Source organism: Sphingopyxis sp. DBS4 (assembly GCF_024628865.1).
Lineage (GTDB): Bacteria > Pseudomonadota > Alphaproteobacteria > Sphingomonadales > Sphingomonadaceae > Sphingopyxis.
This window is the reverse complement of sequence record NZ_CP102384.1, coordinates 3,293,262-3,405,610: the sequence shown is the minus strand read 5'-3', so window position 1 is coordinate 3,405,610 and position 112,349 is coordinate 3,293,262. Positions and strand designations below refer to the sequence as shown.

Sequence of the window (112,349 nt, the reverse complement as noted above, 5' to 3'; positions counted from 1 at the left end):
AACGGGTGACGCGGCGGGGCACGGTCGCCGCAGGTACAGGAAGACACGACAGAAAATCCCGGAGGCACGAGCGGGACAGCCGGCTTTCGCCAGATGCCCGTCTCCCAGTGCTGTGCCGCCGTTTGGTCGCTCGCGCGAACCATGGACCGGTTGGGCCGCCGGTCCGGTCAGGGACTGGCGCATATGATGCCTGGCGAAATATTCCGCGCAGGAGCTGCCAGCGATGCTCCTGCGCGGTAGAATCATGTCAATTGTGGGCGGCCCTGACAAGCAAAACGTCACTCCCTTTTCGGCCAGCGATCATGGCTGTCGACCTGGATGACCGGCGATCGTTCGGGCGTAGCTGGCCGCTTCATGCGCGCGCCTCTCATGATAGCCGAGCAGGAGGTTGCGAACTTGCGCCTGCGGCTCGGCATCGGCGACAGCGTGGGCGATCGCATCATACTCCGCGTTGACATCGGCGAGGATCGCGGCATCGAAATGACGCGATAGCTGAAGCCGGTCTCCAATCGCCGCAATGCTGGCGACGATCTCGCTGTTCGACGAGCGTTCGGCGATAGCCAGGAACAGGTCAGCGACGCGATCGGGATAGGGCTGGTCAGCGGGGACCGACGCTGCCGACCCCTTTGGTGCCGTTGCGAGCGCCGCGAGCAGCAGGATCAGGTGCAACTCGAGCAGGTCGCGAAACTCCGTCTCGCTTAGCCGATGCACATGAAAGCCCTCGCCCGGCATGAAATCGACCATTCGCTCGCCATTGAGCCGGTAGAGGCTGTCGCGCACCGGGGTCACGCTGACTCCGAGGTCGTCGGCAAGACGGGCGGCCTCGATCCTGGTGCCGGTCGCCCACTCTCCGGTCATCAGTCGACGCTTGATCGCCTCATAGGTCGGCTCGAACACATGCGCGGGGCTCATTGTCCGTTCCTTTCCGCGGCAGCGAATTCGGACATGGCGTCGGCCTGGTCGGGACGGAGCGCGTCGATCGCGCCGATATGCGCCGGCAGTTCGTCTTGCAGCAGGATCGAGGGGCATTGCCCTTCGTAATTGCCGAGATTGGGACGGTGCTGGGCATAGCCGGCGAGGGCGGCAAGTTCGGTCGGGAAGTGCTTGGCGATCTCGGGCGGGTAAGCGAGCCACGGATTTTCATAAGGTTTCAGCCAGCCGAGGCTGTAGCTGACGAGCACACCGCGCCGGACCTCCTTGCTGAGGTTCGAGCCCGCCCCATGCGCGGTCGATCCGAGAAAGCAAATTGCTGAGCCCGGTTTGCATTCCGCGAAGATCGGCTGGCCGAGATCGGTTTTCGCCATCCCCGGCACGCCGTGGCTTTGCGGGAAGATGCGCGTGGCGCCATTCTCTTGTGTGAACGGGGTCAGCGGCCACAGCACATTGACGAGATATTCCTGGGTGCCGTCGGCCCCGCGCCACATATCCTGGTCGCGGTGCGGGAACTGCCGCACCTCGCCAGGATGAATTTCGATCGCCTGCGTCAGGTTGAGCTGGATCCGGTCGCAGCCGGTGCCGAGAATGGTCTCCACCGCAGAAAGGATGAGCGGATTGAGTACCAGTGCCGCCATGTGCTCCGATCGCTTGAGCAGGCCGCCGAAGCGCTTTGTTCGGCGGCCGTAGAAATTGCCCTCGCAAAAAGGCGTCGCGGCAAAGATCGGATCGAGATCCCTCGCGAGGGCATGGACGCGCCCGATCGCCTCGTTGCCGAGGATGCAATAGCCTTTGCGGCGCAGCTCATCGACGAGCAGGGCAGGAAGATCGGCTTCGGTCAGGCTGCCATCCTGATAGCGGCGCTCGGTCCAGGCGATGCGGAAGCTGTCCTTCGAGGCGCGAATGACGCTCGAAACATCCACCGCGACCTGAAACTTGCCGACCTCGGCGAAGGGGTCGTTGGTCCGCGCATAGTCATTGAGCGCCTGCGCGCCGGTGGCGCTCGCGAAATCATAGGCGCTGAGCCAGTCGGCGCGCAGCACGACCGGATCGGCGGGGATCGAGCGAACATGCTCGATGAAGCGGGCGAGGTGGAAAGCGATCTGCGGATCGGTCGGCCGGTAGTCGCCGTCGGCCGGCGCTACGGCGCGCGCGGCGCCGATCTTGTCGACCTCGACGACCCAGGGGGTGATCGTGCCGCGCGACGCTTGCCAGACGAGCCCGCCGGCCAGTCCGCCCGAGATGAGGAGTGAGCCGAAGAAGGCGAGCCGCCAGTTCTTCGCCTGGACGCGCGCCGAGCCGATGCGATCGTCCCAGACCTGCGCGGCGCGCTGATAGGGTGTGACCGGCTCGGGCGCGCGGCCATAATGATTGGAGGGTCTTTTGAACATGGGATCAGTCCTTTTCGCTGATATCGGGCGCCGATCCGCCGCCATGGCTGTCGCCGCCCTTCAGGGTCTGGGCGCCGATGGTCGCGCCCTGCGTCATCGTCTGGCGCCGCCGCATTGCGGCGGCCCAGGCCGGGGGTCCGTCCGCGCCGCGCGCAGGCGCGGCACTGTCGGCGCGCCCATCGCGACCCGCCGCGAAGTTCGACCGGATGCGCTCGGCCATGCTGCGAACCGGACCGGCAGCGCCGCTAGCCGCGGTCCGCGCCACATTGGCGAGCCCCGCTCCAAAAGCCTTCGCCCCGCTCTTCCCGGCCGATCCCGCGGCATAGGCAGCCGAAGCACTGCCTGCTCCGCGCGCCCCAGCCGCCGCCGCTCCGCGAGCAGCCGTTGCGGCCGCTCCCGTTGCGAGCGTGGCCCCCGCCGCCCCGGCAGCGAGCGTCGCGCCGGCCGCGATCGCGGTGCCTGCCGCCGCGCCAGCCCCAAGCTGCGGGCCGCCGGCGACGATGCCATTGGCGATCGAAGGACCGAAGATGCCGAGGCCGAGCAGGGTCAATGCGCCGAGCGCAATCGCCATGACCTGTTCGATGTCGGGCTCCGGCCCAAGCCCCGCCTGCATGAAGCGATCGAACAGGGTCGTGCCGATGCCCGTGATGACCGCGAGCACGAGCACCTTGATGCCCGAGGAGACGATATGCCCCAGCACACGCTCGGCCATGAAGGCGGTGCGGCCAAAGAAGGCAAAGGGCAGCAACACGAAGCCGGCGAGGGTCACCAACTTGAATTCCAATATGGTGACGAAGACCTGCACCGCGAGGATGAAGAAGGCGAGGACGACGATCACCCAGGCGATCAGCAGGATCATGATCTGCACGAAATTGGTGAACAGCCCGACCGGCCCCACAAGGTCGGCGGAGGCATCGAGCAGGGGCTGCGCCGCATCGATCCCGGTCGCGGCAACGACGCCGGGGCGCATGAAGTCGCCGATCGCCATAGCGCCGCCGCTGGCCTTGCCCGTTCCGCGCATGATTGGTCTGTGCGACGACGCCGAGGTCATCGGCTCGGACTTCTATGTCATGGACTATGTGCGCGGGCGGTCCTTCTGGGATCAGCGCGCGATCCGCGCGCCGAACGTCGGCGAGCTTTATACGGCGACCACCGGCCTGTTCCCGACCATCGGTTCGGTCGCCAACGGTGCCGGCGATCCGTGCGACACGCGCAGCGCGTTCCGCAATGGCGCCAATGCGGCGCAGGTGCGGGCGATCTGCGTCGCGCAGGGGATGCCCGACGTGCTCGCCGACTCCTATATCAACAATGTCACGCAGGTGGCGGCCTTCCTGTCGGGCAACGCCAATCTGAAGCCCGAAAAGGCCGACACCTGGACGGTCGGCGCGGTGCTGTCGCCGCGCGCGGCGTCGCCGTGGCTGTCGAACCTGCGCGCGTCGGTCGACTATTATAATATCGCGATCGACGACGCGATCGCGACGATCCCGGTGTCGGTGTCGCTCAACAAATGCTTCAACGCCGACGGCAGCAACCCGAGTTACGACGCGAATAATTTCTTCTGCGCGCTGATCGGCCGCGACGTCAATTCGGGCGGCATCACCAACGCGCTGCAACCCTATCTGAACCTTGGCGGCTACAAGACCGCGGGGGTCGACGTGCAGCTCGACTGGTCGGTGCGCCTCGCTGACGTCGGGCTCGGCGACGGGTCGGGGCGCTTCGGCATTTCGTCGGTGATCAACTATCTCGACAAGTTCGAGATCCAGAACCTCCCCGGTGGGCCGTTCCAGGATTTCGGCCGCACGATCGGATCGGGAACCACGCTGCCGCGCTGGCGCTCGACGACCTCCTTCACCTTCGGCACCGACAGCATGAGCGCGCTGCTGCGCTGGCGGCACATCGGCGCGATGATGGATGCGTCGAAGGTCACGAACGACGCGAGCACGACGCCGGGGGTCAAGGCCTATGACTATTTCGACCTCTCGCTGCGGGTCGACCCGGCCGAGCGCTTCAGCCTGCGCTTCGGGGTGAACAATCTGTTCGACAAGACGCCGCCGGTGGTCAGCGGCGTGCTCGGCCAGACCGACGCGAGTACCTATGACGTGCTCGGCCGCACCTATTATCTCGCCGCTACGGCGCGCTTCTGATGGTCAGGAAAGGGAGAAGATCTATGCCCAAATGGATGCGATCGGCGGCGGTCCTCGCCGCCTTCGGCCTCGCGGCGGGAACCCCGGCGCTGGCGGCGGAGGCGCCCGCCGCGCAGGCGGCGTCCGCTCCCGTGGCGGGAACGCTGATCGAAAGCGCGCCGCTCGCGCCCGAGGTCGGCCTCGACGGCGCGGCGCAGGCTTTTGCCATCCGGTACGGCTCGACCGACGGCGTCACCGGCAGCGGCGCGGTGCCGGTGACCGGCGCGCTGTTCATCCCCAAGGGCACGCCGCCCGCGGGGGGCTGGCCGCTGATCGCCTGGGCGCACGGCACCGTCGGCATCGGCGACGATTGCGCGCCGTCGCGCAACCCGCGCTCGGCGCGCGACCGCACTTACCTCGATCATTGGCTGGGTGAGGGCTATGCCGTCGTCGCGACCGATTATCAGGGGCTGGGCGGGCCCGGACCGCACGCCTATCTCAACACCCGCGTCGAGGCTTATTCGGTGCTCGATTCGGTACGCGCGGTGCTTGGCGGCGATTTCGGCCTCGCGAACAAGGTGCTGCTCGTCGGCCAGTCGCAGGGCGCCGGCGCGGCCTTCGCCACCGCGGGCTATGCGGCGGACTATGCGCCCGACGTCAATTTGCGCGGGACGATCGCCACCGGCCTGCCCAACCTTGCCGTGGCGGGGGAAACGAGCCGCAGCGACGGCGACAAGCCCGACCGGCTGATCGCCTATCTGCTCTACATCGCTTCGGCGGCGCAGCAGATCGACCCCAAATATGATCCCGCCGCCGTGATCACCGAGCGCGCGATGCCGCTCTACCGGCAAGCAGCCGACACCTGTGTCGTCGATATGTTCAATGCGGTGGTCGAGGCTGGACTGACCCGCGCCAACAGCTTCAGGACCGACTTCTGGCATCATTATGCGCCGATGCTGACCTATGCCGACTATCCGACGCTGCATATCGCCACGCCGGTGTTCATCGGCACCGGCGCCGAGGATGTCGACACGCCCGCGGCGATGCAGAAAACGGTCGTCGATGGCGCCTGCGCCGCGGGTTCGACAATCGAATGGCACGTCTATCCGGGGCTCGACCATTCGGGGACGGTGAACCGCTCCTTCACCGATTCGCGCCTGTTCGCGCAGCAGGTGATGGCGGGCAAACCCGTCGCCGGAACCTGTTCCGCCAAGGCGAGCTGAAAAAACCGCGCGGCAATCCGGAGCGGGCATAAGCCCCTCCGGATTGCTTGGCGTCGCTCGCGACGACGGGCGCGGCCTGTCAATCAGCGGTTGCGGTTATCGTTACGCTCTTCGCGACCGCCCTGCCGGGGAGCGGATTGGGCGGCGGGCTGGCCCGCGGCCTGGTCCTGCTGCTGGGCGGTGTCCTTGAGCTGGCCCTTGGTCATGCCGGTGACGAGCACGTCGCCCGACCCCGCGAAGCTGGCGGCGGGAAGCGTCGCGGTGCGGTTGCCGACCTCGACCGTGACCGCCTCGACGACGCCGCGCCCGGTCTGGCGCAGTTCCTGCACATAGCCGATCACCTTGCCGCGCGCATCGGTCACCGCCATGCCGGGCTCGACCGCGAACATGCCGCTGCTGCTGGCCGCGCCGCTACCCGCGGCGGCGAGCTGACCCAGCGCGCCCTGGAAGCTGCCCGCGGCCGAACCGGCGGCGCTGGTGCTGCCTGAGACGTTCGACAGCGTGCCGCCCGCCCGGTCGCGGACAGTCCCGACCGCACCGCGGGTCGTGCCGGTGACGGTCGATGTAGTGCTCTGCGCCGCGCCCTGAAGCGTGCCGGTGGTCTGGCCGACGAAGTCGGTGCCGACCGCCTGCGCGTCGAGGCTGCCGCTTCCCGAGGCGCCGCCCGAACCATTGGCGTTTCCGCCTATGGCATGGCCGAGCAGATCGCTATTGCCGTTCGCCGATCCCTTGCCGTTCGCATCGGCGCTGCCCTTGCCATGCACGCGGCCCGAGCGGCGATCGACATTCGCTTCGCCGCGGCCCGAACCGGTGAGGTCGCCGGCGCTGCCGATCGTGCCGCCGATCGGGCCGGTCGGGTTGCCGAGCGTCCCGCCCAGCGTGCCGCCGAGGCCGCCGGTGAGGCCGCCGCCGCCGCCGAGCAATTGCGCCGCGGCCGGCGCCGAGAAGGCCATGGCCGACGCGGCGAGCGCGAGGGCCGGAATGAAAATGCGATAGGTCATTGTCCTGCTCCTGAATCTGCGGCCCGGAGGGGTGGGCCTGTGGAGAGAACGATGCCGGGGTCGATTTTCTTCCGAATAATTTCGGCAGCGGGTCAGCGGCCGCCGCAGGTGCCGCAGACCAGGCCGTGGCCGTAGATTTTGTCGCGGCCCCTTTTGCCGAGATCGCGCGCCTCCATCACGAGGGCGGCGACCGCCGGACCGATGGCATCGATCGACGGCGCGGGATAGCGGAGCGCGAGTCGGCCCGCGACGAGCGGCGCCGCGAAGGAGGTGCCGCGCAGCCGATCGGTGCTCTGCGCGCCGGTCGCCGCCAGCACGGCGTCGCCGGGCGCCGCGAAATCGACGTGCAGCGCGCGGCCTGCTTCGGGAAGCGCGCGGTCTTTCGCATCGACCCCCGTCACCGCGAAGACGCCGGGATAGGAGGCCGGATAGGCGGGCGGCGCGGCGGGCCCGTCGTTGCCGACCGCCGCGACGATCAGCATCCCGCGCTGCCGCGCGCGCGTCACTGCCGCCGACAGCAGCTTGTTGTCGGGGCCGACAAGGCTGATCGTCGTCACCGCGACGCCGCGCTCCGCCAGCCAGCCCAGCGCGCGGGCGATCGCGCTCGCATTGCCGCCCGCGGGGTCGGTGCCATAGACATCGGCCGCGAGCAGCCGCCGGCCGGGCGCGGCCCCCTGCACCGACCCGGTGCCGATGAGCAGCGAGGCGACCGCGGTCCCGTGGCGGTTTGCCGACGGTGCACCCTTCGCAAAGCCGCGCTGTTCGACGCGTCCCGCGATCGATGGATGCGCGGCGACGCCGCCGTCGATCAGGCCGAGCGGCACTGGACGTGCACCCGCGCCCGTCGCCGCCGCGAGCGCAGCGTGCGGCAACGCGCCGCCCGGCCCGCTGGCGAAATAGAGATTGTCGACATCGATCTCGGCCGCGGGGAGCAGCTTTGCCAATTGCTTGCGCGCGCGCGCGAGGCTGCGCCCCTCCGGCACGCGAAAGCGCGCGATGTCGAGGTCGAGCCCCGCGATATGGTCGCGGTCGAGCAGGGCAAAGCCTTGTTGGCCCGCGCGTGCGATCATTGCCGCGTCGATCCCGCTCGCGACGAGGACGCCGCGCACCGCGGGCTCGCCACGGTCGTCGAGTTCGATACTCTCGCGATGGCTGCGCAGCAGCGTGGTGATCCGGTCGAGTCGAAGCCCGGTCAGCCTGTCGGGCGCCGAAAGCAAAGGCTCGGCGTTCAGTTCGGGCAAGGACGGCAGCGTGCGCGCCGGGTCGGGAATCTGGACCTGCGGCAAGGCAAGCTGCGCGTCCGCGCGTGGCCCGATCGCGGCGATCAGCAGGCAAAGCATCATCGGCAGGACGGCCCGGAGTTTCATTTCACCTCTCGCAAAAATCGTCCCCGGACGGAATGGGGGGCGCTTTCCCGGAAAAATTTAGCATGTCGCGGAAGAAACGATAGAAGGCCGTCGTTTCTTCCTCGGACAATCGAAAAGGCGATCATGCGCTTTGAAGAGGAACTGGTCGAGCTGCTGCCCCGTCTGCGCCGTTTCGCGCGCGGACTGGCGCAGAGCGCCAGCGACGCCGACGACCTGTGCCAGGCGGCGATCGAGCGCGCGCTGAAATCGCGCGAACAGTGGCAAGACGGAACGAGACTGGACAGCTGGATGTACCGCATCACCCGCAATCTCTGGATCGACGAGCGCCGCGCGGCGAGCCGGCGCGGCGTTCATAGTCCCATCGACGAGGCCGCGACGCAGGTCGCGGGCGACGGCGCCGCCGAGGTCGAAGCCGGCGCACTGCGCGGCGATGTCGGCGGCGCGATGGCGCAGCTTCCCGACGAACAGCGTGAGGTGGTGATGCTCGTCCTCGTCGAAGGCTATGCCTATCGCGAGGCGGCTGAGATATTGGAGGTGCCGATCGGCACCGTCACCTCGCGCCTCGCGCGCGGCCGCGAGACGTTGATGCATTTGCTGGGAGAGGCGGCATGAGCTTCGATTCCGCCACCGTTGCCGCCTTCGTCGACGGCGAACTCGACGACCTGACGGCACGCCGGATCGCGCGCGAGGCCGAGAGCGATCCCGCGCTGGCGGCCGAGATCGAACGCCACCGCGCGCTGAAGGCCCGGTTGACGGCGCATTTCGGGCCGATTGCCGAAGAGGCGGTGCCCGAGCGGCTCCGCGCGCTGCTGGTGGACGCCAGGGTCGACACCAGCTTCGCCGATCGCCGCGAAGCGAAGCGCGCGCGCTTCGCGCCGGTCCATTGGGGGGCGATCGCGGCGTCGCTGGTGCTGGGGCTGACGATCGGCCTGAAGCCTTGGCTGCCCGCGTCCGATGTGACCAGCGCGAACGGCACGCTGGTCGCCGCGGGACCGCTGGCGCGGGCGCTCGACACGCAACTCGCCTCGAACCAGCCCGCCGATGCCGCCGTGCGGATCGGCCTGAGTTTCCGGGACAAGCAGGGCCGCACCTGCCGCAGTTTCGAGGGGGCCGTGCTTTCGGGCATCGGATGCCGCGAGGACGGGCGCTGGACGCTCGAACGCGCGCTGCGCGGGGAAGGCAGGCGAGACTATCGTCAGGCCTCCTCGGGCGCGCTGGCGGCCGATGTGGCGGCGATGCTGGCGGGCGATCCCTTCGATGCCGCCGCCGAACGCGCCGCGCGCGACCGCGGCTGGTCCGATTGAGCATCGCCCTCTAGAGGGTCGCCGGTCGCGGTCTTGGGGCGGCCGCCATGGCGCGCGCATAGCCGCCGGGCGCGAGCCGCGCGATCAGCACGGCGACAACCGCTATGCAGCCGAGATGGAGCAGCCAGCCGGCGACGAAACCGCCGGTGCGGTCGTGCAGTGCGGCGACGATCCATGGCGGCAGCGCCGCGAGCAGGAAGCCGCCCCCCTGCATCAGCGCCGACAGCGCACCGGCGTCGGCCGCGTCCGCCAGATGATCGAGCGCGACGATCATCATCAGCGCGAAGCACCCGCCGAGCCCGGCGCCGAGCAGGATCGCGATGACGAGCGGCGCGGCCTGTGGCGCGAAGGCGAGCCCGGCAAAGCCGGCGGCCTGCATTGCGAGCGTTAGCGCCAGCCAGCCGCGCCGGTCGGTCCGTCCGCGCGCCGCGATCGGCAGCAGCAGCGCCGCCGCCGCCTGCGCGATCGCCAGCACCGCGAGCAGGGTGCCGCTGGCGGCGACGCCGCGCCCCTGATCCTGATAATAGGGGGCGAGCCAAGCGACCGACGAGGCATAACCGCCGTTGACCAGCCCGAAGCAGGCCATCAGCAGCCAGGTGCGCGGGCGGCGAAGCAGCACGCCCATGCTTCCGTGCCCCGTCCGCGCCACCTCGTCGCGCGGCAGACGCGTCGCCAGCGCGAGCGCCGCTACCGCCGGTGCGGCGAACAGGGCAAGGCCGGCGCGCCAGCTTCCGGTCGCCTCCGCGAGAAGCGGGGCGGCCTGCGCGCCGAGCGCGCCGCCTCCCATCAGCATCGCCGAATAGAGCCCCATGACGATCGCCACGCGCTGCGGAAAATCGCGCTTGATGACGCCGGGCAGCACCGCCTGAACGACCGCCACGCCGAGCCCGCAGAGGAGCGCGGTGCCGAGCAGCAGCGCGCCGCTCGCGGCGAACAGGCGGAGGAAGGAGCCGAGCGCGAGCAGCGCCAGCGCCAGCACGACCAGCCGTCGCGGCGCGATCCTGCGCTGGAGCAGCGGTCCGGCGAAGGCACCGATCCCCATCAGCAGCATCGGCAGCAGGGTCAGCAGCGCCATATCCTGCAACCCCAGTCCGGTCGCCGCGCCGATTGCCCCCGTAAGCGGCCCGATCCCGGTCAGGAAGGGTCGGAGGTTGAGGCCGATCAGCGCGATTGCCGCGAGCGGGAGCAGGCGGGCGGATTTCATCCCGCCTTCGCCTGCTGGTTTCGCGCCCAGTTGGCGTAAAGGGCGGGTTCGCCCTGCGGGACGTGGCGGATCGTCATCGTCTGTTCGGCGAAGGGCTTGGCGAGGTCCGCATAAATTGTGGCGGTCGACAGGCCATAGGGTGCGCCGTCCTCGTTCGAATAGGCATAGGTGACCGCGCCGATGCCCGACAAGCGCATCGCCGCCAGGCACATCGGGCAGGGATGCCCGCTCGCGAAGACCGCGCAGCCGCGAAGGTCGGGCGAGCCGATCGCGCGGCTCGCGGCGCGGAGCGCGCCGAGTTCGGCGTGCGCGGTCGGGTCGCCGGTCGCGAGAATCTCGTTGACCCCGGTCGCGATCACCGCGCCGTCCCTGACCACCACGGCGCCGAAGGGGCGGCCGCCATCGTCGGCATTGGCGCGCGCGAGAGCAATCGCTTCGGCGAGGAAGTGTCCGGTATCGTCCATCATCGGGCCTTTCTGCCTATTTTGCCGCCGCGGCGTTCCACGCGGCGACCTTGGCGCGCGTGTCGGCGAGCATCTTGTCGAGCGCCGCGCGGTCATAGGCGGCGCCGCGCAGCACCACGGCGCGGATCGCGCGCGTCGCGGCGATGTCCTGAAGCGGGTCGCGGTCGAGCAGCACGAGGTCGGCGGCCTTGCCCGCCTCGACCGCGCCATAATGGTCGAGCTTGCCGAACCAGGCGGGACCGGCGCGCGTCGCGGAGGCCAGCGCCTGCGCGGGCGTCAGCCCCTTGTCGACGAAGATGCCGAGCTCCTGATGCAGCGCGATGCCGGGATAGTTGAACGAATTGAGGAAGCCCGCGTCGGTCCCCGCCATGATCGTCACGCCCGCCTTTTGCAGCATCGGCAGCACCGATGCCTCATGCTCATATTCGGCGTGGCGCGCGGCGATTCCGGCAGCGTCGGCCTTGGCGGCGCGATCGATGCGCCACTGATAGGTCGCGCGCAGGCCGGGGCCGATCAGGCCGAGATAATCGTCGTTTTTGTGATCGTCCCGGTCGAGATAGGCGATGACGCGGCTGCCGTTCAGCGTCGGGGTGACGAACACGCCCTTCGCGGCGAGCTTGCGATAGGCGGCCATCGCGGTTTCGGGGTCGAAGCCCGCGTCGATGCGGCGATAGGCCTCGGCGCGGTCGATGCGCCCGGCGGCGAAATCGGCGGCGATCGCCGCTTCGTCCTTCACCCCGGCCTTATAGGCATAGCCGATATGCTCGATCGAGCTGATCCCGGCATCGACTGCCTGATCGACGGTGAGCGCGAGCGGGATATGACCCGAGACGCGCAGCCCCGCCGCGCGCACCTTGCGGATCGCGTAGAGGAAGAGGTCGGGCTTCATCGTGCTGTCGGTGATCTTGACGAAATCGACGCCTAGCCCGGTCAGCTTGGTGACCGCCGCATCGACATCGGCCTCCGACCCGGTTTCGATCGTGCCCTTCCAGATCGGCTTGATGCCTTCGATCTTGGGGCCCGAGCTCAGCAGGGTCGGGCCGAACAGCTTGCCGCTCGCAATCTCGCCGCGCCATGCCAGCACGTCGTCCGGCAGGTCGCCCGAGGCGTCGCGCACCGTCGTGATGCCGTGCGCGACATAGAGCGGTAGTAGCGCCTTATTCTCCTCGACCAGCGCCGGGCCGCCGCCGAAATGGACGTGCATGTCCCAGAGCCCGGGGATCAGGAAACGCCGGCTGCCGTCGATGGTGCGTCCGGCGGACCATGCCTTTGCAACGTCCGCGTCGCCGCCGACCGCGACGATCACGTCGCCTTTGGTCGCGACCGCCTGGTCGGCGATCAGCCGCGCGCCGGCGACGTCGACGATCGTTGCGTGGCGGATCAGCAGGTCGGCCTGCTCCTTCGCGGCGGCGGCGGTTGACAGGGGCAGCAGGGCGAGCCCCGCGAGAAGGACGGATACCAGCTTCTTCATGGCGTCGGATTCCCGGTTGTTGAATGATCCTTCGCAGATAGGCCTTTGGCGCATCATTCTCCAATGAGATGTTTAAATGCCTATCATTCATCTTTAAGATGATGCCATGTTCGATCCGCGCCTCCTCCGCGCCTTCGTCGCGATCGCCGACACCGGCAGCTTCACGCAGGCGGCCGAGCGGCTCCACAGCACCCAGTCGACGATCAGCCAGCAGCTTGCGCGGCTCGAGCAGGCAGTCGGGCAGGTACTGATCGATCGCGCGGCGCGGCCGGTTCGCGTCACCGCGCCGGGCGAACGGTTGCTCGGTTATGCGCGCCGCATCCTGGCGCTGCAGCAGGAGGCGGAGACGCTGCTCGCCGATCGCGCCGGCACCGCGGCGATCCGCATCGGCGTTCCCGAGGATATCGTCACCCTGCCGATGAGCGAGATTTTCGCGCGCTTCGCCGAACGGCATCGCGAAGTGCGCCTCGACGTCACCACCGGGCTCAGCCGCGATCTCGACCGCCGTTTTCGCGCGGGCGAGTTCGACATCGTCGTCGTCAAGGAAGCCGCCGCGAGCCCCGACCATCGCGCGACCTTTCCCGAGGCGATGGCCTGGTTCGAGAGCGCGGAGCGCGCGCGGCCGTGGACCGATCCCGTCCCGCTCGTGACCTTTCCGCCGGGTGGCCTCTATCGCGAGGCGATGTTCGAGCGCGTCGACCGCGCCCGCCGCCATTGGTATGTCGCCTTCACTGCGACCAGCCTCGCCAGCGTCCGCACCGCGGTCGCGGCCGGGCTCGGCCTGTCGCTTCTCCCCCGCGCCGCGGCCGAAGGGTGCGGGATACGGCCCTATGCCGGGTTCGGCGAGGCGGCGGCGATGGCGGTCTCGGTCTATTCGTGGGAGGATGCGGGCGAGATCGGCCTGCTGCTCGGCCATATCAAGGCGGTGTTGCAGGGCCGCTACGAGGCGTATCGCGCGCCCTTCGGGATATGAGCGAGCGGATCGCGGGAGGCACGATTCAAGCCGAAACGCACCGCCCGAAAGAATTTCTTCGCTTGACGATTCCTAAATCAATCATTTAAGTTGAATTTGTCGCTCGAAGCTGGTCGGGACGGGCGACGGGCTCTCCCGCCTTCTCTCCTCGACCCGCGGCTTTTGACCGGGAAGCAGCTTGCTCCGCGTTACCAACGGCTAAAGCGCGTAATGCTCGGGCGACGGCGCCAGGCATTGCGTTCCCCCAGCAGGGGTATTGCGATGCGCATGTGTAGCAGCAGGTCTTGAACCGATGCCGATCGGGTCCGGCGCTTTTCGCCGGCCCGTCCTTCTTTGCGTCGTGCCCCGCCCTGGCGGGAGCGCGGCTTTGGTCCGGCGCCGCCAGGCAAATGCGCGCGCCGGCGACAGGTGAATCCATGCCTTTACTGACTCCATCCGATCTGTCGGATCTCGCTCGCTATCCCGCGTCCCTGCGCAGCGCCGCCCGCGCGCTGTGGGGAGGCGGGCTGGCGACCGCGCGTAGCGGCCTGGCGCCGCGCCCGCCCGAAAACTCGCGACTTTATCGAAAATGAAAGAATTTTTTCCGTTTCAATAAGAAATCTTCTTCGCACAGGGCGGCTTTGCTCTGTTACAGGTGAAACGAAACGCTTTGCCGCGTGCATCCCAGGCGACCGGGCAGGCCGCCGGGTTGATTATAATAGCAAGACCAGGAGGACTGATCATGATCCCTTTCCGCACCATGGCGACCAGCGCCATCGCTCTCGCGGCCATCGCCGCCTTTCCGGCGCAGGCGCAGGATGCGCCCGATGCCGCGGATAGCGCCGGCAACGGCGACGAGATCATCGTCACCGGCACGCGCGCGGCCGGGCGGTCGCGCCTCGACTCGCCGGCGCCGGTCGACGTGCTGAACGGCGAGACGCTGCGCCGTCAGGGATCGACCGAAGTCGGGCAGGCGCTGGCGACCGTCGCGCCGTCGATCGACTTCAAGCGCTCCTCGGCGGTCGACGGCACCGACGCGATCCGCCCCGCGACGCTGCGCGGGCTGTCGCCCGACCAGACGCTGGTGCTGATCAACGGCACCCGCGCCCACACCTCGGCCCTGCTCAACGTCAACGGCAGCGTCGGGCGCGGCTCTGCGGCGGTCGACCTCAACACCATCCCCACCGTGGCGCTCGACCGCATCGAGGTGCTGCGCGACGGCGCTTCGGCACAATATGGGTCGGATGCGATCGCGGGCGTCATCAACCTGCGCCTGCGCGAAGCGCGCGAGGGCGGCGGTGTGTCGGCGACCTATGGCATCTATGCCACCGACATCGACACCGCGCGCGGCAGCCGCAGCGTGACTGGCGAGCCCGTCCTGACCGTATCGGGCTGGCAGGGCATCGGCTTCGGTAACGACGGCTATCTCACCATTTCGGGCGAATATGTCGACCGCAAGCCGACGAGCCGCGGCGATTTCGACCCGCGCGTGACGCCGAACCGCGTGACCAGCCGCTTCGGCGATCCCGAAGTCGAGCAGGCGACGGTCTTCGCCAACGCCGGGGTCAACGTCACCGAGGCTCTGCAACTCTATGGCTGGGTCGGCTATCAGGATCGCGACAGCAAGAGCGCGGCCTTTCCGCGTCTCGCCACCACGGCCGCGGCGAACGGCGTCGGCGGCATCTGGCCCGACGGTTTCCTGCCGCTGATCAACACCAAGTCGCGCAACCTGACGAGCGCGGTGGGCCTGCGTGGCGACGTCGGCGAATGGAATGTCGACCTCAACCTCAGCTACGGCCGCAACCGCATCGCTTTCCGCACGCTCAATTCGGCGAACTACAGCCTCGGCGCCGCCTCGCCGACCGAATTCTATGACGGCGCGGTGACCTATGACCAGTGGATCGGCGGCCTCGACGTGTCGCGCAAGTTCGACATCTTCCACTCGCTGAACCTCGCCTTCGGTGCCGAGTGGCGGCGCGAGGGCTACAAGATCGCGGCGGGTGAGCTCAATTCCTATACCGGCAGCGGAGCGCAGGGCTTTCCGGGCTTTGCGCCGATCAACGCGGTCGATGCGCACCGCCGCAACATCAGCGGCTACATCGACATCGAGGCGGAGCTGACGTCGCGCTTCCTCGTCGCGGTCGCGGGCCGGGTCGAGGATTATTCGGACTTCGGCTCGACCGCCAACGGCAAGGTGTCGGCGCGCTTCGACGCGACCGACTGGTTCGCGTTGCGCGGCACCGCCTCGACCGGCTTCCGCGCGCCGTCGCTGCAGCAGCAATATTATACTTCGATCACCTCGGTGGTGGTCGACGGCGACGTGCTGCTGACCGGTCATTATCCGCCGACGAACATCGTCGCCGAAAAGCTGGGCGGCCTGCCGCTCGAGCCCGAGAAGTCGACCAACTTCTCGCTCGGCGGGGTGATCCACAGCGGTCCGTTCAGTTTGACCGTCGACGCCTATCAGATCAAGATCCGCAACCAGATCGCGCTGTCGGAGAATATCCAGGCGGCGTTCAGCCAGCAGGTCGCGGACATCCTCGATCCGCTCGGCGTTCAGGCGGCGCGCTTCTTCATCAATGGGGTGCGTTCGAAGACGAAGGGCATCGACGTCGTCGCCAATTACAAGGCGCGGAGCGAGAATCTCGGCACGTTCGACTTCACGCTGGCGGCGAACTTCAACGACGTCGATGTGACGCGGGTGCCGACTTCGACCTCGACGCTCGATCCGGCGCCGCCGCTGCTCGGCCGCAATCGCATCTTCACGCTGGAGGAAGGGACGCCGCGCACGAAGATCACCGGGGCGATCGATTGGTCGGGCGACCTGCTCGGCGCGACGCTGCGCACGACCTATTATGGTCAGGTCAACCAGCCCGGTACGGCAGCCGACGGGTCGGCGGATATCTTGACCGGCAAGCATGTGATCACCGACCTCGAGTTGCGCTATCAGCCCGTCAAGGGCGCGCAGGTCGCAATCGGCGCGAACAATCTGTTCGACGTCTATCCCGACGCGACGCCCGCCGCGCTCAACTCGACCGGGGTCGTCGGTTTCCCCTATTATTCGCCGTTCGGCTTCAACGGCCGCTATCTCTACGCGCGGGTCGGCCTGACCTGGTAAGCGCGGCCGCGAACCGCGGGTCCGGCCCTATTCGGGGGCCGGACCCGCTTCGCTGCGTTCGGCCAGCATGTCATAGTGGCGACCGATCCCGAAGCGGGTGAGGCGGTCGAAGCCGGCGGCGCCGAGGCGGTGCGCGATCGCGGCCCCGTCGGTCCAGCGTTCGTCGACCTCATAGAAGATCGCGACGATGCGGTCGCGGTGCGCCGACGCCATCAGCGCCTCGACCACGGCTTCCTCATGCCCCTCGACGTCGATCTTGACGATCAGCGGCCCTTTACCGCCGACCAGCGTGCTGTCGATCAGCGTGTCGACCCCCGCGATGCCGAGAATGCGAATCTCTTCGCCGTCGGCTCCCGCCGCGTCGCGCAGGCTGGCGGTGCCGCTGTGCGCGCGGTCGGTGGCGATGCGCGCGATGCCCGACTGGAGCGAAACCGCGGCATGGACCGGCTTGATCGCCGCGCCCAGGGCATTGAGTGCGATATTGTCGCGCAGCAGGGCGAAGGTCGCGGCGACGGGTTCGAAGGCGACCGCCGCCTTGCAATGGGGGTTCTGCGCCGCGAGCAGGCTGTAGAGGCCCTGATTGGCGCCGATATCGACGAAGACGAAGGCGCGGTCCTGCGCCGCGAGATAATCCGACAGCGCGCGGCCATAGGTCGCATAATGGCAATAGCGGAAGGTGCGGTCTTCCCAATTGGCGCGCATCCGCACGCCGTAGCGCGAGGTCACGACGCCGCCCTCGGGGCGGCGCGCCAGCCGGGCGAGCAGGTTCGCGCGCAGCTTCGCCAGCGTCTTTGCGACGCCGTAATCGAGGAAGGCGGCGACGCGCGAAGGGGCAGCGGCGGTCATGCGCGCGCCATGAAATCGAGGATCGCTTCGGCCGCCCGCTCGGACGAGGGGCGGTCCTGAAGGTCGAAGCTGTAGCGGAAGATATCCTCCTGCCGCGCGCGCATCGCCGGGGTCAGCGACGGCGTTTCGGCAAGCGCTGCGTCGAACTCGCCCATGCTGCCGATCACGGTGCCGGCGCGCCAGTGCGCGAAGTCGGGATTGCCCTGCCACGCGAGCCCGCGCGGGTTGAGGAAGAAGCAGGGGCGCGGCCGGCGGATGAACTCATAGACCTGGCTGCTCGCGTCGCCGAGATAGATGTCGGCGGCGTCGGTGTAGGTCATGTCGAGGCTGGCGGCACTGCCGGTGTCGATCAGCATATGGTCGTGCTCATAATGGTCGGCGCGGGGGCCGAGATTCCAGCCGAGCGCGAAGGGGGAAAGCGACGCGGTGATGCGCTTCTTGAACAGCATCACATGCGGCGCGAAGATGAGGTTGTAGCGGTCGCTTTTCGCGAACCAGTCGAGGATCGCCGGTCCCATGCGATACCAGGACGACAGCGCGGGCGAGGGGTGCGGGTTGTAGAGCACCGTCGGCCGATCCTTGGGGAAGAGGCGCGGATGGCTGGGCGGCGCGAGGTCGAATTTGGGGTAGCCGACGATCGCATGGCCGTTCTCTTTCAGCAGGTCGGCCTCGGCCAGCCGGTCGCGGATCTTTTCGCCCGACAGCAGGACGAGGTCGAATTTCCCGCTCGCCTTGTCGAAACCGATCGCGCGGTCGCCCGCGCCGTGGCGGGTGTGGACGAGCTTCAGCGATTTGAGGCCGAACAGCGACTTCAGGAGGAGCGAGGTTTTTTCGGGGACGACGAGCGCGTCGAGGGTGCGGAAGCGGTCGAGATTGCGGCGGAGTGTCGAGACGATGTCGGTGGGAAGTGCGCGGCCGCTGGCGCGATTGGCGGCGCGGGCGAGCGTCGACGGCGGCCGCAGCCGGATGATGTCGGGCGACGCACCCGGCGCGGCGGCCGCGAGCCGGCGGACCTCGCTCTCGCAGCCTTCGGAGACGAGGATGCTGACGCGCGCATTGGTGCCGCGACTGAGCAGCGCCAGCGCCACCGGCAGCGCATGCGCGACCTGGTGCGCACCGTGATGGTTGAAGAGAAAACCAATATGCACCGCGTCACCGCCGCCAGTCGAGAATCGGCCAGCCGCGCGCTTCGGCCACGCCGCGCAGTTTCGCCGACGGATTGACCGCGATCGCTTCGTCGGCGAAGCCGAACATCGGCAGGTCGGAAACATGGTCCGAATAGAAGCGGATGTGCGCGCGGTCGCGAGCGATGCCGGCGCGATCGAGAAAGGCCGCGACCCGGTGGCGCTTGTCGCCGCCATAGCAGTTAGCCGACCCGATCGCGGGGGTCAGGCAGCCGTCCCGCCACGTCGAGTCGGTCGCGATCACGTCGGCGATCCCCAGCCTGCGGGCGAGCGCGGCGGTATAGAAATGCGGCGCCGCGGTCGCGATGACGACGCGGCGACCCGCCGCGCGCTCGGCTTCGATCAGCGCGAGACCCTCTGCATAGAGACCGTGGGCGACAAGGCGGCGCGCGAAGCGGTCGGCCAGTCGCGCGGCGTCGCGCTCGGCAAGCCTTTGCCCGAGCGCGGCGCGGTGCATCGCCTGTTTCATCGTCCGGCGCGGGACGAGCCTCAACGCGTAGAGAATAGCGACCGGCAGCAGCAGCGGGAGCAGCAGGATGCGCCACGGCGCGCGGGTGCGGATCGCGAAGAGCAGGAAGGGGGTGTAGGTGGGCAGAATGGTCAGCGTGCGGTCGAGATCGAAGACCGACAGCATCGCCTTCGTCGGCACCGGGGATGCCGCCGCATATTCAGCCTGGCGCTTCGCCTTTGCCATCGTCTGCTCCTTCCCCCAAGGAAATGGCAGCGCAGCCTGACGCCCGGATGGGGCGAAGATTTGATTTTCGACATGTTCGGTGGCCGGGTGGCGGCCCGGCCGTCGAGCCGGTATCGAGGGGGCCTATGCATATATTGGTGATCGAGGACGATGCCCGCGTCGCGGAGCATATCGGCAAGGGGCTCACCGCCGCCGGGCATCTCGTCGATGTCGAGGGCGACGGCCGGTCGGGGCTGCTCCGCGCGGCGTCCGAAAGCTATGACCTGATCGTCGTCGATCGCATGTTGCCGCACGTCGACGGGCTGACGATCGTCCAGACGATCCGCGCGACCGGTGATACGACGCCGGTGCTGTTCCTGAGCGCGCTCGGCGAGGTCGACGAGCGTGTGGCGGGGCTGCGCGCAGGCGGCGACGATTATCTGACCAAGCCCTTCGCCATGTCCGAACTGCTCGCGCGCATCGACGTGCTCAGCCGTCGCGGCCCGGCGCTGTCCGCCGAAACGAAGCTTTGCGTCGGCGATCTCGACATCGATCTGCTCGGCCAGCAGGTGCGGCGGCAGGGGGCGGTGATCGACCTGACGGCGCGCGAATATCGCATCCTGACCTATCTGGCCCGCAACCAGGGCCGGGTCGTCACTCGCTCGATGCTGCTCGAGCATGTGTGGGATTATCATTTCGACCCGCAGACCAACATCATCGACCAGCATGTCAGCCGCTTGCGGCAAAAGGTCGACAAGGGGTTCGGCCGGACGCTGATCCACACGGTGCGCGGCACCGGCTATGTCATGCGGGCGGAAGGATGAGGGCGCGCGGCGGCCTCCGGCACAGCCTGACGCTGCGGCTGGGGCTGATCTATGTCGCGCTCTTCCTGACCTCGACCGTGGCGCTGTTCGGCGCCGCCTATTGGATCGGGGTCTATCAGCCGCTGCTCGAAGCCGCGGCGGGGGTGAGCGACGAAGCGGCCGAACTGGTGGCGATCGACCGCGGCGGCGGACGCGATGCGCTGGTGCGTGCGCTGCTGGTGCGCGAGAAGACGGGCCCCAAGCGCCCCTTTCACGCGCTGATCGCCCCGGATGGCAAGACGGTGACCGCCAATCTGCCGAGCTGGCCCAAAACGTCCATCGGCGGCTGGACCACGCTCGAAGCCGACGTCTATCAGGCGGGGCAGGAACAGGATTATGAGGCGCTCGTCGTCGAACGGCGGCTGAGCGACGGCGCGCGGCTGATCGTCGGGCGCGATGTCGAGTCGATCGACGATCGCGACGAACTCTACACCATCGGATCGGTGTGGTTGATCCTCTTTGCGGCCTTGCTGGCCATCGGCGGCAGCGTCGCGATGAGCCGCGCGGTCGGCCGGCGGATCGATGCGGTGACGCGGACGGCGCGGCGCGTGATGGCGGGCAATCTGACCGAACGCATCCCCTTGCGCGGCACCGGCGATGATTTCGACGAGCTTTCGGCGACGCTTAACCTGATGCTCGGCCGGATCGAGGAGGCCGTCGAATCGGTGCGCCGCGTATCGGACAATGTCGCGCACGAGCTTCGCACCCCGCTGGCGCGCCTCCACGCCGATCTCGACGAACTGCGCGCGGCGGGAAGCGAGGACGAGCGCCAGCGGCTCGCCGAGCAGGCGGCGACCGAAGCCAAACGGCTGCAGGCGATCTTCGACGCTTTGCTCCGCATCGCGCGCATCGAAAGCGGGCGGCACCTGACCGGAATGCGCCGTATCGACCTGACGACCTTGCTCGCCGATGCGGTCGAACTCCACACCCCCGATGCCGAGGCGCATGGGCAAAGGATCGAAAGCCGGATCGCGCCGGGGCTGGAACTGGATGCCGATCCGAACCTGCTGTTCCAGGCGATTTCGAACCTGCTCGACAATGCGGTCAAATATGGCGGCGCGGGCGCGGTCATCGCGGTGTCGGCGCAGCGGACCGAGCACGGGACCGAAATCGCGATCAGCGACAGCGGTCCCGGCATCGCCGATGCCTGGCGCGACCGGGTGACCGAGCGTTTCTTTCGCGGCCCCGATACGGCGGGGCAGCCCGGAACCGGCCTTGGCCTGGCGCTCGTATCGGCGATCGTTGGGCTGCACAAATGGCATCTGGATATCGAGGATGCCCGGCCCGGAACGCGGGTCCGGATTCGCTGCTGACCCGAACGCGCGCTACCCGCCGCGCCTTTCGGGCGATCTGCCGCGCGCCATATTGTCAATTATTTTAGTTGAGTTAATACTCCTGGCGCGGGACGTATTCCGAGTCGACCGATCCATCACCGACCGGCGAGAGGAGAATGCCGATGGCCAGCCTTGTCCAGATTCCCGATATCTTCGATGCCGCGCGCTCGCTGGGCATCGCCATTTCGCCATCGACCCCGACGATCGGCGCCGAAATCAGTGGGCTCGACCTCGACCGGCCGCTGTCGTCGATCGAGGGCGATCTGCTGCGCGCGGCGTGGCTGCGCTTCAAGGTGATCTTCTTTCGCGACCAGGACATCAGCCACGAAAGCCATGTCCGGCTCGGCCGCTTCTTCGGCGAGCTCGAAGGCCATCCGGTGATCCCGCATATCCCCGGCTATCCCGAGATATTGCGGATCGAAGGCGTCGAGGGCGTGCGCCTGACCGCCGAAACGCTCGGACCCTTTCAGGCCTACAACAAATGGCACACCGACGTGACCTTTCGCGAGCGGCCGTCGATCGCCTCGATCCTGCGCGCGCGCGTCCTCCCACCGCTCGGCGGCGACACGATGTGGGCCGATGCCGCGGCCGCCTATGCCGGGCTGCCGCAGGCGGTGAAGGACCGGATCGAGGGGCTCGACGCCGAGCACGACATCGTGCGCAGCTTCGGCGGCCGCGTGACCGAGGAAAAGCGCGCCGAGCTGGCGCGCGCCTTTCCGCCCGCGCGCCATCCCGTCGTCCGCACCCATCCCGACACGGGCGAGAAGATCCTCTACGTCAACTACACCTTCACGACACGCATCCTCGGCGTAAGCGAGGAGGAAAGCGACAGCCTGCTTCGCCTGCTGTTCGACCGGATCAAGGTGCCCGAATATCAGCTACGCTTTCGCTGGACCCCGAACGCGATCGGTATCTGGGACAATCGCTCGACCCAGCATTATGCGGTCGGCGACTATTGGCCCGCCGAGCGCTTGCTCGAACGCGTCACCGTCGCAGGCGACGTGGTGCGTCGGTGAACCTGATTAGCAGCGAACTTCATTCGCCGCGCCCGCGCTTTCGCACCGCGACCCGCGTCGCGATCGTCGGCGCGGGCTTCTCGGGAACGATGTTGGCGCTCAACCTGCTGGAACAGGCCGATGTCGAGGTGCTGCTGATCGAGCGCGACCGCCACCGCATGGGTGCGGGGGTCGCCTATAGCAGCAGCGAAAGCGCGCATCTGCTCAATGTGCGCGCGGGCAATATGAGCGCCTTTGCGGATCGCCCCGATCATTTCTGCGACTGGCTCGCGGCGCGCGGGCTCGGCTGCGACGCCGCGTTCGTGACGCGCGCGACCTATGGCCGCTATCTGCGCGAGACGCTCGCGGGGGCGATGGAGCGCCATGGCCGGCGGCTGAAGCTGGTCGACGACGAGGTACTCGACGTCGAAGAGCGCGGCGGACAGGTGACGCTCGGCCTCGTCAACGGGGGGCTGATCGAGGCCGACCGCGCGGTGCTCGCGATCGGCAATCTGCCGCCGCACGATCCGCCCGCTATCGCCGGCGCGCATCTGCCCGCGCACCGCTATATCGGCGATCCCTGGGCGAGTGCGTTCGAGGAAGGGTTGGACAGGCAGGCGGCGGTGCTCGTTATCGGCACCGGTCTGACCGCGGTCGACGTGATATTGCGGCTGGTGTCGCACGGTCATGAGGGACCGATCACCGCGCTGTCGCGGCGGGGCCTTCGCCCGCATCGCCACATCGACGGGCTGCGGCCCAAGCCGGTGCTCGCCAAGCCGGCGCCCGAATTGTCCGACCTCGTGCGCTGGGCGCGGGGCGAAGCGCGCCGCCGCGACTGGCGACTGGTCGTCGATTCGATCCGCCCGATCACCCAGATGATGTGGGCGTCGGCCGATACGGAGAAGCGCACGCGCTTCCTGCGCCACCTCCGTCCTTTCTGGGACGTGCATCGTCACCGGCTCGCGCCCGCGGTTGCCGATCGCATCGACGCGCTGGTCGCGTCGGGCCAGCTTTGCTTTCGCGCGGGCAAGATCGCCGGGGTAAGCGTCGAGCGCGATGCGCTCGCCATCGCCTGGCGGCCGCGCGGCGCGACGGAGCCGGTCGTGACCCGCGCCGCGCGGATGATCAACTGCACCGGGCCGCAGGGCGACCTGCTACGGTCGGCCGACCCGCTGGTGAAGCGGATGCTGGCGGCGAAGCGCATCCGTCCCGACGCGCTGCGCCTCGGGCTCGACATCGACCGCGACGGTCACGTGATCGATGCGCGCGGCCACTCGTCGGATCATATTCTCGCGATCGGCCCGATGACGCGCGGCGATTTGTGGGAAGTCGTCGCGGTGCCCGATATCCGTATTCAGGTGAGCGCGCTCGCGCGCCGCCTCGTCAATGCGCACTGGACGGGCGGCGAGGGGTTGTGACTTCGTTCAGTCCGTTCCCGGCAAATCCTCGCCCTCCAGCCCCTGATATTTGAGCTGGAGATAGCGTTCGCGCGTCGCGAGCTTGTCGAGTTCGCCTGCCGCGAGGTTGCGCGCCGCTTCGCCGATCTCGCGTTCGAGCATGGTGAGCCCGCCAACGAGCGTTTCGTCGGGGGTGCGGCCCGCGTGCGCTTCCTTGCGCAGCCCCGCCGGGATGCGCTGATAGCCCGCGACGAGCTCGGGCAGATCCTCGCCGACGAGCTTGCGGATGTTCGCGGCGGCGGGGCTCGACGTGTCGAGCGTCTGGAGTTGCGGCGCGAGCAGGTCGAGCTGCACCCCGATGCCGTCGACGAGCTGGCGCGCGGGCGCGGGAAGCGCCGGGCGCTGCGCCTCCAGCCAGATTTCGGTGCGTCCCGCGAGCTGCTTCAAATCCGCCTTGGGCAGGTCAGCCTGGCGCGGCTCGGGGAAGGGCGGCCATTTGCCGAACAGGAAAGCGACCGCGACCAGCAGCAGCGTGACCGCCATCACCCCGGCAAAGCCGAGCGGCTGGATCACCAAGCCGAAAATCGCCGCGGCGATCAGCACCGCGCCGCCCGCCAGAAAGATGCGGCCGATCTTGCGCGCGAGATGCTGGCGGCGCAGCGCCATGCTCTTGGTGCCGATCGGGCGCCGCCGCTCGCGCGACCGCTCGATCGCCGACGTGGCGGAGAGGCGGACCTTGTCGACCTCGCTCATGGTCATTTCGCCTTAGCCTTCGAGCGCGGCGAGCGGACTGCCCTCGCCACCGACGCTCGCCTGCGCCTGGCTCGCGCCCTCGGCGCGCGCGATATAGCCCTTCGACTTGGCGACCTCGCTTTCGAGCGTGCCCACCGTCGTCTTCATCGTGTCGAGCGCCTTGAGCTTGAAGGTGTCGATCGCGTCCATCGTGTCGTAGATGTTCTGGAAGGCGCGGCTCAGCGTCTCCATCGGGATCGTGCTCGACGCCGCCTGCTCGTGGATGCGCGCGGTATTGTCCTTCAGCATCTTCGACGTGCCGTCGATGATGTTCGCGGTCGTCGTGTTCAAGGCGGTGATCTGTTCGAGCACCAGCTTCTGGTTGGTCATCGCCTGCGCGACGGTGATCGCGGTCTTGAGCGCGCCGACGGTCGTGGTGCTCGCACGGTCGACGCCCTTCACCAGCTCGACATTGTTCTTCTTGACCAGATCGAGCGCGAGATAGCCCTGCACCGTCACCGCCATCTGGGTCAGCAGGTCCTGCGTGCGCTGACGCGCGTAGAAAAGCGCGTTTTCGCGCAGGATCTTCGCCTTGGCGGGATCGGTGCCGTCGAGTTCGGCGGCCTTCGCCTCCAGCCGCTCGTCGAGCGTCTTCGCGATGTGGATCATCTGCTCGAGCTTGCCCATCGATTCCCACATCTTGCGGCGTTCGACATCGATGGCGGCATTGTCCATCAGCAGCTCGTCCTTGCCGTTGGCAAGCGCGGTCAGGATGCCGCCGATATGCGTCTGGGCGCTGCGGTATTGCGCGAAATAATTGTTGATCTTGCTGCCGAAGATCTTGTCGAGGAAACCGCGCTTCGACAGCAATTTGCCATTCGCCGACGGGTCGAGCCGTTCGACCGTGGTGCGAAGTTCGATGAGGCTCTGGCCGATGTCGGTGTCGCGGTCCATCGCGCGGATCGGGCGGTCGAGGAAGCGGTTGCTGTGGCTCGCGGCCTCCAGCATCTCCTTGCGGCCCATGTTGGTGATCTGGTCGACGCGCTTGCCGAATTCGGGGCTGTTCTCATCCTGCGCGACGAGGTCGTCGATGAAGCCGTCGACGCGCTCCTCGAGCTTCGATTTCTGCTCGCCCGACAGCGGAACGAGACCGGCGGCCTTTTCCGGCGCGACGGCGGGGACGGGTTCGGGCGGCGTCAGCGTCAATGTCTCGGTTGCGGTCGCCGTCGCGGTGTCTTCGCTCATAACTATCCTTCCAGCTCCGTGCCCGTTTTCTATATGACATGCCGGTCTGTATTGTTCAAGTATCACACCTTGGCAGGGACGCGGGCGGCGCGATTTTGATTTCACGCGAAGGCGCGAAGAAGAGAAATCTCACACAAAGACACAAAGAGGGCGCGCCCGGCCTGCGGTGTCGGCCCGTCGCCGCAGGCGGCTTTATCGAATGCGCTTCGCGCGGTTCTTTGCAGCGCCCATAGCGTGCGCCGCCCTCTTTGTGTCTTTGTGTGAGAAATTCAGGCGATGCCGCCGCCGCGCCGCGCCAGTCCCGGCGCGATCCAGGCGGAGACGATGAGCTGCGCCATATGATAGATGAGGATCGGCACCAGCACCATGCCCGCGACCGCGGGCGGAAACAGCGTCGCGGCGAGCGGCGCGCCGACCGCGATGCTCTTTTGCGCGCCTGCGAACAGCATGGTGATGCGGTCGGGCCGGGCGAGGCGCAGCAGGCCGCCGAGGAGCCAGGCGCCGGTGAAGGCCAGCGCCAGCATCGCGGCGACCGCGACAAAGACGATGCCGATCTCGCGCATGTCGAGCTGGTGCCAGATGCCGCCGACGACGGCGGCGGAAAAGGCGACATAGACCGCGATAGCGATCGAGGTGCGGTCCATGAAGGTCGCCGCGCCGCGATGCGCGAGCACCCACGGGCGCAGCCAGCGCTGCGCCGCTTGCCCGGCGATGAAGGGCAGCAGCAAGGTGGCGACGATGCGCAGCGCGGCGTCGCCGCTGATGTCGCCCGCACTGCCCGCGATCGCGGCGAACAGCAGCGGCGAGACGATCACGCCCGTCAGGTTCAGCAGCGCCGCCGCGACGACGCTGGCCGCGACATTGCCGCCCGCCATGCTGCTGGCCGCGGTCGCCGACATGACGGTCGACGGCAGGATGCCGAGGAAGAGGAAGCCGAGCGCCAGCGTGGGCACGGCGGGTAGCAGCGGCGCCGTCGCCGCCTGCGCCGCCAGCCCGATCAGCGCCATCGCCCCGAAGCTGTAGAGAAGATTGCCGCCCTGCAGCTTCCAGTTGCGGATGCCGTGCAGCACCTCGTCGCGCGGCAGGCGCACGCCGTTCAGGAAGAACAGCAGGACGATCGCGGCCGTCGATATGGTTTGCGCGATCGGCACGGCTGCGCCCTGGACCGGCAGCAGACTGGCGAGCAGGATCGTCGCGAACAGGACGGGGACGAAGCGGTCGGGGAAGATACGGGACAGCATGGGGCGGTGCGATGGCGGGGCGCGCGGCGCTTGGCAAGTCCAAGGATCGGCCGCCGATATTCCAAAATCCTATTGCTCGACACGCGCGGGAGCGGCGCTAAAGGGCGTCATGGCCCGCATCCTGATCCTCGCCGCGCTTCCCGAAGAGGCCGACGCGCTGTTCCCCGGCGAAGGCGTCCGCGACGACGGCCGTTTCGCCGCCCGCCGGCTCGCCGCGCACGGCCATGATCTCGCCGTCGTCACCACCGGCCTCGGCAAGGTCCATGCGGCGCTTGCCGCCGGGCTGTTCGGAGCCGACGCCGACTTGCTGCTGATGAGCGGCACCTGCGGCGCGCTCGATGCCGAGGCGGGCCGCGCCTATTGGCTCGCGGAGGCGGTGCAACATGATTATGGCACGGTGCGCCCTGATCGCTTCGACCGCTATCGCGCCGGCGACTGGCCGGCCGGTGAGGCGGGCGAGGTGCATTTCGCCGCCATGCCCGACCCCGGCCTCGGCCTGCCGCACGCGCGGATCGCGAGCGGCGACAGCTTCGTCGCCTGCCCCGACGTCGGCGCCGGCATCGCGCGCGGTCTCGGCGCGACGCTCGTCGACATGGAGGTCGGCGCGGTTGCGCAGGCGGCGGCGCGGCTCGGCAAGCCGTGGGCGGCGATCAAGGCGGTCACCGACACCGCCGACGAAGGCAGCAGCCACGATTTTCACGCCAATCTGGTTCTCGCGGCGCGCAGCGCGGCTGCCGAAATCGAGCGACTTGTCGCGCGGATTGCGTTATAAACACCTCGGCAATTTTGTTGCGCTGCGGTAGGAAATTCGCTACGCGCGCGGCCAAATCGCGGCACGGCGCCGCGCTGCTCCCATAAGGTATTTTTGATGTCCCTGCGCAATATCGCCATCATCGCGCACGTCGATCATGGCAAGACCACTCTCGTCGACCAGCTTTTCCGCCAGTCGGGGACGTTTCGCGACAATCAGCGCGTCGAGGAACGCGCGATGGATTCGAACGACCTCGAAAAGGAACGCGGGATCACCATCCTCGCGAAGTGCACCTCGGTCGAATGGGGTGAGGGCGCCGACGCGACGCGGATCAACATCGTCGATACCCCGGGCCACGCCGATTTCGGCGGCGAGGTCGAGCGCATCCTGTCGATGGTCGATGGCGTCATCCTGCTCGTCGACGCGGCCGAAGGCCCGATGCCGCAGACCAAGTTCGTGACCGGCAAGGCGCTCGCGCTCGGCCTGCGTCCGATCGTCGTCGTCAACAAGATCGACCGCAGCGACGCGCGCGCCGCCGAAGTGCTCGACGAGGTGTTCGAGCTCTTCCTGTCGCTCGACGCCAATGACGAGCAGCTCGACTTCCCGATCCTTTACGCCTCGGGCCGCGGCGGCTTCGCCTCCGACAGCCCCGACGCGCGCGAAGGGACGCTGGAGCCGCTGTTCAAGACGATCGTCGGTCACGTGCCGGCGCCGGGCCTCGACGAGAACGGCCCCTTCACCTTCCTCGCGACCCTGCTCGACCGCGACAATTTCATCGGCCGCATCCTGACCGGCCGCGTCCAGTCGGGCACGGTCAAGGTCAACCAGCCGATCCACGCGCTCGACGCCGAGGGCAAGGTGATCGAGACCGGCCGCGCGTCGAAGCTGCTCGCTTTCCGCGGGCTCGACCGCGTGCCCGTCGAGGAAGCGCGCGCGGGCGACATCGTCGCGATCGCGGGGCTGACCAACGCCACCGTCGCTAACACCGTCGCCGACCCGAGCGTGAGCGAACCGATCGCCGCCCAGCCGATCGATCCGCCGACGCTGTCGATGCGTTTCGCGGTCAATGACAGCCCGATGGCGGGCCGCGAGGGCAGCAAGGTGACGAGCCGCATGATCCGCGACCGCCTGCTGCGCGAGGCCGAGACCAATGTCGCGATCCGCATCACCGAAAGCGCCGACAAGGACAGCTTCGAGGTCGCGGGCCGCGGCGAACTTCAACTCGGCGTGCTGATCGAGACGATGCGCCGCGAAGGCTTCGAGCTCGGCATCAGCCGCCCGCGCGTCCTTTATGGCGAGGACGAGGCCGGCAAGCGCACCGAGCCGTATGAAACCGTCGTCATCGACGTCGACGACGAGCATAGCGGCACGGTCGTCGAGAAGATGCAGATCCGCAAGGCCGACCTGACCGACATGCGCCCGTCGGGCGGCGGCAAGACGCGCATCACCTTCAGCGGCCCCTCGCGCGGCCTGATCGGCTATCACGGCGAATTCCTGTCGGATACGCGCGGCACCGGCATCATGAACCGGTTGTTCGAGAAATACGGCCCCTACAAGGGCGTGATCGAGGGCCGCAAGAACGGCGTCCTGATCTCGAACGGCGCGGGCGAGGCGGTCGCCTACGCGCTCGGCCCGCTCGAAGAGCGCGGCATCCTCTTCGTCTCGCCCGGCGAGGCGCTCTATGAGGGGATGATCATCGGCGAGAATGCCAAGCCCGACGACCTCGAGGTCAATCCGATGAAGTCGAAGCAGCTCACCAACTTCCGCTCGACGGGCAAGGACGACGCGATCCGCCTCACGCCGCCGCGCCGCATGACGCTCGAACAGGCGATCGCCTATATCGACGACGACGAGATGGTCGAGGTGACACCGAAGAACATCCGCATCCGCAAGGCGATCCTCGACCCGCACGAGCGCAAGAAGGCGTCGCGCAAGAAGGAAGCGGCTTAAGAAACAGACCGGCGGCTCCATCGGGTCGCCGGTTTTTCTTTGGACCCTCCCTATTCCCGTTCGTGTCGAGCGAAGTCGAGACATCCATCGGGGCTGTGCCAAACCGCGGGATGTCTCGACTTCGCTCGACACGAACGATTAGATAGGTCGGCTTTCCAATCTCAAGAGGACCGCGCCGTGAGCCGGCTGATCCTGTTCAACAAACCCTATGGCGTCCTGTCGCAATTTACCGACCGCGGCACCGAAACCGCGCGCGCGACGCTGTCGGATTATATCGACGTGCCGGGTGTCTATCCCGCGGGCCGGCTCGACCGCGACAGCGAGGGCTTGCTGCTCCTGACCGACGACGGGGCGTTGCAGGCGCGCATAGCGTCGCCGCGGCACAAAATGCCCAAAACCTATCTGGTGCAGGTCGAGGGCGAACCCAATGCGCAGAGCCTCGATCGGCTGCGATCCGGCGTCGTGCTGAACGACGGCCCCACCCGCCCCGCCGCCGCGCGCCGAATCGATCCGCCCGACTTGTGGCCGCGCGACCCGCCGGTGCGGTACCGCAAGAGCGTGCCCGACTGCTGGCTGGAACTGACGATCACCGAAGGCCGCAACCGCCAGGTCCGCCGCATGACCGCCGCGGTCGGCCATCCGACGCTGCGGCTCGTCCGCTGGCGGGTCGGACCGTGGGAGCTCGGCGATCTGGCGCCGGGGGTCTGGCGTGACGCGGGCGACCGGCTTTAAGCCAAAAAAAGCGTGCTCCCGCGAAGGCGGGAGCCCATCTCCGGCCAGTGTGATTTTGAACCGACCGGAGATGGATCCCCGCCTTCGCGGGGACCCATATGTGTTTCGAAGTCGATTCCGCCTTAGCTCGCCGGATCGTACATGAACGCGCGAAGTTCCTGCGCGCACCGGCAGGCCGCGGCGATCCTGCCCGCCCATGCGACCGCGTCTTCATACGTCGGCAATTCCAGCACCGTGAAGCCGCCGTTCAGCCGGCTGTCCGGATAGGTTTCGGGAGACACCGACCCGTCGGCAAAGATCCGCACCGGCGCGACCTGCTCGTCGATGCCTCCGCCGAACACATAGACGCCGGCGGCCTTCGCTTCCTCGATCACCGCGTGCGCAGTGGCGGACACGATCGGAAGCTCCTCATCCGTCAAGACCATGGCTTCGCTCGGGAAGGAGATGAGATATTTGGTCATGCCGCGATGATGCATCGCCGACCTGAAGGCGGCAAGAGGGCGCCGCCGATCGCATCGCTTTTGCATGCGTCTCGACAGCATGGTAATCGCGTGTGAACCGGACCGGATGCGCTGGCCCCGTTCGCGTTGGAGAACCGCCGATGAAAATCCGGAAGAAGATCGCTCAATTCGGGATGGTGGCGTCGCTCGGCCTTGGTCTGGCGCTGGCCGTCCTTCCGGCACAGGGCATCGCGGCCCTTCAGCAAGGCGCGAAGGCGCCCGACTTCACGCTGAACGCCGCGTTGGGCGGCAAGCCTTTCAGCCTGTCCTTGAAGCAGGCGCTGCGGAAAGGGCCGGTCGTGCTCTATTTCTTCCCCGCTGCTTTCACGCCCGGCTGCACGGTGGAGGCCCATCTCTTCGCCGAAGCGAGCGACGACTTCAACCGGCTCGGCGCGCGCGTCGTCGGCGTCACCGCCGGCAACATCGATCGCGTCGCGGAGTTTTCCCGGTCGGAATGCCGCGACAAATTCGCCGTCGCGGCCGATCCGGGCGCCAAGATCGCGGCGAGATATGACACCGCCATGCCGGGGCCGGGGCAGACGATGATCTCCAACCGAACCTCGTTCGTCATCGCGCCGGACGGCACCATCCTGCTCGCCTATACCGATCGCAATCCGCAGGCGCATATCGAAAAGACGATGGCGGCGGTTCGCGCGTGGAAGGCCAGGCATCGCTGATCCGGGCTCGCGGCCGGTTTCGCGGGGGCGTCCTTCTATCTCAGACCATCGAGTTTCGCGTTCGCGGAGCGCTGTTTCATCATGCTTGACAAAACAGGTCGACCCGTCTGTATGGCCGATAGAGGTATGCGATGATCGGAAAACGGGCTGGGGCGATGGTAATGGCGGGGATGGCGATGATCGGCGCGGCGGCCGGAACCGCGCGCGGGCAGACGGCGGAGGCCACCGACGCCCGGATCGTCGAGCTTCGCCAATATAAGCTGGTCCGGGACGTGCGCGATGATTTCGTGGCGCTGTTCGACGCGAAGTTCGTCGAGAGCCAGGAAGCGCTCGGGATGCGGATCGTCGGCCAGTATCGCGATCACGACGACGCGGCGCGCTTCACCTGGATTCGGGGTTTTCGCGACATGGCGGCGCGCGAGCGGGGGCTGAAGGCCTTTTACTTCGGACCCGTGTGGCAGGCGAACCGCGCCGCCGCCAATCCGATGCTCGACGACAATGACAATGTGCTGCTGCTGACACCCGCGGCGCCGGGGCTGGGCTTCGCTCCGGCGAAGGCGCGCGAGCCCGATGCGGCGGGTGGGACGGTGCAGGTGATCATCGAATATCTGTGGAAGACTCCCGACGCGGGTTTCGCTGCTTTCTTTGCAGACGAGATGAAGCCGGCGCTCGAAGCGGCGGGGGTGGACGTCATCGCCGCCTATGTGCCGCTCGGCGAGCCCAATAATTTCCCGCAGCTTCCCGTTCGCGACGACCGCAAGCTGCTTGTCTGGTTCGTGCGCGGCGACAGCCACGACGCGATCGCCGCGGCGCTGGCAGGGGCGCGCCGGAGCGCGCGCTGGCAAAGCAGGGTCGCGGCCACTCTGCACGATGCCGAGGAGCGCCCGCCGCAGACGCTGCGGCTCGACCCGACGCCGCGATCGGCGCTGCGCTGAGAAAGGAGAGGATGATGCACGACGGACGCCATGACTTCGCTTTCCAGACCGGCGACTGGCGCGTGCGGCACCGCAAGCTCAGCGAGCGGCTGGCGGGGAACACCGACTGGTTCGAATTCGATGGCACCTGCCGCGGCTGGGAGTTGATCGGCGGCGCGGGCAATGTCGACGATCATTGGCTGGAAGACCCGAACGGCGCCTATGCCGCCGCGACGGTGCGGCGCACCGATCCCGTGACCGGCCTCTGGTCGATCTGGTGGCTCGATTCGCGCTTTCCGGGGCTCGCGCCGCCGCTTCAGGGGCGCTTCGTGAGCGGCGTCGGCACCTTCTTCGGCAAGGACGAACATGCCGGGAGGCCGATCGACATTCGCTTCATCTGGTCGGAGATCACCGATTCCGGGGCACGCTGGGAACAGGCCTTTTCGGCCGACAACGGCGCTACCTGGGAAGTTAACTGGATCATGGAGTTCTCCCGCGCCTGAGCGTCCCGGATTGTATGTTTAGGGCCGGGCCAGCAAGCGCATCAGGATCGCGACCGCCGAATCGAGCGGGGCGGGGGATTGTTCGGCCTTCGCCATCGTCATCGCGCCCGAATAGGCGGCGACGATAAAGCCCGCGAGGTCGGTGGCGGAGACCCCGGCAAAGGCCGGCGGCGTGGGTTCGGCGGCGATGCGTTCGGCGATGCGTGCCTGCCAGTCGGCGAAGATATGCTGGAGTGCGGCGCGGAAATCCGAATCCGAAAAGGCAAGCTCGACCGCGAGATTGTTGACCGGGCAGCCGCGCACGAAGCCCTGATCGCCGAGTTCGCTGCCGATCGCCGCCATCGCGGCGCGCACCCCCTCGGCCACGGTCGGCGCGGCGATCAGCGGGGCGAGCCAGGCGGCCTGCAGCGCATCCGCGACCCGTTCGCGCACGACCGCCAGGCCCAGCGCCTTCTTCGATTCGAAATGATGGTGGAAGGCGCCGCTCGACACCCCCGCACGCCGCTTTACGTCCTGTACCGACGTGTCGTGATAGCCGCGCGCCTGAAACAGGTCCGCGGCGGCGTCGAGGATGCGCGCGCGCATCCCCTCGGGATCATTGGTCCGGATCGTGCCGCGGCGCTTCGTTTCCATCGATCGAGGGATTAGGCGAATTTGGCGGGAGCCGCCAGCGGGCTCGTCCGAACGCGCCGCATCGCGCGGGCGATGCCGGCTTGGGACGTGGTGGTTAACGCTCTTTTCACGCGGCTCGCCTAGGTGGGGAGAACAGGGGCCTCTGGTGTTTTCGGGGGTTGCCATGTCCAGGACGAGCGAGATCGCGCGGTTGCGCGCCGAACATGCCGCGCTCGTCACGCTGTCGCGTTTCCTGACGAAGCTTGTCGCAGCGCCGCATCCGCCGCGCGCCACCGAACTCGCGGCGGTGCGTGGCATGTTGCGCGATACGCTGATCCGTCATCTCAAATGCGAGGATTGGGCGCTCTATCCGCGTCTGCAGGCCAAGGGCGATCCCGACCTGATTGCGCTGGCGGAGACGTTCGTGCACGAGATGGGGCATCTCGCGGCCGACTTCGCGGCCTATGACGCGCGCTGGACGGCGGAGGGCATCGAAGCCCGATGGTCCGATTTTTGCGCCGAAACGACCGACATGCTGAGCGCACTGGCGATGCGGATCGAACGCGAGGATCGAGACCTCTATCCGGCCGCCGAGCGGCTCGCGGCGGCGGAGTCGAGCTTTGCGGGCCGAGCGCGCAGGCCCGCCTGGCCGCGCGCGCCCGTCGAGTCGGCGGACACAGGGTTCGCCGGCGCTTGATTTGGCGCGGCGTCTCGCCTAGCGGCGACGGCCAGAACCGGAGATAGAAGATGACCGATACGCCGCCCGACCATTTGTCGACGAACCCGCGCTCGCCCCATTTCGACATGGAGGTGCTGCAGCGCGGCATCGGCATCCGCTTCAAGGGCAAGGAGCGCACCGACGTCGAGGAATATTCGATCTCGGAAGGCTGGATCCGCGTCGCCGCGGGCAAGTCGAAGGATCGGTTCGGCCAGCCGATGACGATCAAGCTGTCGGGCGAGGTCGAGGCCTGGTTCGAGGATGCGGCCGAGGGCGACGAGGCGTCGGAAGACTGACCCGATGCCGAGTGGACGGCGACGCTGCCATGGCTACCCGCTGCAACCAGGGCGTGATCATCTTTGATTGAAAAGGCTGTGTGCTCCCGCGAAGGCGGGAGCCCATATCCGGTCGGTGCTATCCCGAACCGTCCGGAGATGGGTCCCCGCCTTCGCGGGGACACGCTTGTGTTTTATTCAAGGCCGATCACATTCTAAGGTGCAAGCGCCCAAGTCTCGCTGCCCTTCCCGCCTGCGGGAGGGGATCAGCTTTATCAATCTTGGGTCTGGATCAGCGCAGCGAGGCGGCGACGAGGTCGAGGCCGTTGCCGGGCTTCCAGTCGTTCTGCGCCCACACGGGTTCCTCGAACGCCTTGTGGCTGCCGCCGGCCTTGGCGTCGCCGTCGGCGTAGATGAAACCTTGCACCGGATTGGCGCGCAGACCAAGATCGCCGATCGGCGCGTACCAGACGCGGACCAGGCTCCAGTCGCCCTTGTCGCTGACGTCGACGACGCGGACGTTGCGCTCGATCTGGCCGCGGCGGCCGTTGATCGGCGACCAGTTCGCATGGTCGATGAGGATTTCGCGGTCGCTGACGATCTTCTTGACCACTGCGACATGGCCGAGCGGCATGCCGCGGGTGCCCGCGAACGCCATGACGGCGCCCTTGCGGGGTTCCTGGCCGCGGTCATATTCGCCCGCCGCCTGCGACCACCAGGTCTTGGCATTGCCGCGGATTTCGACGCCCGATTCGGCGCGGGCAAAGGGAACGCACTGGAGCGCGCTGGCCGGGACGCTGGCGAGCAGCGAGGCGCACAGGGCGAAGGCACCCAGAAAGCGGCGGTTGAGCATGAAAAGCGACCCCTTTGGCTTGTCTTCAAGCGTTGCAGGGTCTTTGCCGCAGCCGCTGCGCGTCACCAACAATCAAGCGGTGAATCGCGCCCTCCATGCGATGAGCGGGGGAACCTTTTGTTAAGACGTTCCATTCGTCGCTCGGAAGGTTCGGGTCGTCGTTTGACGGATCGCCCTGCGTTGATTTCCCCTTGGAATCGTCATCCCGGCGAAGGCCGGGATCTCACCCTATCGGTAATGCTGCACCGGCGAGATCCCGGCCTTCGCCGGGATGACGGATGGAAGGCTGGTCACGCCGCCGCAGTCGCCGTTTCGGGGCGGCGGAAGAGCATCAGCACGTCGGTCGCGGGCATCGGGCGGCCGTAATAATAGCCTTGGATATTGCTGCAACCGAGGGTGCGGATCGTATCGACCTCGATCTCGGTCTCGGCCCCTTCCGCCGTCGTCGACATGCCGAGGCTGTCGGCGAGCGCGACGACGGCGCGGATGATCGCGATCGATTCGATGCTGCCCTTCGCCGCGCCGACGACGAAGCTGCGGTCGACCTTGATCGTCGAGAACTGCGTCTTGCGCAGATAGCCGAGCGACGAATAGCCGGTGCCGAAATCGTCGAGCGACAGGCGGATGCCAAGGCCGATAAGCTGGTCGAGCAATTGCGCCGCGCCGCCGCCGTCGCGCAGGAAGACGCTTTCGGTGACCTCGATCTCGAGCCGCTGCGGCGGCAGCCCGCTCTGTGCGAGCGCCGAGACGACGACCGAGGCGAAGGACGGATCAGTGAGCTGTTCGGCCGAGACGTTGATCGCGACCTTGAGGTTGGACGGCCATTTCATCGCCTCGTGGCACGCGGTGCGCAGCACCCATTCGCCGATCGGCGAAATCAGACGGCTGTCTTCGGCGAGCGGGATGAAGCGGCCGGGCGAAACATTGCCGAGCTTTTGGTTGTTCCAGCGGATCAGCGCCTCGAAGCCGTTGAGCGTGCCGTCGACGGCGGTGACCACCGGCTGGTAGTAAAGCTCGAACTCGCCGCGATCGAGCGCGCCGCGCAGTTCCTGTTCCATCACGCGCCGTTCCTCGGCTTGCGCGTGGAGCGAAGCGACATAGGCGGCGACGACGTTGCCGCCCTTGTCCTTCGACTTGTAGAGTGCGAGGTCGGCGTTGCGGGTCAGCGTCTCGACCGTCGAACCGTCCTGCGGGCCGATCGCATAGCCGATGCTGGCGCCGACGAAGAGCTGGTGATTGTCGACCACATAGGGCCGGCTGATCGCGGCGATGATGCGCTTTGCAAGATCCTCGGCGTCGTTCGCCGAGGGGACGTTGTGGAGCACCACCGCGAACTCGTCGCCGCCGAGGCGACCGCAGGTCATGCCGCGTTCCATCAGCCCTTTCAGGCGCGCGGCGACCTGCGCGAGCAATTTGTCGCCGGTCGGATGGCCGAGCGTATCATTGACCGCCTTGAAGCGGTCGAGGTCGATCATCAGCATCGCGCAGCGCGATTTCGCTTCCATCGCCTGATTCAGCGCGCGCGCCAGATCCTCGTGCAGGCTGAGGCGGTTGGGAAGGCCGGTCAGATTGTCGAAGCGCGCCATCCGCGCGATCTGCTCGGCGGTCGCATGCTGTTCGGTGACGTCCGACCCGACGCCGCGAAAGCCGAGGAACTTGCCCGTTTCGTCGAGGCGCGGCGACGCCGACAATTCCCACCAGCGCGGCTTGCCGCCGATCGTCACCGGAACGATCAGGTTCGAGAAGCTCTCGCGCCGCTTCATCCGCTCGGCCATGGTGTGAAGGTTCTTGGGGAACTGGCCGCTCTCCCACGCATCGCCCGACAGCGCCTGGAGCAGCGGCACGCCTTCGAGCGCCTCGGCGGTTCCGCCGAGCGCAAAGGCGAGGCGCGGCGAGACATGAACCAGGCGGCGGGCATTGTCGGTCTGCCACAGCCAGTCGGCCGAGGTTTCCTCGAATTCGCGCAGCAGCAGGCTGACCGTTTCGGTCTTTTCGTGCAGCGTCTCCTCGGCGCGGCGAAAGCGGACGTGATTCTGTGCAAAGCGCACGCAGAAGCCGGAGAGCAGCAGCCCGGCGGCGATCGCCCCCGCCGCGAGCTGCGGCGCCCCGGCCAGCGCAAGCGCAAGCGCCGCCGACAGGCTGACCGGCGCGATATAGAGAATGCACACCGACGGCAGGCTGTGCGCGATCATCGCCAGCGTCAGCATCATCAGCAGCGTGATCGCCCACATGGCGAGCGCGTGGCCGGCGTCGGGCACCGGTCCCTGCAGCCAGAAGGGCACGATCCAGAGCAGCGCGGCATAGAAGGCATGGCGGTTGCACAGCGCGAATTCGCCGGCGCTCGTCGCGCGCGCCTCGCCCAGCGGCCGCGTGACGAAGACGCGATAGGACCAGAGGCAGAAGATCAGCGCGCAGGTCAGCCAGCCTGCCGCGATCCCCCAGCGGACCTGCGGCACCATGCTGAAGGCCGCAAGCAGTACCATGACGATCCCGACCCACAGGCGCATCTTGCCCTTGCCGTGAAGCGGCGCGAGCTGAAGCTGGCGGAGGTTTCCGATGTCCTGGCGCCGCGGCCCCAGCCCCAAGAGGGTTCGCACGGACGCATCGTCGGCATCGATATGGTCGGTCAACAGGCTCTTCACGGGAGCCCGTTTAACGCCCCGGGGTTACTCGAACGTAACTATCCGCCTGTTCGCGAGCGATAATATTGTTCCGGGGCGGGACAGGACTGGCGCGGCAATTCACCTGGAATGGCGGCATTGGGGTGGGGAGCGGATATTCCCCTCCCTGAAAGGGAGGGGTTAGGGGTGGGTAGCGAGCATAGCGAGCCGGAAGGAAGAGCGCCGCCTTCGGCGGCCACCCACCCCCGCCCCCTCCCTTGCAGGGAGGGGAGAAGATAGGTGCGCTTCCGGTCGAAACCCGACGCTTGCCGACTGACGGATCGAGATTGCGCCTAAGCCGCGATCGCCAGCGGCTGGATCTCGCCCGCCAGATATTGCGCGCGCGCCTTCGAGCGGCTGAGTTTGCCCGAGCTGGTGCGCGGCAGGGTGCGCGGCGGGATCAGTTCGATCAGGCAGTTCATGCCGGTAATCGCGCGGACGCGGTCGCGGATCGTCTCGCGCAGCGCGATGCGTTCAGCGTCGTCGCTGGTGCGGCACTGGACGAGCACCGCGGGGGTTTCCTCGCCCCCCGGCGTGGTGATCGCAAAGGCGGCGATGTCGCCCGACTTGAAGCCGGGAAGCTGTTCGACCGCCCATTCGATATCCTGCGGCCAGTGATTCTTGCCGTTGATGATGATCATGTCCTTGGCGCGGCCGACGATATAGATGTAGCCGTCCGACAAATAGCCCATGTCGCCGGTGTCGAGCCAGCCGTCCGCCATACAGGCGGCGGTTGCCTCGGGGTCGCGATAATAGCCGGTCATCAGCGACGGGCCAGTGCACCAGACCTTGCCGACCGTCTGGTCGGGCAGGACGTTGCCCGCCTCGTCGCGGACCTCGATCACCATGTCGCGCGCGGCGCGGCCGCAGTTGACGATCGCGCGATAACGGGTCGGGCGGCCGGCGTCGGTCGAGGCGCCCGACAGTTCGGTCTCCTCGACCAGTTCGACGACGATGCCTTCGCCCGGCGGCATGATGCTGACCGCGAGAGTCGCCTCGGCAAGGCCGTAACTCGGCAGGAAGGCGCTCGCCTTGAACCCCGCATCGGCGAAGGCATCGACGAAGCTCTGCATCACGTCGGGGCGGATCATGTCGGCGCCGTTCCCCGCCACGCGCCAGCGCGACAGGTCGAAACGATCGGCGACATGCGTCTGGCTCGACACGCGGCGCGCGCAGATGTCGTAGCCGAAAGTGGGCGAATAGCTGAGCGTTGTGCCCTGATTGCGGCTGATCAGGTCGAGCCAGGCGAGCGGGCGGCGGGCGAAATCCTCGGTCTTGAGATAATCGACCGACACCTGGTTGGCGACGGGCGAGAGCAGGCAGCCGACGAGGCCCATATCGTGATACCAGGGCAGCCACGACACGCAGCGGTCGCTGTCCTGCACGTGCATGCCGTGCGAATGCGCGGCGAGGTTGTTGAGCAGCGCGCCATGCGTCACCGCGACGCCGTGCGGGAAGCGCGTCGAGCCGCTGCTGTACTGGAGGTAGCAGGTTTCGTCGGTCTTTTGCTCGGGAAGCGCGGCGACCGGGGCGGGGCGCGTCGCGAACGCGCTCCAGTCCATCGGCGCGACGCCGCGCTGTTCGGCGGCCTCGGTCGCCATCGCGGCGATTTCGGGCGGGAAGAACAGCATTTTCGGGTCGCAGCTCGTGAGCTGGACGACGAGTTGCCCGACGTAGGATTCGCGGCCGCCGAAGCTGGTCGGCAGTGGCAGCGGTACGGGCCAGGCGCCCGCGTAGATCGTGCCGAAGAAAAGCGCGGCGAATTCGGGGCCGGTCTCGGCGATCAGCGCGATGCGGTCGCCGGGCCGGACGCCCGCGGCGACGAGGCGATAGGCGGCGGTGAGCGCGTCGGCCTTGAGCTCGCGATAGGGATAGGGGCGGATCAGCTTTCCGCGCGGATCGTGGAAATTGAGCCCGCGGGTGCCGGCGGCGGCATAGTCGAGGGCTTCGCCGACGGTGGCGAAGTCCGAAAAACGGCGCGGCTGGGCGCAGTGGGTCGGGGTGGGGGCGAGATCCTCCACCGCGGGGGCGGAATTTTCGGTCATAAGGCTTCGCGAATCCCGGCTATCGGAACGCGCTGCAACGATCATGTCATCCTTTTGAGCCATGTCTGCGCTGCGCGATCCCGGTCAGGTTAAACAAATTGGCCCATTTCCGGGCTTTGATGCCCGATATGGCGGCTCTGGTCGTTCTCAATCAGGCCCGACTGTGGCATAAACATGGCATGGTGTCCCGCCGCGTTCCGTCCGACCGTTCCCGTAAACCGCTGGACGCAGCGAAGCTCGACGAACTGGCGCTCGCCTATGTTGCGCGATTCGCGACGAGTCGGGCGAAATTGACGCGCTATCTGGCGCGGAAAGTTCGGGAATCCGAATGGGTTGATGAAATTGACGCCATGGCGGCGTGCAAGGCCGTGGCCGACCGGATGGAGCGGCTGCGCTTCCTCGACGATCGCCAATATGCCGCGATGCGCGCCGGGGCGATGACGCGGCGCGGGCTGGGGCTGCGGCGCGTGAAGGCGCAGCTCTTCGTCGACGGCATCGCCGACGCGGACAGCGGCGAAGCGATCGCCGAAGCGGAGGAGCACGCGGTCGCGGCGGCGATCGGCTTTGCACGGCGGCGGCGGTTCGGCCCATTCGCGGTGCGCGCGGACGACGATCCGAAGAGCCGCGAGCGGCAGGTCGCGGCCTTCGCGCGCGCGGGGCATTCGCTCGCCCTCGCCCGCCGCATCCTCGCCGTCCCGCCGGGGGACGCCGACGCACTGGCGGCGCTGGACGATGCGGCGATGCTGGATTAGGTCCCGGCATCGCTTTCGGGATAAGGATTTGTCGATGCGCATTCTGCTGACCGCTCTCGCCCTGTCGCTCGCGCTGCCGCTGGCGGCGTGCAGCAGCGCGGGGAGCGAGGCGGAGAGCGCCGCGACGATTCCGCTGACGATCGACATGGCGGGCACGGCGCACGCCTTTCGCGTCGAGGTCGCGCGCAGCGCCGACGAGCAGGCGCAGGGGCTGATGTTCCGTACCAGCCTGCCCACCGACGGCGGGATGCTCTTTCCTTTTGCGAAGCCGAAGATCGCGAGCTTCTGGATGAAGAACACGTTGATTCCGCTCGACATGATCTTCGTGCGCGCCGACGGCAGCATCGACCGGATCGCCGAAAACACGATCCCCGAATCGCTCGAACCCGTGGTCAGCGGCGGCGATGTCGCCGCGGTGCTCGAACTCGCGGGCGGCACCGCGGCGCGGCTCGGGCTCGACGAGAGCGCCAAAGTGACGTGGAAAGATGGGAAATAGCGGTGCGCCGCACCGTTTGACGCTTGCGAACCGCGCGTCCTTCCCTGTAAACGCCACCGCCATGAGCATCCTCGGCAAGATTTTCACCTGGTGGGACGGCGCGACCGTCGGCACGTTGCTGAACAGCTGGAGCAGCGGCGAAAAGGTCGGCGAGGACAGCCTCGGCAATCGCTACTATCGCGCGAAGAAGGGGACACGCCGCTGGGTGATCTACAACGGCTCGAACGATGCGAGCCGGGTTCCGCCCGAATGGCACGGCTGGCTGCACGGCACGCTCGACGAACTGCCCGGTGAGGCGCTGCCCGCGCCGCGCGCTTGGGAGAAGGAGCCGAGCGCGAACCTGACCGGCAGCCTCGGCGCCTATCGCCCCGCCGGCGCGCTCGAACGCGGCGGCCACCGCGCCGCAGCGACCGGCGACTACGAAGCGTGGCGTCCGGGCGCCGACTGAGCTTCGTGAGCGCTTCCCTCTCCCGCATCGCGCTCCTGGCGCTTGTCGCGGCGACCGCGCTGACCGCGTGCGATCGGAACGGCGGCAAGCGGCCCGGCGAAACCACGGCGCAACTCGCCAAGTCCGAACGCGTCCCGCAGGAAGTCGGCGGGATCGAGGGCGCGACCCCGATGGATCAGCGCGTCGCGGTGCTCGGCCTGCTCAACAAGCGCAACGGCCTCGTCCGCGAGCTCGAGATGAAGCCGGGCGAGACCGCGCGCGTCGGCCGTGCGATCGTGCGGCTGCGTGCGTGTGAACAGACCGCGCCGTGGGAGGATCCGCCCGAAACCGGCGCCTTCGTCCAACTCACCGTGCAGGATCAACGCGACGACAAATGGTATCGCGTCTTTTCGGGCTGGCTGTTCAAGGAGCGCCCCGAGCGCAACGTGATCCAGCACCCGATTTTCGACGTCTATGTCAAAAGCTGCGCGATGACATATCCCGGCGGCGAGCCCGTCCAGCATGCGGTCCCCAAATCGGCCGCACCCGCGCCCAAACCGTCGAGCGCGCCCCAATCGCCGGCGACGAATGGCGGCGAGGGTGCCGCTGCGCCCGCTCCCGCGCCTGCGCCGAAGGCAGCGCCGGCACCCAAGGCCGCGCCGTCCGACAGCACCGAATAGAGCCGCGCCAGATAATCGGCCTGGGGGATTTCGATCGCGCCGAGGCTGGCGAGATGCGGGGTGATGAACTGGCAGTCGAGCAGCCGCCAGCCGCCCGCCTTCAGCCGCGCGACGAGATGCGCGAGCGCGACCTTCGATGCGTCGCGCGCCCGGCTGACCATCGATTCGCCGAAGAAGGCGCGGCCGAGCGATACGCCATAGAGGCCGCCGACGAGCGCGCCGTCCAGCCAGCATTCGACGCTGTGCGCGTGGCCGAGCTGGAACAGCCGCTCGTAGCTCGTCTTGATGACCGGGTTGATCCAGGTCGTCGGCCGATCGTCGGCGGGTTCGGCGCAGAGCGCCATCATGTCGCGAAAGGCGGTGTCGGTGGTAACGCGGAAACGGTCGGAGACGATGACCTTCTTCAGGCTCTTCGACAGGTGAAAGCCATCGAGCGGCAGGATCGCGCGCAGCCGCGGCTCGACCCAGTGGACCGACGGGTCGTCGGCCCCATCGGCCATTGGGAACAGCCCCTGCGCATAGGCGCTGAGCAGTAGCGCGGGGTCGATGGACTCGAGATGTTTCAGGGCGCGGGCTTCACGAATTTGAGCGTCATGCGGTCCGATTCGCCGATCGCCAGATATTTCTCCCGGTCGACATCCTTCTGGGCCAGCGACGGCGGCAGCGTCCAGACCCCGCCCGGATAGTCGTGGCTGTCCTTCGCATTGGCATTGACGTTGCTTTCGCCCGCGAGTTTGAAGCCCGCGGCTTCGGCGAAGGCGACAACCGACGAGCGCTTCATGTATCCGCTCTTTTCCTCAAGCGCCGAATCCATCTCCTCGGGCAGGCGGTGATCGACGACGCCCAGCACACCGCCGGGTTTCAGCATCGCATAGATTTGCCGGAAGGCTTCGCCGGTCTTGTCGGTGCCGCCGAATCGCCAGTTGTGGACATTGCGAAAGGTCAGCACGACATCGGCGCTGCCGTCGGGAACTTTCGGCCCGGCACCGGTCGCGGGAAATTCGGCGAGCCTGACCGCGCCATAAAGATCGGGCTTCGCGCTTTGCCATTCGCGGATGCGATTCAGGCCCTTTTCCCAAGGCGCCGCGGCATAGAGCGTGCCGCCGCCCGCCTTCGACAGCGGCGCGAGGATTTCGGTGTACCAGCCGCCGCCCGGCCACAGCTCGACGATCGTGTCGCCGGGTTTCACGCCGAAGAAGGCGAGGGTTTCGGCGGGGTGGCGATAACGGTCGCGCGCGACATTGGCGGGCGTGCGTGTCGAGGCGGCCACCGCGTCCGCGATAGAGGGGGCGATGGCCTCGCCGTTCGGGCTTTCGGCGAGGGCGGGCGCCGCGAGGGCGACGAGAGCACTTGCAACGAGGATCAGCGGACGCATATGGGCACCTCTTTCCGGGGGAGAAGAAGCCCCTGTTTGCGAAGGGATGCGCGTCAATGCAAGGGTCGATGCTGACGGTGAGCGCGGTCAGTGCCGTACTTGCGGTGGTCGCCGAGGTCGCCGATTACCGCCGCCGTCACCGGCGCGACGTCGATGCGGTCGGTTTCATGCCGTGGCGCGGTATCGCGCTGATCAGCGTCACGGTGGCGCTGTTCGCGGCGGCGTTCGGGTTGAAGGGCTGATTCCCGTCATTGCGAGCGGAGCGAAGCAATCCAGAGCCTGTGTAAACCGCCCTGGATTGCTTCGCTTCGCTCGCAATGACGACGGAATTAGAGGCACGCCTCCAGATAGGGCTGATCGAACCCGAACTGGCGCGCCTTTTCCAGCGTATAGGGGCGCAGGCCCATCGCGCGATATTCGCCGATGATCTTGCCGTCCTTGTCCTCGTCCTGATATTCGAACTTGAACAGTTCCTGGGTGACGATGACGTCGCCTTCCATGCCGATCACCTCGGTGACGTTGGTGACGCGGCGCGAGCCGTCGCGCAGGCGCTTGATCTGGACGATCAGGTCGACCGAATCGGCAATCTGCTTCGAGATCGCTTCCTTCGGAATCTTGATGTCGCCCATCAGCACCATATTCTCCATACGGCCGAGGCATTCGCGCGGACTGTTCGCGTGGAGCGTGCACATCGATCCGTCGTGGCCGGTGTTCATCGCGGCGAGCAGATCGAAACACTCCGATCCGCGAACCTCGCCCATGATGATGCGGTCGGGGCGCATACGCAGCGCGTTCTTGACAAGGTCGCCCATGTGGATCGCGCCATTGCCCTCGAGGTTCGCGGGGCGCGTTTCGAGTGGCAGCCAGTGCGGCTGCTGGAGCCGCAGTTCGGCGGCGTCCTCGATCGTCAGCACGCGCTCGCCGGGGTCGATCATCTTGGACAGGGCGTTGAGCATGGTGGTCTTGCCCGAGCCGGTGCCGCCCGAGATGACGATGTTGAAGCGGCTGGCGCCCGCAATCTTGAGCGCGGTGCACATCTTCTGGCTCATCGCGCCCCATTGGCAGAGCATGTCGAGCGTGATCGGCTTGGCCGAGAACTTACGGATCGAGATCGCGGTGCCGCGCAGGCTCAGCGGCGGCACGATCACGTTGACGCGGCTGCCGTCCTTGAGGCGTGCGTCGGCGAGCGGCGTCGTCTGGTCGACGCGGCGGCCGACCATATTGCAGATGCGCTGCGCGATCTGGAAGAGATGCTGTTCGTCGCGGAACTGGATCGGCGCGATGACGAGCTGGCCCTTGCGTTCGATATAGGTCTGATACGGTCCGTTGACCATGATGTCGCTGATGTCGGGATCGGACAGCAGCTCTTCGAGCGGCCCGAAACCGAGCAATTCGTCGACGAGCACCTTTTCGAGCGCGAACTGCTCGCGGCGATTGAGCGTGATGCGAAGCTCGGCGAGCACTTCGAGGATGATCGGGCGGAATTCCTCGGTCAACTCGTCCTTGCTCAGCGTCGCGGCGGCCTCGGGGTCGACGCGTTCGAGCAGGCGCGGCAGCACCTGTTCCTTGATCTTGTGGACCGACGCCTCGAAACCTTGCGCCTTTTCGGGCTCGGCCATTTCGGCGGTCGAGCGCTGGTTCAGCCGCTCCATCGCTTCCTGTTCGGGGGTCAGGTTCGACGGAATCGGTGGCGGCGCCTCGGGCGCGGGCGTGTCGATCGCAGGGAATTGCGAGCCGCCCATTCCGGGGCCCGTCTGCATCGGCTTCGCCACGCCAAAGGCGGGGCGGCCAGCGGTTCCGGGTCGGCGTCCGAATGCACTCATTCGCTTTGTCCTGCTTCAAATCAACATTTTGGACATTGCCGCGCGCCGCGCGGACGAACCCCCAACGGCCAAGGTGAATAAAAGGGAAACTTTGATAATCTCCTAATGCGGGGACGCGGCGGGGGCCTCGGGTGGCGCAGTAGGGGCGAGGCCCACGAAGCGCGGGTCGGTTCCGAACAATCGCGCCAGCGTGCGCGAAAGCGCCAGGAAGCGATGGCCCTGATCGGTCAGGCGGACATGGCCATCGACCGTCACGATATTGCCCGACGCTGTCTGTTCGGCGATCCGCCGGTCCATCTGCCGCATGTCGCCGACATATTTCCGGACGAAAATGTCGGTGATCCGCCGGCTATCCAGCGCGTCATCCTGATGCTGTTCGATCTGGGCGAGCATGAAAACGCTGATCGAGCGGTCGAGCGTCACCGGCAGGACGATCAGAAAGCAGATGTTGAAGCTGAGCGACAGCGCCCCCGCCGCAACGATCGTGGCGAGGTCGAGCCGCTGCCGGCGCAGCACCATGGCTGCCATCACCAGCACGGCGGATAGCGCGCACAGGATCAGGCCGCGATAAAAGAGGATCGAAATCCCGGCGAACAAGGGCGAGCGGGTAAGGCCGACATAGAGGATGAATCCGGCCGCAACCGCCAGCATCAGCGTCAGCAGGAGAGAGGCGAGTTGTCTAATCGGAAGCACCTTTCGCGATGGACGCGACGTCAACGATGCACGCGCGCTCGTTTCTGTAGAGGCAGCGAAGCCCCGAGGGCGGGCCGCCGGTGGCTTTCCACACCGGATCGACGGCAACGAAGAGCAGATAGTCGATGCGATTTGCACGCGCGACTCCGGTGATTCGGGCTGGCGTCAGCCGCTGCTCGAAAATCGGACGGATCACATCGCGGCGATGTTGCGCCATGGCGGCGCTGACTCCGAACAAATTCGCTGCGCCATCGGCCAGCGCGACGCGGTTGCGGCCATAGAGGCCGAAATCGAAAATGCGATAAAGCTGCGCCGGATTATGCTGGAGGATCGCCCGGTGCGGCAGATGATCGTTGGCCCAGTCATAGGCCCGGCGCTGCGCCATATCGTCCAGCGGCTGCCGGTTGACCGGACCGGGGAAGGTCGCGCCGGGATCGGGGAGCTTCACGCGCAGGCCGACCATGTCCCAGCCATTGCCCGCGACCCCGATGAACAGGAATATCCACCCTATCGCCCCGGGCCGCAGGATGCCCCGACCGGCCGGTGCGAAAGGCGATTGCGGTGCCATGCTCTGGACCACCGCCGCGGTCCAGATCATCGCGGCGAACTGTGCGAACCAGATGATGCGCCAGCCGAGATCATTGTTGATGATGCTCGACCGGACGAAGCTGACGATCAGCAGCGAGGTCAGAAAGCCAATCAGCAGAAAGCTTCGGATCGGCCTCCCCGTCGCGGGCCCTGCCATTTTCGATCGGCCGTAGAGGCGGAGATAGAGGTTGCCGCCCAGCGCGAACAGGCCGAACTCGAGGGCATAGCCGATCGGCAGCAGCGCGAGGACGAGCAGGGCCTGCGGCGTGCCGGCGCCGTCGTACTGAAAGCCGCTGACGCGGCGAATCCACAATTGAACCGGCACCCCGTCGCTCACCCGCCCGTGCAGCAGGTCCATAAACTGGGGTGCGGCAAAGAGCAGCGCGACGAGGGCCGAGACGGCCGCGAGCAGCAGCAGTTGCGGTCGCCCCCGACGTCCTTCGAGAAGCACCCAGAGCAGAAGCGCGGGGGCCGCGCCGAGCGCGATCCACGCCGACATGCCGAACGCGGTTGCAAAGCTGATCCCGGCGAGCCCCGCCAGAACGAAGCGCGGCGATGGCGGCGTTGCGGCGCGGTGCAGCAGCAGGACGCCGCACCAGGCCGCGATGAAGCCGCCGAGATGATGGGGAACCCACATCATCGACGTGAGCGCGAACCGGATTTCCTCGTTCCAATAATCGACCTGCCGGGCCGCGGCGCCGGTCGCGAGATAGTCGACCAGCGTCGGCACCAGATCGAGCCCGGTCGCGAAGCACAGCAGCGCGGCGATCAGCAGGAAGCGGCGATCGCGCCCGATGCGGATCAGGTCCGCATCCTTCGCGACGCGCCACAACAGCGCGATGAAGGCCAGGCCCGACCAGAAGGCGGTGGCGGCAAAGGCCATGCGGCCGTCGACCAGCCCGCTCGTGACCCAGCGAACCAGCGCCCCCCAGATATAATAGTAATAATAATAACCCGCCGGTTCGGTCCGCGCGTAGAAGGGGTCATGAAGCGGCAGGCCATATTGTGCGATGCTCTCGATCGTCGCGGCATGTTTGACCATGTCGAAGGTCACGAGGCTCTGATGGAGCCGGTCGCCGATATCGACGTCGACGACCGCCACGGCGAGGAGAAGCCACCAGAGTAGTGCCAGCGCGGCGAAGGGCCAGCCGATCCGAAGCGCGGGGCGTCGATAGAGCGGTGCTGCGGCCAGAACCAGCGCGGCGTGCACGGTCAACGTCCCGGCGATGCCGATCGCGCGAATGAACAGTGCATCGCAAGCGGGCAGGATCGCCAGTGCAAGGATCAGCGTCCAGCCGACCCGCTGCCACTCGCCTTCGATCCCCGGAAAGCCGCGCGCGCGGCCCAGGCGTTCGAATAGCAGGACGCCGGAAAAAGCGGGAAGGATGAAGACCAGCGCCGCAACGAGCGTGCCGAGAGCCAGTCCGGCGATATCCTGTGCGAAATAGGTCATGGGCCAGCATTCGGCCTAGACGAAATATGGTAAAATTAGCTTTAACCTATCCTTGCCGCTCGCGCGGGGCGATATTTTACGGCGCAATGCGAAGGAGAGTATCGATGCGACAGGCGATCATGGTGTTGGTAGCCTTGGCTACGGCGGGCGCCGCCGCGGCGTCGGAAGCTCCCGCGCCGCTCCCGGGCTGGATGGCGGGAGCGTGGGAGCAGACGGCATCCGAAAATCGCTGGGCCGACGAATATTGGACCCCGCCGCGCGGCGGCATCATGATCGGTGCCGCGCGAATCGGAAAGGGCGAAGGCCTTGGCATTTTCGAGCATACGCGGATCATGCGAAAGGCGGATGGAACACTCGCCTTCTTCGCGCAGCCGTTCGGGCGCCCCGCAGCCGAATTTCCGATGGTTGCGACGGGGGACCGGATGATCGAATTTGCGAACCCGGCGCATGATTATCCGCAGCGCATCCGTTACTGGCGCGAAGGCGACCGGCTGAAGGCCCGGATTTCGCTGATGGACGGCAGCAAGGCGCATGATTGGGATTATGGTCCGCCGGGCGGTTGACGCCGGTGTATAAAAAAGGGGGCTGAAGCCCCCTTTTTGATTCGATGCGATCCGCCCGATCAGCCTGCGATATGCTCGGCGAGCACGGTGAGGCCGGCTTCGTTCACTTCGGCAAAGCCGCCTTCGACCTCGATCGTCTCGGGCGCCGCGCCGCTGGTGGCATAGATGGTCAGCGGGCCGTTGCGCAGCGTCGCCATGAAGGGCGCGTGGCCTTCGAGCACCGAGAAATCGCCCTCGCTGCCCGGCACGGTGACCATATAGACGTCGCTCGACCGCTCGAGGCGGGCGGGGGTGACGAGTTCGAACTTCAGGGCCATTCTTCAATCTCCCCCCTCCCGCTTGCGGGAGGGGTCGGGGGAGGGTGTGTTCCGGTTCGGTGAAAGGCCTGTTCCCCGACAGGCCCTCCCCTAACCCCTCCCGCAAGCGGGAGGGGAATTCGATTTACGCCGCGTCGGCGGCCAGCTTGGCGGCCTTGGCGACTGCTTCCTCGATGCCGCCGACCATGTAGAAGGCTGCTTCGGGAAGGTGGTCATATTCGCCGTCGACCACCGCCTTGAACGACTTCACCGTGTCCTCGATCGCCACGAACTTGCCGGGGATGTTGGTGAAGACTTCGGCGACGTGGAACGGCTGCGACAGGAAGCGCTGAATCTTGCGCGCGCGGGCGACGACCAGCTTATCTTCTTCGCTGAGCTCGTCCATGCCGAGAATGGCGATGATGTCCTGAAGCGACTTGTACTTCTGCAGCGTTTCCTGAACGCGGCGAGCGGTCTCATAATGCTCCTGGCCGACAATGGCGGCGGTCAGCACGCGGCTCGTCGAATCGAGCGGATCGACCGCCGGATAGATGCCGAGTTCCGAAATCGCGCGGTTCAGCGTCGTGGTTGCGTCCAAGTGGGCGAACGAGGTTGCGGGAGCAGGGTCGGTCAAGTCATCCGCGGGAACGTAGATGGCCTGCACCGAGGTGATCGACCCCTTGTTGGTCGAGGTGATGCGTTCCTGCAGCGCGCCCATGTCGGTCGACAGCGTCGGCTGATAGCCCACGGCCGACGGAATACGGCCGAGCAGCGCCGACACTTCCGAACCCGCCTGCGTGAAGCGGAAGATGTTGTCGACGAAGAAGAGCACGTCCTGGCCCTCCTGATCGCGGAAATATTCGGCGATCGTCAGACCCGACAGCGCGACGCGGGCACGCGCGCCCGGCGGCTCGTTCATCTGGCCGAACACCAGCGCAACCTTCGATCCCTCGGGGGTCGGGTTGCCGTCCTTGTCCTTGGCGATAACGCCGGCGTCGAGGAATTCGTGATAGAGGTCGTTGCCTTCGCGGGTGCGTTCACCGACGCCCGCGAACACCGAGGTGCCGCCGTGGCCCTTGGCGATGTTGTTGATCAGTTCCTGGATGAGCACGGTCTTGCCGACGCCCGCGCCGCCGAACAGGCCGATCTTGCCGCCCTTCGCATAAGGCGCGATCAGGTCGATGACCTTGATGCCGGTGACGAGAATGCTCGTTTCGGTCGACTGGTCGACGAATTCGGGGGCCTTGGCGTGGATCGGCGCCGTCGCGGTGGCGTTGATCGGGCCGCGCTCGTCGATCGGGTCGCCGATGACGTTGAGGATGCGGCCGAGCGTCTGCGGGCCGACGGGAACCGAGATTTGCGCGCCGGTGTCGGTGACGGGCTGGCCGCGGGTCAGGCCGTCGGTCGCGTCCATCGCGATGGTGCGAACCGTGTTCTCGCCGAGGTGCTGCGCGACTTCGAGGACGAGGCGGTTGCCATTGTTGTCGGTTTCGAGCGCGTTCAGAATCGCCGGCAGTTCGCCGGTGAACTGGACGTCGACGACGGCGCCGATGACCTGGGCGATGCGGCCCGTGGCGGCGCCGGCGGGGGCCGCCTTCTTGGGGGCGGCGGCCTTCTTCGGCGCAGCAGCCTTGGGCGCGGCGGCCTTTTTGGCGGGAGCCTTCTTCTCGGGGGCAGGTGCGGTTGCCATTGGTTCTTTCCTTGCTTGGATAGCTTAGAGCGCTTCGGCGCCAGCGATGATTTCGATAAGTTCGGTGGTGATCGCCGCCTGACGCGTGCGGTTGTAAATGATGGTCAGCTTGTTGATCAGTTCGCCCGCGTTGCGCGTCGCATTGTCCATCGCGGTCATCGAAGCGCCCTGTTCGGACGCGGCGTTTTCAAGCAGGCCCTTGAAAATCTGGATCGTGATGTTGCGCGGCAGCAGGTCGGCGAGGATCGCTTCCTCGTCGGGCTCATACTCGACCGCCGCGCCGCTCGATGCCGGAATGTCGGCGGGCGCGGGAACGGGGATCAACTGCTGGCCGGTCGCTTCCTGAAGCAGCGCCGAGCGGAACTTCGAATAGAAGAGATGCGCGACGTCGAAGGCGCCGGCTTCGTAAAGCTCCATCACCTTCGCCGAAATGTCGTGCGCCTGTTCGAAGCCGATATCGCGAATGCCGGTCGTGTCATATTGCTCGATGATCTGGCCGGCGAACAGGCGCGCGATCACCGGGCGGCCCTTGCGGCCGATGAGATAGAAGAGAACCTTCTTGCCCTCGCCCTGCAATTCCAGCGCCTTGTCGCGCGCCGCCTTGACGATGTTCGAGTTGAACGCGCCCGCAAGACCGCGGTCGCTGTTCAGCACGACGAGCAGATGGGTGTCGCTCTTGCCGGTGCCCGCGAGCAGCTTCGGCGCCGAATCCGACGCACCGACCTTCGACGCCAGGCTGGCGACGACGCCTTCGAGCCGCTCGGCATAGGGGCGCGCGGCCTCGGCCGCGGCCTGCGCCTTGCGCAGCTTGGCGGCGGCGACCATCTTCTTGGCCTTGGTGATCTTCTGGGTCGATTTGACCGAGACGATCCGCCCTTTGAGTTCCTTCAGACTGGCCATAAGTCCCGTCTTTTACCTTTGTTCCGTCACCCCGGCGAAGGCCGGGGTCTCACCGTCGAGATCCCGGCCTTCGCCGGGATGACGAGGTGGATAGTTACGCGAAAATCTTTGCGAAGGCGTCGAGCGCCGCCACCAGACCCTTTTTGGCGTCGTCGCCCAGGTCCTTGGTGTCGCGGATCGTCTTCAGCACATCACCATGGTCGCTGCGCAGATAGGCGAGCATCGCCTGCTCGTAGCGCGAGACGTCGCCCACGGCGACATTGTCGAGATAGCCGTTGGTGCCGGCGAAGATCGACGCGGTCTGCTCCTCGAACGGCATCGGCTGGAACTGCGGCTGCTTCAGAAGCTGGGTCAGGCGCGCGCCGCGATTGAGCAGCTTCTGCGTCGAGGCGTCGAGGTCCGAGCCGAACTGCGCGAAGGCTTCCATCTCGCGATACTGCGCGAGTTCGAGCTTGATCGAGCCCGACACCTTCTTCATCGCCTTGGTCTGCGCGGCCGAGCCGACGCGGCTCACCGACAGGCCGACGTTGATCGCCGGGCGGATGCCCGCGTTGAAAAGGTTGGTTTCGAGGAAGATCTGGCCGTCGGTGATCGAAATCACGTTGGTCGGAATATAGGCCGACACGTCGCCCGCCTGCGTTTCGATGATCGGCAGCGCGGTGAGCGAGCCCGAGCCATTGTCGCTGTTCATCTTCGCGGCGCGCTCGAGCAGGCGGCTGTGGAGATAGAAGACGTCGCCCGGATAGGCTTCGCGGCCCGGCGGGCGGCGGAGCAGCAGCGACATCTGGCGATAGGCGACCGCCTGCTTGGAAAGATCGTCATAGACGATCACGGCGTGCATGCCGTTGTCGCGAAAGAACTCGCCCATCGTCACGCCGGTGTAAGGCGCGAGATACTGAAGCGGCGCGGGTTCCGACGCGGTCGCGGCGACGACGATCGAATATTCCATCGCGCCATTTTCTTCGAGCTGGCGGACGATCTGCGCGACGGTCGAGCGCTTCTGGCCGACGGCGACGTAGATGCAATAGAGCTTCTTCGACTCGTCGTCGCCCTTGTTCGCTTCCTTCTGGTTGATGAAGGTGTCGATCGCGACGGCGGTCTTGCCGGTCTGACGGTCGCCGATGATCAGCTCGCGCTGGCCGCGGCCGACGGGAACGAGCGCGTCGAGCGCCTTCAGGCCGGTCTGGACGGGTTCGTGGACCGAGGTGCGCGGGATGATGCCCGGCGCCTTGACCTCGACGCGCATCCGCTTGTCGGCCTTGATCGGGCCCTTGCCGTCGATCGGATTGCCGAGGCCGTCAACGACGCGGCCGAGCAGGCCCTTGCCGACGGGGACGTCGACGATCGTGCCAGTGCGCTTGACGGTGTCGCCTTCCTTGATCTCCGAGTCCGAGCCGAAGATCACGATGCCGACATTGTCGGCCTCGAGGTTGAGCGCCATGCCCTTCACGCCATTGGCGAATTCGACCATCTCGCCGGCCTGGACATTGTCGAGGCCGTGGACGCGGGCGATGCCGTCACCGACCGACAGCACCGAGCCGATCTCGCTGACCGTGGCGTCGGTGCCGAAATTGGCGATCTGGTCCTTGATGACCTTGCTGATTTCAGCGGCGCGGATTTCCATTATTCAGCCTTTCATCGGGGCATTTGAGCGTATGGGCTTTTAGCCCTTCATCGCCTGCGCGAAACTGTTGAGACGGGTACGGATGCTGCCGTCGATCAACTGGCTGCCCAGCTGGACGACGAGGCCGCCGAGGATGGCGGGATCGACGGTCGTCGCGACGGTGACGTCGCGGCCGACACGGGATTTGAGGTTGGCGGTCAGCGCCTTGACCTGCTCGGCGGTGAGCGGGTGCGCGCTGGTGACCTTCGCGGTCACTTCGCCGCGGTGATCGGCGACGATCGCGTTGAAGGCGGCGATCATGCCGGGGAGATCGGCGAGGCGGCGATTCTCGGCAAGCACGCCGAGGAACTTCGCGGTCAGCGAATCGAGCTTCAGTGCCTTGGCGACCGCCTCGATCGCCTTCGCGGCGTCGCCGCGGCTGACGACGGGGCTCGCGATCAGCGCCGAAAGGTCGGCCGAATCGGTCAAGCCGGCGCTGAGGGTGCCGAGGCTCTTGGCGACCGCGTCGATCGCGTTCGATTCGCGGGCCAGATCGAACAGCGCACTGGCATAGCGGCCCGCGAGGCCCGCCGTGATGTTGCCCTGAATGCCGCCGGAATTCTCCACGCGCGAAAGTCCTTCTCTACGATCCCGAGGGGGATGGCTGCGCGGATTTTTAACGGCCTCCGAAGATGCCCCCGCTGCAAAGTCGCGGCGCGCGTAGCAACGATTTTGCTGCAATGCAAGGCGAGGGTGGGTGGAATCGAGCACCCTCCCGCGTCCGTTCGCACTGAGCTTGTCGAAGTGCCGTTCTTTCTTCAAACATCGGGTAGGCAAGAACGGTGGTTGACCTGCGGTCGCCTGGCGGCCCGACAAGCTCAGCACGAACGGAAGAGAGGGAAGTGTATGGGCGAAATGATTCGCATGACGATGGACGATGGCGCGGAGATCGCGGTCTATCACGCCGACGCGGCGGGCGAACGGCGCGGCGGGCTCGTGCTGATCCAGGAAATCTTCGGGGTCACCGACCATATCCGCGAGCTTTGCGACGAATATGCCGTCGACGGTTATGAAGTGCTGTCGCCCGCGCTGTTCGACCGCGAGCATCCGGGGTTCGAGAGCGACTATTCGGGGCCGCAGTTCGAGCGCGCGGTGGAGCTGGCGCGAAAGCTCCACCCGTTCGAGCAGAGCCTGAAGGACGCGCAAACCTGCATCGACGCGCTCAAGGGGAAGGGGCCGGTCTTCATCACCGGCTATTGCTATGGCGGCTCGGTGGCGTGGCGGATGGCGCAGATCAGCCCCGACCTCGCCGCGGCGTCGGCCTATTACGGCAGCCTCGTCCCGACCCAGTTCGCCGATCAGCCGCCCGCCTGCGCGGCGATCGCCCATTTCGGCCGCTTCGACGGCGGCATTCCGATGGAGGGCGTTGAGGCGCTGATCGCGAAAGCGCATCCGACCGCGCAGATTTTCGTCTATGAAGCCGGGCACGGCTTCAACAGCGACCGGCGCAAGGATTATCACGAACCGAGCAGCGAAGCGGCGCGCGAGCGGACGCTGATGCTGTTCAAGGCGTGCGGGGGATAAACAAGGACTGGGGGGAGGGGACGATGCATCTGACCGTTGTTCTGCTGACCATGCTGGTGCTGCCGGCGGCATCGGTGCTGATCGAACGCTGGACGGGCGGCGGGAGCGCGAGCCTGTGGGTGCTGATCGGCAAATGGTTCGTCTTCTGGGGCGTCGGCGTCCGCCTGTTCATCGCGGGCGCGCGGCAGATCGTGAAGCCCGAACTGACCGCGACCGGGATTTTCGGCGTCACCGACAAGGCGGCCTTCCCGCTCGCGCAGGAGCTCGGCTTCTGGAACCTCACCATCGGGCTGATCTCGATCGCGTCGATCAAGCGCCCCGAATGGGTGGCGCCGATGGCGATCGCGGGGATGCTCTTTTATGCGATGGCGGGCGCGCTGCACGTCACCGGCAAGGACCGCGGCTTCTCGGAGAATGTCGCGATGATCTCCGACCTCGGCATGGCGGGCCTGCTGCTGGCGTTCCTGGTCGCGACCTTCCCGCTGTGGGCGCGTTCCTGAAGCGCGCTGGATGGCGCGGTTCAGGGCGTGCGCGAGCTGAAGCGCGATCAGCTAGTGAAGGAAAAAACCGTGCGCTCCCGCGAAAGCGGGAGCCCATCTCCGATCGGCGCCGTTCTGAACCGGCGGGAGATGGGTCCCCACCTTCGCGGGGACGCGTTCATGCTTTTAACGGGTCACGTCAAGGCGCCGTCGCCGCCTTCTGGCACTGATAGACCAGCCGCTCGTTGGGCGTCGGGGGTAGCACGGCGCGGATCGCTTCCTGTTGCGTCGCCAGCCCCGCGAGTGCATCGGCATCGGCAGTGCAGCTTTTCAGCGTCACACCGGCGCGAATCTCGCGCGCTTTCGCCATCGTGTCGGCGTCGAGCAGATAGCGGTCGACGCGATATTCCTGGCCCGTCGGATCGATCGAGGCGACCGTCACCGTCGCTTCCTCATTGGGGACGAGGATGCGTTGCCAATGGCCGTCGGCGCCCATCGCATATTGGGTGCGGTCGTTGACGCAGCCGTTCGCCGCGATCTTCACCGGCACGTCGGTGGTCGAGGAGACGGTGATGCGACTGCGGTCGGGGCGAATCGTGCAGAGGAACTGGCCCTCGGCGATCTTCGGCGCGTCGGGCGTTGTGGCCGCGGCCGCCTCGTCCTTGACCTCCGCATGTGCGTCGGGGCGCGTGACGAACAGCACCGCGGCGCCGAGGATGAGCGCGGCGCCGGCCCCGCCAGCGATCTTCGCGTTGCGCATCTTCTGCTGGCTATAGAAGAGCATCGCCGCGCCCGCCGACAGCGCGCCGATCACGAACAGCACGCCCGCAAGCGCGATGCGGTTCTCGCGCGCGTCGAGCGCAGCTTCTTCGGCGTGTGCCTGCTTGAGTTGGCGGTCGAGCGCCGCGGCGGCCTCCTTCGCGGCATTCGCCTCGGCGGTCTTGCGCGCATCGGCGTCGAGCGCGGCGCGGTCGCGCGCGTCGGCCTCGGCCATTGACAGGCAGGGCGAACCGATCGCGCCATATTGCTGCCCGGCGTCGCCGAGGAAGCGCGCGAGTTCGCGCGTCGAGATGGCGAAGGCGAAGGGCGAATCGCCGTCGTCGGCGCGGGTGATCGCGGTGTTGATGCCGACGATGCGCCCGCATTGATCGACGAGCGGGCCGCCCGAATTGCCGCGCGAGATCTTCGCGGTGTGGACGAGCATCGCGACCCCGTCGACAGTCTGCGTGTTCGACAGATTGCCCTCGCTGCGCACCGGCGTGCGCGGGGTGATATAGTCGGCGGCGCTGCGCGCGGTCGCAAGGTCGACATTGCCCGGATAGCCGAGCGCGACGACGTCGGCGCCCGAATCGAGCGGCCCCGAATAGACCGCGGCGGCGGGCAGCCGCGTCCCGCTGATCTCGATCAGCGCGAGGTCGCGTTCGGTGTCGATCGCGATCAGCTTGCCGGCATAGCTTTTCTGTCCTTCCGACGGGACGACGCCGAGCGCGACATTGTTCGGATATTTCGCGGCCGATTCGACGACATGCGCGTTGGTGACGATGCGCGTCGGCGAAATGGCGATGCCGCTGCCGTGGCCGAAGCCGACGACCTCACCGTCGACCATCGCGACGGTGACGACGCGCACGACGCTGCGTGACGCGGCGCTGATGTCGTCGGCGGCGCGGGCCGGGAGCGCGAGAGTGACGGTGAGCAGGGCGAGAAGGAGCGCGAGGAAGCGGGTCATGGCGCGGACCCTAACCGCTGATGATCGGAAGGCAAGCTAGAGGTACGGGCTCCACATCATCATCCACGCCCCCGCGCTGCCGGTGAGGATGATGATCCCGCCCACCGCGAGCAGCGCCGCTACGCCCTTTTTCGCCGTAGGCGTTCCGCGCGCGCCGGCGCGGAGGTAAAGCTCGGCGACACCCAGCGGCAGCAGCGAATTGGCGAAGGCGAGAAAGAGATCGAAAGGGCCGTCCATCGCGTCGCCGATCCCGGCGCCGCCGGTCGCGATGCCCCACGCCATATAGCCGACGCGCATGAACCAGACCGCGCTCGCGACCGCGAACAGCCGGATCGCCCAGCGGCGATGCTCGGCAAAGCGGCGCGCGCGGGCGCTGCGCCAGGCGAGCGCTGCGAAAGCGAGGATCAGCAGCGCATCGAGCGAGATGCCGAAGGCGCCGGTCAGGTTCATCCACGATCCGCGCCCCCAGACGAGCCATAACCCGTCGAGCGACAGCGCGAGCGCGCAGACCAGATAGAGCCGTCCGTTCCAGCGGTGGACTGCGGGCCAGCGGCCGCGGATCGCGGGAACGAGTTGCACCAGCCCGCCGAAGCTGATCACCGCCGCCATCAGCACATGGGCCGCGAAGAAGAGATTGCCCACCGTGTCGCCGGCGACGAAGCCGGTGATCAGCGGCTTGCTGTTCCAGCGCTCGAAATGGCCCGAGAGCGACGAGGGATAATAGAAGAGCAGGATGAAGGCGGTGAACAGAAGCTGTCCCGCCGCGACCGACAGGTAACAGAAAGTCGCGGCGCGCCCGAGCCAGTCGATCCGGCGCGCCAGGCGCGCGGGCGTGAAGGATGCGTCGATGGTCGCCATGGCCTGCTCCCCTATGGAGCCGGAAAGTGGCGTATCCCCTCAGGTGAGTCAATGATATAATACAGTAACACGGTTGATGCCGCTTTGAGCGCAAGCATCGGGACGCGCATGCATCGAAGCCATGGCAATGGGAGGGCAAGGTCCTTAGGAAAGGAAAGACCATGAATGCCGAAACCATGAGCCCGGAAACCATGACCGACGACGACCGCTGGGCCGCGGTGCTGCGCCGCGACCGCGCGCTCGACGGGCGCTTCGTGACCGGGGTGCTGACGACCGGCATCTATTGCCGGCCGAGCTGCGCGGCGCGCCATCCGGCGCGCGGCAACGTCCGCTTCTTCGCCGACGGCGCGGCGGCGCGCGACGCGGGCCTCCGGCCCTGCAAGCGCTGCCTGCCCGACGATGTCGCGCGCGACGAGGGCGCGGTGCTTGCGGCGATCGCGGCGATCAAGGCGAGCGAGGAACCGCTCGCGCTCGCCGATCTCGCTGCGCGCACCGGCTATTCGCCGACGCATTTCCAGCGCGTCTTCACCCGCCACACCGGCCTGTCGCCCGCCGCCTATGCCCGCGCGCTGCGCGAGGAGCGGGCGCGGCAGGCGCTGAGCGACGGCACAAGAGTGACCGACGCGATCTATGACGCGGGCTTTTCGGGGCCGTCGCGTTTTTATGGGCATATGGAGGGACGCATGGGCATGACGGCTTCGGCCTGGGTGAACGGCGGCAAGGGCGCGACGATCCATTGGGCGGTGGTGCCGACCAGCCTTGGCGACATGCTCGTCGCGGCGACCGCGAAGGGCGTGTGCCGCCTGAGCTTCGACGAAGGGCGCGAAGCGCTCGAGGACCGCTTCCCGGCCGCCGAACTGGTCGAGGGCGGTGCCGATTTCGCGGCGCTGCTGAAAGAGGTGGTCGACGCGGTCGAAGCGCCGGTGAAGGGTTTCGACCATATCCCGATCGATGTGAAAGGGACCGCTTTTCAGGAAGCGGTGTGGCGCGAGCTTCGCAAGATTCCGGCGGGTGAGACGCGCAGCTATGCCGACATCGCCGCCGCGGTCGGCAGGCCCAAGGCAGTCCGCGCGGCGGGCAGCGCCAATGGCGCGAACAATGTCGCGGTGCTCATCCCGTGCCACCGCGTCGTGCGCAGCGACGGCTCGCTCGGCGGCTATGCCTATGGCCTGCCGATCAAGCGTGAACTTCTGAAAAGGGAAATCCAATGACGGACAAGATTGCAGCCTTCCGCGCGCTTCACCTTCCCGGCGATCCGCTGATTCTCGTCAATATCTGGGACGCGGGGAGCGCGAAGGCGGTCGCGGCGGCCGGCGCCAAGGCGATCGCGACCGGCAGCTTCGGCGTCGCGGGCGCGCAGGGGCGCGCCGACGGCGAGGATTTCCCGATCGAGGATGTGTTCGAGAATCTGGCTCGCATCCTGTCGGTCACCGACCTGCCGGTGACGATCGACATGGAATCGGGCTATGGCGCCGATCCGGCGGCGGTCGGCGTCTCGGTCGGCCGCGCGAAAGCGGCGGGTGCGGCGGGGATCAACATGGAGGACCGGCTGCCTGGCCGGAGCGAACTGCTCGCGATCACCGAGGCGCAGGCACGCTACCGCGCCGCCGCCGACACTGGCATTTTCGTCAACGCGCGCTGCGACGTGTTTCGCGGACAGGATGCCGCGAAGGACGGCGATGCGCTGATCGCCGCGACGCTCGAACGCGCACGGGCCTATGCCGACGCGGGGGCGGGATCGTTGTTCGTGCCCTTCCTCGGCGATGCGCGCTGCATCGGCGCGATCTGCGAAGCCTCGCCGCTGCCGGTCAATATATTGCGCGCGAAAGCAGGGCCGACGCACAAGGAACTCGCGGCGCTCGGCGTCGCGCGGATCAGCCACGGGCACCAGCCCTGGGCGGCGGCGATGGCGTGGCTGACCAGGCAGGCCGAGCAGGTTCTCGGCGGCGCCGAACCCGATTATTGAGCGTCGTCGGCTGGCTCGGCCGACGCCGGCGCGTCCTTCCGTCCACCCCTCCGCATGGCTTCGAGCTGCTCGAGAAGGCCGACGCCGTCGCCGCGATCGTGCGGATCGAAAGCGACGACTTTCGCGAGCCGGATCGCGGTGTCGACCTGCCCCTGCGCGGCCAGTGCATAGGCGTAGCTGATGCGCGTCTGCATATTTTCGGGCGCGAGCTCGAACGCGTGCGCGAGGCCGTCGACGGCGACCGGCGGCGGCGCGACCCCTTCGTCGGCAAAACTCCGGTAATAAGCGAAGAGCGGGGCCGGATCGTCGGGGTCGGCCCGATTCGCGCGGATGATCGGTTTGCGCGCGGCGTTCCAGTCCGCCGCCGAGACATCGTCTTTCTCCGCGAGGTCCGCGAGCATCATGCGGCCGAGCAGAAGGTTGGCCCCGACATGCTGCGGCGCGATCGCCAGCGCCTTGTCGACGGCGTCGCGCGCGGCGGCGGCGTCACGCTTTTCCTTCCCCATGCCCCATTCCGCCATCGCGAATTCATACCATATGCCGGCATCGCCGGGATATTGCACGGTCAGCTTCGCAAGCGCATCGCGCACCGGGGCGAGCCGTTCGGGGTCGTCCTTCGCACTTTTTCGTTCCAGTTGCAGCGGCAGCATCGCATCGGCGGCGGCCGACAGCGGGGTTATGGCGACCTGGCCCGCGACCGGGACAGGGTCGTTGGTGAGGCGAACGGACAGGAGGCTGCTCATGTAGCGATTGAGATCGCGGTCGAGCTTCGCCAGATCACCGAAGGCCTTGGTCGCCGCTTCCTTGGGATCGACCCCGCTGTTGATCGCATCGACATAGGCGCTGAGTTGACCGTCGCGCGCGGGATCGCTGAACAGCATATGGGTGAGCAGCCAGGAGCGACCGTAATAGCCGTCGATCTTGGCTGCGTCGCGCAGTTCGCCGGGGCGCTGAAAGAGCAGGGTTTCCGCTGGAATCTCCGGCGTCCTGAGCAGGCTGTAGGCGCGCTGCTGGGGCGGGTTGCCGATCTTAGCCTTGCCGTCCGCGGTGAAGTCGACGGTCGACAGATATTCGGCGAAGCCCTCGACGAACCACGCCGGAAAGGCGGCCGGCAGATACCGCATCATGAAATGATGGCTATATTCGTGAAACAGCGTCTGCTGCGCTTCCGACGTTCCCTGGATGAAGTCGCTGTCGCGGTTCGAGACGGCGTAGCTGCCCTCCGGATGGGGAGTGTAGAATCCCGCGATCATCGAGCCCGTCTTGCCCGTCATTAGCGTGCCGGCATCCTCGGCATGTTTGACGAGATAGATGGTGAGGCGATTGGGATCCCTTTCGCCGGACTGTTTGAAACGAAGGCGAAGCGTCATGTCGAAGCGCTCGAGCGTGACGGCGAAATCGCGAAGCGATTTTTCATTGCCTTCGCTATAGATGATGAAATTGCCGGTGTCGGCGCGAAGCCATTTCGCATCGGCCGGCGACACCGCGCCGAACATCGCGATCCCGGCAACCAGGATCGAAACCATCTTTCTTGTCATGCCCGCCCCCTTTTCGAGCGGCAATGCTGCCAGCGCGGCCTGCCGCTGTAAAGTTCCCGGAGCTTTATACGAAACTATAGGGGTCGATGTCGATCGCGAGGCGCGCCTTCGCAGGCCAGTCGATGCGGTTCACCCAGTCGCGGATCGTGCCTTGCAGGTCGAAGCTGCGCGGGGCGTGGAGCAGCAGGCGGAAGCGGTGGCGGCCGCGCAGCATCGCCAGCGGCGCGGGGGCGGGGCCATAGATGGCGAGGCCGTCGGCGGCCGGCGCCTTTTGCCCCAGCCGCTGCGCCACCCCGCGCGCGACCTCGATATCCTCGGACGAGATGACGAGCGCGGCGAAGCGGCCATAGGGCGGCGCCCCCGCGTGGCGCCGCGCGGCGGCCTCGGCGGCGTAGAAGCCTTCGCGGTCGTTCGCGACGAGCGCCGTCATGACGGGGGCGTCCGGAACGCGTGTCTGGATCAGCACTTCGCCGGGCTTGACCCCGCGCCCGGCGCGGCCCGCGACCTGCGCGATCTGCTGGAAGGTGCGCTCGGACGCGCGCAGGTCGCCGCCGTCGAGGCCGAGATCGGCATCGACGACGCCGACGAGAGTCAGGTTGGGGAAATGATAGCCCTTGGTGACGAGCTGCGTGCCGATGATGATGTCGACCAGCCCGCCCTCGACCGCCTCGACGAACTCGGCGGCCTTGGCGGGCGACCAGAGGGTGTCGCTGGTGACGATCGCGGTGCGCGCCTCGGGGAAGCGCAGCGCGACCTCGTCGGCGACGCGCTCGACGCCGGGGCCGCAGGCGACGAGGCTGTCCTCGTCCTCGCACTCGGGGCAGAGCCGCGGCGGCGGCATGACATGGCCGCAATGGTGGCAGGCGAGACGGTGGACGAGCCGATGCTCGACCATCCACGCGGTGCAGTTCGGGCATTGGATGCGGTGCCCGCAGGTGCGGCAGAGGGTCAGCGGCGCGAAGCCCCGGCGGTTCAGAAAGAGCAGGCTCTGCTCGCCCTTGTGCAGCCGGTCGGCGAGGGCGTCGACGAGCGGCGGCGCGAGCCAGCGGCCGCGATCGGGCGGATCGCTCCGCATATCGATCGCGGCGAGGTCGGGCAGCGTCGCGCCGCCGTAGCGTGCGGGGAGGATGATGTGGCGATAGCGGCCTGCCTCGACCTGCGCGAGGCTTTCGAGCGCGGGGGTCGCGCTCGCGAGGATCACCGGCAATCCCTCGAAATGCCCGCGCATCACCGCGACGTCACGCGCGTGATAATGGACGCCGTCCTCTTGCTTGAAGCTCGTCTCATGCGCCTCGTCGACGACGATGACGCCGAGGGCGGCATAAGGGAGGAACAGCGCCGAGCGTGCGCCGACCACGATCTTCGCCTCGCCGGCCGCGATGCTGTGCCACGCGCGGCGGCGTTCGGTCGAGCGGAGGCCCGAATGCCACGCCACGGGCTCGCAGCCGAACCGTGCCGCGAAACGCGTCAGCATCGGCTCGGTCAGCGCGATTTCGGGGAGCAGGACCAGCGCCTGCTTGCCCGCATCGATCGCGGCGGCGATCGCCTCCATATAAACCTCGGTCTTGCCCGATCCGGTGACGCCATCGAGCAGCAGCGTCTCGAATTTCGCGGCGTCGACCGCATCGCGGAGCTGGCCGGCGGCGGCGGTCTGTTCGACAGAAAGTGCGGGCGGGGCGAAGGCGGGGTGGGGCTGCGGATAGGGCTGGTCGGCCGAGACGGCGACCGCTTCGAGCGCGCCGGTCTGGACGAGACCGCGGATCACCGCTTCGCTGACCTCGGCGAGTCCGGCGAGTTCGCGGACGATGCCTTGCCGGTCGCCGATCTTTTCGAGCGCAACGGTGCGCTGCGGAGTCATGCGCTTGGGGACTTCGCCGGTGGCGCGATATTCTACGATCGGGCGGCGCGCGTCGGCGAAGGCGGCGCCGGGCAGCACCATCCGCAGCACCGCGCCGGGAGGCGCGAGATAATAGTCGCTCGTCCATTCGACGAGACGGCGGAGCGGCGCGGGGACGGGGGGCACCGGCACGACCTCGAACAGGTTACGCAGGCGATTGTCGCCGACGGCTTCAGGCGCGCCGAAGCTCTCATCCTCCCACACGACGCCGCCCATCCGCCGCGGCCCCAGCGGCGCGACGACGACGCTGCCGAGCGGCGCGTCGGTGCTATAGGGCACGCGATAGTCGAGCGGGCCGAGAGCAGCGGTCAGAAGAAGGACGCGGGCGCGGGTCATGGGCTGGGGAGGATATAGGGCGCCGCGGGAAATAGGAAAGCGAGCAAGGGAGAATGCGCGCAAAGGTGCAGAGAGGAAGGATGGGGTTCACGCGGAGACGCGGAGGCGCGGAGAGACAGTGTTGGCCGCGAAGCGGCTTATTCCCGCAACGTGGCAATGAACGCCATGCAGCAGGAACGAAGGTGCCTGCCGGCCCGAGCGATGTTCTCCGCGTCTCCGCGTCTCCGCGTGAACCAAAAACTCCGCTAATTCCGCGTCTCTGCGCGAATATCAGGAAGCCGCCAGCGCCGCTGTCTTCATCACCCGCTTCGCGGGCTTCGGGCGCCGGAACCAGAAGGTCCACACCGCCAAGCTGCCGAGCATCGTCAGCGACAGGCCCGAAATCGTCATCACCAGGCGCCACGGCAGGCCGCCGACCTTGGCGGCGTGGATCGGGAAGGCCTTGTTGAACGCCTGCGCGCCGCTCGGCATCGCCAGCGCGTCGCGCGCGCCGAGCAGCTTGCCCGTCGCGGCGTCGAACCACAAGGTCGAGCGGCCGTTGGGCAGCCACTCGGCCTGCTGGCGCATCCGGAGCATGATCGGATCGCCGGCCTTGCGCGGCAGGCTGAGGATACGGAATTCGGCATCTGGGAAGCGGCGGCGCGCCTCGGTCAGCATCGCGGCATAATCGGGCTGCGTTGCAAGCGGCCCGCTCTCGTATTTCGGCGGCTTCATCGCCCTGGCGGCCTCTGCGGGCGAGCCGAAGGGGGCGATCATCGCCATCGCGAAGGGCTGAAAGATCATCATCGTCCCGGTGACCACCGACAGCAGCAGCAGCGGCGCAACGACGATACCAAGATCGCGGTGATGCATGACGATCGCCGGGCGGCTCATCCGTTTGGGCCACAGCCGGAACCGGAAGGTCTTCCGCGTCCGCCACCACAGGATCGCGCCGCTGATCACGAAGAAGATCCCGCACAGCCCCGCGATGCCGATCACCCATTCGCCGCTGTCGCCCGCGAAGAGATGATGGTGGAAGTCGAAAATCCAGAGCTCGGGCCGCTCCCATTGGCTCGCCCAGCGGGTGACGATCTCGCCCGACTGGCTGGCATAGGCGCCCGCTTCCTTGCCCAAGCGGAGCTGGTGGAGCCCGAAGCGCTCGTCGGCGAAAATGATGCCCTGCGCGCCCGGCATCGCCATCAGTCGCTCGGTCGCGGCGACAACGGTCGGCAGGTCGCCGCGCAGCGCGTCGTTGCTGTGCGGCAGGGCGATCCAGCTCGTCTCGTGAAGCAGGATCGTGCCCGACAGGCCCATGAGCGCGAGCACGAGGCCGATCAGGCCGCCGGTCCAGCGGTGGAGCGTGTCGAGCAACTGCATCATCAGAACCGGTAATCCCACCCCAGCGTGAAGGTCCGCCCGCGGCCCGCGAAATAGGCCGCGACCGGTGCGTCGGTCGCTTCGCGCGTATCGCTCGAATAGTCGATATAGAATTTGTCGAACAGATTCTGCACCGACAGGCTGAGCCCGCCGAAGCCGGTCTGATAACGCAGGCTCGCGTCGGTGATCGCATAGCCGCCGAAATTATTGAGCGGGCTGGGGTTCGCCTTGCCGTGGAAGTCCCGCTTCAGGAAGAATTGCGTCTGCACGAGCGCCGAGACGGGCCCCTTGTTGTAGCTCGCGTTGAGGTTCAGGCGGTCGGGCGAGATGTTGCTGCCGTCGAGGTCGGTGTCGACGATCCCGTCGGGATTGACGCTGTCACTGTCGTAGCGGCCCTTGAGGTGGGCGTAGCCGACGCCGACCCTGAGGCCGTCGACCGGCAGCGCCACCCGCAGGTTGAGCTCGAGGCCCTGAATCTCGACGCGCTGGCGCTGGACGTCGAAGATGCGGTCGGGGCGGGCGATGAGGAGCTGGCCCTTGTCGCTCGACGACCAGAAATAGGTCGCGCTCGCGTCGAGTGGGCCGCGCTTCAGCTCGACGCCAATCTCGCGGTTGTTCGAGACGATCGGCGAGATGTCGAGATAATTGTCGATATCGATCCCGGCGGTCTTCACCGCGCGGGTGATGCGGCCGATGTCGGGGACGGTGAAGCCCTCGGCATAGCTCGCATAGGCGCGGATGCCCTGCCACGGCTCGATGATGACGCCGCCGTTGATCAGGAGGTCGTCGAACTTGGGCTTGCCGCCTGCGACGTCGACGCCGCCATAGGTCGAAAGGCCGCAATTGGTGGTGACGGTCGCGGTGCAGGCGACATAGGTGGTCGAGGCGAGGGTGTGATAATCGGCGATTTTGATCTTCACATTTTCCCAGCGCACCCCGCCCGCGAGGCGGACGAGCCCATCGAACAGCTTGAGGTTTGCCTGTCCGAAGGGGGCGAGGCTGCGGAAATCGCTCGGCGGCACCCAGACGCGATCGGTTGCGATCAACGCCTGCTCAGTCTTGTCGACGAGCGCGTCGAAGCCGAGGGTGACGGTCAGCGCCTCGAAGCCGGGGACCGCGCGCTCATAGCTGAATTTGGCGCCGAGCTTGCGGCTGCGATTCTGCGACTGGTCGAACAAGGTGCCTTGCGGCGCGATCGCCGGGTCCTGGAAGGTCGCGATCGGGTCGATCTCGCCGCCGAAGGTGTCGCGGCTGCGGTTGAAGAAGATCTGGCTGACGAAATTGCCGCCGCCAAGGTCGGTGTCGGTCAGCGACAGCGCGACGCTTTCGGTGCGGTTCCGCGCCGGTTCGCCCGGCGGATCGCCGCGCACCGCGCTCGTCGGGATGCCGAGCGCGCGGTTGCCCGCGACCGCGACATAATCGCCGTCGCCCTTGAGCTCGTAGCGGCTGGCGATCAGGTCGAGCCGCGCGGTCGGCGACACTTCATAGCCGAGGCGCGCGAAGAGCGACAGCGTTCGCGAATCCTGCGTCTCGCCCTGCGTCAGGTTGAGCCCGACGCGGCGCCCTTCGCCGTCGTAGAAGGCGCCGCGCTTTTCCCACGCCGCGCCGAAGGTCGCGTCGAAGCGGCCGGCCTTATACTGGACGAGCCCCGCGACCTTGCCGCCGAGGCCATCGCCCGAAAAGCCGTCGTCCGCGGTGCCCTGCAACAGGAAACGGCCGCCGAGCCCCTCTTCCCTGGGCGCGCCGACGGTGACCTGGTTGACGATGCCGCCGGTCCCGCCGATCCCCTGCAGGGCGTTCGAGCCGTAGATCAGCTCGACGCGGTCGACGAAAAAGCCGTCGATCGTGAAGCCGTCGCGGCTGCCATCGCGCATCGGGGTCGATTGCGGAATGCCGTTGATCGCGTAGAGCGGCGAGCGCCCGCGCAGCGATTCGCCTGAACCCGACAATTTCTGGCGTGTCGGCGAAAAGCTGGGGGTGAGGTTCGAGACTGCGTCGGTCACCGACCCCGAAATCGCGAGTTGCTGGTCGAGCGTGTCCTTGCCGATCAGGTCGATCGTCAGCGGCAGCGCGTTCGGCGGCAGGATCGTGCGCGCGGCGGTGACGACGATGCTGTCATCGCGCGCCGCCTCATCGACGGGCGCGGCGTCCTGCGCGAAGGCGGGGACGGAAAATGCGCTCGAAAGCAGCGCCGCGACGATCCATTTGCGATTCATTCTCAACTCCTCTTTCAGAGGTGCCGCTAGTGCGACACATTCGCATATGCAAGGGGATTCGGGAGGACGGCTGATGGCGCAAGGTCAACCATGCGGCATCGTCGGTCCGCGCGCGCCCGGGGGGTGATGAAAGGGGCAGGGAACTTCCTGCCGTAACGTCTTTCCACTTGACGTGGACGTAAACGTAAGGTCCAGTGTCGGATGAAGGTCGTGCCGCGAGGCGCGTCCGCTCGCGCGTCCGGCTCCCCGACTGCGTCCGGCCGCCGTCACGAAAGGAAGATGATGTCGCTCGATAATCTCTCGCGCTCGGCCTACACCGACGATCATGAAGCGTTTCGCGCCACGGTGCGCCAGTTCCTCGAAAAGGAAGTCGCCCCCAATCAGGCGCAATGGGCCGAGGACGGTATCGTGCCGAAGAGCATCTGGCCCAAGGCCGGCGAGCTCGGCCTCCTCTGCCCGACGGTGCCCGAGGAATATGGCGGCCTCGGCCTCGACTTCGGCTATAATGCGATCGTCGACGAGGAGAGCGCTTATTATGGCCGCGTGACCACGGGCTTTTCGCTCCAGTCGGACATCGTCACCAACTATATCACGCGCTACGGCAGCGAGGAGCAGAAGAAGCACTGGCTGCCCAAGATGGTCGCGGGCGAGGTCATCACCGCGATCGCGATGACCGAGCCGGGCACCGGCTCCGACCTTCAGGGGATGCGCACGACCGCGAAGAAGGACGGCAATCACTACGTCATCAACGGGTCGAAGACCTATATCACCAACGGCCAGAACGCCGACCTGATCCTCGTCTGCGTCAAGACCGATACCGAGGTGCAGCCGGCGTGGAAGGGCGTGTCGATCGTGCTGGTCGAAGCCGACCGCGAAGGCTTCCAGCGCGGCCGCAACCTCGACAAGATCGGGCAGGACGAGGCCGACACGTCGGAGCTTTTCTTCAACGATGTCCGCGTGCCGATCACCAACTGCCTCGGCGAAGAGGGACAGGGTTTCATCTATCTGATGAGCGAGCTGCCGCAGGAGCGGCTGTCGATCGCGGTGTCGGCACAGGCGTCGGCGCAGCGCGCCTTTGACGACACCGTCGAATATACCCGCGACCGCAAGGCGTTCGGCAAGCCGATCCTCGATTTCCAGAACAGCCGCTTCGTGCTCGCCGATCTGAAGGCGAAATTACAGGTCGGCTGGGCGCACCTCGACTGGGCGCTGTCGCGGCACCTCAAAAAGGAATTGACGCCGGAGGAGGGCGCCGCGGCGAAGCTGTGGCATACCGAACTTCAGTGGGAAGTGATGGACAAGTGCCTCCAGCTCTTTGGCGGCGCGGGTTATATGAACGAATATCCGATCGCCCGTGCCTGGCGCGCGGCGCGCGTGACGCGCATCTTCGGCGGTACGAACGAGATCATGAAGGAACTGATCGGGCGGAAACTCTGACGAAAAATCTCTCTCCCCTTGCGGGAGAGATAGGCTTGGCTTGGCGGCTTGCCGCCTAGCAAGTCTTGAGAGGGGGCTTGACGGTGGCGTGTTGCCGCTCCCCCTCTCCCGGCTCCGACTAGGCGGCGAAGCCGCCAAGTCTCCACATCCCTCTCCCGCAAGGGGAGAGGGAAGAAGGTGAAAGGAACTCCCCATGGCTACAGCATATATCGTAGACGCCGTTCGCACCGCCGGCGGCCGCCGCGGCGGCCGGCTGGCCGGCGTTCACCCCGTCGACCTCGGCGCCGCGGTGTTCGACGCGATCGCCGACCGCAACGATTTCGACACCTCGAAGATCGACGACGTCATCACGGGCTGCGTGTCGCAGGGCGGTCAGCAGACGATGGACCTCGGCCGCAACGCCGTGCTCGCCTCGAAGCTGCCCGACTCGATCCCCGCGGTGACGATCGACCGCCAGTGCGGTTCGTCGCAGCAGGCGATCATGTTCGCGGCGCAGGCGGTGCTGTCGGGCACGCAGGACATCGTCCTCGCCAGCGGCATCGAAAGCATGACCCGCGTGCCGATGGGCAGCGTCGCGACCCTGTTCATGAAGGAAGGGCTCGGCAATTATAAGTCGCCGCGGCTCGAGGAGAAATATCCCGGCATCATGTTCAGCCAGTTCGCGGGCGCCGAGATGATCGTCAAGAAGCACGGCTTCACCAAGGCCGATCTCGATGCCTTCGCGCTCGAAAGCCACCGCCGCGCGAAGGCGGCGACCGAGGCGGGCAAGTTCGACCGCGAGATCGTCGCGGTCGAGATCGAGACCCCCGAGGGCAAGGACCAGCACAAGGTCGACGAGGGCATCCGCTTCGACGCGACGCTCGACAGCATCGCGGGCGTCAAGCTGCTCCAGGAAGGCGGCTCGATCACCGCCGCGACCTCCAGCCAGATCTGCGACGGTGCCTCGGCGGCGCTGATCGTGTCGGAGCAGGCGCTCAAGGACCATGGCTTGACCCCGCGCGCGCGTATCCATCATGTGTCGGTGACCGCGGGCGATCCCGTCATCATGCTCGAGGAGCCGCTGTTCGCGACCGAAAGGGCGCTGAAGAAGGCGGGGCTGAAGATCGGCGACATCGACGCCTATGAAGTCAACGAAGCGTTCGCGCCCGTGCCGCTCGCCTGGCTCAAATATCTCGGCGCCGATCCGGCGCGGCTCAACGTTCACGGCGGCGCGATCGCGCTCGGCCACCCGCTCGGCGCTTCGGGCGCCAAGCTGATGGCGACGCTGCTCGGCGTGCTCGACGCGACCGGTGGCAAATACGGCCTGCAGACGATGTGCGAAGGCGGCGGTCAGGCCAACGTCACCATCGTCGAGCGGCTGTAAACTCTATCCCCCCTCCCGCTTGCGGGAGGGGTTGGGGGAGGGCCTGTTGGCCTGGTTCCCCGACATGCCCCACCCAAACCCTCCCCTAAAGGGGAGGGCTTAAATGGAGAGAAAAATGAAACTCGATTCCACCGTATCCGCCGTCGTCACCGGGGGCGCCTCGGGCCTCGGCGCCGCCACCGCGCGCGCGCTCGCCGCCAAGGGCGTCAAGGTCGCGATCTTCGACCTGCAGGAAGAAAAGGGCAAGGCGATCGCCGCCGAACTCGGCGGCGTCTTCTGCGAATGCAACGTCACCGACGACGCGTCGGTCGACGCCGCCTTCGCCAAGGCGCGCGAAGCGCACGGCCAGGAGCGCATCCTCGTCAACTGCGCGGGCACCGGCAACGCGATCAAGACCGCGAGCCGCAGCAAGGAAGACGGCAGCATCAAGCATTTCCCGCTCGATGCGTTCAACTGGATCATCCAGATCAACCTCGTCGGCACTTTCCGCTGCATCGCCAAGTCGGCGGCGGGGATGCTGACGCTCGACCCGATGGAGGACGGCGAGCGCGGCGCGATCGTCAACACCGCGAGCGTCGCGGCCGAGGACGGCCAGATCGGCCAGGCCGCCTATTCGGCGTCGAAGGGCGGCGTCGTCGGCATGACCCTTCCTATCGCGCGCGACCTCGGCAACGAGAATATCCGCGTCAACACCATCCTGCCCGGCATCTTCGACACCCCGCTGCTCGCGGGCGCGCCGCAGAATGTCCGCGATGCGCTCGGCGCCTCGGTGCTCAATCCGAAGCGCCTCGGCAACCCCGTCGAATATGCCAATCTCGCCATGTGCATGATCGAGAACGGCTATTTCAACGGCGAGGACGTGCGCCTCGACGGCGGCATCCGCATGGCGCCGCGCTGATATGGCGAAACCGGAACGCTGGCGGCTCGACGCCGCCAGCTACCCCGTCTGCATCGAACTGCAGACGCGCTTTCAGGACATGGATATCAACGGCCACCTCAACAATGTGGCCTTCGCCGCGCTGTTCGAGAGCGGCCGCGTTCTCCTGAACCGCGAGGTGCGCCCGCTCGGCGACCGCCCCGCGAACGAACGCACGATGGTTGCGGCGGTCGAGATCAATTATCTGGCCGAAGGCAATTTCCCCGATCCGGTACGGATTGCGACCGGCATCGGCCGCCTCGGCACCTCGAGCTGGACGATCGTCCAGGCGATGTTCCAGAACGATCGCTGCATCGCGACCTGCGATACGGTGGTGGTATGCCGCACCGACGGCGAGGCGAAGCCGCTGCGCGCGGAGATGGTCGCGGAGTTGGAAGCGAAGCTGGCGCGGGCGGCTTAAAATGCGGTGTTCCCCCGCGAAGGCGGGGGTCCATCACCTGCCGGTGCCAGTTGGAGCCGACCGGAGATGGGTCCCCGCCTTCGCGGGGACACGCGGCTCTAATACATCGACGTTATAATTTCTTGTCCGCATCGGGCACCGCGCGGATCAGGTCGCGCGCGAAGCCTATCAGGCCGATCTGGCGGCGGCGTTTCAGCCGCTCGGCGCGCAGGATCGCGCGGACCTCGTCGAAACAGCCGTCGACATCGTCGTTGATCAGCACATAGTCATAGCCGTCCCAGTGGCTGATTTCGTTCGCGGCGCGCTCCATCCGCGCCGCGATCACCTCGTCGCTGTCGGTGCCGCGCGAGCGCAGGCGGCGTTCGAGTTCCTCCATCGTCGGCGGCAGCACGAAGACGCGCACGACGTCGGGTCCGGCCTCCTGATAAAGCTGCTGCGCGCCCTGCCAGTCGATGTCGAACAGCACATCCTTGCCCGCCGCGAGCAATTCCTCGACCGGCGCGCGCGGGGTGCCGTAGCGGTGACCGAAAACATGCGCCCATTCGAGGAATTCGCCGTCGGCGGCCATCTTCTTGAAGCGCTCGGTATCGACGAAATGATAATGGACCCCGTCGACCTCGCCCGGACGCGGCGGCCGCGTCGTCGCCGAGATCGACAGCGCGATGTCGCTGTCGGCGTCGAGCATCATTCTGGAAATGGTGGTCTTGCCGGCGCCCGAGGGTGAGGACAGCACGAAGAGGACGCCGCGGCGGTTCAGGTGGACGCTTTCGGTCATGCGCGCTATTCGCGCGGGGAGGCGCGGCGGTCAAGCGGGAAGGGGCGGCGATGACGCGAAAGGGGTGGCTGGTCGCGGCCGGGTTGCTGGCGTTGCTCGCGGCGATATTGACCCTCATGGGCCGCCCGCCGATCTGCCCGTGCGGCACCGTCAGCCTGTGGCACGGCACCGTCCAGTCGAACCAGAACAGCCAGCAGATTTCGGACTGGTACAGCTTCAGCCACATCATCCACGGTTTCATCTTTTTCGGCCTGTCGCGGTTGCTGATGCCGCGTGCTCCGCTGTGGGCCGCGCTCGCCGTCGCGATCGGGATCGAGGGCGGGTGGGAAATCCTGGAGAATTCGCCGATCATCATCGACCGCTACCGCGAGGTGACGATGGCCTATGGCTACAGCGGCGATTCGGTCCTCAATTCGGTCAGCGACGCCGCCTTCATGATGCTCGGCTTTCTCGCCGCGAGCCGGATGCGCTGGTGGGCGACCGTCGTGATCGCGCTCGTCTTCGAATTGTTCACCCTGTGGGCGATCCGCGACAATCTGACGCTCAACGTGCTGATGCTGGTCTCGCCGGTGGAGGCAGTGAAGGAGTGGCAGGCGGGCGGTTAAACAGCTGTCGTCATTCCGGCGTCGAGATCCCGGCCTTCGCCGGGATGGCGGCAATGGTTTAGTGAATTGCCGCGCCGCGCCCGTTGCTTTCGACCGGAAGCGCGGGCGGCAGGGCGTCGCCCAACTGCGTTCCGTCGGGCGCGATGCCGGCATAGGGGGCGACCACGCCTGCCTTCACCAACTCGGGGTCGGTCCGGTGCGCTTCCTCAGCCGCCTTGCGCGCCTCGGCGCGGTCGGCCCATTTCTTGGTGAGATAGGCGGCCGCCGCGGTCGCGGCGAGCACCGCGTAGCGCTGCGGGAACAGGCGCCGCGCCGCAAACAGCGTTCCGGCGCCGATCACCGCGCCCGCGACGGGGTGATTGTTCTTCTGGCGGCCGATGGCGCTGCCGATGACGCCGCCGATGATCCGTCCCATCATCTTCATCTTCCTTCCTCCCCCCATCAATCCCCGGACTCTGCGAAGAGTTCCGCTCAGCGGTCCGGCCCCAGCATCGTGCGCGGATCGACGACGCGGTCGAAGGTCGCGGCGTCGACAGTGCCGAGGTCCAGCGCCGCCTCGCGCAGCGTCGATCCCGTTTCATGTGCGTGCTTCGCGATCTTCGCCGCCTTGTCATAGCCGATTTCGGGCGCGAGCGCGGTGACGAGCATCAGCGATCGGTTCATCAATTCGTCGATCCGCGCGCGATTGGGCGCGATCCCGACGACGCAATGCTCGGTGAACCCCGCCATGCCGATCGCGAGCAGATCGATCGAGCGCAGCACGTTCGCCCCGATCAGCGGCTTGAAGACGTTGAGCTCGAGATGCCCCTGCAACCCGCCGATCGTCACCGCCTGATGATTGCCGATGACCTGCGCCGCGACCATCGTCAGCATCTCGCACTGGGTCGGGTTGACCTTGCCCGGCATGATCGAGCTGCCGGGCTCGTTCGCGGGCAGGTCGAGCTCGCCCAGTCCCGCGCGTGGGCCCGAGCCGAGCAGGCGGATGTCGTTCGCGATCTTTGTCAGCGCGACCGCCAGCGTATTGAGCGCCCCCGAAAAGAAGACGAGCCCGTCGTTCGAGCCCAGCGCCTCGAACTTGTTGCGCGCGGGTTCAAAGGCGATGCCGGTGCTTTTCGACAGCTCGGCGGCCATAGCGGTGTCGAAGCCTGCGGGGGCGTTGAGCCCGGTGCCGACCGCAGTGCCGCCTTGTGCGAGCTTGCAGATATTATGCGCGAGCGCGCCCTCGATCCGCGCGCGGCACGCGACGAGCTGCGCGACATAGCCCGAAAATTCCTGGCCGAGCGTCAGCGGGGTCGCGTCCTGCAAATGGGTGCGGCCGATCTTGACGATGTCGTCCCACGCCGCGGCCTTGGCGGCGAGCGCGTCGGTGAGCTCGGCGAGCGCGGGGAGCAGCCGCGCCGTCGTCTCGACCGCCGTCGCGACGTGGAGCGCGGTCGGAAAGCTGTCGTTCGACGACTGGCCCTTGTTGACATGGTCGTTCGGATGCACCGGCGCCTTGCCGCCGCGCCGGCCCGCCAGCCGCTCGTTGGCGATTCCCGCGATCACCTCGTTGACGTTCATGTTCGACTGGGTGCCGCTGCCGGTCTGCCAGATGGCGAGCGGAAACTGGTCGTCATATTCGCCAGCGGCTACGGCCGCGGCGGCGTCGGCGATCGCGTCCGCCAGCGCGGGATCGAGCCCGTGGGCGCGGTTCACCTCGGCCGCCGCGCCCTTGATCCGCGCGAGCGCGTGGACAATCGGTAGCGGCATCCGCTCGTGCGGCGGAAAGGCGAAATTGTGCCGGCTGCGTTCGGTCTGCGCGCCCCAATAGGCGTCCGCGGGAACCTCTATGTCGCCGATGCTGTCGCTTTCAACGCGCGTGGTCATGCCAATAGCATCCTTGTCACCAGAACCGTGCCCGCCCAGATCGCCGCGACCAGGCCGAGCAGTTGCCAATAGCCACTTTCGCCGATCCGGCGGCGCAGCCAGGCGGCGGCGAGCCAGACGAGCGCGAGCGCCGGGGTCAGGATCAGCAGGCTGAAGCGCAGCAGCCCATCGGCGATCTGCCCCTCGGCATAGCCGCCTTCATAATAGGCATAGCCCTCGACACCCCACCAGAAAGCGGCGGTGAGGACGAGCATCCCGGCGAGCGCCCAAAATTGCCAGAATCGGCTCGGGGGCCAGTCGGGGCCGCCCACCCGTCAGCGCTTCTTGCCGAAATCCACCGTCACGACGTTGGACCCGTCTTCGCTCGAAACATCGGGGCGATCATTGTCGGCCTCGTCGTGCGGCTCGGGCTCGGCGACCTCGTCGTCGCTGACCTGGAATTGCAGCCCGAAATCGACCGAGGGATCCACGAAAGCGGTGATCGCCGCATAGGGGATCACCAGGGTCGACGGCGTCTGGTTGAACGACAGGCCGACGCTGAAAAAATCTTCCTCGACCGTCAGGTCCCAGAAACGGTTCTGGAGCACGATCGTCATTTCGTCGGGGAATTTGGCGATCAGATGCGCGGGAATATCGACCCCCGGCGCCTGCGTCTTGAAAGTGATATAGAAATGATGTTCGCCGGGCAGGCTGTCATGCCCCTCGAGCTGGCTCAGCACGCGGCCGACCACGGCGCGCAGCGCATCCTGCACGATTTCATCATAGGGAATCAGGCTGTCGCGGACATCGTCACTCATGCGCGGGGGATGAACGCCGCGCGGGCGCCGGTCAAGAGGGGTCGCGAGGGGAGAATCGCCTTGCAACGCGAAGCGCAGCGACTAAGGCGTGCGCCATGCGAACCGCCACCGTCCAGCGCACGACCAAGGAAACGGATATCGCGATCGCCGTCAACCTCGACGGCACGGGCGATTATTCGGTGTCCACCGGCATCGGTTTTCTCGACCATATGGTCGAGCAATTGTCGCGCCATTCGCTGATCGACATTTCCATGACGGTGAAGGGCGACCTGCATATCGACCAGCATCACACGGTCGAGGATAGCGCGCTCGCGCTCGGCGAAGCGATCGCCAAGGCGCTCGGCGACAAGCGCGGCATTGCCCGCTATGGCGAAGCGCACGCGCCGATGGATGAGACGCTGACGCGCTGCGCGCTCGACATTTCGGGGCGCCCTTATTGCGTCTATAAATCGACCTTCTCGCAGCCGCGGCTCGGCGAGATGGATACCGAGCTTTTCCCGCACTGGTTCGCGAGCTTCGCGCAGACCGCGGGAATCACGCTGCACCTCGAAACGCTCTATGGCGAGAACAACCATCATATCGCCGAAAGCAGCTACAAGGCGCTCGCCCGCGCGCTGCGCCAGGCGGTCGAGATCGACCCGCGCAAGGGCGATGCGATTCCCAGCACGAAAGGCGTGCTATGATAGCCCCCCTCCCGCAAGCGGGAGGGGCAGCGAGACTTGCGAACTTGTTCGCTAGTCGCAGCGGGGTGGGCCTCTGCAACGTCGGATGCGCGCTACGCTCGCGCCCACCCCTAACCCCTCCCGCTTGCGGGAGGGGAATGTGACCATCGCCCTGATCGATTATGGCGCGGGCAATCTTCGCTCCGTGCACAATGCGCTCGTCGCGGCGGGCGCCGAGGATGTGGCGGTTACCGCCGATCCCGATGTCGTGGCGAAGGCTGACCGCGTCGTGCTTCCCGGGGTCGGCGCCTTCGCGGCCTGCATGAGCGGCCTTTCGGCGATTCCCGGTCTGATCGAGGCGATGGAGCGGCGCGTGCGCGGCGACGGCGCGCCCTTTCTCGGTATCTGCGTCGGGATGCAGCTTCTCGCCGACGCGGGCGAGGAGCATGGGCGGCATGCTGGGCTCGGCTGGATCGGCGGCACGGTACGCGCCTTCGATCCGGCGCCGGGGCTGCGGATTCCGCACATGGGCTGGAACGATGTGGTGCCCGGCTTCGCGCATCCGGTGATCGCGGCGGGCGAAGCCTATTATCTGCACGGCTATCATTTCGCCGATGCCGCGCATGTCGCGGCGACGAGCAGCCACGGCGGGCCGTTCACGGCGGCGGTGGCGAAGGACAATATCGTCGGCGTCCAGTTCCACCCCGAAAAAAGCCAGGCCTATGGCCTCGCGACGCTCGAAAGGTTTTTGTCTTGGCGGCCCTGACCATCTTCCCCGCAATCGACCTGAAGGGGGGGCAGGTGGTGCGACTTGCCGAGGGCGATATGGCGCGCGCGACCGTCTATGGCGACGATCCGGCGGCGCAGGCGCGGCTGTTCGCCGAGGCGGGCGCAACGCACCTGCATGTCGTTGATCTCGACGGCGCCTTTGCGGGCGCGAGCGTCAATGGCGCGGCGGTCGAGTCCATCATCGCCGCCTTTCCTGGCAAGGTGCAGGTCGGCGGCGGCATCCGTGATCGCGCCGGGGTCGATCGCTGGCTCGCGCTCGGCGTCGAGCGGGTGATCATCGGCACCGCGGCGCTCAAGGATCCCGAATTCGTCAAATCGGCGGCGCGCGACCTGCCCGGCCGGATCGTTGTCGGGGTCGATGCCCGCGACGGCCTCGTCGCGACCGAAGGCTGGGCCGATGTCTCCGACGTGCGCGTCGAGGATCTCGCGCGCCGCTTCGAGGATGCGGGTGTCGCGGCGCTGCTGTTCACCGATGTCGGGCGCGACGGGTTGCTCAAGGGCTGCAATGTGGAGGCGACGGTGGCGCTGGCGCAGGCGGTCGACATAAAGGTGATCGCGAGCGGGGGAGTCGCCGGAATCGAGGATATCCACGCGCTGCGCCCGCATGTCGCCGACGGCATCGAGGGGGTGATCACCGGACGCGCGCTCTACGACGGTCGCCTGAATCTGGCCGAAGCGATTGCGGCGGGGCAGTAATGAGCCTCATCTCCGTTCCCGTTCGTGTCGAGCCAAGTCGAGACACCCATCGGGGTGGTGCTATCCTGCGGGGTGTCTCGATTTCGCTCGACACGAACGGGTTTGAGAGGCTGGTCCCCGGGTTTGAGAGGCTGGCCCTATGACCGCCCGCGTCCGCGTCATTCCCTGCCTCGACGTCGCCGACGGGCGCGTGGTCAAGGGTGTCAATTTCGTCGACCTGCGCGATGCGGGCGATCCGGTCGAGGCGGCGCGCGCCTATGATGCCGCAGGCGCCGACGAGCTTTGCTTCCTCGATATTTCGGCGAGCCATCAGGGCCGCGGCACCCTGCTCGACATGGTGAGCCGCACCGCCGAGGTCTGTTTCATGCCGCTCACCGTCGGCGGCGGCGTCCGCAGCGCGGAGGATGCCCGCGCGCTGCTCCTCGCGGGCGCCGACAAGGTCGCGGTGAATAGCGCCGCGGTGGCGCGGCCAGAACTTGTCGCCGATATCGCCGACCGCTTCGGCAGCCAATGCGCGGTCGGGAGCATCGACGCGCGGCGGGTCGAAGATGGCCGCTGGGAAATCTTCACCCACGGTGGCCGCACCGCGACGGGAGTCGATGCGGTGGCCCATGCGGTGCGGCTCGCGGCGCTCGGCGCGGGGGAACTGCTCGTCACCAGCATGGACCGCGACGGCACCAAAGACGGCTATGATCTGACGCTGACCCGCGCGATTGCCGATGCGGTCAGCGTGCCGGTGATTGCAAGCGGCGGAGTCGGCAACCTCGACCATCTCGTTGCCGGCGTGGTCGAGGGCGGCGCGAGCGCGGTGCTCGCCGCGAGCATCTTTCATTTCGGCGAAGCGACGATCGCCCAGGCGCATGCGCGACTGGCGGCGGCGGGACTGCCGGTTCGGTCGCATTAGAGCGCGGTGCGCCTGGAGCGCCGCGCGTTAAATCCGGCACTACCCCCAATCCCGTTCGTATCGAGCGAAGTCGAGACACCCATCGAGATAGCACAAGGCCAATGGGTGTCTCGACTTCGCTCGACACGAACGGGGCGGTAAGTCAGATCAAGGGCTAGATGCTCTAAATTTTCGGCAGGGGTAGCCATCGGAAAAGGCGCCTGCAATAAAAGCCCATGACGACGAAACTCCGCATCGCCGACCGCACCAACGACATCTTTCCGATCCTCGGCTTCGCCGCCGCGATGGCGAGCTTCGCCATGCCGCTCAATCCCTGGCTGGTCGCGATCATCCTCGCGGGCTCGGTCGTCGCGGCGGTTCACCATGCCGAGGTGATCGCGCACCGCGTCGGCGAGCCGTTCGGGACGCTGATCCTCGCGCTCGCGGTCACGGTGATCGAGGTCGGGCTGATCCTGACGCTGATGCAGGCCGAGCCCGAAAAGGCGCAGACGCTTGCGCGCGACACGGTGTTCGCAGCGGTGATGGTGATCCTCAACCTGTTGATGGGCCTCTGCCTGCTCAGCGGCGCGATCCGCCATCACGAACAGCGGTTTCAGCGCACCGGCATCGGCGCCGCGCTCGCGACGCTGACCGTGCTCACCGTCGTGACCCTCGTGCTGCCCAATTTCACATCAAGCGTGCCGGGGCCCTTCTATTCGGCGAAGCAACTGGGGTTCGTCGCGGCGGTGTCGCTGATCCTCTATGCGACCTTCGCGCTCGTCCAGACGGTGCGGCACCGCGACTATTTTCTGCCCGACGGCGATGCCGACGGCGACGGGGAGCCCGATGCCCACGCCGCCCCGCCGAGCGTTCAGCGCACCGCCATCTCGGGCGCGCTGCTGCTCGCCAGCCTGTTCGCGGTCGTCCTGCTCGCGAAGAATCTGTCCCCCGTCATCGGCGCGCTGCTCGCCGATTGGGGGGCGCCGCCCGCGGTGCTCGGCGTGCTGATCGCGGCGCTGATCCTCGCGCCCGAAGGGCTCGCGGCGGTGCGCGCGGCGAAGGGCGATCGGCTGCAGACCAGCCTCAATCTCGCGCTGGGTTCGGCGCTCGCGACGATCGGGCTCACCATTCCGGCGGTCGCGATCCTGTCGATCGTCACCGACCTGCCGATCAGCCTCGGCCTCGATGCCAAGTCGGCGGTGCTGCTGTTCCTGTCGCTGATCGTCGCGTCGCAGACGCTCGCGAACGGCCGCACCACGGTGCTGCAGGGCGCGATCCATCTGATGCTGTTCGCGGTCTACCTCTTCACGACCTTCGTGCCCTGACGGGCGTCAGGTCTTCCGGACGAACACCGTCCCCGCGCTATAGCCCGCACCGAACGAGCAGATCAGCCCGGTGTCGCCCACGACCATATCCGCATGGTTCAGGTGGAAGGCGATGATCGATCCCGCGCTCGATGTGTTGCCATAGGTGTCGAGCACGGTCGGGCTTTCGTCCGCGCTCGCCTCGTGCCCCAGCACGCGCTGCGCGATCAGCCGGTTCATGTTGGTGTTCGCCTGATGCAGCCACAGCCGACGCATGTCGGCGCCGTCGAGGCCCAGCACTTCCATCTGCTCGACGATCATCGCTGCGACCATGGGCACGACTTCCTTGAACACCTTGCGGCCTTCCTGGACGAACAATTTGTCGCTCTTCGGCCCGGTCTGGTCGATGCCGCCGTGGGCGCGATTGAGGAAACCGAAATTGTTGCGGATATTGTTCGAGAAGACGGTCTTCAGCTTCGTGCCGAGGATGTCCCAATGCCCCTCGGGAGCAATGGCCTTGTCCTCGACGAGGATCGCGGTCGCGACGTCGCCGAAGATGAAATGGCTGTCGCGGTCGCGCCAGTTCAAATGCCCCGAACAGATTTCGGGGTTCACCACGAGCACGCTCTTCGCGTGCCCCGCGCGGATATAGTCGGCCGCAGTCTGGATGCCGAAGGTCGCCGACGAGCAGGCGACGTTCATGTCGAAGCCGAAGCCGTCGATGCCGAGCGCGTCCTGAATCTCGACCGCCATCGCCGGATAAGGCCGCTGCATGTTCGACGCGGCGCACAGCACCGCGTCGACGTCGGCCGCATCGCGCCCGGCGCGCGCGAGCGCGTCCTTCGCCGCCGCGACGCCGATCTCGGCGAGGATCGACAGTTCGTCGTTGCCGCGTTCGGGCAGGCGCGGCGCCATGTGCGCGGGGTCGAGGATGCCCGCCTTGTCGACGACGTGGCGCGATCCGATTCCGCTCGCTTTCTCGATGAATTCGACGCTCGATTCGGTGAGTTCGGCGATTTCTCCGGCGGCGATCGCCGCGGCATTTTCGCTATTGTGCAGCGCAACATAGCGGTTAAAACTATCGACAAGTTCTTCGTTGGAGATGCGTTCGGCGGGGGTGAAGAGGCCGGTTGCGGAAATGACCGGCTGCGGTGCGTGCGACATGGCAGTCCTGCATGTTTTGGTTTTGAGGCATGCTGATTAGGCCCGGTCGCGAAACGGCGCAACGGCCTGCAATCACCCTGAACATGTCCCGGCACCATGGTTAACCCGCCACTAACCATTTTGGTGGCAAAGTATCTGACGCAGGCCTCCGGGGGGATGGCTCCCTGGGCGCCCGTGCGGGAGCATGACCATGGTTACGCGTTCAGGACCGGCCGCTGGCGACTTGTCTATCTCGGAAATCAAGGAATTTGCCGGCTTTCCGGCGGCGACGCAGCGTTATATCCGCCGCTCGCTCGACATCGGGCTCGAACGCGACGACGCGATCGCCCGCTGGTCGCGCGACATGGTCGAGGAAACCGCGATCCGCGTCCAGGCCAGGGTCTATCAGCGCCTGGTCGACGTTCGCGCGCATATCCCCGACGACAGCGGTCTGGATGCGCTCGAAGGTTTCATGGCGCCGCTGGTCGCGGTGTCGGCGTTCGACCTCGGACAGGACCGGCTGCCGGGTTTCGCCTCCTATCGCTTCCTCTACGAGCGGCTGCTCGGCGCGCATGCGCGGCCGTGGCTGCCCGGCGCCTTCTGCGCCGCGGCCTCGCTACCGCACCTCCACCCCGACAAGCGCAAGGTCTTGCTGCAATCGATCAGCGAAGCCGCCGCGACCGCGCCGGGCTGGTCGGCGCGCGAGCCCAGCTTCTTTCCCGAATGGGTCGACAAGATCGACGAGACCAAGCCGGCGAATTGAAAAACCAGCTCACCCCCTCCCGCAAGCGGGAGGGGAGAAGCAAGCTCTACATCACCGCCCGATACAGCCCGAACGCACTCGTCGCGGTCAGCACCACGCCGACGAGTACCAGCATCAGCTTGGGCGAGAAGCGCTTCGCCATGAAAGCGCCGAGCGGGGCCGCGAGCACGCCGCCGATCAGCAGGCCCAGCGTCGCCCCGGCGACGTCGGCGAAGCCGATGTTCCAGATAAAGGTCGCCGAAACCGCGAGGGTCAGGAAGAATTCGACGCTGTTCACCGTGCCGACGACCTTGCGCGGCTCGGCGCCCTGGACGAGCAGGTTCGAGGTCACGACCGGCCCCCAGCCGCCGCCGCCCGCGGCGTCGAGGAAGCCGCCGATCAGGCCGAGCGGGGCGATCACCGTCGGCTTCTGGATCTTGGGGGGATAGAGGAGCCCGCGCACCAGCAGCCAGATGCCGATCGCGACCAGATAGGCGAGCACGAAAGGCTTCACCATGTCGGCGTGAAGCGAGGTCAGCACATAGGCGCCGAGCACGCCGCCGATCACTCCCGGGATGAGCAGGCGAAAGAAGAGCGGCCATTCGATATTGCGGTGGAGCAGGTGGCTGATCCCGGAAACCCCGGTCGTGAACACTTCGACGACGTGAATACGCGCCGAGGCGACCGCGGGCGGCACCCCCAGTACCGCGACCAGCAGCGTGTTGCAGATCACCCCGAACGCCATGCCGAGCGCGCCGTCGACGAGCTGCGCGGCGAAGCCGATCAGGATGAAGGGCAGCAGGGCCGCAATGTCGAAGGACGCGATTTCGGTCATGTCTTCATCCCAACTGTTTTAATTGAGAACGGGCTGCCGATTTTTTCGGGGATTCGCCAGCGCAATTTTTCTGCTGGCGACGAAGGGATTTGTTTCTGCGGCGGGGCCAAGGTGTCACCCGACCGCGTCGGTGATGTTCTCGGGCAGATATTCGCGCACATAGTCGATGAAGGCGCGCAGCTTGGGCATCACCTGCTTGCGGCTGGGATAATAGAGGAAAAGGCCGCTCGTCGCGTCGGCATGGTCGGTCAGCACCAGTTCGAGCTCGCCCGTCTCGACCATCTTCTTCGCCATCGGTTCGGCCATCATTCCCATCGCGACCCCGGTGCGCATCGCGACCAGCGCGGCGATCCAGTCGTTGACGATGACCGGCCCCGAAACCGCGACCTCGATCTCGCGATTTCCGCGCGCGAAGGTCCAGGGCATCAGCGCGCCGGTCGCGAGGCGAAAGCGGATGCAGCGGTGATCCTTCAGATCTTCGGGGGTCTCGGGACGTCCGAAGCGGTCGAGATAGGCGGGCGACGCCGCGGCGACGAAGCGGAACGGGCCGGTCAGGCGGATCGCGATGACGTCAGCGTCGAGCGATTCGCCCATCCGCACCCCCGCGTCGAACCCCCCGGCGCTGAGGTCGGCGAGCGCGTCGTCGGCATAGATTTCGAGCTCGATCTCGGGATAGGCGTCGACGAAGCCCGCGATGATCGGTTCGAACATCGGCTGCACCGCGCCGCGCATCAGGTTGATCCGCAGCCGCCCCGCCGGCCGGTTACCGAGGTTGCGCGCCGCTTCATAGGCGTCGGCGAGCCCGGCATAGGCGGGGGCGGCGCGTTCGAGGAACATCTCGCCCGCCTGCGTCAGCCCGACGCTGCGCGTGGTGCGCATGAACAAAGGCGCGCCGACGCGCGCCTCCAGCGCCTTCACCGTCTGGCTGATCGCCGACGGTGAGACGCCCAGGTCGGCGGCGGCGGCGGAAAAGCTCCGCCTTTCCGCAACGCGGAGGAAAGCTTCGATCCCGTCGAGCGCCCCATGGGGGATTGTTAAATCCTGCTTCAAGGCACTTGCAGATTATAGAGGATTATCTATGGGCGCAACCGCTCCTAAAAAGGTTGCACAACGAAACGAAAGGAACCTCTCCCATGTCCAATCAGCTCTCCTCTTTCCGCCGCTTCCCCTCCGCCTTCGCGATCGTCGCGGCTTCGGCGCTCGCCTTCACCGGCCTGATCGCTTCGACCTCGCCGGCCTATGCCCAGACGGGCGGCAACGACTATCGCTGCTCGGGCCTCGCCGAACAGGCCTATGTCGCCTCGAACGGCGTCGAAGGCACCAAGCAGGCCAATGCGAAGCGCTTCGTCGCCACCGGCAAGAAACTCTGCGAAGCCGGTAACGAACGCGCCGCCGCCAAGCAGTTCCGCGCCGCGCTGAAGCTCGCCGGCGTCGCCGAAGTCGAAACCGACGCCAAGATGGCTTCGCGCTAAGACAGCTGACACCATCTCCGGTCCGCCCTCTCCCTCTCCCCGGCGGACCCTCAAACTGGGGCGGCACTCACAGCGAGGTCGCCCCATTTTATTTGGGTCTCGCCTTTTTTAGCGATCGGACAGGCCGAGGCGATCGCGCAGCCACCACAGGGGCAGGTGCGGGCGCGCAAGCGCCTTGTCGATCGCATAGGGCCACCAGCCGGGACCGAAGGGGATATAGAGGCGCACCGGCACCCCGCGTGTCCGCGCCGCCGCCATCGTGCGTCGGCGCGGCAGGCCGCGCAATTGTTCGAGCTCGCACGGTGTCCCCGCGGCGATCAGCCGGTCGAGCGCGCGCGCGGCGAGCGCCGGGTCGTGCGTTGCGACCGCCACGGGCGCGGCGCGCCCCGCGAGCCGCTCGATCAGCGCCAGATAGGCGGCTTCCCCATCGTCCGGATCGCCGACGGGGTCGGCCCATTCGCCCTTGACGATGCGCAGCCGCGCCGATGTGTCCCGCAGCCGGTCCGCATCGTCCGGACTGCGGCGCCAGCGCGCGGGCAGAACGCAGCCGGTTTGCGGAAAATCGGCGAGCAGGGCTTCGGTCGCCGCGATCGTCGCTTCGGCATCGCCCGGCCCATGGGCGTCGAGCATCAGCATCGCCCCGGCGCTGTCGGCGGCTTCGGCGATCGCGCGCAGGTGGCCGGGATCGAAGCCGAGCGGCGGCGCCTTGACCGAGACGCCGGAACAGGCCCCTGTGGCGAGCAGCGCGCGATAGGATTGGACGATCGTATCCGGCGTGTCGCTAGCGCTCTGAAAGTAACCGGCAGTCGCGGCGACTCCGCGCTGGTGCAGTCGGTTGCAGAGCGCGGCCGCGTCGTCCGGTCCGGGGGCGGGCAGGCGGCCGCCCAGCGCCTCGGGAAGCGCATAGCGGCGCGCGCGCATCCAGTTCCGGAATGACGAGGATGTCATCGGTCGCGGGGATGCAGGCGCTGCCAGGCCCAGGCGATGCCGTCGGAAACGAGGGCGATCGTCCCCGCCACGGTAAAGGGGTAGGTGCGCACGCGCACGCACGCGTGATGATCCTGCGTCCAGAAACGCGTGATCCAGGCCTCGGTTTCGCCGAGCAACTCGAAGCTTTCGAGCTCCTGTCCGCTGGCCCAGCGGAGCGCATGGAGCATCAGCAGCGTGCCCGGCGAGCATTTGCCGAAGCGGTCGTCGTGGCCGATCTTGAACAGCCAATAGCGTCCTGACCAGACCAGCGCGAGTTGCATCGCGACCGCTTCGCCGTCGACGCGCAGGAAAGAGAGGCGGAACCGGCCGTCTGCCGCCGCAGCGCGGAAAAAGCGGCGGAAAAAGGTTTCGCGCAGGCGATCGACCGCGATCGCGCTTCCAGCCTCGCGTTTCCAGCTTCGCGCCTCGACGCCGATGGCTTCGTCGAAAAGCGCGTCGAATTCGGCGAGCGAGGGCGCCAGCGTCTCATAGCTCACCTTTCCCAGCGCTTCGGCGCGCCGCGCCGCGCGTCGGAAATCGGATCGGCGGCCGGCATTGAATCGGCTTTCGGGATCGCGCCAGCTATCGTCGAGCCGGATCATCGGGCAGGGTGTTGCGGGCCGGATCGAAAGCCAGCCGCTGCCCTTCATCGCCGCGCGAAGGACAGGGAGCAGCGGGGAGTCGGCGGGAACCCGGTCGAGCGAGAGAGGTCGGTCGAGCGTGCGAAACGCCGCCGTCAGCGCGGCCGCGTCGGCCGCTCCTTCGCAGAGCAGGTCGCCGGGCTCGAACAGCTCGCGCGACCCCGCTATCCGCCAGCGCGCGCGCCAGCCCGATTCGCGGCAGATCGGCAGCAGCGCCGCTATGGCCGAATCGCGCAGGACGCAGAGCAGCCGGCGGCGCTGGCCGGTCAAAAGCGGTTCGAGCGCAGTGGCGAAGGCGCGAGTCTGGGTCGGCCAGCGACCGCCGGCCTCGAGACGCTCCCATTCCGCCGCCAGCCAATCCGCATCGCCGGTCGCGGCGAAGTCGGCGGCGCGCGCGGGCAGGATCGGCGCCGATGGCGCATCGATAGCAGCGCCGGAATCGCGTCGCGCGTGATACAAGCCACACCCCCGGCCCGGCGCTTACGCCCCAAATGCTAATAATTCTTAGCGAAGCGCCGTTGATCGCAGGCCTTTGCCGCCGTGCGGAACGAAAATGCCGGACCGCTTCTTCCCGCGCGATTTTGCACGCGGGGGTGTTCGGGCGCCTGTCTTCGTGGCTTTGGCGTCTGCGGACGGGCGTGGAGGACCCCGGCAGACGGGGCGCTTGTTTGCGGCGCCCGCGCGGACTAATCCTCCGCAGCGCGTCGGTTCCGTGCATCCGCCGTCAAAGAGCCTATCGCGTCCGCCCGGGCCCCGTGAGGAGTCAAGATGAGACATTTCTTGCTCATGGCCTCGTTCGCCGCGTCTTTCCTCCTCGTGATTCCGGTGGCCATGGCGTCGGACAGCGACCTGTTCGTCGATCGCGGAAGCACCACGGCTGCCGCCGCCGAAAGCCTGGAGGGTCCGGCAAAGCGCGACGCCTCCCGGCTTGCCCGAATCCCCTCGGCGACCTGGTTCGCCTATGGCACGCCGGAGATTGTCGAGGCGCGGGTGCGCGACATCGTCGACCGGGCGGCCGCCGAAGGGCGGCTCCCCGTGCTGGTTGCCTATAATATCCCTTATCGCGACTGCGCCCTCTATTCGGCGGGCGGCGCCGCGGATGGCCGCGCCTATCTTGCCTGGATTCGCGGCTTCGCCGCCGGCATCGGCGATCGCGCGGCGATCGTGGTTCTCGAACCCGACGGGCTCGGCGTCATTCCATGGCATCGGACGCTGGCGGGCGAGGAGGAGGCCTGCCGGCCGGAAGGACAGGATGAATCGGCGGCCGGACGGCGCTACGATCAATTGCGGGGCGCGGTGGATATCCTCTCCGTCCTGCCGCACGTGCGCCTGTATCTCGACGGCACCGGCAGCAGCTGGCTGGCCCCGGGGGAGATTGCGAGCCGGCTGATAAAGGTTGACGTCGTGAAGGCGGCGGGGTTTTTCCTCAACGTCTCCAATTTCGAAAGCGACGAACGCGTCGTTCCTTATGCCCGCTGGGTCAGCGACTGCCTCGCGCTCGTGACCGAGGGAGGGCTCGATCCCCGCGCCTGTCCGAGCCAATATCATCCCGCCGCGTTCGATGATCCTTCGACATGGGGAGAGACCGACGCGGCTTACGACCGGCTGTTCGAACGCGCGGGGCTGAAACGCGACCCGGCCCGTCAGAAACATGCGGTGATCGATACGAGCCGCAACGGGCGAGGATCGTGGCAACCGCCCGCGGGCCGATATCGGGATGCCGAAGTCTGGTGCAATCCGCCGGGGCGCGGGCTCGGACGCCGACCGGCGCTCGACAGCGGCAACCCCTATGTCGATGCCTTCCTCTGGATCAAGATTCCCGGCGAATCCGACGGCGAATGTCTTCGCGGCACGGCGGGTCCGGCGGATCCCGAGCGCGGCATGATGGCACCGCGCGCCGGAACCTGGTTTCCCGAACAGGTGCGCGAGCTCATCGAATTCGCGAATCCGCCGCTTCCGCCGGAATAGGCCGCGCGTGCGGCTTCGCTAATCGGGCGGCGCTGCCGTCGACGCGCGAACGAGCAGTTCATGGGGATGGTCACGGCGGACCGGCGGTGCCGGCTCCGTCGCGCCGTCGAGCGCGGCGATCAGGCGATCGGCGGCATCCCACGCCATCTGGCGCACCGGTTGATTGACGGTCGTGAGCTGGGGCCAGGTGGTGCGCGATACTTCGGAATTATCGAAGCCCGCGATCGACAGATCGCCGGGAACCGTCAGGCCGAGATCGCGCGCCGCGGCTATGGCCGCCACGGCCATGTCGTCGTTCTGCGCCAGAATCGCGGTCGGGCGGGGAACCCGGCCGAGAAGGTCGAGCGCGACGCGATAGCCGACGTCATAGGTGAAGTCGCCCGTAACGACCAAGGCGTCATCGATCGCGACGCCGGCTTCGCCGAAGGCTTGCCGATAGCCTTCCATGCGGCCCTTGCTCGCGGCATGCGAGGGGTCGCCGAGAATGATGCCGATGCGCCGGTGGCCGAGCGCCAGCAGGTGCGCCGCGACTTCTTGCCCGGCCGCGACCTCGTCCATCGCGACGATGATGCCGCGATCGAGATCGTGGTGCGGCGTGATGCGGGCATAGGGGAAATTCTGCCGATCGAGAATGTCGAGCAGCTCGGGCTGATCGCAGGCCGGCGGCGCGAGGAGGGCGCCGTCGAGCCCGGCGCGCAGGAGAAGCTTGCCGAGCTCGTCGGGCCGGCTCGCGACATGATTGAAGGGAAGCACGACGAGGCGATAGCGCCCGTTCTCGAGCCGGCTCAGCGCGCCGTTCTGCAGTTCGACCACATAGCTCGGGCTCGGGCGCTCGTACGTCAGGCCGATCAGAAAGGAGCGGCGCGCGATGAGGCTCTGCGCGGCGATATTGGGGTGATAGTCGAGCGCGGCCGCGGCCTCCTTGACCTTGCGGCGCACCGCTTCGCTGACATGCGGGGCATCGTTGAGCGCGCGCGAGACGGTCTTGGGAGTCACCCCCGCGATCCGCGCGACATCGATGATCGTCGATCTTTTTGAAATTTCTCCCTCCGATCAGTGGGATAAATGCCTTGAATACCTTTTCAACGCCCCCGGCGCGCGCTTCTCATAGCGCGTCGCTTGACTTCTGTCGATCAGCGTCGGTAAACGTTGACCGAGAATCGGTAAACGTTGACAATTATCGGGATGGGAGGGGAAATGCATCTGCCGCGCGGCATTGCCATGGCGCTTGGAGCGACGTCGCTGATGGCGTTCGCCTCGCCGTTCCTCGCTGAAATCCCGGCGGCGCGGGCTGCGGTCGCCGAAGCGGGCGCCGGTGCGGCCCATCCGGACATGTGGCCGACGCGCACGGCCACGGTCGCCCGCGACCCCGCGGTCGAGCGGCGGGTCGACGCCCTGATCGCGGCGATGTCGCTCGAACAGAAGGTCGGCCAGATCATCCAGGCCGACATCGCCAGCGTCACCCCCGACGATGTCTATCACTACCATCTGGGTTCGGTGCTCAACGGCGGCAATTCCGACCCCGGCGGGCGCTACAATGCGCCGGCGAAGGACTGGCTTGCCGCCGCCGACGCCTTTTATGCCGCCTCGATGAAGCCCGACGGCAAGCTCCCCCGGATTCCGGTGATGTGGGGCAGCGACGCGGTGCACGGTCACAACAATGTCGTCGGCGCGACGTTGTTCCCGCACAACATCGGTCTCGGCGCGGCGCGGAATCCCGATCTCGTCCGCCGGATCGGCGCGGCGACCGCGATCGAGATGCGGGTGACCGGGCTCGACTGGACTTTCGCCCCGACGCTGGCCGTGGTGCGCGACGATCGCTGGGGGCGCACCTACGAAGGCTTCGGCGAAACGCCCGAGATCGCGGCGAGCTATGCCGCCCCGCTGATCGAGGGGCTTCAGGGCCGGATCGGCGACAAGGACTGGCTGCGCGGCCCGCATATCATCGCGACGGCCAAGCATTTCCTCGGCGACGGCGGAACGGCGGGCGGCAAGGATCAGGGCGACGCCCGGATGCCCGAGGCGCAATTGCGCGACCTGTTCAGCCCGCCCTATCTTCCCGCGCTCGACGCTGGCGTCCAGTCGGTGATGGTCAGCTTTTCGAGCTGGAACGGCGCCAAGATGCACGGCAACGGCTCGCTGCTGACCGGCGTGATGAAGGAGCGCTGGAACTTCGACGGCTTCCTCGTCGGCGACTGGAACGGCCATGGCCAGGTCGCGGGCTGTACCACGACCGATTGCCCGCAATCGGCGATCGCGGGGCTCGACATGTATATGGCGCCCGACAGCTGGAAGGAGCTCTATCGGACGACGCTGGCGCATGCGCGCGACGGGACGCTGCCGGTGACGCGGCTCGACGACGCGGTGCGGCGCATCCTGCGCGTGAAGGTCCGCGCCGGCCTGTTCGAGGCGGGAAAACCTTCGTCGCGGCCCTACGGCGGGCAATTCGACCTGCTCGGCAGCCGCGAGCATCGGGCGCTGGCGCGCGAAGCGGTGCGCGAATCGCTCGTCCTTCTCAAGAACGCGGGCGGACTCCTGCCCTTGAAGCCGGGCGCGAATGTCCTGGTGGCGGGCGACGGCGCCGACAATCTGACCAAGCAGACCGGCGGCTGGACGCTGAGCTGGCAGGGCACCGGCACCAAACGCAGCGACTTTCCGAACGCGCAATCGATCTGGGAAGGGATCGACGCGGACGTGCGGGCGGCGGGCGGGTCCGCGACATTGGCGGTCGACGGCCATTATGTGCGCAAACCCGACGTCGCGATCGTCGTCTTTGGCGAGGACCCCTACGCCGAATTTCAGGGCGACCGCCCCGATGTCGGATATGACGATGCGAAGAATCTGGCGCTTCTCCGGTCGCTCAAGGCGGCGGGCGTGCCGACGGTCGCGGTGTTCCTTTCGGGCCGGGCGATGTGGGTCAATCCGTTCCTGAACGCGTCGGATGCCTTCGTGGCGGCCTGGCTCCCGGGGTCCGAGGGCGGCGGCGTCGCCGACGTCCTGTTCGGAAAAGCCGATTTTCGCGGGAAGCTGCCGTACAGCTGGCCGCGGTCGAGCGACCAGACCGACGTCAATGTCGGCGATGCCGATTATGATCCGCTTTTCCCCTATGGGTTCGGGCTGACTTTCGCCGACAAGGGCGACCTTGCTCCGGTGCCCGAGGAGCGGGCGAATGCGGCGGCCGCCGATCCCGGCCTGCTCTTCGCGGCCGGCAAGCCGGGAAAAGGGCGGAGTCTGTTGCTCGGCGCGCCCGGTGCGCTGTCGACCAATCCCGGCCCCGACCTCATCGAAGCCCGCGCGGCCGATCGCGCCGCGCAGGAGGATTCGGTGCGCCTGCGCTGGACGGGCGCGGGGCCGGCGGTCGCGGCGATCGTCCAGGATACGCCCGTCGATCTCTCGCGCCAGGCGAACGGCGACCTCGCGCTGGAACTCGAACTGAAAGTCGATGCGCCGCCTTCGGCCGGCGTGAGCCTTTTGATGGGATGCGGCGCGCGCTGCGCCGGCGGTTTTCCGATCCGCCCCGTGCTCGCCGAAGCGGCGAAGACGGGCAAGTGGACGCGGATCGCAGTGCCGCTTCGCTGTTTCGAGAAAGCGGGGGTCGACATGACGCGCGTCGAAACGCCGCTGAGCCTCGCCACGTCGGGAACGCTCGATCTCATCTTGTCCGCGGCGCGCATCGTCTCGCCGTCGGGGCCGCAGCTTGCATGCAAATAAGAGTCGGAACAGGGAGGATGACATGAACAGGGGTAAATTCACGCGCACTGCGCTTCTGGCGCTGCTTTCGACGGCTGCGGCGGTTCCGGCCTATGCGCAGGATGCCGGAACGGGCGAGGGCGCAAGCGAGGACCGCGACCAGATCATCGTGACGGCGAACCGCCGCGCGGAAAATTCGCAGGATGTCTCGGGCGTCGTCCAGGCGCTGAACGCCGATCAACTGCGCCAGGACGGCATCGCCGAGCTTCGCCAGTTGCAGGTCGCCGTTCCGGGGCTCAGCATCGCCAATCAGGAAGGCAATGTCGAAATCTTCATCCGCGGCGTCGGTTCGGCCAACAATACCGAACTCGGCGATCCGGGCGCGGCGCCGCATCTCAACGGCACCTATATCCCGCGTCCGCGCGGGCTCGGGCTCATGTTCTACGACCTCGACCGCGTCGAGGTGAACAAGGGGCCGCAGGGCACGCTCTACGGGCGCAACGCGCTCGCCGGGACGCTCAATATCATCACGGCAAAGCCTCGCCTCGGCGAATTCGGCGGCTATGCGCAGGCCGAGATCGCCAACCGCTCGTCCTACGGCGCAGAGGGCGCGATCAATATTCCCCTGGGCGACACCTTCGCGATCCGCGCGGCGGGTTATTACATCAACCGCGACTATGGCTTCAAAAACGTCTCGACCGGCGCGCCGGCAAGCGGGCTGAAGCCCGCGGGGCTCGAAGAAAATTATGCGGGCCGCCTGTCGCTGCTCTGGGAACCGAGCGACCGGCTCAGCATCTCGATCGTCGGCGACTACGGCAAGGAAACCGGCACCGGCTATCCCGGCGCGAATATTTTCAGCGCCGTCGTGGCAAGCGGCCTCCGGCCCGACAAGCTCGATCTGAAACACGTCGTCTATCGCGGGCTGCAAGGCGACATGGAGAATGAGCTCTGGGGCATCCAGGGCAAGATCAACTATGATTTCGGCAGTTTCGGCGCCGAACTGACCGGCAGCTACCGCTCGGTCGATTTCTATCAGGTCAACGCATCGAGCGACGGGATCGACTATCCCGGGCGCGATCTGTCGGCGGTCCAGTACGACAATTATTCGGGCAATTTCTGGCAGACCAAGTCGAAGAGCCAGGTCTATGAAGCGCGCCTGTTCGCGAATGACGACCAGCGCCTGCGCTGGAACCTCGGCGCTTTCTACTTCAAGGAAGACCAGGCCGTCGGCTATCTCGCGCTCGCCGACCGCGGCTATTGCTGCTATTCCGCGACCGAATTCACGATGCCCGACGTCAATGGCGAAAGCTATGCCTTCTATGCCGACGGGACCTACGACGTCGCCGACCGGCTGCGCTTTCTCGCCGGCATTCGCTATACCAAGGAAAAGAAGTCGCGGTACGGGATCGGCGGCAACTGGGCGCTGACTCTCGGCGGCGAGGATTATGCCTGCTGCTTTGCGACGCGCGTCGGCACCGAAGGCTTCCGTCCCGCCTTGCTCGACCGGCCCAATTTCGACGTCAGCAACATCACGACGCCGCAGGGCATGGCGCAATTCCTGATCGAAGGGATCAAGACGCCGGGCCTGCGCGACACGCTGATCGATCAGATCGGGGCGATCGCCAACGGCACCAATCCCAACGGCACCTGTACCGACCGGCCCGATATCGACAACGGGTTCGTCAACTGCCCGGCGCTCAACCCGTCGAACACCAACGGCGGCTTCAGCTACGCCAATCTGACGATCCCCGGCCAGCAGACCGGCAGCTCGAAGTTCGACTTCGTCGACTGGCGCGTCGGGCTCGAATATGACCTGAGTGATGACCACATGCTCTATGCGAAGGTCTCGACCGGCCACAAGTCGGGGGGCTTCAACGACAGCTTCAACGGATCGCCGATCCCCGAGACCTTCAGCCCGGAAAAGCTGCTCGTCTATGAAATCGGCAGCCGCAACAGCTTCGATTTCTTCGGCCGCCGCGCGGTGTTCAACCTGACCGGATTCTATTACGACTACACCAACCAGGTCTTTCAGGATCTGACCTGCATCAACCTCGACAGCACGCAGAACCCGCCGGTCTGCAACGGCTATTCGCTCGTCAACCGCAACATCGGCGCCTCGCGCATCTATGGTGCCGAAGCCGAGATGCGCTTCAAGCTGCCGGGCCATTTCGGACTCGATATCAACGCCGCCTATCTCGATACGAAGATCACTCGCGGCACCGTGGCCGACGCGCGCGCGCAGGATTTCGGCGCCGGCGGCAATTCGCCGCTGATCAGCCTCGTCGGCAACCGGCTGCCGCTCGCATCGAAAATGAACATCACCGCGCGGCTCTCGCAATGGTTCGATGCGGGGCCGGGCCGTCTCGACTGGCAGGCGCTGCTCAACTATCGCTCGTCCTATTATCTCAGCCAGTTCAACGAGGCCGATATCGTCTTCCTCGACGGGACGCGCCAAAGCGCTTTCGCGGCGGGCTTCCCGGACCGGCAGAAGGGCTATGCGACGCTCAATCTCGGCATCGGCTATACGATCGACAATTTCCGGATCGAGGCCTGGGCGAGCAACTTCCTGAACGAGGAAGTTTCGCAAAAGGCGCTGGTGGGCTCGTCGCTGAACATCCGGTTCCTGAACGATGCCCGCAGCTATGGCCTGCGCTTTCGCGTGAATTTCTAGCGCGCCGCCTGCCCCCGCCTTCGCGGGGGCAGGCGGCGTAGATTAGGGTTTCGACCCTAAAACCGAACGCTGGCCGACACGCCATAGGTGCGCGGCTCGTTGGCGAGAATGCGGTTGGCGGTGCTTCCCGGAAAAGCCCCGTTGTTGAGGCCCAGAGCCGCTCCCAGCGGCTGATAGACCGCAAGCGGCCGATAATGGGTGTTGGTAAGGTTGCTGCCGAAGATCGCGAGCGACCAGCGGTCGTCGGGGCCGCTCAGCGTCAGCCGCGCGCCGAGCAGCGCATAGCCGTCGGCGATCGACTGCGGGTTGGCGTCGTTGACCGTGCCGACATATTGGTCGGATACGAAGGAGACGTTGGCGTTCGCCGCCCACGTCCATCCGCTCGATCCGACATCCCCGTTCCAGTCGACCCCGACATTGCCCGACCAGGCGGGCGAGAAGCTGTTCGGCTTGCCGGTCAGATCCTGCGTCCCGCCCAGCCCCGGCAGGCCCGATGCGTTGGCAAAATCGGTGAATTCCGAATCGAGATAGGCAAGCGAGCCCGAAAGCGAGAAGCGGTTCGTCGGTGCGAGCCTCAGGTCGAGTTCGAAGCCCTGCTGGCGGAGGTTGCCGGCGTTGCGGACGACGAAGCTGACGCCGTCGAAGGCGCGGTCCTGAAAGCCCGCGATGTCCATGCGGAAGAAAGTGATGTTCGCAGTCAGTGCGCGATCCAGCCAGCTCGTCTTGGCGCCGAACTCGTAATTCTTGACCGTCTCGCGATCGAAGACCCGCTTGGTCGAGATCAGATTGCCCTGCGGGTCGAAGGTCGAGAGGGCCGGCACCCCGCCGCCCGAATTATAGCCGCCCGACTTGTAACCGGTCGAATGGGTCGCAAACAGCATCACGTCATCGGCGGGCTTGTAGTTGAGGCTGATCCGATAGGTGAAGCGGCTCTCCGACAGACCCGGATAGGTCAGCACCTCGGGTGCGCGGATCGTCTGGGTGAAGGGGCTCGATAGCTGCGAATAGCTCCCCCGCTTGCGGTCGTTGGTCCAGCGCCCGCCGAGCGTCAGCGTCAGCGCGTCGGACAGATAGATATTGCCCTGCGCATAGGCGGCGATGCTGCGGACCTTCTGGAACACGTCCTGGTCGGTCGCCGCAACGCCGCCGGTGCTCGCGTAATAGGCGGTGCAGGCGGTGCGCCCCGGTCCCGCGGGGACAAGGACGTTGCAGAACTGCGAGTCCATGTTGAGCTGCTCGCCGAGCGCGAACTTCTCCTGAAAATAATAGACGCCCGCGACCATGTCGAAATGGCCGTTCAGCCATTCGCGTTCGGGCGAGATGAATTGCAGTTCGTGATTCCAGCTTCCCGAATCGAACAGGCTGCGCCGCGTCGCGAGCGGAACGGGCAGGAAGATGATGTCGCCGTCGAGTTGGTCGTTCGTCCATTTGCGATAGCTGTTGATCAGGCGCAGCGTCGATCCGCCGCCGATCTCGAGCGAGGCGGTGCTCGACACCCCCCAATTCTTGTCGAGCAGGCCCGAGGCGACCGACTGGTTCATCACCCGGTCGTTCAGATTGGTGTCGGGTCCGCCGCTGAACGCCGCTTGCAGGAAAGCGAGGCGGGCCGGCGCGATCGAGGCGGGGTCGAAATCGAAATTGACGACGCCGTCGCCGTCGAGCCGCGTATAATCGCCCCGCACGATCCATTCGAGATTGCCGAACTCGGCCTTCACCGTGCCACGCACCGCAACGTCGTCGGAGCCGCCATAGGTCTTGCCGTCATAGCGGTTCTTCCACGGCCCGTCATACCATTGCCCCATCGCCGCGATGCGCGCCGAGACATTTTCGCCCAGCGGTACGTTGACGTGACCCGACAATTTATAGCGGTCGAACGAGCCGGCCTCGGCCGACACCTCGCCCGAAAACTCGTCCTCGGGCAGCGCGCTGCGGATCGACAGCGCGCCGACGCTGGCGTTGCGGCCGAACAGGGTGCCCTGCGGCCCGCGCAGAACCTCGACCCCGTCGATGTCGAGGAAGGCGCCGAGGATCGAGCCCGAGCGCGGGACATAGACGCCGTCGACGAACACCGCGACGCTCGGCTCGATCAGGGTGTTGGCGAGGCTGCCGACGCCGCGGATGCCGATACGCGTCGAGCCGGTGTTCGACGAGCGCACCGTCTGGAAATTGGTCGCGACGCGGCCAAGGTCCATGACGGTCAGGATGTTGGCGCTTTCCATCGCCTCGCCGCTGACCGCGGCGATCGAGATCGGCACGTCCTGGATATTCTCGGCGCGCTTCTGCGCCGTGACGACGATCGCGTCGCCCATGTCGGTGCCGGCGGCATCGGCGGATTTGGCGTCCTGCGCGGCGGCGGGCGTGGCCGCGAGCGCGGCGGCGAACGCGGCAAGGCTGGTGTAGGCAATCGTCTTCATACGTCCCTCCCAAGGTGATTCGTCATTGTGTTTGGCCGGAGGCTATCGAGGCGCTCAGGGCGATATTTCACATTTCACGACAGGATTTTTGCAATGCACGCCACGCTGGCGCGACGGCGCGCGCGACGGCGAGGCGCGCCGCCGGGAGCAGCGGCGCGCGGCGGTAGACGTCGTGACGGAGTGTCCTAGGATTGCCGCGCGACGGCTGCGAGGTCGGCGAGATAGCTTCGCCGCGCCGCGAGAAAGAGCAGCGCGGCGATGACGGCGGCGGCGGGCAGGACGCGCAGCGCGTCGAGCAGCCCGACCGCATCGGCGATGCGCCCGGTCGCGATCGGCCCCGGCGCGAGCCCGAGCAGATTGTGCGCGAGGGTCAGCGTCGCAAAGGCCGAGCCATGGAGCGCGGCGGGGGTCAGGTTGGCGACCATCGCGCCCGCCGGTCCGGTCGTCCCGGCGACGAGGAACATCGCGATGCCGAGCAGGACGAGTTGCGGCAGCCCCGGCGGCAACAGCAGCGCGAGGCTGAGCGCGACCGCGCTGCCGAAGCCATAGCCCGATGCGAGCAATATCTTGCGGTCGGGTCGGCCCTGCGCCGCGCGATCGCTCGCGATGCCGCACAGCACCATGCCGCAGCCGCAGATCAGCAGGAAGATCGCCGCCATCCGCCCCGCCGCATCGACCGGCATCGCATAGTAACGGTTGAAATAGCTCGGCAGCCAGGCGGGCAGGGCGCCCGCGGCGAAAAGCTGGACCCCGCTCGCGAGGTAGGCGAGCCGTACGCTGCGGTTCGCGAACAGCGCGCGCAGCGGCGCGTTCGATTGCGACCGTGTTTCCATGGGCCCGGCAATCGCGGCGATCCGCTTTTCGCGCACGACGATCGGATAGAGGATCGCGAGCGCCAGCCCTCCGATGCCGATGACGGCAAAGGCGGTGCGCCAGCCGAAGCTCGCGGCAATCTCTCCGCCGATCGCGACGCCGAGCACCTGCCCGAACAGCCCGCCAGCCATGAAGGCCGCCGACAGCGTCGCGCGCAGCCGCTGCGGAAAGACGCTGATCACCACCGCGATGCCGACGCTGCCATAGGCGGCCTCGCCGACCCCGACCATCACCCGGCCGATCAGCATCTGCGAATAGCTGGCGGCGATCGCGCAGAACAGCGTGGCGAAGCTCCACAGCGCCGCCATCAGCGCAAGGCTGCGGACCCGGCCCCAGCGATCGGCGGCGAGCGACAGCGGAAAGGTCAGGCAGCCGACCATCAGCGCGACGACCCCCGACAAGAGCCCAAGCTTCGCGTCGCTCAGCGCCCATTCGGCCTTGAGCAACGGGAAGACCGCGTTCAGCACCTGCCGCGCCATATAATCGGAAATGAGGAGTCCGAAGCTCAGCGCAAAGACGATCCAGCCATAGAAGGTCGTGTCGCGCGGGCCGTTCGCCGCGATGCCGGGGCTCGTTGCCGGTGCCATTACCGCCATTGCCGCCTCCCTTGCTTGCGTCGAGGATGGGCGGGCGGGCGCATGTCAGTCCGCTCCGCCGCCGACCGTCAGGCCGCGCGCTTGCATTTCCTCGACCAGCATCGGCGCGCCGAGTGCCACCGAATGGAGGCCGAGCACCGCGACCGCCTCCAGCACCGCCATCACTTCCTCGGGCGTCGCGCCCTTGTCGAGCGCGGCGGCGATGTGGCGCCTTGTGCCCGGCGCATACATGTGGGTGCAGGAAGCATCGACCGCGATCGCCAGAAACTCGTAAATCTTGGGATCGAGCACCCCGCGCCGCAGCGGCAAGGTGCCCGCGGCGAGAAAGGTTTCGAGCCACTCGGGGTCGAGCGCCGCCATCTCGTCCCACGCGGCGTTCCACTGGCCACCCGCGCGCATCGCGTCGCTGACCGGGGTCGCGCTCACAGCGCCGCGCTCCGGGCGTGATCGGCGAGGCGACCCAGCATCCCGGTCAATGCGGGCCACGGGCCATAGCCCGCCGCCGGATTGAGGTGGCCGACATCGCCCGCGTCGTGCAGCGCCGCGCCCCACGCATCAGCGAAGCCCGCGACGCGATCGAAGGCGGCGAGCGGATCGTTGCGGCTCGCGACGACCATCGCCGGAAAGGGCAGGGGCTTCTTGGGGATCGGCAGCCAGCCGCCGGCCTTCAACGCCGCCGGCTCGGGATAGCCCGCAGGCAACGGGGTCTCGATATCGGCGGGCGTGACGAGCAGCGCCGCGCGGATCGTGCGCGTCGGCGCGAGCGCCCAATGCACCGTCGTCAGGCACCCGGCGCTATGCGCGACGATCACGACCTCGCCGTCGATGGCGCGGAGCGCGGCGTCGAGCCCCGCCACTTGCCCCGCGCGGCTGAGGCGGTCGGCGGCGAGCGGCGCGACCGTCGCCGCGCCGGGGATCGCCTGCGCCGCATGGGTCTGCCAATGATCCTCGACATGATCCCGAAGGCCGGGAACGAAGAGGATCGTCGTCTCGCCGCCGAAAGCCATTGCCGCGCTCCCGCCTCAGGCCGCGTAGCGCAGCGGCAGCGCGCGCTGGCCGGGCTGGCGGTTGGGCGCCATGCCCAGCTTGGCGAGCGTTTCCTCGACCGAATTATATTGCACGCCGATCTTGTAGATTTCGCGCGCTTCCTTCGCGGTCGCGACCTCGCGGCCGAGTTCCCTGGCGATCCGCACGATCTGTTCGATTCCCTGGACCGAGGTCATCTTGTTGCCGTGCTGGTCGTAGAGCGTGTCCTCGATGCCGCAGCGGACATGCTGGCCAAGGCACATCGCCATGACATTGACCGGCAAGACATGGCGCATCAGCGATTCGAGCGTCACCGTCGATCCGTCGGGCGCGCGGCGGATGAATTCCATGAAATTATTGGGGTTCGGCCCGTCGAAGCCGCCGCCGATGCCGACCCAGGTCAGGTTGAGCGGCCCCTTGTAAAGCCCGCGGCGCACGAGCCGCTCGACCGTTTCCATGTCGGGCATGCAGGTGAGCTGGAAATGCGGCTGGATGCCGGCCGCGGTCAGCCGGCGGAGATGCTCCTCGACCCATTGCGGCCCCGCGGGCACCACCATCTCGCGATAGGCCTGATACAGCGCGGGATTGGCGAGCGAGGTCTGGCCATATTCCTCGTCGGTCATCAGATCCATGATGTTCATCTGGGTCGTGTTGACCGCGATCGTCACCTGGTCGGGCGCGGGCTTGAGGTCGGCGAGCATGTGGCGGACCTCGTCCGACAGCCATTTCGCCTCGGCGCCTTCCTCCTCGCTTTCGGGCGCGAAGGAGATCGAGCCGCCGACCTGGATGATCATGTCGGGCACCCGCTCGCGCACCCCGGCGATCAGCTCGTTGAACTTCGACAGGCGCTTGCACCCCGAACCATCCTCTTCGCGGACGTGGAGGTGGAGTACCGTCGCGCCGGCGTTGTAACAGTCGACCGCCTTCTGGATATGCTCTTCCATGGTGAGCGGAATATCCTCGGGGAAGTCGTCGGGGTGCCATTCGGGGCCATAGGGCGCGACGGTAATGACCAATTTGTCCTGCGTTTCGGGAAGCAGGCTGTCGTCGAGAAACTGCATCTTCTCTCTCCTTGAACGATCTCAGTAAGGGCGGTCGCCGACGATGCCGGCGCGTTCCATGCGGCGGATCGTCGGCGGGTAATCCATCACGGCGTAATGCTGGGTCGACCGGTTATCCCAGATCGCCACGCTGTTCGGCTGCCAGCGCCAGCGCACCTGATATTCGGGGATCGCGGCGCGTCCGATCAGAAAGCTCAGGAGCTGGCTCGCCCCCGGCGCATAATCCTGGCCGTAGCGGACATTGTCGGCGGTGTGGAAATTGGTGAAATGGGTCGTGAAGCCGTTGACGAACAATATCTTCTCGCCCGTTTCGGGATGGGTGCGAACGACCGGATGCTCGGCATCGGGAAAGCGCGCCTTGAGCGCGTGGCGCTGCTCCTCGCTCATCCGCGCGCCGAAGCTGGCTTCGATCGAGTGGCGCGCCTTCAGGGGCGCGATGATCTCTTTCACATGATCGGAGAGGTCGGCATAGGCTTTCGCCATATTCGCCCACATCGTGTCGCCGCCGACCGGCGGGCAGGTCACGCAGCGCAGCACTGCGCCGAGCGGCGGCGCATCGCGCCACGTCGCGTCGCAATGCCAGCTATTCTCATAATAGTCGGGCGGCGAGTTTTCGTCCTTGTAGATCTGGACGAGTCCCGGATTCTCGGGATCGCTGCCGATCACCGGATGATCCTCGAGTGTGCCGAAGCGGCTCGCGAAGGCGACATGGTCGGCGCGCGCGATATCCTGATCGCGCAGGAACAGCACCTTGTGCTCGATCAGCGCGGCGCGGATTTCGCCGAACAGATCGTCGCTCTGCGCCGCCTCGGCGAGGTCGACGCCGCTGATCTCGGCGCCGATGTGACAGGTGAGCTTCTCGATCTTCATTGCCTCTCTCCCTCAGAGTATGAAGATGGAGGAGCCGATGGTCTGCCCGGCCTCGAGCTCGCGGTGCGCCGCGACACAGTCGTCGAGCGCATAGCGCTGGCCGATCTCGACCTTGACGCGGCCCGCGGCGAGATGGCCGAACCACAGGCTCGACAGCTCGGCGCGTTCGGCGGGGTCGGCATAATAGTCGGCGAAGCCGGGGCGGGTGACATAGACCGACCCCTGCATCAGAAGCTGAAAGACATCGATCGGCGGAAAGGGCCCCGACGCCGTACCGCAGGCCACGAGGACGCCGCGCCGCTTGAGCGATTTCAGCGACCCCTCGAACGTGTCCTTGCCGACGCTGTCGAACACCGTCGTCACGCCTTCGCCGTCGGTCAGCTCCCCGACCCGCGCCGCGACATCCTCGCGGCGATAGAAGATGATTTCGTCGCAGCCGAGCGCGAGCGCTTTTTCGGCTTTCGCCTCGCTCGACACGGTGCCGATGACGCGCAGCCCCATCAGCTTCGCAAGCTGCACCGCGAGCAGGCCGACGCCCCCGGCCGCGGCGTGGAGCAGGATCGTGTCGCCCGCCTTCATCGCCGGGTTGGTCCGGGCAAGCCAATAGGTCGCCGACAGGCCGCGCATCGTCGACGCCGCCGCATCCTCGATCGCGATGCCCTCAGGCAGCTTGAACAAGGGCGCGGCGGGCATGACGCGCGCCTCGCTATAGGCGCCGAGCGGGCTGCCGTTATAGGCGACGCGGTCGCCCGGCGCGAAACCGATGACGCCTTCGCCGACCGCCTCGATCGTCCCGGCGCCCTCGACCCCGATCCCGGCGGGGAGCGGTGCGGGATAATAGCCCGAACGGAAATAGGTGTCGGCGAAGTTGCAGCCGACCGCGGCATGGCGGAGGCGGACTTCGCCCGGGCCGGGCTCGCCGACCGTGACGTCTTCGACCCGAAGCACTTCGGGGCCACCAACCTCATAAAAGCGAACGGCTTTTGCCATCTCTCACTCTCCCGTTTCGGCTGGACTAGGACAAAGTGCGCTTGCGCTTTTCACATTTCGTGACATAATTTTGGCATTATGCGCCAAGCGGCGCGATCAGGAGGAAATAGCGTGGCCGAACTCGTCCGCGTCGCGGCGCTGACCGGCTATTTTCCGACGATGCGGGGGCTGGGCGCCGATCCGCGGCCGCTGCTGCGCGAGTGCGGCCTGTCGCCCGAATTGCTTGCGAACCCCGAACAACTGATCTCGGCACGCGCGACGATGCGGCTGCTGGAGCGCAGCGCCGAGGTGACCGGCTGCGCGACGCTGGGGCTGCGCATGGCCGAGGAGCGTGCGCTTGCCAATCTGGGCGTCGCCAGCCTGCTGATCGCGCATCAGCCGACGCTCCGCCTCGCGCTTCAGGCGCTCGCCGAATTTCGCAATCGGATCAATTCGACGCTGGCCCTGCAGATCGAAGCCTTCGGCGAAGAGGTCGTGCTGCGCGAGCATTTCGCGCTCAGCAGCCCCGAGCCGCATCGCCAGTCGTCCGACCTGGCGCTCGGTGTCCTCACGCGCGTTTGCGCGACCGTTCTCGGCGATACATGGGCACCGCTATCGGTCTGTTTCGCGCACGAAAGACCGCCGGCTGCCGCCATGGCCGTCTATCGGCGACTGTTTCGCTGCGCGATCGAGTTCGATTGCGAGTTCAACGGCCTCGTCCTTGCCGAGGCCGATCTCGACCGGCCGGCGGCGCGTGCCGATTCGGCGCTCGCGGGCCATGCGCGCGACCTGATCTCGTCGGTGATGAGTCCCGCAATGCGCACGGCGTCGCAGGAGGTCGAACAGATGATCATGCTGCTGTTGCCCTCCGGCCGGGCGACGATCCAATATTGCGCCGAATCGATGGGGACCACGGTGCGCACCCTACAGCGGATGCTGGACGCCGACGGGACAAGTTTCAGCGAACTGCTCAACCGCGCGCGAATGCAGCTTTCGACTCAATATCTCGCCAATCCGCGCACCCGGATCACCGACGTCGCCGAAATGCTCGGCTATGGCTCGATCGGGGCCTATACGCGCTGGCACGGCCAGATGTTCGGCCTTTCGCCGCGCCAGTGGCGGATTTCGATGGGACGGCCGGCGCAACGATAGCCTTTGTCCCGTTTGGAGCGGCACCGGACGATGCCGCCTCCGCCTGAAGCCGACGCGCCCGGATCGCGATCGGCCAGGACTGGAGCACCGCAAGGAATATACAAATATATATGGCCGTGCGCTTAGGGTCCTGACCCTAGCGGCGCCGCCAGCGGAAATACCAGACTTCATGTGACAAGTCAATCATGCTATTGAAATAGAATGACTTTTAACAGAATTTTGACCTCCAAAAATTGGCCAGCAATCACCCAGCAATCACCGTTTTCAGGAGCGAAAAAACCTCGTGGCCACGCGCAAATCTGCTCTTCGATCGGACCTTTCCAAGACCAATCTTGACGACTCTCTGATGGCGAAGGTCACCGGTTCAAATCCTGTAGGTTGCCTCTCATATCCTCCCTCAGTTAACCTCTCCAAGGTCGCGACAAGTACCGTGCCGTGGGTAAGAATCTGGTGCCTCTCATCAGAAAATTGGATCAGTTCAGGCTAGCACCGCCGGACAGGATCAGACGATCTAGCGATCGCCGGTATCGCAGCGCGCAACCCCGCTGGCGCAGCTTTGGACGGCATACTCCAATTAGATCCATTTTCGGTCGCAGTTTTGGTTGCTGATTGCGGTCGATCTGTTGGAAATAGGCGCGCGCCCGTACAGTCAACTGGGCGAGTGACCGGGTTCCGCCACGTATGTCCAGGCAATTGCTAAAGGTGGTGGTACGTGCTCCAGACGCGCGTTTCCTTTGCTCGGTCACTTTTTCGCGATGCAACGCCTAGAATAATAATTGGATTATTAAATAGTAGCGCTCTGACGCGAGGCATACTTTTCAACTGCGACTCATCTTGGTCGCAACCTTGAAAAGGAACGTGACATGAAAACGCATGACGACATCATCGATCTCGGCGCCGCCCAGGACGAAACCCTCGGCGCGCTGCCGTCGGGCCAGCAGGACGTACAGCCCGGGGACAAGTTTATCCTCGGCGGCATCAGCGCCGACGATTGACTGACGCGTGGCGTGCAGTCCTCGCACTGCACGCCACCGCTCCGTCGCGCGCTTCCATGATGAATGTCATCACTTCAGCTGCCACGCATTGGTGCAGAGTCGGCGGCACCTTCGTCTTTCTGGACTTGTCCCGCGATCGCTATTTCATGCTTGAGCAAAGTGCGGCTGATCGCTTTTCCCGGATTGTCGCCGGAGCGCAAGAGGAGGGTGACAATGATTGGCTTGCCGCACGCGGCTTGCACCATCTGGCGCCGCCGGTCGATCAATCTAGTTCCGAAAGGATCGCTCCGACCAGCAGTGTTCTCGAGGAGCCAAATCTCGAAAGGGCTTCGGCGGTTGAGACAGCCCGTTCGGTATGGGTCCTGGCCCTAGCTCAGCGGCATGTTCGGAAACTCGCTCTAATGGAAATTCTGCCTAATCTTTTGCACGGCGTGCCAGTAGCTCCGCACGTTCAACGGTCGGATGCACGCCAGGTAGCCGCGGCGTTTAAGCGAGCGCGTCACTATTTTTCCGGCATGGATGAATGCCTCAGCCGCGGCGTTGCAATGCGCCGTGTGCTGGCCGGAAAGGGGTGCGAGGCCCGGCTGGTGATCGGCGTAACTTTGCCATTCGCCGCGCATTGCTGGGTGCAGCTGGGCTCGGCGGTATTGACCGATCCGCTCGATGTGGTGACCCCCTACACACCGATATTGGTCGCCTGATGCCGGGGTACTTTCGCATCGAGATTTCCGAGGCGTCGGGACAGGCTGATCGTGACAATGGCGAAGCGGACCCACCCGCCTTATCGCTTCCAGGCGCTCGGCTCTGGTGCGATCGACAGCCGCTTGCCCTGGGTGGGCATGGATATCTGATCGGCCACCTGTTCGAGCGAGGCGAAATGAGCCGCCGCGTGTTGGATCTGCATGAAACGGCGGTAACCAGAATGGCGGCGTCTAGCGGCCGGTCGCTCGTGTCCGACTATTGGGGCGGCTATGTGTCCATCTTGGCGCGGCCCGGTGGAGGTCTCGCGATATTTCGCGACCCGTCCGGGTTGTTGCCCGTCTATTACCGCGCCGATGGGGCGGGCGTCACAGCGTCGAGCGACGCTGCCGATCTCGGCAGACGTGGCGGCGTCGATTATCCGGCAGTTGCGCGGTTTCTGGCTAATGGAGGCGCGCCTAGCCGAGAAACCTGCCTCGAAGGTGTCCAGGTACTGCTTCCAGGGGAATGTCTGATCATTACTTCGGGATCGCGTCGTCTGGAAAGCTGGTGGTCACCGTGGGATTGGACGCAGGTCCCCCACAAGCGGTTCGAGGTGGCCGCCCGTAAGCTTCGCGCCGTGGCGCTCGACTGTATCGAAAGCTGGGCGTCCTGCTTTGATTCCATATTGACCGGCGTATCTGGCGGCCTCGATTCCTCGATTGTCGCCGGCGCCGCATCTCGCCGCGCCGCCGCGCTTCATTGCCTGACGATGATCGAAGACGATGCGATTGGCGATGAGCGCCGCTATGCTTCCATTCTCGCCAAGGCGATTGGCGTTCCCTTGCTTGAAGCCCACTATGACCTCGGCAAGGTTGAGATTGATCGCGCCGTGGCGCCGCACCACCCTTGGCCGCACGCGCCATTCTACATGCAGGCAATCGCGTCGGCTCATGAAGAGCTCCGCCGCGAGCATCAAATCGATGCCTTCTTCTCGGGCAATGGCGGGGACAATATCTTCTGTGCGATCCGCAGCGCCTCGCCGTTCGTCGATCGTTTCATGGCGCAGGGACCGCGTCACGGGCTTTTCGACACCCTGCGCGATTTGAGCGATCTGACGGGAGCCAGCGGTGCGACCATCTTGCGGCACGCCTGGGATCGCTATCGTGACTGCAGCCGGCCCGTAAAACTTCATCGCGACACTTCCGGGCTTTCTTCCGCCGCGATCGCCGAGCTGGATGTGCCGAGGCCGCCCCATCCATGGATGGAAGCGCCCGAAGGCACGCCGCCCGGCAAGGCGGCGCATGTCAGGCTGCTGGCGCGCGCGCATCGCAGCATCGAGCTGTATCCCCGCCGCTCCCATCCGCAGCATGTCGCGCCGCTCCTGTCGCAACCAATCGTCGAAACATGCCTGTCAATCCCGACATGGCAGTGGATCGAGGGCGGCAGGGATCGCGCCGTCGCTCGGGCGGCATTCAAATCCATCGTCCCTGTGCAATTATTGCGCCGCACGTCCAAGGGCGGGCCGGGCGGCTTCATGCAGCGCATATTCCAGGCGAACGCGGAACATGCCGGCGACCTGCTGCGCACTGGCCTGCTGGCGCGGGCCGGTCTGCTCGACCTCAGGACCTTGGAAGGAGCCTCGCAGCCGACGGTGGCGGGCTTCGAAAAGGCGCAGCGCATCCTCGCACTTTGCGCGGCGGAAAGCTGGGTTCGTTGGTGGACGGATGTTCGCGCGTCATAAGGCTATCGCCGCTCGGCGCCTCGCGTCTGCACACACCTTGTTTTCCATTGCGCCGCCATTTTCGCCCAGCGGTCGAATGCGCCTCTGTCATCCAGATCCCGGTCGCGCCGATCGCGAAGCCAGAAGTCGAACCACGCCAGATTCTCTTGCATCGCGCGCAGCCGATTGGAGGGGATGTGAAACAGATGGGTCTCATCGGTGGCGGTGGTCTCGCCAGGATAGAGACTGATCTGCGCAGGAACCTTTGCTTCGCGCAGCGCGGCGTAGAAATCGATCGCTCCCGCAAAGGGAGAAGCCATTTGCTGAAGGACCGGAGCACACGCCCTATCGGCACGGAGCGAGGGCGACAGCTGGCGATAGGCGTCGAGGTAACGACCTGAAGGTGGGCCGCCGAAGACGGCGTGATACCCGTCTTTCGGATCTGAATAGGATGCGGGTTCAAGATAATTCCCGTCCCCGCTGGAAGCAGCGCGAAACATCTCCGATTGGGTCATCGCGACATTCACCATCTGCGATCCCCGACTGTACCCGGCAATGCCAATGCGGTCGGGATCGACAATGCCTTCGCTTGCCAACTCGGCGATCGCGTCTTCAAAACTATAGACGCCGTTGATCCAGATCAGCTCGCGCAGCTTTTCGGGACCGAGTGTGCCTGGGCCGCCCGACCATATCATATAGGCGTGCCAAAGCTCAGCCTGCTGCCGAGCCGAGGGGTCGTTCATGAGAATGACGACATATCCGCGCTCGGCGAACAGCTGAGCGGGGTAGTTCCATTGCAGATCGACGTTCGCGAAGCGCTCGTCCGCATCGCTGCCATGAGTGATGATGATCGCCGGGTAGCGACTGCTTGTCTGGTAATTGCGAGGCCAGACGATGAATCCGGTCGATCGGTAGCCGAGCCGGTTTGTCCATTGATGCGGCGTGACGCGCAACGGTGCGATCGAATCATGAGCAGCGGAGAGCGGAGCGATGGCCTGCACGCGCCCGTCTTTCGGTTCGACACGGACGAACCGTGGCGCCTGGTTCAGCCCTTCCTCGACGCAAATGCCCCACGCGAGATCCTCGCGAAAGTCGCAGGCCGTCAAGCTGCCGGGGCGGATCAGCGACGTTGCGTGCCGACCGGTAAGCAAAACCAACCCGTACCGTGGATGCGAGGTCGTTCGCACCCCCAGCAGCGCGCTTAGCCCATCCCCCGAGAGCCAATTTCCTGCCGAACGCGGGTCGCCGATGTAATAGGGCTGGCGACCATAGTGAGTTTTTCGGCCATCGGTGTGCGTCTCCGTGAGGGCAAGCGTCCTGCCGAAACCCTCGCTTGCAAGAGTTCCGCCATTCGGGCCGCGCACCAGACCGATCGCCGGAAAACCCGAACTTTCCTGAATGGGCCGGCTGGCGTTGGTGACAAAGCTCCAGGAAAAGGTCCCGATGCCGTCGGCCCGCTCCGCATCGGATTGCTCTAACTGGTAGCGCGGCCCTTCGTCGGTCCATTCGACATGGCCGCCATAATAGAAAGCAAGCCGGTCGCCCGATGGCCGCGATGCGACCAGCCAGTCTTCGCCCGTCGCCGACCGTATGCGCAGTTCTACGATCGCCCGGACCGGCGCGCGACGCCGATTGCGCTGGCTAACCACCGCGTCGTCGATGGCAACATTGGCCGGTTCCGAACTTGGCTTTAGCGTGGCGTACCAAAGCCATTGTCCGTCGGGAGACCAGTCGTGATATAAAATCCCGATCCGGCGCGGCGCACCGCTTCGCACGGCGAACAGCGCGCCTTCGGTCTGGCCGACGGTAACCTTCGCATCGCGCACCAGCAGCGGTTTGATCGTCCCTTCGGCGTCGAGCGCATAGAGCTGAAGCTCGTCGCCCCGATCTAGCAGTAGGCTCCAGCCCGTGCCGTTCGGCAACGGTCGGAGCTGCTCTGCGCTCGCCGCGCGCAGAATCTCGCGCGAGGCGCGCGAGCGCAGGTCAAACAGATGAAGAATTGAGACGGTCTCATTCTTTTGGAGATCCGCTCGCCGTTCGAGATAGGCGAGCGACTTGCCGTCGCTCGCCAAGCTCAATTCGAACTCCGCCGGGACGGTCACCACATCTTCGAGCGTCCAGCGCCGACCTTCCTCCGCGACGGCCGTCCCGCTGTTAGCGAGACCGACCAACAGAAGAAGCGGCCATATCCTCGTCGATCGCTATGCTGAGGGCGACTATCCGGCACGCGCTATCCCGGTGAACGGGACCCAGCGTGCGGCATGTCCAGCCAAATTTGCTGATCGTGTGATACCAACCGGCTTCTGCGACACCGACATATTCGCCTATGCCGTGGCGGAGAGCATAGTCCGCCAGCGCGGTGACCAACTGGTTGCGCGCGTCGCGGCGCTCGGTGGGCGTTTGTCCGGGGTCGAGGCAGAAGCGACTGATCTCCCACACGCCTTCACCGGACGGCGCCCCGTCGGCGCAAAGATGCGAATAGATGTCGCCGAGCAGGTGCGGCGCCGTGGTTGGCAGCAGCCGCGCCGACGCCCGGTGGCGCAGATCATCGGGATCGAGCAGGATCAGGTACCGCGCGTCCGGGGTGTCGAATTGGTCGAGCTCGAAGCGGCCGTCGAGGGCAGGCAAATCCCATTGCAGCTTGTCGATGAAGACCTGCTTGCGGGCGGCGAACATGGCGCGAAGCGCCGCATTCCCGGGCGCATCCTGCGCCCGCGTGGATTGAGTGATCATGATGGTTCCTTGGCTTGTCGGTGCCAGGATCAGACCATCATTCCCACCGCGCGGCTATGCCCAGAAATGGGCAATCCCGGGACGATTTATGTGCGAGCGTCAGAGCGGGCGCCACCAGTCATAGACATCCGAAAAGCCGATGACGCCGTCGAACAGGGCGCAGAGGATCAGCATTTGCCGACAAGGCACTGAATAGCGCTCGCGCGCGATCTTGAGATGACGGACCACGGTCTCTTCGCTGATGCCGAGGATGCTGGCGGTCTCGCCAGCAGTCTTGCCGCGGGCGGACCAGAGCACGCATTCGCGCTGCCGCTCGGTCAGCGCCGCCCGCGGAGTATAGGAGCCTGTCCCGATGAGCTGCCGCGCCGCGGCGAGCGCCACGGCGCCGACGATCTCGGCGGCGTGGAGCATCTCGAGCGGGATCCTGGCATTGGGAGCGACGGCAAAGGAGCAGCTTCCGGTCGCTTCGCCAGGCAAGTGCCGCGGCACCGTGAAGCCGTCGCCGATTCCGCTCTCGCGGGCGACCTTCAGCAACTGCCGGTCACCGCGAGAAAGCGGGATGTAGTGATCGACATTGCGCCATTGAAAACCCGTCATGGATTTTTCGCCGGCGCGCCGGATCGGGTCGGTGCCGCTGAGATCGAAGCCGACATAGACATTCGCCCAGGCGTCGGGATAATTATGCACGAGCATCGATGCACCCTCGCCGCCGCCGCCGCGGCGATCGAAGGCGAGCGCGAAAAGATCAAATCCCATGCGGTCGGCGGCGTTCGACAGGGCGGCAAAGAGCCGTTCTTCCTTGTCGGCGCCTGATATGTCGTGTGCGAGTTCCTCCGTCAGATTAAAATGCTTCACGTCGATTCATCGGCCGCCGACGCGTTCCCGACCCGTCCGCCCGCGATCCGCTCCATGGCTCATCGCTCCCGTTTCCTCTCCGGGAGACAATGAAGTTGGACAAGCTGCGCGATGGTCCTCGCACTGCGGCGGGCGGGTGATACCTCAGCCTCTATACGCAATGCCGATCGCCTCTTCGGTGTAACGACAGGAAATCACCTGATAAAGCGGCTTGGTGCACCAATCGGACCCAGATTGACACCTAATGCCTTAATACGCCGACCGCGGCGGAGCCGGCGTCACGCACCGGCGGCATCTGGAGTCGAAGTGGCGATCGAAACGTCATGGGCAAGCAGTCGTTCGCAGCTCGGCGCGACAAGGCCCCAGACCGCGTCGATCACGGCGGAGAATGTCACGCCTTCAAGCTCAAGGCTCGCGGCATAGGCATCCCATTGCCGCCGCTTGTCGCCGTCTTCGAACATGGCAGCCGAGAGCCCCGGCGGACGGTCAGCCGGGATCGGCGTGCCGCGTCGATCGAATGTCGCCGCAAGTGCTGCGTCGAGCGCTTGAGCATTGATGTCGCAGGCCTGCGGAATCGCCCAGAGGTCGTAGAAATCCTTCATGCGACCATTGGCGATCCCGAGCGCTACCATCGCCTGAAATTTCTCTGCGATGACGCTTGTCGGCGAATAGGTGCGGATCTCCGGATCGGGAAAGTCCAGCAGCGTCGCGAAGGAAGTCGGCGGCGCCGGATCCGAGAGGGCGTCGCCAAAGCCGAGGTCGATCGTGATCGGGATGCGCGTTCGTTCGAGAAAGGCGGTCGTTGTTAGCCGCATGCCGCCATATTCGGCTCCCTCGCGGATCGGCCGCGCGGTGAGTGCGTCGATATCGAAAGTCAGCCCGTCAGCCGCCTCGATTTTCATGATCGCGCCGAAATCCGCTATCAGCCGTTCGGCGCTTGCATCGCCGAAGGCGAGAAAGTCGGCGTCGCGGGTGACTCGATTATCGTCTTCGAGCCAGAGCGTGACGAGAAGACCGCCTTTGAGAATGAACTGGTCCCGTAGCGGCGAGAGCGACAGTCGGTAAAGCAGGCGCTCGAGCGCGAAGCGAACGAGCAGAACGTCGAAGGGCTGACGCTCCTTGCGCGCCAATTGGAGCAGCCGGTCCTTGACCGAGGCTGCCAGATTGACGGGTGCCTTAGCCATTGAAGCTGAGCGCCTCGAGATAGGGCTGCATTCGCTTCCAGACCCCGCCCGCTGCCGCGGCCTCGGCGATGTCACCGGGACTCGTCTTGCGCTGGTCGAGCGCTGCGCGCAGACTCTCGACCGCAACCGAGCGATCGACGAGGCGCGGATTACGGAACAGGTCGGCCAGCGTTTTGGGAACCGAATAGATGGGAACATCGACCCCGGCGACCTTGTGATGCTCGATCCCCTGGCGTCGATATTTGTCGGCGAGGCGGACGATCCGGACAGGCGGATAATCGATGACCGGTGCCCAGTCGCTGGGTCCTATTGCTACCCAGACCCGCCGCGGCATCTGGTCGGTGAGCCCGTGGAAAGCGAGCGCCGATACCATGGCGATAACCCCGTTCGGGATGCGCTTGGTGATTTCGGCGAGGCCTTGGTCGGTGTCGATCGGCGCGCCGTGAAGCTGATAGAGTCCTCGCGCGATACGGTCGATGTCGCCACTGTCGACCGCGCGAGCGATGGTTTCGGGTGCCACGCCTGCGGCGCGTAGCTCGCGCGCGCGCAGGATCGGATGCGCGCCAAAGAGCGCTCGAAGCGTCTCGCCTTGCGTTATCGATGTGTGCATGTGACAAAACCTCTAACTTAAATGCGATGTATCATAGGTTTTGTCACATGTCATGCAATGATTATGGCGTTCGGAGATGGCCCCGATTCCACTATTTCCTACATTCACCGGTCATGGCATGCCGGTCAGATGGATCAGGAACCGAAATGGAAATCGCGCGCGCTGGCGATCGAATTCTGGTTCGCCGCTGTTCTCGTCGGCGGCTCCTTCATTGCCGGCCTCATCGGCGCGATCCGGTCGCTATTCGGCGGGTGACGTCGCCCCGCTATCCAGCTTCTCAAAGGAGCGTCGGGGCATACGCGCTCGGGGGCTTGCGGCTGAACCACGGGACGTCGGTCCGCTCAACCTCCAACCGGCTTGCCGGATATTGGGTAACGAGCTTCATTGCCTCCTCAGCCGAAGCTTGCAGCCAGGCGTCA

106 protein-coding genes and 2 pseudogenes (2 of these 108 cut by a window edge) are annotated in these 112,349 nt (G+C 66.6%); 48 read left to right on the top strand and 60 right to left on the bottom strand.

From position 1 onward, the window contains the following. From NP825_RS16365 to NP825_RS16345, 4 genes and pseudogenes are all read right to left on the bottom strand, one after another. Positions 1-143, bottom strand: partial view of an RNA polymerase sigma factor gene (locus NP825_RS16365; protein ID WP_257545448.1) — the 5' portion only. Its footprint begins 562 nt before the window's first position; only the first 143 of its 705 coding nucleotides appear in the window; the start codon lies at positions 141-143; its stop codon lies off the left edge, out of view. A gap of 157 nt (positions 144-300) precedes the next feature. After that, positions 301-912 (bottom strand): GntR family transcriptional regulator, encoded by a 612-nt coding sequence (locus NP825_RS16360; protein ID WP_257545446.1) that lies wholly within the window; start codon positions 910-912, stop codon positions 301-303. Further along, complete coding sequence (trbF, locus tag NP825_RS23580) at positions 909-2,324, bottom strand: conjugal transfer protein TrbF (RefSeq protein ID WP_306997329.1); 1,416 nt, start codon at positions 2,322-2,324, stop codon at positions 909-911. The genes NP825_RS16360 and trbF overlap by 4 nt, the downstream gene beginning before the upstream one ends. A 4-nt stretch (positions 2,325-2,328) precedes the next feature. Beyond that, positions 2,329-3,330 (bottom strand): annotated as a pseudogene (locus NP825_RS16345) (type IV secretion system protein); the annotation flags it as partial. On the opposite strand from NP825_RS16345, the gene NP825_RS16340 reads away from it, so the two are divergent. Together NP825_RS16340 and NP825_RS16335 are read left to right on the top strand one after the other, a co-directional pair. Continuing rightward, complete coding sequence (locus NP825_RS16340; RefSeq protein ID WP_306997327.1) at positions 3,293-4,468, top strand: TonB-dependent receptor domain-containing protein; 1,176 nt, start codon at positions 3,293-3,295, stop codon at positions 4,466-4,468. The pseudogene NP825_RS16345 and the gene NP825_RS16340 sit on opposite strands and share 38 nt — an antisense overlap. A 23-nt stretch (positions 4,469-4,491) precedes the next feature. After that, positions 4,492-5,670 carry a lipase family protein gene (locus tag NP825_RS16335; protein WP_257545444.1) on the top strand — a complete coding sequence of 393 codons (1,179 nt, stop codon included), beginning with the start codon at positions 4,492-4,494 and terminating at the stop codon, positions 5,668-5,670. 83 nt (positions 5,671-5,753) lie between these two features. Here NP825_RS16335 and NP825_RS16330 read toward each other — a convergent pair whose 3' ends face one another. After that, positions 5,754-6,671: a hypothetical protein gene (locus NP825_RS16330; protein WP_257545442.1), complete on the bottom strand. Its 918-nt coding sequence runs from the start codon at positions 6,669-6,671 to the stop codon at positions 5,754-5,756. Between the two features lie 92 nt (positions 6,672-6,763). Continuing rightward, positions 6,764-8,038 (bottom strand): S8 family serine peptidase, encoded by a 1,275-nt coding sequence (locus tag NP825_RS16325; protein WP_257545440.1) that lies wholly within the window; start codon positions 8,036-8,038, stop codon positions 6,764-6,766. Positions 8,039-8,161: 123 nt separating this feature from the next. On the opposite strand from NP825_RS16325, the gene NP825_RS16320 reads away from it, so the two are divergent. Next, the gene (locus NP825_RS16320; protein WP_257545438.1) at positions 8,162-8,650 is read left to right on the top strand and encodes an RNA polymerase sigma factor; all 489 of its coding nucleotides are present in this window, start codon (positions 8,162-8,164) and stop codon (positions 8,648-8,650) included. Continuing rightward, positions 8,647-9,342 (top strand): anti-sigma factor, encoded by a 696-nt coding sequence (locus NP825_RS16315; protein ID WP_257545436.1) that lies wholly within the window; start codon positions 8,647-8,649, stop codon positions 9,340-9,342. The genes NP825_RS16320 and NP825_RS16315 overlap by 4 nt, the downstream gene beginning before the upstream one ends. A gap of 10 nt (positions 9,343-9,352) precedes the next feature. Here the strand turns inward: NP825_RS16315 and NP825_RS16310 are convergent, their stop codons facing one another. From NP825_RS16310 to NP825_RS16300, 3 genes are read right to left on the bottom strand one after another with little or no spacing between them, the layout of a single operon-like run. Continuing rightward, positions 9,353-10,546, bottom strand: coding sequence for a cyanate transporter (locus NP825_RS16310; RefSeq protein ID WP_257545434.1), 1,194 nt, complete (start codon positions 10,544-10,546; stop codon positions 9,353-9,355). After that, positions 10,543-11,010, bottom strand: coding sequence for a nucleoside deaminase (locus tag NP825_RS16305; protein ID WP_257545432.1), 468 nt, complete (start codon positions 11,008-11,010; stop codon positions 10,543-10,545). Before NP825_RS16305 ends, NP825_RS16310 begins: the two co-directional genes overlap by 4 nt. 16 nt (positions 11,011-11,026) lie before the next feature. Beyond that, a complete protein-coding gene (locus NP825_RS16300) occupies positions 11,027-12,481 on the bottom strand; it encodes an amidohydrolase family protein (RefSeq protein WP_257545429.1) in 1,455 nt (484 codons plus the stop codon). Between the two features lie 106 nt (positions 12,482-12,587). On the opposite strand from NP825_RS16300, the gene NP825_RS16295 reads away from it, so the two are divergent. Both NP825_RS16295 and NP825_RS16290 read left to right on the top strand, forming a co-directional pair. Further along, positions 12,588-13,454 (top strand): LysR family transcriptional regulator, encoded by an 867-nt coding sequence (locus NP825_RS16295; protein ID WP_257545427.1) that lies wholly within the window; start codon positions 12,588-12,590, stop codon positions 13,452-13,454. Positions 13,455-14,175: 721 nt separating this feature from the next. Continuing rightward, positions 14,176-16,551 (top strand): TonB-dependent siderophore receptor, encoded by a 2,376-nt coding sequence (locus NP825_RS16290; protein ID WP_257545425.1) that lies wholly within the window; start codon positions 14,176-14,178, stop codon positions 16,549-16,551. A gap of 27 nt (positions 16,552-16,578) precedes the next feature. Here NP825_RS16290 and NP825_RS16285 read toward each other — a convergent pair whose 3' ends face one another. Genes NP825_RS16285 through NP825_RS16275 form a run of 3 tightly spaced genes read right to left on the bottom strand, consistent with a single transcriptional unit; the run spans position 16,579 to position 19,275 of the window. After that, the gene (locus tag NP825_RS16285) at positions 16,579-17,397 is read right to left on the bottom strand and encodes an FkbM family methyltransferase (protein ID WP_257545423.1); all 819 of its coding nucleotides are present in this window, start codon (positions 17,395-17,397) and stop codon (positions 16,579-16,581) included. Further along, positions 17,394-18,545 carry a hypothetical protein gene (locus tag NP825_RS16280; protein WP_257545421.1) on the bottom strand — a complete coding sequence of 384 codons (1,152 nt, stop codon included), beginning with the start codon at positions 18,543-18,545 and terminating at the stop codon, positions 17,394-17,396. Before NP825_RS16280 ends, NP825_RS16285 begins: the two co-directional genes overlap by 4 nt. Before the next feature lie 4 nt (positions 18,546-18,549). Beyond that, positions 18,550-19,275, bottom strand: coding sequence for an HAD family phosphatase (locus NP825_RS16275; RefSeq protein WP_257545419.1), 726 nt, complete (start codon positions 19,273-19,275; stop codon positions 18,550-18,552). Between the two features lie 125 nt (positions 19,276-19,400). On the opposite strand from NP825_RS16275, the gene NP825_RS16270 reads away from it, so the two are divergent. The 4 genes from NP825_RS16270 (at position 19,401) to NP825_RS16255 (ending at position 23,864) form a co-directional block, all read left to right on the top strand. Continuing rightward, positions 19,401-20,078, top strand: a complete 678-nt coding sequence (locus tag NP825_RS16270; protein ID WP_257545417.1) for a response regulator transcription factor — start codon at positions 19,401-19,403, stop codon at positions 20,076-20,078. Then, positions 20,075-21,430 carry an ATP-binding protein gene (locus tag NP825_RS16265; RefSeq protein WP_257545415.1) on the top strand — a complete coding sequence of 452 codons (1,356 nt, stop codon included), beginning with the start codon at positions 20,075-20,077 and terminating at the stop codon, positions 21,428-21,430. Before NP825_RS16270 ends, NP825_RS16265 begins: the two co-directional genes overlap by 4 nt. A 143-nt stretch (positions 21,431-21,573) precedes the next feature. Next, the gene (locus NP825_RS16260) at positions 21,574-22,467 is read left to right on the top strand and encodes a TauD/TfdA family dioxygenase (protein WP_257545412.1); all 894 of its coding nucleotides are present in this window, start codon (positions 21,574-21,576) and stop codon (positions 22,465-22,467) included. Next, positions 22,464-23,864 carry an FAD/NAD(P)-binding protein gene (locus NP825_RS16255; protein WP_257545410.1) on the top strand — a complete coding sequence of 467 codons (1,401 nt, stop codon included), beginning with the start codon at positions 22,464-22,466 and terminating at the stop codon, positions 23,862-23,864. Before NP825_RS16260 ends, NP825_RS16255 begins: the two co-directional genes overlap by 4 nt. Before the next feature lie 6 nt (positions 23,865-23,870). On the opposite strand, the gene NP825_RS16250 is transcribed toward NP825_RS16255, so the two are convergent. The 3 genes from NP825_RS16250 to NP825_RS16240 all read right to left on the bottom strand — a co-directional run bounded on the left by NP825_RS16250 (position 23,871) and on the right by NP825_RS16240 (position 27,061). Next, positions 23,871-24,596, bottom strand: a complete 726-nt coding sequence (locus tag NP825_RS16250) for a hypothetical protein (RefSeq protein ID WP_257545408.1) — start codon at positions 24,594-24,596, stop codon at positions 23,871-23,873. A 12-nt stretch (positions 24,597-24,608) separates the two neighbouring features. Beyond that, positions 24,609-25,820, bottom strand: coding sequence for a toxic anion resistance protein (locus NP825_RS16245; RefSeq protein ID WP_257545406.1), 1,212 nt, complete (start codon positions 25,818-25,820; stop codon positions 24,609-24,611). 269 nt (positions 25,821-26,089) lie between these two features. Beyond that, positions 26,090-27,061 carry a bile acid:sodium symporter family protein gene (locus NP825_RS16240; protein ID WP_257545404.1) on the bottom strand — a complete coding sequence of 324 codons (972 nt, stop codon included), beginning with the start codon at positions 27,059-27,061 and terminating at the stop codon, positions 26,090-26,092. Positions 27,062-27,170: 109 nt separating this feature from the next. On the opposite strand from NP825_RS16240, the gene NP825_RS16235 reads away from it, so the two are divergent. From NP825_RS16235 to NP825_RS16225, 3 genes are all read left to right on the top strand, one after another. Further along, entirely contained in the window at positions 27,171-27,833 is a 663-nt protein-coding gene (locus NP825_RS16235) for a 5'-methylthioadenosine/S-adenosylhomocysteine nucleosidase (protein ID WP_257545402.1), read from the top strand. A gap of 96 nt (positions 27,834-27,929) precedes the next feature. Beyond that, the gene (gene typA, locus NP825_RS16230; RefSeq protein WP_257545400.1) at positions 27,930-29,762 is read left to right on the top strand and encodes a translational GTPase TypA; all 1,833 of its coding nucleotides are present in this window, start codon (positions 27,930-27,932) and stop codon (positions 29,760-29,762) included. 177 nt (positions 29,763-29,939) lie between these two features. Further along, entirely contained in the window at positions 29,940-30,494 is a 555-nt protein-coding gene (locus tag NP825_RS16225; protein ID WP_257545398.1) for a pseudouridine synthase, read from the top strand. 122 nt (positions 30,495-30,616) lie between these two features. On the opposite strand, the gene NP825_RS16220 is transcribed toward NP825_RS16225, so the two are convergent. Next, entirely contained in the window at positions 30,617-30,955 is a 339-nt protein-coding gene (locus tag NP825_RS16220; protein ID WP_257545396.1) for a YciI family protein, read from the bottom strand. Positions 30,956-31,095: 140 nt separating this feature from the next. Between NP825_RS16220 and NP825_RS16215 the strand changes: the two genes are divergently transcribed. The 3 genes from NP825_RS16215 to NP825_RS16205 all read left to right on the top strand — a co-directional run bounded on the left by NP825_RS16215 (position 31,096) and on the right by NP825_RS16205 (position 33,088). Further along, positions 31,096-31,671: a peroxiredoxin gene (locus NP825_RS16215; protein WP_257545394.1), complete on the top strand. Its 576-nt coding sequence runs from the start codon at positions 31,096-31,098 to the stop codon at positions 31,669-31,671. 131 nt (positions 31,672-31,802) lie between these two features. Beyond that, complete coding sequence (locus NP825_RS16210; RefSeq protein ID WP_257545392.1) at positions 31,803-32,606, top strand: NIPSNAP family protein; 804 nt, start codon at positions 31,803-31,805, stop codon at positions 32,604-32,606. A 14-nt stretch (positions 32,607-32,620) separates the two neighbouring features. After that, entirely contained in the window at positions 32,621-33,088 is a 468-nt protein-coding gene (locus NP825_RS16205) for a DUF1579 domain-containing protein (RefSeq protein WP_257545389.1), read from the top strand. Between the two features lie 18 nt (positions 33,089-33,106). On the opposite strand, the gene NP825_RS16200 is transcribed toward NP825_RS16205, so the two are convergent. Then, positions 33,107-33,721, bottom strand: a complete 615-nt coding sequence (locus NP825_RS16200) for a TetR/AcrR family transcriptional regulator (protein WP_257545387.1) — start codon at positions 33,719-33,721, stop codon at positions 33,107-33,109. 163 nt (positions 33,722-33,884) lie between these two features. Between NP825_RS16200 and NP825_RS16195 the strand changes: the two genes are divergently transcribed. Both NP825_RS16195 and NP825_RS16190 read left to right on the top strand, forming a co-directional pair. Beyond that, a complete protein-coding gene (locus NP825_RS16195; protein ID WP_257545385.1) occupies positions 33,885-34,397 on the top strand; it encodes a hemerythrin domain-containing protein in 513 nt (170 codons plus the stop codon). A gap of 50 nt (positions 34,398-34,447) precedes the next feature. After that, positions 34,448-34,714: a DUF3297 family protein gene (locus tag NP825_RS16190; protein WP_257545383.1), complete on the top strand. Its 267-nt coding sequence runs from the start codon at positions 34,448-34,450 to the stop codon at positions 34,712-34,714. Between the two features lie 271 nt (positions 34,715-34,985). On the opposite strand, the gene NP825_RS16185 is transcribed toward NP825_RS16190, so the two are convergent. From NP825_RS16185 to NP825_RS16175, 3 genes are all read right to left on the bottom strand, one after another. After that, positions 34,986-35,546 (bottom strand): CHAP domain-containing protein, encoded by a 561-nt coding sequence (locus tag NP825_RS16185; protein ID WP_257545381.1) that lies wholly within the window; start codon positions 35,544-35,546, stop codon positions 34,986-34,988. 290 nt (positions 35,547-35,836) lie between these two features. After that, entirely contained in the window at positions 35,837-38,188 is a 2,352-nt protein-coding gene (locus NP825_RS16180) for a bifunctional diguanylate cyclase/phosphodiesterase (protein ID WP_257545378.1), read from the bottom strand. A gap of 311 nt (positions 38,189-38,499) precedes the next feature. Beyond that, a complete protein-coding gene (locus NP825_RS16175) occupies positions 38,500-40,251 on the bottom strand; it encodes a fatty acyl-AMP ligase (RefSeq protein ID WP_257545376.1) in 1,752 nt (583 codons plus the stop codon). 128 nt (positions 40,252-40,379) lie between these two features. Here NP825_RS16175 and NP825_RS16170 point away from each other — a divergent pair, with 128 nt between their 5' ends. The 4 genes and pseudogenes from NP825_RS16170 to NP825_RS16155 form a co-directional block, all read left to right on the top strand. Beyond that, entirely contained in the window at positions 40,380-41,003 is a 624-nt protein-coding gene (locus NP825_RS16170; RefSeq protein WP_306997306.1) for a RecX family transcriptional regulator, read from the top strand. A gap of 34 nt (positions 41,004-41,037) precedes the next feature. Beyond that, the gene (locus NP825_RS16165; RefSeq protein ID WP_257545374.1) at positions 41,038-41,499 is read left to right on the top strand and encodes a DUF192 domain-containing protein; all 462 of its coding nucleotides are present in this window, start codon (positions 41,038-41,040) and stop codon (positions 41,497-41,499) included. 61 nt (positions 41,500-41,560) lie between these two features. Continuing rightward, complete coding sequence (locus NP825_RS16160; protein WP_257545372.1) at positions 41,561-41,947, top strand: NADH:ubiquinone oxidoreductase subunit NDUFA12; 387 nt, start codon at positions 41,561-41,563, stop codon at positions 41,945-41,947. Between the two features lie 170 nt (positions 41,948-42,117). Beyond that, a pseudogene (locus tag NP825_RS16155) lies at positions 42,118-42,354 on the top strand (DUF2155 domain-containing protein); the annotation flags it as partial. Between the two features lie 44 nt (positions 42,355-42,398). Here NP825_RS16155 and aat read toward each other — a convergent pair. Together aat and NP825_RS16145 are read right to left on the bottom strand one after the other, a co-directional pair. After that, positions 42,399-43,172, bottom strand: a complete 774-nt coding sequence (aat, locus tag NP825_RS16150) for a leucyl/phenylalanyl-tRNA--protein transferase (protein WP_257551499.1) — start codon at positions 43,170-43,172, stop codon at positions 42,399-42,401. Beyond that, positions 43,169-43,981, bottom strand: coding sequence for a class I SAM-dependent methyltransferase (locus NP825_RS16145; RefSeq protein WP_257545370.1), 813 nt, complete (start codon positions 43,979-43,981; stop codon positions 43,169-43,171). Before NP825_RS16145 ends, aat begins: the two co-directional genes overlap by 4 nt. A gap of 68 nt (positions 43,982-44,049) precedes the next feature. Here NP825_RS16145 and NP825_RS16140 point away from each other — a divergent pair, with 68 nt between their 5' ends. Beyond that, positions 44,050-44,223, top strand: coding sequence for a hypothetical protein (locus NP825_RS16140; protein WP_257545368.1), 174 nt, complete (start codon positions 44,050-44,052; stop codon positions 44,221-44,223). Between the two features lie 87 nt (positions 44,224-44,310). On the opposite strand, the gene NP825_RS16135 is transcribed toward NP825_RS16140, so the two are convergent. The 3 genes from NP825_RS16135 to NP825_RS16125 form a co-directional block, all read right to left on the bottom strand. Continuing rightward, positions 44,311-45,804: a CpaF family protein gene (locus NP825_RS16135; protein ID WP_257545366.1), complete on the bottom strand. Its 1,494-nt coding sequence runs from the start codon at positions 45,802-45,804 to the stop codon at positions 44,311-44,313. 102 nt (positions 45,805-45,906) lie between these two features. After that, the gene (locus NP825_RS16130; protein WP_257545364.1) at positions 45,907-46,455 is read right to left on the bottom strand and encodes a hypothetical protein; all 549 of its coding nucleotides are present in this window, start codon (positions 46,453-46,455) and stop codon (positions 45,907-45,909) included. A gap of 28 nt (positions 46,456-46,483) precedes the next feature. Beyond that, complete coding sequence (locus NP825_RS16125; protein WP_257545362.1) at positions 46,484-48,538, bottom strand: hypothetical protein; 2,055 nt, start codon at positions 48,536-48,538, stop codon at positions 46,484-46,486. A gap of 104 nt (positions 48,539-48,642) precedes the next feature. Here NP825_RS16125 and NP825_RS16120 point away from each other — a divergent pair, with 104 nt between their 5' ends. Next, positions 48,643-49,101: a DUF6265 family protein gene (locus tag NP825_RS16120; protein WP_257545360.1), complete on the top strand. Its 459-nt coding sequence runs from the start codon at positions 48,643-48,645 to the stop codon at positions 49,099-49,101. Between the two features lie 59 nt (positions 49,102-49,160). Here NP825_RS16120 and NP825_RS16115 read toward each other — a convergent pair whose 3' ends face one another. The 5 genes from NP825_RS16115 to NP825_RS16095 form a co-directional block, all read right to left on the bottom strand. Continuing rightward, on the bottom strand, positions 49,161-49,418 hold the full coding sequence (locus NP825_RS16115; protein WP_257545358.1) for an ATP synthase F1 subunit epsilon: 258 nt from the start codon (positions 49,416-49,418) through the stop codon (positions 49,161-49,163). 124 nt (positions 49,419-49,542) lie between these two features. Next, a complete protein-coding gene (atpD, locus tag NP825_RS16110) occupies positions 49,543-51,087 on the bottom strand; it encodes a F0F1 ATP synthase subunit beta (protein ID WP_257545355.1) in 1,545 nt (514 codons plus the stop codon). A gap of 24 nt (positions 51,088-51,111) precedes the next feature. Next, positions 51,112-51,987: a F0F1 ATP synthase subunit gamma gene (locus tag NP825_RS16105; RefSeq protein WP_257545353.1), complete on the bottom strand. Its 876-nt coding sequence runs from the start codon at positions 51,985-51,987 to the stop codon at positions 51,112-51,114. Positions 51,988-52,081: 94 nt separating this feature from the next. Further along, positions 52,082-53,611, bottom strand: a complete 1,530-nt coding sequence (gene atpA, locus NP825_RS16100; RefSeq protein ID WP_257545351.1) for a F0F1 ATP synthase subunit alpha — start codon at positions 53,609-53,611, stop codon at positions 52,082-52,084. A gap of 39 nt (positions 53,612-53,650) precedes the next feature. Continuing rightward, positions 53,651-54,217, bottom strand: coding sequence for a F0F1 ATP synthase subunit delta (locus NP825_RS16095; RefSeq protein WP_257545349.1), 567 nt, complete (start codon positions 54,215-54,217; stop codon positions 53,651-53,653). 279 nt (positions 54,218-54,496) lie between these two features. Between NP825_RS16095 and NP825_RS16090 the strand changes: the two genes are divergently transcribed. Beyond that, entirely contained in the window at positions 54,497-55,174 is a 678-nt protein-coding gene (locus NP825_RS16090; protein ID WP_257545347.1) for a dienelactone hydrolase family protein, read from the top strand. A 23-nt stretch (positions 55,175-55,197) separates the two neighbouring features. Next, positions 55,198-55,674, top strand: a complete 477-nt coding sequence (locus tag NP825_RS16085) for a DUF6790 family protein (protein WP_257545345.1) — start codon at positions 55,198-55,200, stop codon at positions 55,672-55,674. 178 nt (positions 55,675-55,852) lie between these two features. Here the strand turns inward: NP825_RS16085 and NP825_RS16080 are convergent, their stop codons facing one another. Together NP825_RS16080 and NP825_RS16075 are read right to left on the bottom strand one after the other, a co-directional pair. After that, positions 55,853-57,379: a S1C family serine protease gene (locus tag NP825_RS16080; protein ID WP_257545343.1), complete on the bottom strand. Its 1,527-nt coding sequence runs from the start codon at positions 57,377-57,379 to the stop codon at positions 55,853-55,855. Positions 57,380-57,415: 36 nt separating this feature from the next. After that, positions 57,416-58,237, bottom strand: a complete 822-nt coding sequence (locus tag NP825_RS16075) for a DUF2306 domain-containing protein (protein WP_257545341.1) — start codon at positions 58,235-58,237, stop codon at positions 57,416-57,418. Between the two features lie 161 nt (positions 58,238-58,398). Between NP825_RS16075 and ada the strand changes: the two genes are divergently transcribed. Together ada and NP825_RS16065 are read left to right on the top strand one after the other, a co-directional pair. Beyond that, positions 58,399-59,448 (top strand): bifunctional DNA-binding transcriptional regulator/O6-methylguanine-DNA methyltransferase Ada, encoded by a 1,050-nt coding sequence (ada, locus tag NP825_RS16070; RefSeq protein WP_257545339.1) that lies wholly within the window; start codon positions 58,399-58,401, stop codon positions 59,446-59,448. Next, positions 59,445-60,203: an isocitrate lyase/phosphoenolpyruvate mutase family protein gene (locus tag NP825_RS16065; protein WP_257545337.1), complete on the top strand. Its 759-nt coding sequence runs from the start codon at positions 59,445-59,447 to the stop codon at positions 60,201-60,203. The genes ada and NP825_RS16065 overlap by 4 nt, the downstream gene beginning before the upstream one ends. Here NP825_RS16065 and NP825_RS16060 read toward each other — a convergent pair. From NP825_RS16060 to NP825_RS16045, 4 genes are all read right to left on the bottom strand, one after another. Continuing rightward, complete coding sequence (locus tag NP825_RS16060; protein ID WP_257545335.1) at positions 60,197-61,741, bottom strand: hypothetical protein; 1,545 nt, start codon at positions 61,739-61,741, stop codon at positions 60,197-60,199. The two genes, NP825_RS16065 and NP825_RS16060, sit on opposite strands and share 7 nt — an antisense overlap. 64 nt (positions 61,742-61,805) lie before the next feature. Continuing rightward, entirely contained in the window at positions 61,806-63,974 is a 2,169-nt protein-coding gene (locus NP825_RS16055) for a primosomal protein N' (protein ID WP_257545333.1), read from the bottom strand. A gap of 270 nt (positions 63,975-64,244) precedes the next feature. Continuing rightward, positions 64,245-65,330, bottom strand: a complete 1,086-nt coding sequence (locus NP825_RS16050) for a PepSY domain-containing protein (RefSeq protein ID WP_257551497.1) — start codon at positions 65,328-65,330, stop codon at positions 64,245-64,247. A 2-nt stretch (positions 65,331-65,332) separates the two neighbouring features. Next, on the bottom strand, positions 65,333-67,546 hold the full coding sequence (locus tag NP825_RS16045; protein ID WP_257545331.1) for a TonB-dependent receptor: 2,214 nt from the start codon (positions 67,544-67,546) through the stop codon (positions 65,333-65,335). 282 nt (positions 67,547-67,828) lie between these two features. Here NP825_RS16045 and NP825_RS16040 point away from each other — a divergent pair, with 282 nt between their 5' ends. The 4 genes from NP825_RS16040 to NP825_RS16025 all read left to right on the top strand — a co-directional run bounded on the left by NP825_RS16040 (position 67,829) and on the right by NP825_RS16025 (position 71,683). Beyond that, a complete protein-coding gene (locus tag NP825_RS16040) occupies positions 67,829-68,983 on the top strand; it encodes an acyl-CoA dehydrogenase family protein (protein ID WP_257545329.1) in 1,155 nt (384 codons plus the stop codon). 193 nt (positions 68,984-69,176) lie between these two features. After that, the gene (locus NP825_RS16035) at positions 69,177-70,346 is read left to right on the top strand and encodes an acetyl-CoA C-acetyltransferase (protein ID WP_257545327.1); all 1,170 of its coding nucleotides are present in this window, start codon (positions 69,177-69,179) and stop codon (positions 70,344-70,346) included. A gap of 115 nt (positions 70,347-70,461) precedes the next feature. Continuing rightward, positions 70,462-71,244, top strand: a complete 783-nt coding sequence (locus tag NP825_RS16030; RefSeq protein WP_257545325.1) for an SDR family NAD(P)-dependent oxidoreductase — start codon at positions 70,462-70,464, stop codon at positions 71,242-71,244. A gap of 1 nt (position 71,245) precedes the next feature. Then, complete coding sequence (locus NP825_RS16025; protein WP_257545322.1) at positions 71,246-71,683, top strand: thioesterase family protein; 438 nt, start codon at positions 71,246-71,248, stop codon at positions 71,681-71,683. Positions 71,684-71,795: 112 nt separating this feature from the next. Here the strand turns inward: NP825_RS16025 and gmk are convergent, their stop codons facing one another. Then, on the bottom strand, positions 71,796-72,458 hold the full coding sequence (gene gmk, locus NP825_RS16020) for a guanylate kinase (RefSeq protein WP_257545320.1): 663 nt from the start codon (positions 72,456-72,458) through the stop codon (positions 71,796-71,798). Between the two features lie 50 nt (positions 72,459-72,508). On the opposite strand from gmk, the gene NP825_RS16015 reads away from it, so the two are divergent. Beyond that, positions 72,509-73,063 (top strand): DUF2585 domain-containing protein, encoded by a 555-nt coding sequence (locus NP825_RS16015; RefSeq protein WP_257545318.1) that lies wholly within the window; start codon positions 72,509-72,511, stop codon positions 73,061-73,063. A 58-nt stretch (positions 73,064-73,121) separates the two neighbouring features. Here the strand turns inward: NP825_RS16015 and NP825_RS16010 are convergent, their stop codons facing one another. The 4 genes from NP825_RS16010 to NP825_RS15995 are packed head-to-tail and all read right to left on the bottom strand — an operon-like array spanning position 73,122 to position 75,726. Continuing rightward, the gene (locus NP825_RS16010; protein ID WP_257545316.1) at positions 73,122-73,481 is read right to left on the bottom strand and encodes a hypothetical protein; all 360 of its coding nucleotides are present in this window, start codon (positions 73,479-73,481) and stop codon (positions 73,122-73,124) included. Between the two features lie 53 nt (positions 73,482-73,534). Continuing rightward, on the bottom strand, positions 73,535-74,929 hold the full coding sequence (gene fumC, locus NP825_RS16005) for a class II fumarate hydratase (protein ID WP_257545314.1): 1,395 nt from the start codon (positions 74,927-74,929) through the stop codon (positions 73,535-73,537). Next, complete coding sequence (locus tag NP825_RS16000; protein WP_257545311.1) at positions 74,926-75,240, bottom strand: hypothetical protein; 315 nt, start codon at positions 75,238-75,240, stop codon at positions 74,926-74,928. The genes fumC and NP825_RS16000 overlap by 4 nt, the downstream gene beginning before the upstream one ends. A 3-nt stretch (positions 75,241-75,243) precedes the next feature. After that, positions 75,244-75,726: an SspB family protein gene (locus NP825_RS15995; protein ID WP_257545309.1), complete on the bottom strand. Its 483-nt coding sequence runs from the start codon at positions 75,724-75,726 to the stop codon at positions 75,244-75,246. Positions 75,727-75,821: 95 nt separating this feature from the next. Here NP825_RS15995 and hisB point away from each other — a divergent pair, with 95 nt between their 5' ends. The 5 genes from hisB (at position 75,822) to NP825_RS15970 (ending at position 80,081) form a co-directional block, all read left to right on the top strand. Next, positions 75,822-76,409 (top strand): imidazoleglycerol-phosphate dehydratase HisB, encoded by a 588-nt coding sequence (gene hisB, locus NP825_RS15990; RefSeq protein ID WP_257545306.1) that lies wholly within the window; start codon positions 75,822-75,824, stop codon positions 76,407-76,409. 139 nt (positions 76,410-76,548) lie between these two features. Continuing rightward, on the top strand, positions 76,549-77,154 hold the full coding sequence (gene hisH, locus NP825_RS15985) for an imidazole glycerol phosphate synthase subunit HisH (protein ID WP_257545304.1): 606 nt from the start codon (positions 76,549-76,551) through the stop codon (positions 77,152-77,154). Continuing rightward, positions 77,142-77,873: a 1-(5-phosphoribosyl)-5-[(5-phosphoribosylamino)methylideneamino]imidazole-4-carboxamide isomerase gene (hisA, locus tag NP825_RS15980; RefSeq protein ID WP_257545302.1), complete on the top strand. Its 732-nt coding sequence runs from the start codon at positions 77,142-77,144 to the stop codon at positions 77,871-77,873. The genes hisH and hisA overlap by 13 nt, the downstream gene beginning before the upstream one ends. 139 nt (positions 77,874-78,012) lie before the next feature. Then, positions 78,013-78,777, top strand: coding sequence for an imidazole glycerol phosphate synthase subunit HisF (gene hisF / locus NP825_RS15975; RefSeq protein ID WP_257545300.1), 765 nt, complete (start codon positions 78,013-78,015; stop codon positions 78,775-78,777). A 215-nt stretch (positions 78,778-78,992) separates the two neighbouring features. Further along, complete coding sequence (locus NP825_RS15970) at positions 78,993-80,081, top strand: calcium:proton antiporter (protein ID WP_257545297.1); 1,089 nt, start codon at positions 78,993-78,995, stop codon at positions 80,079-80,081. Positions 80,082-80,087: 6 nt separating this feature from the next. On the opposite strand, the gene NP825_RS15965 is transcribed toward NP825_RS15970, so the two are convergent. After that, a complete protein-coding gene (locus NP825_RS15965; RefSeq protein WP_257545295.1) occupies positions 80,088-81,224 on the bottom strand; it encodes a beta-ketoacyl-ACP synthase III in 1,137 nt (378 codons plus the stop codon). A gap of 190 nt (positions 81,225-81,414) precedes the next feature. Between NP825_RS15965 and NP825_RS15960 the strand changes: the two genes are divergently transcribed. Next, positions 81,415-81,966, top strand: coding sequence for a hypothetical protein (locus NP825_RS15960; protein ID WP_257545292.1), 552 nt, complete (start codon positions 81,415-81,417; stop codon positions 81,964-81,966). 46 nt (positions 81,967-82,012) lie between these two features. Here NP825_RS15960 and NP825_RS15955 read toward each other — a convergent pair whose 3' ends face one another. Both NP825_RS15955 and NP825_RS15950 read right to left on the bottom strand, forming a co-directional pair. Then, positions 82,013-82,780: a sulfite exporter TauE/SafE family protein gene (locus tag NP825_RS15955; protein WP_257545290.1), complete on the bottom strand. Its 768-nt coding sequence runs from the start codon at positions 82,778-82,780 to the stop codon at positions 82,013-82,015. Positions 82,781-82,894: 114 nt separating this feature from the next. Continuing rightward, positions 82,895-83,830: a LysR family transcriptional regulator gene (locus NP825_RS15950; protein ID WP_257545288.1), complete on the bottom strand. Its 936-nt coding sequence runs from the start codon at positions 83,828-83,830 to the stop codon at positions 82,895-82,897. Between the two features lie 83 nt (positions 83,831-83,913). Here NP825_RS15950 and NP825_RS15945 point away from each other — a divergent pair, with 83 nt between their 5' ends. Then, positions 83,914-84,252 (top strand): hypothetical protein, encoded by a 339-nt coding sequence (locus NP825_RS15945; RefSeq protein ID WP_257545286.1) that lies wholly within the window; start codon positions 83,914-83,916, stop codon positions 84,250-84,252. A 108-nt stretch (positions 84,253-84,360) separates the two neighbouring features. Here the strand turns inward: NP825_RS15945 and NP825_RS15940 are convergent, their stop codons facing one another. Together NP825_RS15940 and NP825_RS15935 are read right to left on the bottom strand one after the other, a co-directional pair. Next, complete coding sequence (locus NP825_RS15940; RefSeq protein ID WP_257545284.1) at positions 84,361-85,200, bottom strand: proline dehydrogenase; 840 nt, start codon at positions 85,198-85,200, stop codon at positions 84,361-84,363. Beyond that, positions 85,197-86,321 carry a GNAT family N-acetyltransferase gene (locus NP825_RS15935; protein ID WP_257545282.1) on the bottom strand — a complete coding sequence of 375 codons (1,125 nt, stop codon included), beginning with the start codon at positions 86,319-86,321 and terminating at the stop codon, positions 85,197-85,199. Before NP825_RS15935 ends, NP825_RS15940 begins: the two co-directional genes overlap by 4 nt. Positions 86,322-86,630: 309 nt before the next feature. Here NP825_RS15935 and NP825_RS15930 point away from each other — a divergent pair, with 309 nt between their 5' ends. After that, positions 86,631-87,830, top strand: a complete 1,200-nt coding sequence (locus NP825_RS15930) for a glycoside hydrolase family 6 protein (RefSeq protein ID WP_257545280.1) — start codon at positions 86,631-86,633, stop codon at positions 87,828-87,830. A gap of 18 nt (positions 87,831-87,848) precedes the next feature. On the opposite strand, the gene NP825_RS15925 is transcribed toward NP825_RS15930, so the two are convergent. Then, entirely contained in the window at positions 87,849-88,850 is a 1,002-nt protein-coding gene (locus tag NP825_RS15925) for a LacI family DNA-binding transcriptional regulator (RefSeq protein ID WP_257551495.1), read from the bottom strand. 177 nt (positions 88,851-89,027) lie between these two features. Here NP825_RS15925 and NP825_RS15920 point away from each other — a divergent pair, with 177 nt between their 5' ends. After that, on the top strand, positions 89,028-91,541 hold the full coding sequence (locus NP825_RS15920) for an exo 1,3/1,4-beta-D-glucan glucohydrolase (protein WP_257545278.1): 2,514 nt from the start codon (positions 89,028-89,030) through the stop codon (positions 91,539-91,541). A 22-nt stretch (positions 91,542-91,563) separates the two neighbouring features. Next, complete coding sequence (locus NP825_RS15915) at positions 91,564-94,191, top strand: TonB-dependent receptor (RefSeq protein ID WP_257545276.1); 2,628 nt, start codon at positions 91,564-91,566, stop codon at positions 94,189-94,191. Positions 94,192-94,247: 56 nt separating this feature from the next. Here NP825_RS15915 and NP825_RS15910 read toward each other — a convergent pair whose 3' ends face one another. The 7 genes from NP825_RS15910 to NP825_RS15880 form a co-directional block, all read right to left on the bottom strand. Beyond that, complete coding sequence (locus tag NP825_RS15910) at positions 94,248-96,605, bottom strand: TonB-dependent receptor (protein WP_257545273.1); 2,358 nt, start codon at positions 96,603-96,605, stop codon at positions 94,248-94,250. Positions 96,606-96,790: 185 nt separating this feature from the next. Then, entirely contained in the window at positions 96,791-98,074 is a 1,284-nt protein-coding gene (locus NP825_RS15905) for an MFS transporter (RefSeq protein ID WP_257545271.1), read from the bottom strand. Positions 98,075-98,119: 45 nt separating this feature from the next. Beyond that, positions 98,120-98,500 carry a carboxymuconolactone decarboxylase family protein gene (locus NP825_RS15900; protein WP_257545269.1) on the bottom strand — a complete coding sequence of 127 codons (381 nt, stop codon included), beginning with the start codon at positions 98,498-98,500 and terminating at the stop codon, positions 98,120-98,122. After that, positions 98,497-99,081: an alpha/beta hydrolase gene (locus NP825_RS15895; RefSeq protein WP_257545267.1), complete on the bottom strand. Its 585-nt coding sequence runs from the start codon at positions 99,079-99,081 to the stop codon at positions 98,497-98,499. Before NP825_RS15895 ends, NP825_RS15900 begins: the two co-directional genes overlap by 4 nt. A gap of 15 nt (positions 99,082-99,096) precedes the next feature. Beyond that, positions 99,097-100,161 carry a 3-keto-5-aminohexanoate cleavage protein gene (locus tag NP825_RS15890; RefSeq protein WP_257545264.1) on the bottom strand — a complete coding sequence of 355 codons (1,065 nt, stop codon included), beginning with the start codon at positions 100,159-100,161 and terminating at the stop codon, positions 99,097-99,099. 21 nt (positions 100,162-100,182) lie between these two features. Further along, on the bottom strand, positions 100,183-101,031 hold the full coding sequence (locus tag NP825_RS15885; RefSeq protein ID WP_257545262.1) for a TauD/TfdA family dioxygenase: 849 nt from the start codon (positions 101,029-101,031) through the stop codon (positions 100,183-100,185). A 12-nt stretch (positions 101,032-101,043) separates the two neighbouring features. After that, the gene (locus NP825_RS15880) at positions 101,044-102,021 is read right to left on the bottom strand and encodes a quinone oxidoreductase (RefSeq protein ID WP_257545260.1); all 978 of its coding nucleotides are present in this window, start codon (positions 102,019-102,021) and stop codon (positions 101,044-101,046) included. 111 nt (positions 102,022-102,132) lie between these two features. On the opposite strand from NP825_RS15880, the gene NP825_RS15875 reads away from it, so the two are divergent. From NP825_RS15875 to NP825_RS15860, 4 genes are all read left to right on the top strand, one after another. Further along, a complete protein-coding gene (locus NP825_RS15875) occupies positions 102,133-103,152 on the top strand; it encodes an AraC family transcriptional regulator (RefSeq protein ID WP_257545258.1) in 1,020 nt (339 codons plus the stop codon). A gap of 863 nt (positions 103,153-104,015) precedes the next feature. After that, positions 104,016-104,147: a hypothetical protein gene (locus NP825_RS15870; protein ID WP_257545256.1), complete on the top strand. Its 132-nt coding sequence runs from the start codon at positions 104,016-104,018 to the stop codon at positions 104,145-104,147. Positions 104,148-104,203: 56 nt separating this feature from the next. After that, positions 104,204-104,848: a lasso peptide biosynthesis B2 protein gene (locus NP825_RS15865; protein ID WP_082656048.1), complete on the top strand. Its 645-nt coding sequence runs from the start codon at positions 104,204-104,206 to the stop codon at positions 104,846-104,848. Positions 104,849-105,024: 176 nt separating this feature from the next. Then, on the top strand, positions 105,025-106,569 hold the full coding sequence (locus NP825_RS15860; protein WP_167919483.1) for an asparagine synthetase B family protein: 1,545 nt from the start codon (positions 105,025-105,027) through the stop codon (positions 106,567-106,569). Between the two features lie 2 nt (positions 106,570-106,571). On the opposite strand, the gene NP825_RS15855 is transcribed toward NP825_RS15860, so the two are convergent. From NP825_RS15855 to NP825_RS15835, 5 genes are all read right to left on the bottom strand, one after another. Beyond that, positions 106,572-108,719, bottom strand: a complete 2,148-nt coding sequence (locus tag NP825_RS15855; RefSeq protein ID WP_197412310.1) for a prolyl oligopeptidase family serine peptidase — start codon at positions 108,717-108,719, stop codon at positions 106,572-106,574. Next, on the bottom strand, positions 108,703-109,281 hold the full coding sequence (locus tag NP825_RS15850) for an acyl-homoserine-lactone synthase (RefSeq protein ID WP_257545246.1): 579 nt from the start codon (positions 109,279-109,281) through the stop codon (positions 108,703-108,705). Before NP825_RS15850 ends, NP825_RS15855 begins: the two co-directional genes overlap by 17 nt. Before the next feature lie 99 nt (positions 109,282-109,380). Beyond that, positions 109,381-110,136: a LuxR family transcriptional regulator gene (locus tag NP825_RS15845; RefSeq protein WP_231729159.1), complete on the bottom strand. Its 756-nt coding sequence runs from the start codon at positions 110,134-110,136 to the stop codon at positions 109,381-109,383. Between the two features lie 278 nt (positions 110,137-110,414). Beyond that, positions 110,415-111,320, bottom strand: a complete 906-nt coding sequence (locus NP825_RS15840; protein ID WP_037556217.1) for a nucleotidyl transferase AbiEii/AbiGii toxin family protein — start codon at positions 111,318-111,320, stop codon at positions 110,415-110,417. Beyond that, on the bottom strand, positions 111,313-111,930 hold the full coding sequence (locus NP825_RS15835) for an AbiEi antitoxin N-terminal domain-containing protein (protein ID WP_037556215.1): 618 nt from the start codon (positions 111,928-111,930) through the stop codon (positions 111,313-111,315). The genes NP825_RS15840 and NP825_RS15835 overlap by 8 nt, the downstream gene beginning before the upstream one ends. Positions 111,931-112,059: 129 nt before the next feature. Between NP825_RS15835 and NP825_RS15830 the strand changes: the two genes are divergently transcribed. Continuing rightward, a complete protein-coding gene (locus tag NP825_RS15830; protein WP_257545241.1) occupies positions 112,060-112,185 on the top strand; it encodes a hypothetical protein in 126 nt (41 codons plus the stop codon). Between the two features lie 22 nt (positions 112,186-112,207). Here the strand turns inward: NP825_RS15830 and NP825_RS15825 are convergent, their stop codons facing one another. Then, positions 112,208-112,349, bottom strand: the end of a protein-coding gene (locus NP825_RS15825) for an SOS response-associated peptidase (protein ID WP_037556213.1). It continues 506 nt past the right edge of the window; only the last 142 of its 648 coding nucleotides appear in the window; its start codon lies beyond the right edge, outside the window; its stop codon occupies positions 112,208-112,210.

What these genes read in the sequence shown, in the direction of transcription:
- NP825_RS16030 (WP_257545325.1), top strand. Translation starts at nt 70,462, where the DNA reads ATGAAACTCGATTCCACCGTATCCGCCGTCGTCACCGGGGGCGCCTCG.
- NP825_RS15960 (WP_257545292.1), top strand. Translation starts at nt 81,415, where the DNA reads ATGGTTACGCGTTCAGGACCGGCCGCTGGCGACTTGTCTATCTCGGAA.
- NP825_RS16270 (WP_257545417.1), top strand. Translation starts at nt 19,401, where the DNA reads ATGCATATATTGGTGATCGAGGACGATGCCCGCGTCGCGGAGCATATC.
- NP825_RS16130 (WP_257545364.1), bottom strand. Translation starts at nt 46,455, where the DNA reads ATGCTGGCGGTTGCGGCCGGATTCATCCTCTATGTCGGCCTTACCCGC.
- NP825_RS16335 (WP_257545444.1), top strand. Translation starts at nt 4,492, where the DNA reads ATGCCCAAATGGATGCGATCGGCGGCGGTCCTCGCCGCCTTCGGCCTC.
- NP825_RS16305 (WP_257545432.1), bottom strand. Translation starts at nt 11,010, where the DNA reads ATGGACGATACCGGACACTTCCTCGCCGAAGCGATTGCTCTCGCGCGC.
- NP825_RS15850 (WP_257545246.1), bottom strand. Translation starts at nt 109,281, where the DNA reads ATGATCACTCAATCCACGCGGGCGCAGGATGCGCCCGGGAATGCGGCG.
- NP825_RS16250 (WP_257545408.1), bottom strand. Translation starts at nt 24,596, where the DNA reads ATGAGCGAGGTCGACAAGGTCCGCCTCTCCGCCACGTCGGCGATCGAG.
- NP825_RS16235 (WP_257545402.1), top strand. Translation starts at nt 27,171, where the DNA reads ATGGCCCGCATCCTGATCCTCGCCGCGCTTCCCGAAGAGGCCGACGCG.
- NP825_RS16140 (WP_257545368.1), top strand. Translation starts at nt 44,050, where the DNA reads ATGCTGACGGTGAGCGCGGTCAGTGCCGTACTTGCGGTGGTCGCCGAG.
- trbF (WP_306997329.1), bottom strand. Translation starts at nt 2,324, where the DNA reads ATGTTCAAAAGACCCTCCAATCATTATGGCCGCGCGCCCGAGCCGGTC.
- NP825_RS15970 (WP_257545297.1), top strand. Translation starts at nt 78,993, where the DNA reads ATGACGACGAAACTCCGCATCGCCGACCGCACCAACGACATCTTTCCG.
- NP825_RS16290 (WP_257545425.1), top strand. Translation starts at nt 14,176, where the DNA reads ATGATCCCTTTCCGCACCATGGCGACCAGCGCCATCGCTCTCGCGGCC.
- NP825_RS15865 (WP_082656048.1), top strand. Translation starts at nt 104,204, where the DNA reads ATGATGAATGTCATCACTTCAGCTGCCACGCATTGGTGCAGAGTCGGC.
- NP825_RS16320 (WP_257545438.1), top strand. Translation starts at nt 8,162, where the DNA reads ATGCGCTTTGAAGAGGAACTGGTCGAGCTGCTGCCCCGTCTGCGCCGT.
- NP825_RS15930 (WP_257545280.1), top strand. Translation starts at nt 86,631, where the DNA reads ATGAGACATTTCTTGCTCATGGCCTCGTTCGCCGCGTCTTTCCTCCTC.
- NP825_RS15940 (WP_257545284.1), bottom strand. Translation starts at nt 85,200, where the DNA reads ATGACATCCTCGTCATTCCGGAACTGGATGCGCGCGCGCCGCTATGCG.
- NP825_RS16025 (WP_257545322.1), top strand. Translation starts at nt 71,246, where the DNA reads ATGGCGAAACCGGAACGCTGGCGGCTCGACGCCGCCAGCTACCCCGTC.
- NP825_RS16195 (WP_257545385.1), top strand. Translation starts at nt 33,885, where the DNA reads ATGTCCAGGACGAGCGAGATCGCGCGGTTGCGCGCCGAACATGCCGCG.
- NP825_RS16265 (WP_257545415.1), top strand. Translation starts at nt 20,075, where the DNA reads ATGAGGGCGCGCGGCGGCCTCCGGCACAGCCTGACGCTGCGGCTGGGG.
- hisB (WP_257545306.1), top strand. Translation starts at nt 75,822, where the DNA reads ATGCGAACCGCCACCGTCCAGCGCACGACCAAGGAAACGGATATCGCG.
- NP825_RS16260 (WP_257545412.1), top strand. Translation starts at nt 21,574, where the DNA reads ATGGCCAGCCTTGTCCAGATTCCCGATATCTTCGATGCCGCGCGCTCG.
- NP825_RS16015 (WP_257545318.1), top strand. Translation starts at nt 72,509, where the DNA reads ATGACGCGAAAGGGGTGGCTGGTCGCGGCCGGGTTGCTGGCGTTGCTC.
- NP825_RS16135 (WP_257545366.1), bottom strand. Translation starts at nt 45,804, where the DNA reads ATGAGTGCATTCGGACGCCGACCCGGAACCGCTGGCCGCCCCGCCTTT.
- NP825_RS16190 (WP_257545383.1), top strand. Translation starts at nt 34,448, where the DNA reads ATGACCGATACGCCGCCCGACCATTTGTCGACGAACCCGCGCTCGCCC.
- NP825_RS16200 (WP_257545387.1), bottom strand. Translation starts at nt 33,721, where the DNA reads ATGGAAACGAAGCGCCGCGGCACGATCCGGACCAATGATCCCGAGGGG.
- NP825_RS15840 (WP_037556217.1), bottom strand. Translation starts at nt 111,320, where the DNA reads ATGGCTAAGGCACCCGTCAATCTGGCAGCCTCGGTCAAGGACCGGCTG.
- NP825_RS16210 (WP_257545392.1), top strand. Translation starts at nt 31,803, where the DNA reads ATGATCGGAAAACGGGCTGGGGCGATGGTAATGGCGGGGATGGCGATG.
- NP825_RS16325 (WP_257545440.1), bottom strand. Translation starts at nt 8,038, where the DNA reads ATGAAACTCCGGGCCGTCCTGCCGATGATGCTTTGCCTGCTGATCGCC.
- NP825_RS15860 (WP_167919483.1), top strand. Translation starts at nt 105,025, where the DNA reads ATGAGCCGCCGCGTGTTGGATCTGCATGAAACGGCGGTAACCAGAATG.
- NP825_RS16175 (WP_257545376.1), bottom strand. Translation starts at nt 40,251, where the DNA reads ATGACCGAAAATTCCGCCCCCGCGGTGGAGGATCTCGCCCCCACCCCG.
- NP825_RS15945 (WP_257545286.1), top strand. Translation starts at nt 83,914, where the DNA reads ATGTCCAATCAGCTCTCCTCTTTCCGCCGCTTCCCCTCCGCCTTCGCG.
- NP825_RS16050 (WP_257551497.1), bottom strand. Translation starts at nt 65,330, where the DNA reads ATGCAGTTGCTCGACACGCTCCACCGCTGGACCGGCGGCCTGATCGGC.
- NP825_RS15830 (WP_257545241.1), top strand. Translation starts at nt 112,060, where the DNA reads ATGGATCAGGAACCGAAATGGAAATCGCGCGCGCTGGCGATCGAATTC.
- hisF (WP_257545300.1), top strand. Translation starts at nt 78,013, where the DNA reads ATGACCGCCCGCGTCCGCGTCATTCCCTGCCTCGACGTCGCCGACGGG.
- NP825_RS15920 (WP_257545278.1), top strand. Translation starts at nt 89,028, where the DNA reads ATGCATCTGCCGCGCGGCATTGCCATGGCGCTTGGAGCGACGTCGCTG.
- NP825_RS16165 (WP_257545374.1), top strand. Translation starts at nt 41,038, where the DNA reads ATGCGCATTCTGCTGACCGCTCTCGCCCTGTCGCTCGCGCTGCCGCTG.
- NP825_RS16240 (WP_257545404.1), bottom strand. Translation starts at nt 27,061, where the DNA reads ATGCTGTCCCGTATCTTCCCCGACCGCTTCGTCCCCGTCCTGTTCGCG.
- NP825_RS16310 (WP_257545434.1), bottom strand. Translation starts at nt 10,546, where the DNA reads ATGAAATCCGCCCGCCTGCTCCCGCTCGCGGCAATCGCGCTGATCGGC.
- NP825_RS16220 (WP_257545396.1), bottom strand. Translation starts at nt 30,955, where the DNA reads ATGACCAAATATCTCATCTCCTTCCCGAGCGAAGCCATGGTCTTGACG.
- NP825_RS16085 (WP_257545345.1), top strand. Translation starts at nt 55,198, where the DNA reads ATGCATCTGACCGTTGTTCTGCTGACCATGCTGGTGCTGCCGGCGGCA.
- NP825_RS15995 (WP_257545309.1), bottom strand. Translation starts at nt 75,726, where the DNA reads ATGAGTGACGATGTCCGCGACAGCCTGATTCCCTATGATGAAATCGTG.
- NP825_RS16275 (WP_257545419.1), bottom strand. Translation starts at nt 19,275, where the DNA reads ATGGCAAAGGCGAAGCGCCAGGCTGAATATGCGGCGGCATCCCCGGTG.
- NP825_RS16315 (WP_257545436.1), top strand. Translation starts at nt 8,647, where the DNA reads ATGAGCTTCGATTCCGCCACCGTTGCCGCCTTCGTCGACGGCGAACTC.
- NP825_RS16065 (WP_257545337.1), top strand. Translation starts at nt 59,445, where the DNA reads ATGACGGACAAGATTGCAGCCTTCCGCGCGCTTCACCTTCCCGGCGAT.
- NP825_RS15905 (WP_257545271.1), bottom strand. Translation starts at nt 98,074, where the DNA reads ATGGCGGTAATGGCACCGGCAACGAGCCCCGGCATCGCGGCGAACGGC.
- NP825_RS16060 (WP_257545335.1), bottom strand. Translation starts at nt 61,741, where the DNA reads ATGACAAGAAAGATGGTTTCGATCCTGGTTGCCGGGATCGCGATGTTC.
- NP825_RS15965 (WP_257545295.1), bottom strand. Translation starts at nt 81,224, where the DNA reads ATGTCGCACGCACCGCAGCCGGTCATTTCCGCAACCGGCCTCTTCACC.
- fumC (WP_257545314.1), bottom strand. Translation starts at nt 74,929, where the DNA reads ATGACCACGCGCGTTGAAAGCGACAGCATCGGCGACATAGAGGTTCCC.
- NP825_RS15885 (WP_257545262.1), bottom strand. Translation starts at nt 101,031, where the DNA reads ATGAAGATCGAGAAGCTCACCTGTCACATCGGCGCCGAGATCAGCGGC.
- NP825_RS16205 (WP_257545389.1), top strand. Translation starts at nt 32,621, where the DNA reads ATGCACGACGGACGCCATGACTTCGCTTTCCAGACCGGCGACTGGCGC.
- NP825_RS16145 (WP_257545370.1), bottom strand. Translation starts at nt 43,981, where the DNA reads ATGCGTCCGCTGATCCTCGTTGCAAGTGCTCTCGTCGCCCTCGCGGCG.
- NP825_RS15910 (WP_257545273.1), bottom strand. Translation starts at nt 96,605, where the DNA reads ATGAAGACGATTGCCTACACCAGCCTTGCCGCGTTCGCCGCCGCGCTC.
- atpA (WP_257545351.1), bottom strand. Translation starts at nt 53,611, where the DNA reads ATGGAAATCCGCGCCGCTGAAATCAGCAAGGTCATCAAGGACCAGATC.
- NP825_RS16010 (WP_257545316.1), bottom strand. Translation starts at nt 73,481, where the DNA reads ATGATGGGACGGATCATCGGCGGCGTCATCGGCAGCGCCATCGGCCGC.
- NP825_RS16340 (WP_306997327.1), top strand. Translation starts at nt 3,293, where the DNA reads ATGAAGTCGCCGATCGCCATAGCGCCGCCGCTGGCCTTGCCCGTTCCG.
- NP825_RS16330 (WP_257545442.1), bottom strand. Translation starts at nt 6,671, where the DNA reads ATGACCTATCGCATTTTCATTCCGGCCCTCGCGCTCGCCGCGTCGGCC.
- NP825_RS16300 (WP_257545429.1), bottom strand. Translation starts at nt 12,481, where the DNA reads ATGAAGAAGCTGGTATCCGTCCTTCTCGCGGGGCTCGCCCTGCTGCCC.
- NP825_RS16185 (WP_257545381.1), bottom strand. Translation starts at nt 35,546, where the DNA reads ATGCTCAACCGCCGCTTTCTGGGTGCCTTCGCCCTGTGCGCCTCGCTG.
- NP825_RS16105 (WP_257545353.1), bottom strand. Translation starts at nt 51,987, where the DNA reads ATGGCCAGTCTGAAGGAACTCAAAGGGCGGATCGTCTCGGTCAAATCG.
- gmk (WP_257545320.1), bottom strand. Translation starts at nt 72,458, where the DNA reads ATGACCGAAAGCGTCCACCTGAACCGCCGCGGCGTCCTCTTCGTGCTG.
- NP825_RS16295 (WP_257545427.1), top strand. Translation starts at nt 12,588, where the DNA reads ATGTTCGATCCGCGCCTCCTCCGCGCCTTCGTCGCGATCGCCGACACC.
- NP825_RS16075 (WP_257545341.1), bottom strand. Translation starts at nt 58,237, where the DNA reads ATGGCGACCATCGACGCATCCTTCACGCCCGCGCGCCTGGCGCGCCGG.
- NP825_RS16215 (WP_257545394.1), top strand. Translation starts at nt 31,096, where the DNA reads ATGAAAATCCGGAAGAAGATCGCTCAATTCGGGATGGTGGCGTCGCTC.
- NP825_RS16055 (WP_257545333.1), bottom strand. Translation starts at nt 63,974, where the DNA reads ATGACCCGCGCCCGCGTCCTTCTTCTGACCGCTGCTCTCGGCCCGCTC.
- NP825_RS16160 (WP_257545372.1), top strand. Translation starts at nt 41,561, where the DNA reads ATGAGCATCCTCGGCAAGATTTTCACCTGGTGGGACGGCGCGACCGTC.
- NP825_RS15955 (WP_257545290.1), bottom strand. Translation starts at nt 82,780, where the DNA reads ATGACCGAAATCGCGTCCTTCGACATTGCGGCCCTGCTGCCCTTCATC.
- NP825_RS15915 (WP_257545276.1), top strand. Translation starts at nt 91,564, where the DNA reads ATGAACAGGGGTAAATTCACGCGCACTGCGCTTCTGGCGCTGCTTTCG.
- NP825_RS16035 (WP_257545327.1), top strand. Translation starts at nt 69,177, where the DNA reads ATGGCTACAGCATATATCGTAGACGCCGTTCGCACCGCCGGCGGCCGC.
- NP825_RS16080 (WP_257545343.1), bottom strand. Translation starts at nt 57,379, where the DNA reads ATGACCCGCTTCCTCGCGCTCCTTCTCGCCCTGCTCACCGTCACTCTC.
- NP825_RS16120 (WP_257545360.1), top strand. Translation starts at nt 48,643, where the DNA reads ATGCGACAGGCGATCATGGTGTTGGTAGCCTTGGCTACGGCGGGCGCC.
- ada (WP_257545339.1), top strand. Translation starts at nt 58,399, where the DNA reads ATGAATGCCGAAACCATGAGCCCGGAAACCATGACCGACGACGACCGC.
- NP825_RS16045 (WP_257545331.1), bottom strand. Translation starts at nt 67,546, where the DNA reads ATGAATCGCAAATGGATCGTCGCGGCGCTGCTTTCGAGCGCATTTTCC.
- NP825_RS16285 (WP_257545423.1), bottom strand. Translation starts at nt 17,397, where the DNA reads ATGACCGCCGCTGCCCCTTCGCGCGTCGCCGCCTTCCTCGATTACGGC.
- NP825_RS15870 (WP_257545256.1), top strand. Translation starts at nt 104,016, where the DNA reads ATGAAAACGCATGACGACATCATCGATCTCGGCGCCGCCCAGGACGAA.
- NP825_RS16170 (WP_306997306.1), top strand. Translation starts at nt 40,380, where the DNA reads ATGGCGGCTCTGGTCGTTCTCAATCAGGCCCGACTGTGGCATAAACAT.
- NP825_RS15835 (WP_037556215.1), bottom strand. Translation starts at nt 111,930, where the DNA reads ATGCACACATCGATAACGCAAGGCGAGACGCTTCGAGCGCTCTTTGGC.
- NP825_RS15890 (WP_257545264.1), bottom strand. Translation starts at nt 100,161, where the DNA reads ATGCAGTTTCTCGACGACAGCCTGCTTCCCGAAACGCAGGACAAATTG.
- NP825_RS16125 (WP_257545362.1), bottom strand. Translation starts at nt 48,538, where the DNA reads ATGACCTATTTCGCACAGGATATCGCCGGACTGGCTCTCGGCACGCTC.
- NP825_RS15880 (WP_257545260.1), bottom strand. Translation starts at nt 102,021, where the DNA reads ATGGCAAAAGCCGTTCGCTTTTATGAGGTTGGTGGCCCCGAAGTGCTT.
- typA (WP_257545400.1), top strand. Translation starts at nt 27,930, where the DNA reads ATGTCCCTGCGCAATATCGCCATCATCGCGCACGTCGATCATGGCAAG.
- NP825_RS16115 (WP_257545358.1), bottom strand. Translation starts at nt 49,418, where the DNA reads ATGGCCCTGAAGTTCGAACTCGTCACCCCCGCCCGCCTCGAGCGGTCG.
- NP825_RS16245 (WP_257545406.1), bottom strand. Translation starts at nt 25,820, where the DNA reads ATGAGCGAAGACACCGCGACGGCGACCGCAACCGAGACATTGACGCTG.
- NP825_RS16090 (WP_257545347.1), top strand. Translation starts at nt 54,497, where the DNA reads ATGGGCGAAATGATTCGCATGACGATGGACGATGGCGCGGAGATCGCG.
- NP825_RS16040 (WP_257545329.1), top strand. Translation starts at nt 67,829, where the DNA reads ATGTCGCTCGATAATCTCTCGCGCTCGGCCTACACCGACGATCATGAA.
- atpD (WP_257545355.1), bottom strand. Translation starts at nt 51,087, where the DNA reads ATGGCAACCGCACCTGCCCCCGAGAAGAAGGCTCCCGCCAAAAAGGCC.
- NP825_RS16360 (WP_257545446.1), bottom strand. Translation starts at nt 912, where the DNA reads ATGAGCCCCGCGCATGTGTTCGAGCCGACCTATGAGGCGATCAAGCGT.
- NP825_RS15895 (WP_257545267.1), bottom strand. Translation starts at nt 99,081, where the DNA reads ATGGCTTTCGGCGGCGAGACGACGATCCTCTTCGTTCCCGGCCTTCGG.